At 72.1% G+C, this 96,875-nt stretch carries 90 protein-coding genes and 1 pseudogene (1 of these 91 only partly in view); 40 read left to right on the forward strand and 51 right to left on the reverse strand.

Going from position 1 to position 96,875, the window contains the following annotated elements; translation table 11 throughout:
• Nucleotides 1–783, reverse strand: the 5' portion of a protein-coding gene (locus ACZ6CV_RS33215) for an NADP-dependent oxidoreductase (RefSeq protein WP_469255078.1). Its footprint begins 111 nt before the window's first position; only the first 783 of its 894 coding nucleotides appear in the window; it begins with the start codon at nt 781–783; its stop codon lies beyond the left edge, outside the window.
• Between the two features lie 70 nt (nt 784–853).
• On the opposite strand from ACZ6CV_RS33215, the gene ACZ6CV_RS33220 reads away from it, so the two are divergent.
• The gene (locus tag ACZ6CV_RS33220) at nt 854–1,450 is read left to right on the forward strand and encodes a TetR/AcrR family transcriptional regulator (protein ID WP_469255080.1); all 597 of its coding nucleotides are present in this window, start codon (nt 854–856) and stop codon (nt 1,448–1,450) included.
• A gap of 89 nt (nt 1,451–1,539) precedes the next feature.
• Here ACZ6CV_RS33220 and ACZ6CV_RS33225 read toward each other — a convergent pair whose 3' ends face one another.
• Nucleotides 1,540–2,406 (reverse strand): alpha/beta fold hydrolase, encoded by an 867-nt coding sequence (locus ACZ6CV_RS33225; protein ID WP_469255082.1) that lies wholly within the window; start codon nt 2,404–2,406, stop codon nt 1,540–1,542.
• Nucleotides 2,407–2,522: 116 nt separating this feature from the next.
• Here ACZ6CV_RS33225 and ACZ6CV_RS33230 point away from each other — a divergent pair, with 116 nt between their 5' ends.
• Both ACZ6CV_RS33230 and ACZ6CV_RS33235 read left to right on the forward strand, forming a co-directional pair.
• Nucleotides 2,523–3,059 carry a CGNR zinc finger domain-containing protein gene (locus ACZ6CV_RS33230; RefSeq protein WP_469255084.1) on the forward strand — a complete coding sequence of 179 codons (537 nt, stop codon included), beginning with the start codon at nt 2,523–2,525 and terminating at the stop codon, nt 3,057–3,059.
• 65 nt (nt 3,060–3,124) lie between these two features.
• Nucleotides 3,125–3,607, forward strand: coding sequence for a hypothetical protein (locus ACZ6CV_RS33235; protein WP_469255086.1), 483 nt, complete (start codon nt 3,125–3,127; stop codon nt 3,605–3,607).
• Nucleotides 3,608–3,672: 65 nt separating this feature from the next.
• Here the strand turns inward: ACZ6CV_RS33235 and ACZ6CV_RS33240 are convergent, their stop codons facing one another.
• Nucleotides 3,673–4,638, reverse strand: a complete 966-nt coding sequence (locus ACZ6CV_RS33240) for an RNA polymerase sigma-70 factor (RefSeq protein WP_469255088.1) — start codon at nt 4,636–4,638, stop codon at nt 3,673–3,675.
• A 270-nt stretch (nt 4,639–4,908) separates the two neighbouring features.
• Between ACZ6CV_RS33240 and ACZ6CV_RS33245 the strand changes: the two genes are divergently transcribed.
• Nucleotides 4,909–5,958, forward strand: a complete 1,050-nt coding sequence (locus tag ACZ6CV_RS33245) for an NAD(P)/FAD-dependent oxidoreductase (protein ID WP_469255090.1) — start codon at nt 4,909–4,911, stop codon at nt 5,956–5,958.
• 79 nt (nt 5,959–6,037) lie between these two features.
• Here the strand turns inward: ACZ6CV_RS33245 and ACZ6CV_RS33250 are convergent, their stop codons facing one another.
• The gene (locus tag ACZ6CV_RS33250; protein WP_469255092.1) at nt 6,038–6,511 is read right to left on the reverse strand and encodes a hypothetical protein; all 474 of its coding nucleotides are present in this window, start codon (nt 6,509–6,511) and stop codon (nt 6,038–6,040) included.
• Between the two features lie 175 nt (nt 6,512–6,686).
• The gene (locus ACZ6CV_RS33255; RefSeq protein ID WP_469255223.1) at nt 6,687–7,196 is read right to left on the reverse strand and encodes a CGNR zinc finger domain-containing protein; all 510 of its coding nucleotides are present in this window, start codon (nt 7,194–7,196) and stop codon (nt 6,687–6,689) included.
• A gap of 155 nt (nt 7,197–7,351) precedes the next feature.
• Here ACZ6CV_RS33255 and ACZ6CV_RS33260 point away from each other — a divergent pair, with 155 nt between their 5' ends.
• Complete coding sequence (locus ACZ6CV_RS33260; protein ID WP_469255094.1) at nt 7,352–8,596, forward strand: MFS transporter; 1,245 nt, start codon at nt 7,352–7,354, stop codon at nt 8,594–8,596.
• Between the two features lie 100 nt (nt 8,597–8,696).
• Complete coding sequence (locus tag ACZ6CV_RS33265; protein ID WP_469255096.1) at nt 8,697–9,245, forward strand: GNAT family N-acetyltransferase; 549 nt, start codon at nt 8,697–8,699, stop codon at nt 9,243–9,245.
• 23 nt (nt 9,246–9,268) lie between these two features.
• Here ACZ6CV_RS33265 and ACZ6CV_RS33270 read toward each other — a convergent pair whose 3' ends face one another.
• Nucleotides 9,269–9,958: an HD domain-containing protein gene (locus ACZ6CV_RS33270; protein ID WP_469255098.1), complete on the reverse strand. Its 690-nt coding sequence runs from the start codon at nt 9,956–9,958 to the stop codon at nt 9,269–9,271.
• Between the two features lie 52 nt (nt 9,959–10,010).
• Nucleotides 10,011–10,598: a barstar family protein gene (locus ACZ6CV_RS33275; RefSeq protein WP_469255224.1), complete on the reverse strand. Its 588-nt coding sequence runs from the start codon at nt 10,596–10,598 to the stop codon at nt 10,011–10,013.
• Between the two features lie 284 nt (nt 10,599–10,882).
• Here ACZ6CV_RS33275 and ACZ6CV_RS33280 point away from each other — a divergent pair, with 284 nt between their 5' ends.
• Together ACZ6CV_RS33280 and ACZ6CV_RS33285 are read left to right on the forward strand one after the other, a co-directional pair.
• Nucleotides 10,883–11,656 (forward strand): hypothetical protein, encoded by a 774-nt coding sequence (locus ACZ6CV_RS33280; protein ID WP_469255100.1) that lies wholly within the window; start codon nt 10,883–10,885, stop codon nt 11,654–11,656.
• A 44-nt stretch (nt 11,657–11,700) separates the two neighbouring features.
• On the forward strand, nt 11,701–11,799 hold the full coding sequence (locus ACZ6CV_RS33285; RefSeq protein ID WP_469255226.1) for a hypothetical protein: 99 nt from the start codon (nt 11,701–11,703) through the stop codon (nt 11,797–11,799).
• A gap of 172 nt (nt 11,800–11,971) precedes the next feature.
• Here ACZ6CV_RS33285 and ACZ6CV_RS33290 read toward each other — a convergent pair whose 3' ends face one another.
• On the reverse strand, nt 11,972–12,781 hold the full coding sequence (locus tag ACZ6CV_RS33290) for a DUF4253 domain-containing protein (protein ID WP_469255102.1): 810 nt from the start codon (nt 12,779–12,781) through the stop codon (nt 11,972–11,974).
• Between the two features lie 428 nt (nt 12,782–13,209).
• Here ACZ6CV_RS33290 and ACZ6CV_RS33295 point away from each other — a divergent pair, with 428 nt between their 5' ends.
• Both ACZ6CV_RS33295 and ACZ6CV_RS33300 read left to right on the forward strand, forming a co-directional pair.
• A complete protein-coding gene (locus tag ACZ6CV_RS33295; protein WP_469255104.1) occupies nt 13,210–13,536 on the forward strand; it encodes a hypothetical protein in 327 nt (108 codons plus the stop codon).
• A complete protein-coding gene (locus ACZ6CV_RS33300) occupies nt 13,533–15,536 on the forward strand; it encodes an ATP-binding cassette domain-containing protein (protein ID WP_469255106.1) in 2,004 nt (667 codons plus the stop codon). The genes ACZ6CV_RS33295 and ACZ6CV_RS33300 overlap by 4 nt, the downstream gene beginning before the upstream one ends.
• Nucleotides 15,537–15,614: 78 nt before the next feature.
• Here the strand turns inward: ACZ6CV_RS33300 and ACZ6CV_RS33305 are convergent, their stop codons facing one another.
• The 3 genes from ACZ6CV_RS33305 to ACZ6CV_RS33315 all read right to left on the reverse strand — a co-directional run bounded on the left by ACZ6CV_RS33305 (nt 15,615) and on the right by ACZ6CV_RS33315 (nt 18,798).
• A complete protein-coding gene (locus ACZ6CV_RS33305; protein WP_469255108.1) occupies nt 15,615–16,559 on the reverse strand; it encodes a Gfo/Idh/MocA family protein in 945 nt (314 codons plus the stop codon).
• A gap of 92 nt (nt 16,560–16,651) precedes the next feature.
• Nucleotides 16,652–17,065, reverse strand: coding sequence for a VOC family protein (locus ACZ6CV_RS33310; protein WP_469255110.1), 414 nt, complete (start codon nt 17,063–17,065; stop codon nt 16,652–16,654).
• Nucleotides 17,066–17,256: 191 nt separating this feature from the next.
• Nucleotides 17,257–18,798, reverse strand: coding sequence for an MFS transporter (locus tag ACZ6CV_RS33315; protein WP_469255112.1), 1,542 nt, complete (start codon nt 18,796–18,798; stop codon nt 17,257–17,259).
• A 61-nt stretch (nt 18,799–18,859) separates the two neighbouring features.
• On the opposite strand from ACZ6CV_RS33315, the gene ACZ6CV_RS33320 reads away from it, so the two are divergent.
• The 3 genes from ACZ6CV_RS33320 to ACZ6CV_RS33330 all read left to right on the forward strand — a co-directional run bounded on the left by ACZ6CV_RS33320 (nt 18,860) and on the right by ACZ6CV_RS33330 (nt 21,634).
• Entirely contained in the window at nt 18,860–19,828 is a 969-nt protein-coding gene (locus ACZ6CV_RS33320; RefSeq protein ID WP_469255114.1) for a helix-turn-helix transcriptional regulator, read from the forward strand.
• Nucleotides 19,829–19,953: 125 nt separating this feature from the next.
• Nucleotides 19,954–20,667, forward strand: a complete 714-nt coding sequence (locus tag ACZ6CV_RS33325; protein WP_469255118.1) for an NADPH-dependent F420 reductase — start codon at nt 19,954–19,956, stop codon at nt 20,665–20,667.
• A 187-nt stretch (nt 20,668–20,854) separates the two neighbouring features.
• Nucleotides 20,855–21,634: an SDR family oxidoreductase gene (locus tag ACZ6CV_RS33330; RefSeq protein ID WP_469255121.1), complete on the forward strand. Its 780-nt coding sequence runs from the start codon at nt 20,855–20,857 to the stop codon at nt 21,632–21,634.
• Between the two features lie 17 nt (nt 21,635–21,651).
• Here the strand turns inward: ACZ6CV_RS33330 and ACZ6CV_RS33335 are convergent, their stop codons facing one another.
• Nucleotides 21,652–22,041, reverse strand: coding sequence for a VOC family protein (locus tag ACZ6CV_RS33335; protein ID WP_469255123.1), 390 nt, complete (start codon nt 22,039–22,041; stop codon nt 21,652–21,654).
• A gap of 169 nt (nt 22,042–22,210) precedes the next feature.
• Here ACZ6CV_RS33335 and ACZ6CV_RS33340 point away from each other — a divergent pair, with 169 nt between their 5' ends.
• Entirely contained in the window at nt 22,211–23,089 is an 879-nt protein-coding gene (locus tag ACZ6CV_RS33340; RefSeq protein ID WP_469255125.1) for a LysR family transcriptional regulator, read from the forward strand.
• Between the two features lie 10 nt (nt 23,090–23,099).
• Here ACZ6CV_RS33340 and ACZ6CV_RS33345 read toward each other — a convergent pair whose 3' ends face one another.
• From ACZ6CV_RS33345 to ACZ6CV_RS33370, 6 genes are all read right to left on the reverse strand, one after another.
• Nucleotides 23,100–23,819 (reverse strand): class I SAM-dependent methyltransferase, encoded by a 720-nt coding sequence (locus tag ACZ6CV_RS33345; protein ID WP_469255126.1) that lies wholly within the window; start codon nt 23,817–23,819, stop codon nt 23,100–23,102.
• Between the two features lie 148 nt (nt 23,820–23,967).
• Nucleotides 23,968–26,484, reverse strand: coding sequence for a SpoIIE family protein phosphatase (locus ACZ6CV_RS33350; RefSeq protein ID WP_469255128.1), 2,517 nt, complete (start codon nt 26,482–26,484; stop codon nt 23,968–23,970).
• Nucleotides 26,485–26,650: 166 nt separating this feature from the next.
• Entirely contained in the window at nt 26,651–29,128 is a 2,478-nt protein-coding gene (locus tag ACZ6CV_RS33355) for an MFS transporter (RefSeq protein ID WP_469255130.1), read from the reverse strand.
• Nucleotides 29,129–29,385: 257 nt separating this feature from the next.
• Entirely contained in the window at nt 29,386–29,829 is a 444-nt protein-coding gene (locus ACZ6CV_RS33360) for an SRPBCC family protein (RefSeq protein ID WP_469255132.1), read from the reverse strand.
• Between the two features lie 129 nt (nt 29,830–29,958).
• Nucleotides 29,959–31,206, reverse strand: a complete 1,248-nt coding sequence (locus tag ACZ6CV_RS33365; protein ID WP_469255134.1) for an SLC13 family permease — start codon at nt 31,204–31,206, stop codon at nt 29,959–29,961.
• A 69-nt stretch (nt 31,207–31,275) separates the two neighbouring features.
• Nucleotides 31,276–31,791, reverse strand: coding sequence for a GNAT family N-acetyltransferase (locus tag ACZ6CV_RS33370; protein WP_469255135.1), 516 nt, complete (start codon nt 31,789–31,791; stop codon nt 31,276–31,278).
• Between the two features lie 356 nt (nt 31,792–32,147).
• Between ACZ6CV_RS33370 and ACZ6CV_RS33375 the strand changes: the two genes are divergently transcribed.
• Nucleotides 32,148–33,188, forward strand: coding sequence for an Rv2578c family radical SAM protein (locus ACZ6CV_RS33375; protein ID WP_469255137.1), 1,041 nt, complete (start codon nt 32,148–32,150; stop codon nt 33,186–33,188).
• A 60-nt stretch (nt 33,189–33,248) separates the two neighbouring features.
• Here the strand turns inward: ACZ6CV_RS33375 and ACZ6CV_RS33380 are convergent, their stop codons facing one another.
• Nucleotides 33,249–33,452, reverse strand: a complete 204-nt coding sequence (locus ACZ6CV_RS33380) for a hypothetical protein (protein ID WP_469255138.1) — start codon at nt 33,450–33,452, stop codon at nt 33,249–33,251.
• Nucleotides 33,453–33,763: 311 nt separating this feature from the next.
• Here ACZ6CV_RS33380 and ACZ6CV_RS33385 point away from each other — a divergent pair, with 311 nt between their 5' ends.
• Genes ACZ6CV_RS33385 through ACZ6CV_RS33395 form a run of 3 tightly spaced genes read left to right on the forward strand, consistent with a single transcriptional unit; the run spans nt 33,764 to nt 36,357 of the window.
• The gene (locus ACZ6CV_RS33385; RefSeq protein WP_469255140.1) at nt 33,764–35,392 is read left to right on the forward strand and encodes an alpha/beta hydrolase; all 1,629 of its coding nucleotides are present in this window, start codon (nt 33,764–33,766) and stop codon (nt 35,390–35,392) included.
• A complete protein-coding gene (locus ACZ6CV_RS33390; RefSeq protein WP_469255142.1) occupies nt 35,389–35,787 on the forward strand; it encodes a RidA family protein in 399 nt (132 codons plus the stop codon). The genes ACZ6CV_RS33385 and ACZ6CV_RS33390 overlap by 4 nt, the downstream gene beginning before the upstream one ends.
• Nucleotides 35,788–36,357: a GNAT family N-acetyltransferase gene (locus tag ACZ6CV_RS33395; protein ID WP_469255144.1), complete on the forward strand. Its 570-nt coding sequence runs from the start codon at nt 35,788–35,790 to the stop codon at nt 36,355–36,357.
• A gap of 40 nt (nt 36,358–36,397) precedes the next feature.
• Here the strand turns inward: ACZ6CV_RS33395 and ACZ6CV_RS33400 are convergent, their stop codons facing one another.
• On the reverse strand, nt 36,398–36,967 hold the full coding sequence (locus tag ACZ6CV_RS33400) for an adenylosuccinate lyase (protein WP_469255146.1): 570 nt from the start codon (nt 36,965–36,967) through the stop codon (nt 36,398–36,400).
• A gap of 379 nt (nt 36,968–37,346) precedes the next feature.
• Between ACZ6CV_RS33400 and ACZ6CV_RS33405 the strand changes: the two genes are divergently transcribed.
• From ACZ6CV_RS33405 to pssA, 9 genes are all read left to right on the forward strand, one after another.
• Nucleotides 37,347–39,128: a 3-hydroxyacyl-CoA dehydrogenase family protein gene (locus ACZ6CV_RS33405; RefSeq protein WP_469255148.1), complete on the forward strand. Its 1,782-nt coding sequence runs from the start codon at nt 37,347–37,349 to the stop codon at nt 39,126–39,128.
• Nucleotides 39,129–39,240: 112 nt separating this feature from the next.
• Nucleotides 39,241–40,047: a TetR family transcriptional regulator gene (locus tag ACZ6CV_RS33410; RefSeq protein ID WP_469255149.1), complete on the forward strand. Its 807-nt coding sequence runs from the start codon at nt 39,241–39,243 to the stop codon at nt 40,045–40,047.
• A 392-nt stretch (nt 40,048–40,439) separates the two neighbouring features.
• Nucleotides 40,440–41,801 carry a crotonyl-CoA carboxylase/reductase gene (gene ccrA / locus ACZ6CV_RS33415; RefSeq protein WP_469255150.1) on the forward strand — a complete coding sequence of 454 codons (1,362 nt, stop codon included), beginning with the start codon at nt 40,440–40,442 and terminating at the stop codon, nt 41,799–41,801.
• A 22-nt stretch (nt 41,802–41,823) separates the two neighbouring features.
• On the forward strand, nt 41,824–43,851 hold the full coding sequence (locus tag ACZ6CV_RS33420) for a protein meaA (RefSeq protein WP_469255152.1): 2,028 nt from the start codon (nt 41,824–41,826) through the stop codon (nt 43,849–43,851).
• Nucleotides 43,848–44,867, forward strand: coding sequence for an HpcH/HpaI aldolase/citrate lyase family protein (locus tag ACZ6CV_RS33425; protein ID WP_469255154.1), 1,020 nt, complete (start codon nt 43,848–43,850; stop codon nt 44,865–44,867). The genes ACZ6CV_RS33420 and ACZ6CV_RS33425 overlap by 4 nt, the downstream gene beginning before the upstream one ends.
• Nucleotides 44,868–44,872: 5 nt before the next feature.
• On the forward strand, nt 44,873–45,385 hold the full coding sequence (locus ACZ6CV_RS33430) for a MaoC family dehydratase (protein ID WP_469255156.1): 513 nt from the start codon (nt 44,873–44,875) through the stop codon (nt 45,383–45,385).
• Between the two features lie 4 nt (nt 45,386–45,389).
• Nucleotides 45,390–46,595 (forward strand): acyl-CoA dehydrogenase family protein, encoded by a 1,206-nt coding sequence (locus tag ACZ6CV_RS33435; RefSeq protein WP_469255158.1) that lies wholly within the window; start codon nt 45,390–45,392, stop codon nt 46,593–46,595.
• 171 nt (nt 46,596–46,766) lie between these two features.
• Entirely contained in the window at nt 46,767–47,423 is a 657-nt protein-coding gene (locus tag ACZ6CV_RS33440) for a phosphatidylserine decarboxylase (RefSeq protein WP_078593758.1), read from the forward strand.
• Entirely contained in the window at nt 47,410–48,258 is an 849-nt protein-coding gene (gene pssA, locus ACZ6CV_RS33445) for a CDP-diacylglycerol--serine O-phosphatidyltransferase (RefSeq protein WP_355816030.1), read from the forward strand. Before ACZ6CV_RS33440 ends, pssA begins: the two co-directional genes overlap by 14 nt.
• 145 nt (nt 48,259–48,403) lie before the next feature.
• Here pssA and ACZ6CV_RS33450 read toward each other — a convergent pair whose 3' ends face one another.
• The 6 genes and pseudogenes from ACZ6CV_RS33450 to ACZ6CV_RS33475 all read right to left on the reverse strand — a co-directional run bounded on the left by ACZ6CV_RS33450 (nt 48,404) and on the right by ACZ6CV_RS33475 (nt 53,477).
• Nucleotides 48,404–49,663, reverse strand: coding sequence for an ABC transporter substrate-binding protein (locus ACZ6CV_RS33450; protein WP_469255160.1), 1,260 nt, complete (start codon nt 49,661–49,663; stop codon nt 48,404–48,406).
• The gene (locus tag ACZ6CV_RS33455) at nt 49,660–50,781 is read right to left on the reverse strand and encodes a branched-chain amino acid ABC transporter permease (protein WP_469255161.1); all 1,122 of its coding nucleotides are present in this window, start codon (nt 50,779–50,781) and stop codon (nt 49,660–49,662) included. Before ACZ6CV_RS33455 ends, ACZ6CV_RS33450 begins: the two co-directional genes overlap by 4 nt.
• Nucleotides 50,774–51,664 carry a branched-chain amino acid ABC transporter permease gene (locus ACZ6CV_RS33460; protein WP_469255162.1) on the reverse strand — a complete coding sequence of 297 codons (891 nt, stop codon included), beginning with the start codon at nt 51,662–51,664 and terminating at the stop codon, nt 50,774–50,776. Before ACZ6CV_RS33460 ends, ACZ6CV_RS33455 begins: the two co-directional genes overlap by 8 nt.
• Nucleotides 51,661–52,044, reverse strand: a complete 384-nt coding sequence (locus tag ACZ6CV_RS33465) for an ABC transporter ATP-binding protein C-terminal domain-containing protein (RefSeq protein ID WP_469255227.1) — start codon at nt 52,042–52,044, stop codon at nt 51,661–51,663. Before ACZ6CV_RS33465 ends, ACZ6CV_RS33460 begins: the two co-directional genes overlap by 4 nt.
• 21 nt (nt 52,045–52,065) lie before the next feature.
• Nucleotides 52,066–52,530, reverse strand: a pseudogene (locus tag ACZ6CV_RS33470) (ATP-binding cassette domain-containing protein); the annotation flags it as partial.
• 89 nt (nt 52,531–52,619) lie between these two features.
• Entirely contained in the window at nt 52,620–53,477 is an 858-nt protein-coding gene (locus tag ACZ6CV_RS33475) for an ABC transporter ATP-binding protein (protein WP_469255163.1), read from the reverse strand.
• 284 nt (nt 53,478–53,761) lie between these two features.
• Here ACZ6CV_RS33475 and ACZ6CV_RS33480 point away from each other — a divergent pair, with 284 nt between their 5' ends.
• The gene (locus ACZ6CV_RS33480; protein WP_469255164.1) at nt 53,762–55,039 is read left to right on the forward strand and encodes a PucR family transcriptional regulator; all 1,278 of its coding nucleotides are present in this window, start codon (nt 53,762–53,764) and stop codon (nt 55,037–55,039) included.
• Nucleotides 55,040–55,107: 68 nt separating this feature from the next.
• On the opposite strand, the gene ACZ6CV_RS33485 is transcribed toward ACZ6CV_RS33480, so the two are convergent.
• The 3 genes from ACZ6CV_RS33485 to ACZ6CV_RS33495 form a co-directional block, all read right to left on the reverse strand.
• Nucleotides 55,108–55,863, reverse strand: a complete 756-nt coding sequence (locus ACZ6CV_RS33485; RefSeq protein ID WP_358706637.1) for a bestrophin-like domain — start codon at nt 55,861–55,863, stop codon at nt 55,108–55,110.
• Nucleotides 55,860–56,468, reverse strand: coding sequence for a hypothetical protein (locus tag ACZ6CV_RS33490; protein ID WP_469255166.1), 609 nt, complete (start codon nt 56,466–56,468; stop codon nt 55,860–55,862). Before ACZ6CV_RS33490 ends, ACZ6CV_RS33485 begins: the two co-directional genes overlap by 4 nt.
• 742 nt (nt 56,469–57,210) lie before the next feature.
• Nucleotides 57,211–58,332: a glycerate kinase family protein gene (locus tag ACZ6CV_RS33495; RefSeq protein ID WP_469255229.1), complete on the reverse strand. Its 1,122-nt coding sequence runs from the start codon at nt 58,330–58,332 to the stop codon at nt 57,211–57,213.
• 258 nt (nt 58,333–58,590) lie between these two features.
• On the opposite strand from ACZ6CV_RS33495, the gene ACZ6CV_RS33500 reads away from it, so the two are divergent.
• The 3 genes from ACZ6CV_RS33500 (at nt 58,591) to ACZ6CV_RS33510 (ending at nt 61,830) form a co-directional block, all read left to right on the forward strand.
• On the forward strand, nt 58,591–60,315 hold the full coding sequence (locus ACZ6CV_RS33500) for a BCCT family transporter (RefSeq protein ID WP_469255168.1): 1,725 nt from the start codon (nt 58,591–58,593) through the stop codon (nt 60,313–60,315).
• 311 nt (nt 60,316–60,626) lie between these two features.
• Entirely contained in the window at nt 60,627–61,304 is a 678-nt protein-coding gene (locus ACZ6CV_RS33505) for a hypothetical protein (RefSeq protein WP_469255169.1), read from the forward strand.
• A gap of 25 nt (nt 61,305–61,329) precedes the next feature.
• Nucleotides 61,330–61,830 (forward strand): NUDIX domain-containing protein, encoded by a 501-nt coding sequence (locus ACZ6CV_RS33510; RefSeq protein WP_469255171.1) that lies wholly within the window; start codon nt 61,330–61,332, stop codon nt 61,828–61,830.
• Nucleotides 61,831–61,874: 44 nt separating this feature from the next.
• Here ACZ6CV_RS33510 and ACZ6CV_RS33515 read toward each other — a convergent pair whose 3' ends face one another.
• From ACZ6CV_RS33515 to ACZ6CV_RS33540, 6 genes are all read right to left on the reverse strand, one after another.
• On the reverse strand, nt 61,875–62,378 hold the full coding sequence (locus ACZ6CV_RS33515; RefSeq protein ID WP_469255230.1) for a methylated-DNA--[protein]-cysteine S-methyltransferase: 504 nt from the start codon (nt 62,376–62,378) through the stop codon (nt 61,875–61,877).
• A gap of 18 nt (nt 62,379–62,396) precedes the next feature.
• The gene (locus tag ACZ6CV_RS33520) at nt 62,397–63,920 is read right to left on the reverse strand and encodes an AlkA N-terminal domain-containing protein (RefSeq protein WP_469255172.1); all 1,524 of its coding nucleotides are present in this window, start codon (nt 63,918–63,920) and stop codon (nt 62,397–62,399) included.
• Nucleotides 63,921–64,014: 94 nt separating this feature from the next.
• Entirely contained in the window at nt 64,015–64,542 is a 528-nt protein-coding gene (locus ACZ6CV_RS33525) for an O-acetyl-ADP-ribose deacetylase (RefSeq protein WP_469255174.1), read from the reverse strand.
• Nucleotides 64,539–65,951, reverse strand: a complete 1,413-nt coding sequence (locus tag ACZ6CV_RS33530) for a phytoene desaturase family protein (protein WP_469255231.1) — start codon at nt 65,949–65,951, stop codon at nt 64,539–64,541. The genes ACZ6CV_RS33525 and ACZ6CV_RS33530 overlap by 4 nt, the downstream gene beginning before the upstream one ends.
• Nucleotides 65,952–66,021: 70 nt before the next feature.
• Entirely contained in the window at nt 66,022–66,849 is an 828-nt protein-coding gene (locus ACZ6CV_RS33535) for an inositol monophosphatase family protein (protein WP_469255176.1), read from the reverse strand.
• 345 nt (nt 66,850–67,194) lie between these two features.
• Complete coding sequence (locus tag ACZ6CV_RS33540; protein ID WP_469255178.1) at nt 67,195–69,057, reverse strand: gamma-glutamyltransferase family protein; 1,863 nt, start codon at nt 69,055–69,057, stop codon at nt 67,195–67,197.
• Between the two features lie 177 nt (nt 69,058–69,234).
• Between ACZ6CV_RS33540 and ACZ6CV_RS33545 the strand changes: the two genes are divergently transcribed.
• Nucleotides 69,235–69,510, forward strand: a complete 276-nt coding sequence (locus tag ACZ6CV_RS33545; RefSeq protein ID WP_469255180.1) for a DUF6480 family protein — start codon at nt 69,235–69,237, stop codon at nt 69,508–69,510.
• 25 nt (nt 69,511–69,535) lie between these two features.
• On the opposite strand, the gene ACZ6CV_RS33550 is transcribed toward ACZ6CV_RS33545, so the two are convergent.
• Genes ACZ6CV_RS33550 through ACZ6CV_RS33565 form a run of 4 tightly spaced genes read right to left on the reverse strand, consistent with a single transcriptional unit; the run spans nt 69,536 to nt 73,588 of the window.
• The gene (locus ACZ6CV_RS33550; RefSeq protein ID WP_469255182.1) at nt 69,536–70,366 is read right to left on the reverse strand and encodes a glycosyltransferase family 2 protein; all 831 of its coding nucleotides are present in this window, start codon (nt 70,364–70,366) and stop codon (nt 69,536–69,538) included.
• Complete coding sequence (locus ACZ6CV_RS33555; protein ID WP_469255184.1) at nt 70,351–71,439, reverse strand: glycosyltransferase; 1,089 nt, start codon at nt 71,437–71,439, stop codon at nt 70,351–70,353. The genes ACZ6CV_RS33550 and ACZ6CV_RS33555 overlap by 16 nt, the downstream gene beginning before the upstream one ends.
• Nucleotides 71,436–72,503, reverse strand: a complete 1,068-nt coding sequence (locus ACZ6CV_RS33560) for a glycosyltransferase (RefSeq protein WP_469255186.1) — start codon at nt 72,501–72,503, stop codon at nt 71,436–71,438. The genes ACZ6CV_RS33555 and ACZ6CV_RS33560 overlap by 4 nt, the downstream gene beginning before the upstream one ends.
• Nucleotides 72,500–73,588, reverse strand: coding sequence for a glycosyltransferase family protein (locus ACZ6CV_RS33565; protein ID WP_469255188.1), 1,089 nt, complete (start codon nt 73,586–73,588; stop codon nt 72,500–72,502). The genes ACZ6CV_RS33560 and ACZ6CV_RS33565 overlap by 4 nt, the downstream gene beginning before the upstream one ends.
• Nucleotides 73,589–73,860: 272 nt before the next feature.
• On the opposite strand from ACZ6CV_RS33565, the gene ACZ6CV_RS33570 reads away from it, so the two are divergent.
• Together ACZ6CV_RS33570 and ACZ6CV_RS33575 are read left to right on the forward strand one after the other, a co-directional pair.
• Nucleotides 73,861–74,283 (forward strand): CBS domain-containing protein, encoded by a 423-nt coding sequence (locus ACZ6CV_RS33570; RefSeq protein WP_469255189.1) that lies wholly within the window; start codon nt 73,861–73,863, stop codon nt 74,281–74,283.
• Nucleotides 74,284–74,531: 248 nt separating this feature from the next.
• Nucleotides 74,532–76,832: a catalase gene (locus ACZ6CV_RS33575; RefSeq protein WP_469255191.1), complete on the forward strand. Its 2,301-nt coding sequence runs from the start codon at nt 74,532–74,534 to the stop codon at nt 76,830–76,832.
• Between the two features lie 73 nt (nt 76,833–76,905).
• On the opposite strand, the gene ACZ6CV_RS33580 is transcribed toward ACZ6CV_RS33575, so the two are convergent.
• The 3 genes from ACZ6CV_RS33580 to ACZ6CV_RS33590 all read right to left on the reverse strand — a co-directional run bounded on the left by ACZ6CV_RS33580 (nt 76,906) and on the right by ACZ6CV_RS33590 (nt 81,026).
• Nucleotides 76,906–77,397: a hypothetical protein gene (locus ACZ6CV_RS33580; RefSeq protein ID WP_469255193.1), complete on the reverse strand. Its 492-nt coding sequence runs from the start codon at nt 77,395–77,397 to the stop codon at nt 76,906–76,908.
• Complete coding sequence (locus tag ACZ6CV_RS33585; protein ID WP_469255194.1) at nt 77,394–79,892, reverse strand: molybdopterin oxidoreductase family protein; 2,499 nt, start codon at nt 79,890–79,892, stop codon at nt 77,394–77,396. The genes ACZ6CV_RS33580 and ACZ6CV_RS33585 overlap by 4 nt, the downstream gene beginning before the upstream one ends.
• A 138-nt stretch (nt 79,893–80,030) precedes the next feature.
• Nucleotides 80,031–81,026, reverse strand: a complete 996-nt coding sequence (locus ACZ6CV_RS33590; protein ID WP_469255195.1) for a MerR family transcriptional regulator — start codon at nt 81,024–81,026, stop codon at nt 80,031–80,033.
• 129 nt (nt 81,027–81,155) lie between these two features.
• Here ACZ6CV_RS33590 and ACZ6CV_RS33595 point away from each other — a divergent pair, with 129 nt between their 5' ends.
• Nucleotides 81,156–81,803, forward strand: a complete 648-nt coding sequence (locus ACZ6CV_RS33595; protein WP_469255197.1) for an SDR family NAD(P)-dependent oxidoreductase — start codon at nt 81,156–81,158, stop codon at nt 81,801–81,803.
• 12 nt (nt 81,804–81,815) lie between these two features.
• Here the strand turns inward: ACZ6CV_RS33595 and ACZ6CV_RS33600 are convergent, their stop codons facing one another.
• Entirely contained in the window at nt 81,816–83,198 is a 1,383-nt protein-coding gene (locus ACZ6CV_RS33600) for a cryptochrome/photolyase family protein (protein WP_469255199.1), read from the reverse strand.
• 235 nt (nt 83,199–83,433) lie between these two features.
• On the opposite strand from ACZ6CV_RS33600, the gene ACZ6CV_RS33605 reads away from it, so the two are divergent.
• Nucleotides 83,434–84,498 (forward strand): lipoate--protein ligase family protein, encoded by a 1,065-nt coding sequence (locus ACZ6CV_RS33605; protein ID WP_469255201.1) that lies wholly within the window; start codon nt 83,434–83,436, stop codon nt 84,496–84,498.
• A 34-nt stretch (nt 84,499–84,532) separates the two neighbouring features.
• Here the strand turns inward: ACZ6CV_RS33605 and ACZ6CV_RS33610 are convergent, their stop codons facing one another.
• From ACZ6CV_RS33610 to ACZ6CV_RS33645, 8 genes are all read right to left on the reverse strand, one after another.
• Entirely contained in the window at nt 84,533–85,210 is a 678-nt protein-coding gene (locus ACZ6CV_RS33610) for a DUF4232 domain-containing protein (RefSeq protein ID WP_469255203.1), read from the reverse strand.
• Between the two features lie 61 nt (nt 85,211–85,271).
• Complete coding sequence (locus ACZ6CV_RS33615) at nt 85,272–86,270, reverse strand: TIGR03842 family LLM class F420-dependent oxidoreductase (RefSeq protein ID WP_469255204.1); 999 nt, start codon at nt 86,268–86,270, stop codon at nt 85,272–85,274.
• 201 nt (nt 86,271–86,471) lie between these two features.
• Complete coding sequence (gene cydC / locus ACZ6CV_RS33620; RefSeq protein ID WP_469255205.1) at nt 86,472–88,232, reverse strand: thiol reductant ABC exporter subunit CydC; 1,761 nt, start codon at nt 88,230–88,232, stop codon at nt 86,472–86,474.
• Nucleotides 88,229–88,381: a hypothetical protein gene (locus ACZ6CV_RS33625; protein ID WP_469255207.1), complete on the reverse strand. Its 153-nt coding sequence runs from the start codon at nt 88,379–88,381 to the stop codon at nt 88,229–88,231. The genes cydC and ACZ6CV_RS33625 overlap by 4 nt, the downstream gene beginning before the upstream one ends.
• The gene (locus ACZ6CV_RS33630; RefSeq protein WP_469255209.1) at nt 88,378–88,530 is read right to left on the reverse strand and encodes a hypothetical protein; all 153 of its coding nucleotides are present in this window, start codon (nt 88,528–88,530) and stop codon (nt 88,378–88,380) included. Before ACZ6CV_RS33630 ends, ACZ6CV_RS33625 begins: the two co-directional genes overlap by 4 nt.
• Nucleotides 88,527–90,227, reverse strand: a complete 1,701-nt coding sequence (gene cydD / locus ACZ6CV_RS33635) for a thiol reductant ABC exporter subunit CydD (protein WP_469255211.1) — start codon at nt 90,225–90,227, stop codon at nt 88,527–88,529. The genes ACZ6CV_RS33630 and cydD overlap by 4 nt, the downstream gene beginning before the upstream one ends.
• Before the next feature lie 31 nt (nt 90,228–90,258).
• A complete protein-coding gene (gene cydB, locus ACZ6CV_RS33640) occupies nt 90,259–91,281 on the reverse strand; it encodes a cytochrome d ubiquinol oxidase subunit II (protein WP_469255212.1) in 1,023 nt (340 codons plus the stop codon).
• 61 nt (nt 91,282–91,342) lie between these two features.
• A complete protein-coding gene (locus ACZ6CV_RS33645) occupies nt 91,343–92,644 on the reverse strand; it encodes a cytochrome ubiquinol oxidase subunit I (RefSeq protein WP_469255214.1) in 1,302 nt (433 codons plus the stop codon).
• A 264-nt stretch (nt 92,645–92,908) separates the two neighbouring features.
• On the opposite strand from ACZ6CV_RS33645, the gene ACZ6CV_RS33650 reads away from it, so the two are divergent.
• The 4 genes from ACZ6CV_RS33650 to ACZ6CV_RS33665 form a co-directional block, all read left to right on the forward strand.
• Nucleotides 92,909–93,835 carry a LysR family transcriptional regulator gene (locus tag ACZ6CV_RS33650; protein WP_469255216.1) on the forward strand — a complete coding sequence of 309 codons (927 nt, stop codon included), beginning with the start codon at nt 92,909–92,911 and terminating at the stop codon, nt 93,833–93,835.
• Between the two features lie 310 nt (nt 93,836–94,145).
• On the forward strand, nt 94,146–94,469 hold the full coding sequence (locus tag ACZ6CV_RS33655; protein ID WP_355816214.1) for a 2Fe-2S iron-sulfur cluster-binding protein: 324 nt from the start codon (nt 94,146–94,148) through the stop codon (nt 94,467–94,469).
• Nucleotides 94,469–95,740, forward strand: coding sequence for an NAD(P)/FAD-dependent oxidoreductase (locus ACZ6CV_RS33660; protein ID WP_469255218.1), 1,272 nt, complete (start codon nt 94,469–94,471; stop codon nt 95,738–95,740). Before ACZ6CV_RS33655 ends, ACZ6CV_RS33660 begins: the two co-directional genes overlap by 1 nt.
• Nucleotides 95,741–96,215: 475 nt before the next feature.
• Nucleotides 96,216–96,875, forward strand: a 660-nt coding sequence (locus ACZ6CV_RS33665) for a 3-deoxy-7-phosphoheptulonate synthase (RefSeq protein WP_469255219.1), incomplete at its 3' end; no start/stop codon positions are given.

Consider the following 96,875-nt stretch of genomic DNA (forward strand, 5'->3'; position numbering starts at 1 on the left):
CTTCGAGATGAGGTCGACCGCCTCGGCGAGCGCGTCCGGCACGCTGCCCGCCGCGCCGGAGAACCGCACGCCGAACTCCGGCGCGCCGAGGTCGGCGATGGACACCACCTTCCGCGGGTCCCCGGTCAGTTCGACGAGCTCGCTGATCACGCCAGAGCCCGCCAGGTCGAGCGCCCCATCGACGGGGCCGAACTCCCGTACCCGCTCGACCCAGCCCGCGCCGTACGTCGTGGCGAGCGCGCCCAGGCTCCTCAGGTAGTCCTGGTTGGCGGCGCCCGCCGTGCCGATGACGTTGATGCCCCGGTGCCGGGCCACCTGCAGCACCGCCGAGCCGACTCCCCCGGACGCGCCGCTGACCAGCAACGTCTGCCCGGGGCGCACCCCGACCTCACGGATGACGCGCAGCGCGGTCTCCACCACCGAGGGGTACCCGGCCGCCTCTTCGAACGACAGCCCCGCGGGCATCCGGGCCCAGGCCGACAGCACGGCGAACTCGGCGTAGGTGCTCTCCCCTTCGCCGAACACGCGGTCGCCGACCTCGACCCCGTCGACCCCGTCACCCACCTCGTCCACCACCCCGGCGGCGTCGAGGCCGACCCCGGCCGGGAGGCGGGTCGGGTGGGCCGACAGGACCTGGCCCTCGCGGACCCGCCAGTCGACGGGATTGACTCCCGCCGCCCGTACGGCGATGCGTATGCGGCCGGGGCCCGCGTGGGGCTCCTCGGCGTCGATGAGGTGCAGGACGTCAGGACCGCCGAACTCGGCGAAGCTCACTTTCTTCATGCCGCCGAACGTAACACTAACGGTTAGCTTTTTGTAGTTGTTACGTCTTTGCATCTGTTAGCATCCGGGAATGACCGTGCAGCAGTCCGGGCGCCGCGAGCGCAAGAAGGCCGCGACCCGCCAGAAGATCGCCGACACCGCCCTGCGGCTCTTCTTGGAGCGCGGCTACGACGAGGTGGGCATCCGCGACGTAGCCGCCGAGGCCGACGTGGCCGTCACCACCGTCTTCTCCCACTTCGCCGCGAAGGAGGCCCTGGTCTTCGAGCAGGACCAGGACTTCGAGCGGCGCCTCGCGCAGGCGGTCACCGAGCGCGCGCCGGACGAGCCGCTCGTCCCCGCGCTGCGCCGCGAGATCCAGGCCCTCGTGCGGCACTGCACGGCGGACGGCGCGGCTCCGCTCTGGCGGATGATCGACGCGTCCCCCGCGCTGCGGGAGTACGAGGCGTCGATGCGGCTGCGCCACGCGGAGTCCGTCGCCGCGGCCGTCGCCGCCGACCCGAACCTGCCGCGCGGCGTGACGCCCACGGCCTGCCGGACCCTCGCCCGGTTCGCGATCGACGCGTTCTCGCTGGCCCGCGAGTCGGCGGATCCGGACGCGGCGGTGGACGAGATCTTCCGGATGATCGAGGCGGCGTGGGAGGCGGCCGCTGCCGCACGGGCCGAGTGATTCCGCCTCGCGGGGTCGCGTGAGGCTCGGCGACCGCGTGTCCCTGCGCCTCCCCGGGTCACGCCCCGCCGGGGGTCCGTCCGCCAGGGTTACGCCTGCCGGGTCAGGAACCCGCGTACGTACCCGGCCACCGTGTCGAGATGGCTCTCGAGCAGGAAGTGCCCGCCGCCGGGGACCAGGTGGATCTCCGCGTCCGGCAGATCCCTGGCGAAGGCGCGCGCGCCGTCCGGGCCGAAGATCTCGTCGCCCGCACCCCACACCGCGAGCAACGGCACCTGGCTGTCGCGGAAGTAGGCGTGCACCTGGGGGTAGAGGGGCGGGTTGGTGGCGTAGTCGCGGAACAGGGCGAGCTGGACGAGGTCGACGCCCGGCCGGTTGACGTCGCGGTGGTCCGCGGCCCAGGTGTCGGGGTCGACCAACTCCGGCCGCTCCACGCCGTGCAGGTACTGCCAGCGGATGGCGTCGAGCGAGAGCGCGGCCCGGACGGCGGGCTCGGTCCGGGGACCGGGATCCTCGCCGTACTCCCACACGGGCTTCCAGAACTCCGGTACGAAGCCGTCCTCGTAGGCGTTGCCGTTCTGCGTGATCACCGCGGTGATCGCGTCCGGGGCACGCAGCGCGAGCCGCCAGCCGATGGGGGCGCCGTAGTCCTGGACGTACACGGCGTAGCGGTTGACGCCGAGTTGGGCCAGGAGCCCCTCGGTGATGTCGGTGAGGGCGTCGAAGGTGTACGTGAACTCGCCTGCGGGCGGCGCGTCGGAGTTGCCGAAGCCGAGGTGGTCGGGGGCGATGACGTGGAACCGGTCGGCCAGCGCGGGAATCAGCCGGCGGAACATGCGCGAGCTGGTGGGGAACCCGTGCAGGAGCACGAGCGCGGGCGCCGCACGATCACCCGCCTCGCGGTAGAAGACGCGGTGACCGCGCACGGTGGTGCTGCGATGAAGGATCTCAACCATGACTAACCCCTTTGCGGCGTGATGGCGGTTACTCCTGCCTCCAGTAGACCCCTCTCTGAGCTAACCTGTCAATTGACGCAATGGGGTTACGTGCGGGGATGGGAAAGGTGAGGGATGTGCTGGACGACCAAGCCCTGATGGAGGCGTTGAACAGCACGCCCGTGGTGGACGGCCGACGCCAGGACCGCTGGCAGGACGACCGTGAGCTGGGCGGATGGGCGAGGGGCCACGGCGGGCTCGGCGACGACGCGGAGGAGCGCCGGTGGCTGCGGGCGGCGCGGGACGCGCTCCAGGCGACGGAGTGGGGTACGGGTGACGCGGAGGCGGAGGGAGGCCTGCGGCGCGTGCTGGCGGGCGTCCGCAAGGTGCCGAGGCCCTGCGCCACGTCCGCCGCGTCCGCCACGGGCATCGAGTGGCACCTGGAGGCACCGCGGGAACGCAGGCTCGCCGTGGAACTCGTCCTGGCGTGGGCGGACGTCAAAGAGCGCATGCCGGGCCGGCTACGACCGTGCGGCAACCCCGAGTGCCGCCTGTTCCTCCTGGACCGAAGCCGCGCCAACACCGCCCGGTGGTGCTCCATGAAGACCTGCGGCAACCGCCTGAAGGCCCGCAGACACCAGGCCCGGGTGCGGGGGGCGTCGGGGGCCGAGTAGCGCCCCGGGGGGGCGGCGTGCATCGGACGGCGACGTCCCGGTGGAGCGCAGGGCACCATGGCGTGATGCCTGACCTGCTGTGGAACGACGTCAAGGACTTCTTCGACCCCGAACTGATGGGAACGCTGCCGGACGTACACGTCCCGAACGCCTCGGTGGAGGACTGGCAGTCGGTGCTTGATCTGGTGCAGTCGCGCGGGTGGTCGTACGAGTACTCGGAGGACGGTGTCGCGGTCCGGCTGCCGCGGGCCGCGGACATGCTGGCACGCAGCGAGGACGCCCACTCGTTGCTGCGGGTCTGGCCGACCCCCGGTTTTCTGGTGATCTTCCGGGCGTACGGGGCCGGGCAGATCGACTTCGACACGGACCTCCGGGAGCTGCGGGGCCAGGGTGGCGTAGACGCGCTGTGTAGTCTGCTGCGGGCGATCGGGCGCCGGTTGGGCAAGCCGGTGTTGATGACCCCGGAGTCGGATCCGCGTCACCCCGTTCTGGGCTTCGATGTGGCGGCCGACCGAGTGGTACTGCTGGCAGAGCCGCAGCCAAGGTGACCGCTCTCGGAGCGCTTGGGCGGTACGGAACTTCCAGGGTGGTGGGGGCTGTTGGCGCTGCGGGCTCAGCGGCTGATTGCGGTCTGCCGTTCCGCGCGGGTCAGCTTCTCCGGGTTGCGTATGCCGTACAGCCCCGTGATCAGGCCGTCGTCGATCTGGATCGCCACCACCGCGTCGATCTTTCCGTCGACCCGGACGAGCAGTCCCTGCGCGCCGTTGACCTGCGCCGGCTCCACCGTCGTCGCGGGGCCGCGCCTCCAGCGGCCGCCGGCCAGCAGGCGCATCAGCCGGGCCGCACCCACCACCGGTCGCAGCAGGGCGTGCCGGACGCCGCCGCCGTCGCTCAGGGCGACGACGTCCGGGGCGAGGACGTCGAAGAGGCTCTGCAACTCGCCGGTCTCGACCGCCCGTTGAAAGGCCTGGAGCGCGGCCCGGCGCTGTGCCGCGGAGACGGTGCCGCGCGGGCGGCGCGGGCGGCGCGCCGCGACGTGGGCCCGGGCCCGGTAAGCGGTCTGCCGCACCGCGGTCTCCGTCTTGCCGACGGCCTCGGCGATCTCCCCGTAGTCCAGGGCGAACACCTCGCGCAGCACGAACACCGCCCGTTCGGTCGGCGCGAGCGTCTCCAGGACCAGCAGCATCGCCATCGAGACGCTCTCGGCCAGCTCGACGTCCTCGGCGACGTCGGGCGTGGTCAGCAGCGGCTCGGGCAGCCATGGGCCGACGTAGGACTCCTTGCGCCGGCCGAGCGTGCGCAGCCGGTCCAGGGACAGCCGCGTGACGATCCGTACCAGGTACGCGCGGTGCTGCCGCACGGCGCCGAGTTCGACGCCCGCCCACCGCAGCCAGGCCTCCTGCAGGACGTCCTCGGCGTCGGCGGCCGAGCCGAGCATCTCGTAGGCGACGGTGAACAGCAGGCTGCGGTGGGCGACGAAGATCTGTGTGGCGGGGCCCGCGGAGTCGGCGGGTACCTCCGGGCAGGCACGGCCGCCCGACTCGGCCGCGTCCTCAAGTCGCTTGCTGGCTGCGCTCATTCCCGTCTCCCACCCTTTCGCCGCCGGGCTGCTCCGGGCTACTCCCGGCCCGCTCTCTGCACGGGACGCCGGCCCCCGCCCGTTCATAACAGCCGCGACAGATGACCTACGTCACAGCTTTGCACCGTCGCGGCGTCGTGGTGTCGTGCTGGCGCGGCGTCCGTAAATTCCGTTGTGTCGTCGCGACCTCTGCCTGAACTGTTGCCCCATCACCCCAAGACCTGTCGACCTGCCGACATGCCGAACCGCCGAACCGCCGAGGAGGACCTCTTGTCAGCCCTTGTCATCGGCGCAGGAATCGTCGGCTCCTCCGTGGCCTACCACCTGGCCCGTAGGGGCGTCCCGGTCACGCTCCTGGAGCAAGGCCCCGCACCGGCCGCCGGCGTCACAGGAGACTCCTTCGCCTGGATCGGCGACTCCAAGGCCGACTGGCCCGGCGGAGCGCGGGACCTACGCGAGTACGTCTTGGCGGACCACCACCGCCTGGAAGCCGAACTCCCGCACACCACTCTCCGCCGCACCGGATCGCTGTCCTGGACCGGCACACCGGCAGAGGACGCACGGCCCGCGCTCGAACTCGGGCCCGGCCAATTCCGCATCGGCCGAAGCGAGATCGCGGGGCTGGAGCCCAACCTCCGACACCCGCCCGAGCAGGCCATCCACGCCCCGAGCGACGCGGGCGTCGACCCAATTGCCCTGACCCGTGCGCTCGTTGCAGCCGCCGTGGCCCACGGGGCGAGGGTGCTGTACGACACGTCGGTCACCTCCGTGCAGGTGACCAAGGGGCGCATCAAGGGAGTACTGACCCCGGCCGGGCCCCACACCGCCTCCACCGTGGTGCTGACGGCCGGCACCGGCGTCCCCCAACTCTGTGAGCCACTCTCACTCCACCTGGACATGGCCGCCTCCCCCGCCACGCTCGCGCGCATCACAGCGCCACCCGGGCTGGTCAAGGCCATCGTCGCAAGGCCCGACTTCGAGGCCCGAGAAGTTCGAGAAGGTGAACTCCTGCTGGTCGTGCCGCACGTCGAGGGTTCAGCCGCACTCGCTCGTTCCGCTCAACTCGCCTTCCAGCGCCTGAAGCTGGCCTTCCGAGGAAGCGACCAGTGCCGCCTGCTGGGCTACCGCACGGGCAGACGCCCCATGCCCGCGCACGGACCCGTCATCGGATACGCGACACGCGATCGATCCGTCTACGTCGCCGTCATGCACTCCGCCATCTGCCTGGCACCCACCGTCGGCCGCCTCATCGCGGACGAACTCGTGACCGACAGACCAGTCCCCGAACTACAGCGCTGCCGCCCGCGCGTGGCCCGGTAGCCGAACGTCACTGCCGCACCTACGTGAGCAGCGCCGACATCGGCGATCAGGCTCCCGCCCATGATCAGCGATCGCGGATTCACCTGCTCGTGCTGCGAAGCCAGCCCTCCGTATCGCGCTGACGGCCGAGTCCGATCGCGGAGAACTCGTCGACGTGATCACCCTTCGCGGCCCCGAGCCGGCGCAACGCCTGAGAGATCGGAGTGCCACTCGTCGGCGACGGCTCCCCTTCGGCGAGACACAATGGACCAAGGACTGTCTCCCCGGCGTCCCAGACCTGCGCGGTCTGGGCCCCTGCCCCGCCGAAGTACTCGGCCTCGACATAGGCCACCGGCCCCGTCTCCGAGCACGCGGTCAGCAGACGCTCAAAACCTGCCGGCACCTTTCCGTCGAGTTCGGGTGATCCGGCGCTCGCCGCCGTGGCGGACAGCACGCCGGTCACCGGCAAGAGCCAGAGGTGTTGACCGAGAGGAACGATGCGTGCCGCGTTGATGGAGTCAGCCAACTCCCGGAGCACGGATTCGGTGGCGATGGCCGCCTGCAGGCAGTACATCCGCTCATTCTCACGTGGCCGCCGACAGGCGGTGCCGTTTCCCATGGCCCGTGTGCGGTCATCGTCCTTGCCGGGGCGCCGAGTTGCCCCCCGTACGACGCCGTTCATCGTGCAGGACGACCGGTCCTGACGCAGTACGGGTACGGGTACAGGTATGGGTACGGAACTGGGTGCCCTACCTCGTATCGCTCGGCGCCTCCGTGGCGCGCGCGTGTCGATGGGCTGCGACGCGTTCGCGGGTGGCGCAGCGGCGGGAGCAGTAGCGGCGTTCCGGGCCGCTGCCTTGGGTGATGAAGACGTTCTGACAGCTGGTTGACGCGCAGATGCTGCCGGGCGGGCGTTGGCGGTCCCAGAGGAGGACGGTCAGGGCCATGCAGGAGGAAGCGAGGAGCCACTCGTCCCACGGGGCTTCGTCGTCGTGGTCGAGGTGGGGGTGCCAGGGGCTGTCGCCGCCGTGCGAGGTCAGCCGCAGCGGCCCGGTGTGGTCCTTGAGGAGGCCGTTGAGGACGGCTGCGGCGTCGTCCACGTGCTCGGCCGCGAAGACCTGCCGCAGCAGGGCGGCGGCTTCACGCATCGCGGTGACGTCCCCCACCGTGAGGTCGATGGGGTCGGCCTCGCCGTGTGCGCGGAGCACCTCGGCCACGGCGCTCGGTTCGGGGTGCTCGTCGGCAAGGACGTTGAGCATGTCGGCGGTGCGCCGTGCCGTCGTCAGCACGGAGTGCCGGGTGGACCAGTCGTCGCCGGTGCGGGACGTACGCGGGAAGGACTCGCGGGGGAAGGACACCTGCGGAATGTAACGCACCTTGCCACTTTTTGAGTTACCTCCGTAACGTCCCGTCGATGACAAAGCGTTACGCACTCCGCTTCTATCTCGCCGGAGCAGTGGCAGCTCGTGCGGGCGACGAGATGTCGGGGCCGGCGCTGATGCTGGCGGCATTCGCTCTGACCGGGTCGACCGTCGAGGCGTCGTCGCTGCTCGCGGGCATCACCATCTCGGCCGCGGTGGGCGGCCCTGTGCTCGGAGCGCTCCTTGACAGGGCTCGACGGCCGGGGCGCCTGCTGTCCGTGGCCCTCGTCCTGTACGCGGCGGGGCTCGGGGTGATCCTCGTGGGACTGGACCGGCTGCCGTTCGGCGTCACCCTCTCGATCACCGTGGTGGCGGGCCTGCTCGGGCCCGCCCTGTCGGGCGGATGGACGGCCCAACTGCCGCGTGTTGTACGGGGGGACCGCTTGCCCCGGGCGAACGCGCTCGATGCCATGACGTTCGGCGTCGCCGGTCTGGCGGGTCCGGCTCTCGCCGGCGGTGTGGCGGAGACGCTGGGGGCTCCGACGGCCGTGGTGCTCTCCGCGGCGCTCATCGGCTTGGCGCTGCCCGCCGCCTGGATGCTGCCCGCCCGTCCCTGCGGGGTGCGGGGCGCTCGGCCGACCTCGGTGGCCGGCGATCTCGCCGCCGGCCTGCGGGTCCTCGTCTACCGACCGGCGCTGGCCAGAGCGACCCTCACCTCGGTTCTCTCCTGTGTGGGCCAGGGCGTACTCATGGCCTGCGTTCCGCTGCTCGGCGAGCGCGTCCTCGGCGGAGCGGGCCGCGGCGCGCTGCTGCTCTCCTGTACGGCGGTCTCCGCTCTGCTGGCCAACGCCGTACTCGCGCGGTTTCCCCGTCTGATCGCCCCCGACACGGTCATCTGGGCCGCCGCTCTCGTCCAGGCCGCCGCGTCAGCCTTGGCCGCATGGGCCTCGTGGGTCGAATGGGCCGGATGGGGTCCGCCGACCGTGCTCATCATGGCCGTACTCATCGCCGGGATCGGGGAGGGCCCCCAACTGACCGCGTTGTTCGCGGTCCGCCATCGCGAAGCCCCTGAACGCCTGCGCGGCCAGATCTTCACCACCGGCGCCAGCTTGAAGATCACGGGGTTCGCGCTGGGAGCGGCGGTCGCCGGACCGGTCGCGACGTGGTCCCTTCGAGGCGCGTTGGTGTCGGCGGCGGGTGTGGCGGTCGTCGCAGCACTGAGCTACTTCGCCGTGCCGTCGGCGGCGGCAGCGGCGGCGGCGGCCGATCCGTCCGGGGAGCGTGCGATGGCGGGGTGATGGCGCGCACCTTCATCGTGGCTGCGTGAAGCGGTGGCGGGGCGGCGGCTGTTGCCGAAACCCACGCGACAGGCGACACCTGTCGAGGAAGACTCGCGTCGTGCGCGATCGTGTGGATACCTCCTCAGGCCTGGTGCTGCGACCATGGCAGATCGAAGACGCCCGGACGGTGATGACCGCGTTCGCGGATCCACTCATGCGCGGCCAGTCCGTCGAACCGGTCGATACCGTCCAGGACGCCCAGCGGTGGATAGCGGCTCGTGGCGAGCAGTGGGCGGCGGCCTCCGCGTATTCCTTCGCCGTCGTCGATGGCAGCAGCGGTCTCGTTCTCGGCCACGTACGGATCGGCCCGGTAGATCGGCGTCACTCCACGGGATGGGTGTCGTACTGGACGACGGCGACGGCCCGTGGCCGGGGCGTGGCCTCCCGTGCCTGCCATGCCGTGGCCCGCTGGGCTTTCGACGATGCGGAACTCTTCCGGCTGGAGCTTGGGCACCGCGTGAACAATCCCGCCTCGTGCCGGGTGGCTCGTGGCGCCGGTTTCGCGGTGGAAGGGCGGCAACGACAGAAGCTGGAGTACGACGGTGTCCGCTTCGACGTGGAACTCCACGCCCGGCTGGCGACAGACCCTGAGCCCACGTCGTTGTGAGGCCACGTGGTTGTCAGATCAGGTCACTCCGTGCGGGGCTCCGCGCTCCTCGCCCACCCTCGTGCCTCGCCCTCGTCGATGAGGCGTTGCCCTGCCTCCCACAAAGAGGACGACGCGTCCCCGATCACCGCCTTGCGGGCGCGGACGTCGTCGGCGGTGACGCCCGGGGTACGCCACGTCCCCCCGCGTGCCATCCAGTTGAGAAGGAGTGGCTGGAGCCGGTCCATGGCCTTGGCGAACCTGGCTTCGGGCGTGCGGCGTTCCTCGAATTCGTCCCAGAGCGCCCGCATGCGCCGTGCCTGGTCCGACGGGAGCAAGGCGAAGAGTTCATCGGCCGCGGCGACTTCCCGCTCCCGCTGGTCGGTACCCGCGGCGGTGTCGTACAACGGGGTGTCCCCGGCGTAGATCTCCACGAGGTCGTGCAGCAGGACGAGCTGAATGGTGTGGCCTACGTCGATGGGCTGGTCGGAATGTTCGGCGAGGACCGTGACCATCATCGCCAGGTGCCATGAGTGCTCCGCGTCGTTCTCGCGGCGGTCCGTCGCGGCGAGGGGCGACTGACGGAGGATGGTCTTCAGCTGGTCCACCTCCACGAGGAAGGTGAGTTGGGCGCGCAGCCTCTCGTCGAGGTCGTCGGGGAAGGGCGTCTTCTCGACGAGTGGGCTCCGGCGTTCGTGGCTGATGCCTTCATGGCTGATTCGGTCGTGGCTCATGCGTTCATCGTGGCATCCGTGGGCCTCGGCCCAGCCCGTACTCGGAGCGGGGTCAAGGGGCGGAGGCGGGGTCCCCGTCGGGCGGCCACTCGGTGTCGGTCAAAGCAACGAGCAGGCGGCCGTCCGAGAGCGCCACCACCACGTCCGCGCCGCGGGCCACCGTCTCGGTGAACGCGGCGGGTTCGGTGTGGTCCAGGAGGAAGACGAAGTGCTGGGCCATACGCGGCCGCCACTCGTCGAGCTCGCCGTCGGCATCCAGGCGGAGGTTGGAGTGCCAGGCCGCCTGGGCGAGAACCGATACGAACAGCCCGAGGAAGTCCGACTCCAGCAGGTCGTCCGCGTGCTCGACCAGAATCGCGAGGTCCTGGTTCCCGTGGCCGGGACCGTGCCAGTCGTGGAGGCAGTCCACGAGCGCGTCCCAGTTGTGGCCGAAACAGCCGGGGAAGGACAGCTCCCGGGCGAAGGTACGGAAGAGGGACGCCGGATCCGTCATTTTCCGGCCGTCGAGCCGCAGGACCAGGCCGTTCCGCCGCAGGAGCGCGGCCGTCTCCGACGCCGGCCAGGGGTCGGCCGCGGAGGTGAACACGACCCACGGAGGGCGGCGTTCCGTCAGGGTCGGCATGGTCGGCATGGTCGGCATGGTCGTCACGGGCGGGATCCTCGCACGGCTTCGTTCGGAGGCGGGTCAGGGGGCCGGAGGTGACGGAGTGCGAGGAGTGCCGGGCGCCCGCCTCATTCTGCGGGGCTGCACCGCGAATTGGCCGGGGGCGTGCGGGCCACGGATCGACGCTCCGGTACCGGCTCGGCACGCCGCGCACACGCCCAGTAGAGTGCCGCGCGCGTGATCTCACCCGTCACTGGAACCACATCTCACCGGCCCGCGACCTCGCGGGGCGGGGCAGGACCCGACGACAGGAGCCTTCCGTGCAGCGGAGCCGTACCCCTCGTACCCCCCGGACCACCGCCCTGACCGCGCCCGTTCTCGCCCTTGTCGCCGCGCTGGCCCTGAGCGCCTGCGGAGGGTCGGGCTCGTCCGGCGACGATTCTTCGGACGGGGACGCCAAGGGCAAGCCCGAGGCGTCCACGGCTCCCAGCCCGAAGGCGGACCCTGCAGCCGAACTGAACCAGGTCGTCCTCGGCAAGAGCGAGGTGAAGGGGTTCAAGGTCGAGAAGCCGCAGCCGGAATTCGTGTTCGCCAAGTCCAGGGACGAGATCAAGGTCGACAAGGCCGGCTGCGCGCCGCTCGCGTACGCGATGAGCCAGTTCCCGCTGGGCACGCCGCGGGCCGACCTCACGCGTGTCGCCTCCGGTCCGGATGGTCCGAGCGCGTTCACGTACGTGGCCCTTGCCTCATACCCGGCCAGCAAGGCGAAGGCCGCCCTGGCCGAGCTGTCCCGGGCCGTCGGCTCCTGCGGCGGCGGCTTCACCGCCAAGGCGGGCAAGAACACCAACCCGTACGCGTCCATCACCGCCGAGAAGGCCCCGACGCCGGCCGGCGCCGACGAGTCGGTGGCCTTCAACGCCGTGACACCGTACAAGGGCCGGAACCACACGGTCCGCACGCTTGCGGCCCGCCATGGGGACACGCTCGCGGTCTACTTCGCCGTGGACGGCACGGCGTTCGTGCAGTCGTACGCGGGCAACGCGAAGGTCGCGCAGCCGATCGTGAAGGCGCAGAGCGCGAAGCTCTCGGGGTGACGGTGAGCTCTGTTCTGCCTGACTTCCGCTATCACCCGGATCCCGTGGCCAGTGGCTCCATCCGTCAGAGCGGTGAGACTTGTGAGTGGTGCCAGCGCGCCAGGGGGTGGATCTATACGGCGCCACCTTCTACACGTCCATGAGGTACCCCCACTGGCTAGTCCACCGCCGCGACGCGGCCGCCTTCGTCGGCGAGGTCGCCTACGCCGACGCCTCATAGGGGCCGTTGAGCTCGGCGCAGCCTGCGGGAGGGGCGGCGTCCGTTCTCTCCGGCGGGATGGTCCTTGCAGGGCAGACCGCTCCGGCCCGGGATGCTCAATCCCACCAGAATTCCCAGCAGTTGAGGTCGACGAGGTCTTCCGCGTAAGAGGACAGGTCCCGGTGTGCGCCCTGCCAGATGTTGTCCGGGCAGAAGGCGAAGTGCTCCGCGGCGACGGCCAAGGCCTCCTTGGTGCATGTGGGCGGAGAGGCGACGCTGAGGTGGAGGGTGCTGCATCCGAGGCCGACAACGCGTGCGCCGAAGCGGGCTTCCCAGTCGCGGACGACGGCAGCGAAGGTCGCGGTGTCGTTGTCGTAATTGGCGGGACCCAACCAGCCTGTCCTGACGAGCGCGTCGGAGCCGCGCGGTGCTGCGACAAGTCCGAGTCGCGCGTGCGGGTTTCGGGCCAGGAAGGCTTGCGCGTACTGCTCGGCGATCTCCTCGTGGTACGGCGAGGGCGTCGGCGTGGGGGCGAGGCCGGGCCAGGTGAGGCCGAAGGGGGCGGTGACGGCCAGGCGTTCGGCGACGGTGAGCTGGTCGTCGTCCTCGTCCGTGGCGGTGTAGCTCCGCCACCAACGGGCTAGAAGCGCCTCGGGGTTGTGCTCTGCGGGCGATGACATGCGCTCGGGCCACAGTTCACCGCAATCCCAGGGGACGGAGCCCGCGTCATGCGGGTCCAGGACGTCGAGCAGGAGCGGCCAGAGCCCCGAGACGGCATGCGCGGCACGCAGCCTCGGCCACAACTCGGCTGTGGCCGGCGCATCGCTCAGCCACAACACCTCCGCGCCGCCGTCGCCTTCATCCGAGGTGACCACGCGGCCGGGCGGCTGGAGTACGTCAGGGGGCAGATCGGATCCAAGGTGCATGAGCGGATGCTAAGTCCCGGGTCTGACAGCGGAGATGGCGTACGGGCCCTCCCACCGCCCCTCCCACGGGCGCGCCCACCGCCACTCCCACCGGCCCTCCCAAGACGCCGCGCCCGCAACGTGTGCGGTCGACTCGCATGGTCCCGGCGGCACTGAACATCTGGGCAAGCTATCGATGCGCCGCCCCCACTCCGCCCCGACCCCCACCGCACCCGGCGCCCGCCGCGCCCCGCAATCCCCCGGAGGAGGTACCGCAACCCACACGAGTGATCGAACACAGCATCACGGCACGTCTCCCCCACCCCCACGCGGAGAGCGCCCGGTTTTCGAAATCGGGTTCTAGATTTCGCCCCCGCGCACCCGTGACGGGGACAGAACGTGCCCTGTTACCCGATCACCTGTCCGCCCACCCGTCCCGAGGAGTCCTCATGCATCCCGTACGCCGTCCTGTGTTCGTTCATCCTGCGTTCGAAAATCTCGCGGCCTCCTCGGTTCCGTCCGGCCGCGCGGCCACCCACCGCACGGACCTTCTCGCCGACGGCGCCGCCCTCTGCGTGCGCCGCACACCGCACACGACGTGGGCCGGCGGACCGCACGACGTGGAACCGGACCCGCAGGACGGGCTGTCCTGGGTGCCGATCGAGTGGCCGCCCGCCGACTGCCACCCCCACACCGCCCACATCTTCCACACGCTCACGCACGGCCCGTCGTATCGCGCTCCGAACTGGCCGGCAGAGGGAGGCAGCGTCGCATGAAGCGATTCTTCGGCAAGGTCCGCATGGCCGAACCGCAGGTCTCCGACGCGGAACGCGAACTCTTCGGCGGGCCCCTGCGGTACGACCAGGGGTGGTCCCAACACGAGCACGCACGCCTGGACTTGACCATGCGCTCCGCTCTGCGGCAGATGCCCGGGCTCGTCGGCGTCACCCTCCGGATGGCCTGGAGCGCGGACCGTCGCGCGCTGGTGGCGGTGGCGGTCAGCGAACTCGGCCAGGGCATCGCCGCCGCGGTGGGGCTGCTGGCCATCAACGCGGTCATGCACGCCCTGTTGGGGGCCGGAGAGGCGACCGAGCGGCTGAACGCCCTCCTGCCGGGCCTGCTCGCCGCCGCGGGCGTCGCCGTCGTGAACTCGGCGCTGGCCGGCTGGTCGACCGCTCGCGCCGGACGCCTGGAACCGCTCGTCGAGCGGATCGCCACGACGCAGTACCTCGCCGCGGCAACGAGCGTCGAACTCGAGGCCAGCGAGGACCCCGCCTTCCGCCGCCTCATCGACATCGCCCAGTACGGGCCCACCTCCGCACGCCGGATGATCAGCGCCTGCGTCTCCGCGTTGAACAGCACCATCTCGCTGATCGCCACGGCCGGCGTGCTCACCGTCCTGCACCCCCTCCTGTTACCGATGTTGCTGGTCATCGCGGCCCCGCGGGGCTGGGGCGCCATGCGGGTGGCCCAGGAGCGCTATGTGTCCGTGATGAGCTGGATCGAGCACCTGCGGGCGAGCCGCCTCATCGCCAACCTCCTCACCGATCGCACGGCCGCCCAAGAGGTACGCATCCACGCCGTCGGCCCGTTCCTCCTCGACCGGTACCGGCGCATGGCCGCGAGCGCGGAGGCGGAGCAGGAGCGTCTGGCGTCCAGCAAGGCCGTCACCGAGTGGGTCGCCTCCGCGCTCTCCGGTCTTGCGATGGCCGCCACCTACGGGACCATGATCTGGCTGATCATGGCGGGGCACATGAGCCTGGCCGTCGCCGGCACCGCCGTGATCGCAGTGCGGACCGGGTCGGCGAGCCTGGGCGCGCTGGTGATGACGGTGAACCAGCTGCACGAGGAGTCCCTCTACGTACGGGATCACGGGCGCTTCCTGGTCGAGGCCGCACAGCATGCCATCCCCCGGTCCGGCGATCCGGTCCCCGGCCAGGTCGGGCAGGTCTCCCTGGAGCACGTCAGCTACCGGTACCCCGACCGCGACGTACCGGCGCTGGACGATGTGTCGCTCGCCTTCCCCATGGGGTCGGTCACCGCCGTCGTGGGCGAGAACGGCTCGGGCAAGAGCACGCTCATGAAGGTCCTCTCCGGCCTCCTGCTCCCCCACGACGGAACCGTGCGCTGGGGGGAGGCCGACCTCACCGGCCTCGACCGCTCCCAGGTCTTCGACCGGGTCTCCCTGCTCACCCAGGACTTCCAGCGCTGGCCGGTGACGGCCGCGATGAACATTCGTATCGGCCGCCCCGGTCACGACGCCTCACGGCGCGACCTGGAGAAGTCCGTCGTCTACGCCGGGGCGGGGTCCGTCGCCGCCAAACTTCCCAACGGCCTGGACAGCATGCTGGGCCGCATGTTCCGCGGGGCCATCGAACTCTCCGGCGGCGAGTGGCAGAAGGTGGGACTGGCCCGTACCCACTGGCGCAGCTCGACCTCGGGGCAGGACAGTGTCCTCATCGTCGACGAACCCACCTCCGCCCTCGACCCCGAGGCCGAGATCGCCGCCTTCGACCGCATCCGGCGCCTCGCCGCACCGCACCGGGCCGTCGTTCTCGTCACCCACCGCATGTCCGGCGTGCGGCACGCCGACCACATCTACGTCCTTAACCAGGGGCGCCTCACCGAACACGGCACGCACGACGAACTCATCGCCGCGCGCGGCCGCTATGCCGGCATGTTCGAGACGCAGGCGGCTCAGTACGCGCCTGCCGCCGGCGTCCCCCGTCCCGCGCACCCCCCGAAGGCACGCACGGACGACAGCTCCTCTCACTGACCACTGACCACTGATCACTGATCACTGATCACTGATCACTGACGCCGACGCGGCCCTGGAACGCCCGCAACTGATGTGTCACCGGCCCGCGTTGACCTGCTGGTCGACGCGCAGGGTCAGTCGCAGGGCGTCCAGGGCGCCGGCCGGAGTGATGCGGTTCTCCGCCTCGCCGCGCAGGACGGCCAGGACGTGCTCGATCATCGCGGTGTACTGGTCGGCCGGGGGCAGCTCCACCTCATGGACGCCTTCGCCGGTGCAGGCGGTCAGGGAGGTGGTGGGCTTGCCGTCGTAGCCCATGGTGGAGACCGACTCCAGGACGCCGTCGGTGAAGGCGGCGGTCCAACCGCCGCGGCCGCCCCACGGCATCGGCCGCAGCGAGGAGACCGAGCTGCGGGCCAGCGCCCCGTCGAAGGCCATGACTGCCTCGACCGCGCCGGCGTCCGCGTTCCGTTCGACCGAGGTGACGTGGACCTCGTGGGGCATGCCGAGGGCGCGGATGATCAGGTCGAGGTCGCTGTGCATGGCCTCCATCGGCAAGACCTTCGCGCCCAGGCTCGCCCCGGGCCACAGCGGCGCCATCGCGGACCAGCAGGTCAGCTCCTCCAGTTGACCGTACGTACCGTCCCGTACGGCGTCGTCGAGGGCTTGGTTGGCGGGGACGAACCGTTCGAACATGTCCACGAACACGTGCCGGTCGCTGGCCTCGGAGGCGGCCACCAGCCTGCGGCCTTCCTCCAGGGAGGCGGCCATGGGCAGTTCGGTGAGGACATGCTTGCCGGCCTCCAGGGCACGCAGCGCCATCGGGGTGTGCAGCTCTATGGGCAGGCAGACGTCGACCAGGTCGACGGAGTCGTCGGCGAAGGCGGCATCCAGGTCGGTGGGGGCGGTGAAGCCGAACTGACCGGCCATGTGTGCCGTCTTGGCCGTGTCGCGGCCGATCATCACCACGTCCACGTCCTCGCGGGCGGCGTAGACGGCGGCGTGCGCCTGGCCGAAGTTGGTTCCAAGGAGTGCGATCTTCATGAGTCTTCCTTTCACATGCGACGGGGGGTACGGCCGTGAGCTTGGGCGACCGTGGTCCGGCCTTGGGCTTGGTACGGGTCTCCTGCGTGGGGTCAGGCAGGCTGGGCCTGGCTGATGCACAGCGGCTGGCCGGAGGGGTCGAGGAGGACTGTCCAGTGCTCGCCGCCGGGCTGGAACTCCGGCTTGTGCGCGCCGAGTTGCAGCAACCGTGTCTCGGCGGCGGTCACATCGGGGAACGCCAGATCCAGGTGGAAGGGCAGGTCCTGCCGGGGCCAGGCGGGAGCGGTGAAGGAGCGGGACGTCCAGAAGACGTACATCGTGGTGCCGACGGTGACGGGGAAGGCGACCTCGTTGCCGTGCTCGTCGGGGTAGGGGGCGCCGACCTCGCCACCGAGTGCGGCGGCGTAGAACTCGGCGAGCCGGCGCCCGTCGTCGGCCCAGATCGCGTACGAGCTCACCGAACCGTTGAGGGCATCGGCGGAGTGGGGGGCATGGGGGACGCTCATGGTGGTGGTTCCTTTTCTCGGTGGTGCGGCTACGCGTGTGCGGGCCGCGGTCTCGTGGGGGTGGTGCCGGGAAGCCGAGTGACGCCGGGAAGCCGAGCGGTGCCGGGGGGGGGCGGGTGGTGGCGGGGGGGGGGGCCGGGTGGTGGCGGGGGGGGCCGGGTGGTGGCGGGGCGGCATCTGGGGGTGGCGTGTCAGCCGACCGACACCCGTTCGGCCTCCGGCTGCTGGTCGGGGGCGGCCGAATCGGTGGCCTGCCCCGTGCGGCCGCCGCCGCGCGGCAGGGCGAACAGGACGACGAACGCGGCCGTGAAGGCGGCAGCGACGTACCACAGGGAGCCCGCGAAGGCGTGCGGCATCCGGTGAGCCTGGGTGGTGGGGTCGCCGGGTCCGAGCCGGTCGAAGAAGACGACCGAGGACAGCGCGACGCCGACGGCTTGGCCGAGTTGCATGGTGGTGTTGGTGAGGCCGGACGCGGAGCCCGCGTACTCATGGGGGACGTCGGAGAGGATGATGTCGGTCAGCGGGGCGACGATCATCCCCATGCCGAGACCCATCGGGATCAGCGGCATCATCGTCTGCCATACGGCGATGTCGGTGCCGTAGTGGTTGGCCAGAGCGACGAACAGCACCATGCCCGCGGCGGCCAGCAGTCCGCCGGCCTGCAGCACCCCGCGGCCGAAGCGGGGCACCAGCACCTGCATCGACAGTCCGGCCCCGGCCATCATGGCCGCGGACAGCGGCATGCCCGACAGCCCGGCCTCCAGCGGCGAGAAGCCCAGCCCCAGCTGCAGATAGAGCGTCCAGGCCAGGAAGAAGACGCCCGAGGCCAGGCCGAACAGCAGCTGCACGCCCTGCCCGCCGGCAAAGCCGCGCCGGGAGAACAGCGACAGCACCACCAGCGGCGATCCGCCGCGCCGCGCCAGGCGCCGTTCCCAGGCGACGAACGCGGCCAGGAGGGGTACGGAGGCGGCCATCGACCCGTACGTCCACGCGGGCCACCCCAGCTCACGTCCCTGCGTGAGCGGCAGGACCAGCGCCAGCAGACCGGCCGTGGCCAGCACCACGCCCACCAGGTCAAGGCGGGCCGCACGCTCGGCCTTCGACTCGCTGATCAGCAGGGCACCGGCGATCAGTCCGGCGGCGCCCAGCGGCAGGTTGACCAGGAAGATCGGCCGCCAGCCGAGCCCGAACAGGTTCCCCTCGACCAACAGCGCACCGACCAGGGGCCCGGCGAGCGTGCCGAGGGCCATGACCGAACCGTAGATCCCGAAGACCTTGCCCCGCTCACGCTCCGGGAAGGTCACGTGAATGATCGACAGGACCTGCGGCACCATCAGCGCGGCCATGGCTCCCTGCGCGACGCGCCCGGCGAGGAGCACTTCCGGGTTCCCGGCGACACCGCACACCAGCGAGGTGAGCGTGAAGCCGACGACACCGAGCAGGAAGACCTTCTTGCGGCCGAACAGATCGCCCAGTCGGCCGCCGGTGATCAGCCCGAGCGCGAACGCCAGCGCGTATCCACCGGTGATCCATTGGACCTGGGCTGTGGACGCGCCGGTCTCGGCCTGGATGTCGGGCAACGCGATGTGGACCACGGTGACGTCGACCGCGTCCATGAAGGAGGCGACCAGCACGACGACCAGCGCGGCCCATCGTCGCGGATCCGCGGCGTTCGTACGGCTTGGATCGTTTTGAGCGATCCGTCGGTTTTGAAGGGTTTCGTTCTCGGACATGCCCTCACGCTAGGGGGCTTTTAGGTCACCTCATGTCCTTAGAGGGGGTCATTCTGGGAGCATGACGACTGACCTTCCCGCACGGATGCTCCGCCTGCTGTCCCTGCTGCAGACGCGCCGTGAGTGGTCCGGCGCCGAGCTCGCCGAACGGCTCGGCGTCACCACCCGCACCGTGCGCCGCGACATCGACCGCCTGCGCGAACTGGAGTACCCCGTCGAGGGCACCACCGGCCACGCCGGTGGATACCGCCTGGCCGCAGGCGCCGCGATGCCTCCCCTGCTCCTCGACGACGAAGAGGCCACCGTCACCGCGGTCGCCCTGCGCACCGCCGCAGGCCAGTTGACCGGAATGGAAGAGACCACCCTGCGCGCCCTCGCGAAACTCGAACAGGTCCTCCCCGCCCGCCTCCGCACTCAGGTGGCCGCCCTGCAGGAGTCGACGGCCGCCATCGAATGGGAGCGCCGAGGGCCGCGCACCGACCCGTCGGCCCTGGCCGCGCTGGCAGCGGCCTGTCGCGACCGGGAGACCGTCACCTTCGCCTACACCACCCGCACCGGCGACGGCGCCGACCGCCGCGTCGACCCGCACCACCTGGTCGCCTCCGGTGGCCTGTGGTACCTCCTCGGCCACGACCAGGACCGCGACGACTGGCGCATCTACCGCCTCGACCGGATCAGCGGCCTGACCCCGACCCGCCGGCGCTTCACCCGCCGCGCCGTGCCCGGCGGGGACCCGGCCTCGTACGTGGCCGGGAAGATCGCCTCGGCGCCCGTGCGCCACCGGGCCGTCGCCACCGTCCGGGAACCCGCCGACGCCGTACGACACCGCATCTGGGCCCTGGCCACCCGCATCCGGGCAACCGGCCCGAACGAATGCACGGTGGACTGCTCCGGCGACCACCTGCCCGGCATCGCCCAGATCCTCGCCGGCCTCGACGCCGACTACACCCTGGACGCCGACGAAGCCGTTCGCGCGTACCTGCGCACCGCCGCCCGCCGCGCTCTCGACGCCCTCGACGGCCCCAGTTGAAGCATCCTCGCCAAGGAGGCTCCTTTTAGGACGTGAGGTGTCCCAAATGGCCCGTAATGTTCTTTTTGCGGCCACCGGGTCGTCTGCCCTCGGGGCAGCATCCCTCACTCTCCAGGAGCAGCACTGTGAACATCGCGATTCTCGGCACCGGCGCGGGCGCCCGTCAGCACGCGGCCCGCCTCAGCGCACTCGGCCACCAGGTCGTCGTCGGTACCCGCGATCCCGAGGCGACCCTCGCCCGGACCGAGCCCGACATGATGGGCACCGAGCCCTTCGTCGTCTTCCACCGTGCCCACCCCGAGCTGACCCTGGCCACCTTCGCCCAGGCCGCGGCCGCGGGCGAGTTGGTGGTCAACGGGATCGACGGTGCGAACGCCGTCGCCGCCCTGACGGCCCTGCCCACGGACGCCCTCGCGGGCAAGACCCTGATCGACTACGCCGTCCCGTACGTCTACCAGCAGCCCGGGGACGCCGAGCACTCCTGGCCCACCCCCTGGGGCGAGATGCCGCGTCTTGACCCCGTCGACACCGACAGCCTCGCCGAACAGATCCAGCGCGCCCTGCCCGAGACGAAGGTGGTCAAGACCTTCGTCACCCAGGAGCAGGAGACCGTCGTCAACCCCGCCGAGTTCGGCGGCGGCGACCACACCATGTTCCTGGCAGGCGACCACCAGGACGCCAAGGCTGCGGCCGGTGAACTCCTGACCGCCTACGGCTGTAGCGACATCATCGACGTCGGCCCCCTGGCCGCCGCCCGCGGTCTGGAGATGTACGCCCACTTCCACACCGCACTCGGCCTCGCCCTCAACCGACGCTTCGGCGTGAAGATCGTCCGCTGAGGCGAACCCTTCGCTGAAGGCCCGCACGGGACGCCGGGCATGCCCGGTTCGTGACAGCCGTGCCGGATGGCCCTTGTCACAGCGTCACGCCGTCACGGCGGCCCATGCGTCGGCGTCTCGTGTTCGTCATGACGCCGCGCGGCCGAACGTGCCGTGGCGGAAAGCGACTTGGAGAAGGGTACGGATCATGAGCAAGCAGAAGGTGGCCGTCGCCGGAGCGACCGGGCGGCTGGGGCGCCACGTGGTGGACGTCCTCATCGAGCGCGGCCACGAGGTCGTACGGATGTCCCGGGCCACTGGCGTGGACATCGTCGCCGGAGGCGCGCCGCTCGCCGACGCCCTCACCGACGTGGACGTCATCGTCGACGCCGCGTCGTGGCCCGCCTCCGAGGAGCAGGCGGCCACGGAGTTCTTCCGCGCGTCGGCGCGCACTCTGCACGAAGCGGGCCGGCGGGCCGGGGTCGCCCGGATCGCGGTGGCGTCCATCATCGGCGTCGACCGCACCACCGGCGGCTTCGGGGCCGCGAAGAAGGTCCACGAGCAGGTGCACATGGCCGCGGGCCTCCCCGTCCGCGTCCTGCGTGCCGCGCAGTTCCACGAGTTCGTCGGCCAGCTCCTGGACTGGCAGCGGGGCGACGTGGCGTACATCCCGAACTGGCCGAGCCAGCTGGTCGCCGCGCGCACCGCGGCGCGGGCACTGGTCGACCTCGCGCTCGACTCCGACGGGCCCGCCGGGGCGGTTCCCGGCGCCCCGTTCCCCGAGATCGCCGGGCCCCGTCGGGAGATCCTCTCCGATGCGGCCGCGCTGCTCGGCGCGCGCCGGGGCGTCAAGGTGGTCGGCGTCGACAATCCCGGCCTGCCCGGTACGGACGACATCGCCGAGGACGCCCTGCTGCCGAGCCCCCACGCCCGGCTCGCCGGCCCCACCTTTCAGGAGTGGCTCGACGGGGGTGACGCCTCGGCGTAGCGGAGCCTGCGGCCGGCTCACGCGTCCTGCGGGTACCACCGCAGTTCGATCGTGTTGCCGTCCGGGTCCCGCACGTAGAGGGAGAGTGCCGTGCCCCGTGCGCCAAAGCGCTCGCCGGGGCCGTCCACCACCGTGAAGTCGCCGGAGTCGATGACCTCCTGCCAGTCGAGCGGCTCGACCACGAGGCAGATGTGGTCGACGTTGGAGCCCTCGGAGCGCCCGTCGGGGGCCGTCGTCAGGTCAATGATCGTGGTGGGGCTGATCCGCACGGACGGGAAGGGGACCTTGCCGGCCCGCCACTCCTCCACCCGGACCGGCTCAAGACCCAGCGGGCCGGTGTAGAAGGCGAGCGAGCGCTCGACGTCGGTGACGTTGAGGACGAGGTGGTCGAAGGCGATCACACGCATGAGGGTCTCCATGGGGTGCGGGGGCGACTGCGGCGCCCAAGGTGGTGTCGGATGGTGTCCGGGTGGCCCTCGTGGTGGTGCCGGGCCGGTGGGTTCAGCATCGCCGAGCAGCCATCGATCGGTCCAACACATGGTTGTCATGCGATCCATCGTGTTTCACGATGGATCAATGGATCTGCAGCAGATGCGGTACGTCGTCGCGGTGGCGGAGACCGCGAGCTTCACCCGCGCCGCCGAGCGGTGCCACGTCGTCCAGTCCGCGCTCAGCCACCAAGTGGCGCGGCTGGAGAAGGACTTGGGCGCACGGCTCTTCGAGCGCACCAGCCGCCGGGTGCGGCTCACCGTCGCCGGGGAGGCGTTCCTGCCCGCCGCCCGCCAGGCCCTGGAGGCGGCCGAGCGGGCCCGCGCGGAGGTGGCGGCGGCCACCGGTGAGATACGGGGCAGGCTGACCGTCGGCACGATCCCCACGGTGGCGGCCGTCGACCTCCCCGCGGTGCTGCGCGACTACCGTCAGCGCTACCCGCAGGTGCGGATCAGCCTGCGCGTCGCCGGCAGTGAACGCCTCATCGAGCAGGTGCGGGACGGCGCGTTGGACGCGGCGTTCCTCGGCGTACCGCCCGGTTTCCGGCCGCAGGGCGTGCGCGATCTGCAGCTGGCGCACGGCGCGCACGTGGCCGTGGTCGCGCCGGACCACCCCCTGGCCGGGGAGCTTGAGGTGGGGCTGCCCCGCCTGGCCGAGGAGGAGTTCGTGGACTTCGCCGCGGGCACCGCCGCCCGCGCCCAGTCGGACGACGCGTTCGCCGCGGCCGGTCTGCGGCGCGAGGTCGCCTTCGAGGCCGGCGTCGAGCTCATGGCACGGCTGGTCCGTCAGGGCCTCTGCATCGCGCTGCTGCCCGCGGCGTTCGCCGCCGAACTGCACGCCCTGTGCAGCGTGCCGGTCCGCGACGGTCCGGTACGGGTCGAGCGGCTCATCTGGAGCCGTTTCACCCCCTCCCCCGCGGCCGCCGCGTTTCTCGCCCTGCTGGACGTCCCCGGCTCGGAGGGCTGACCGTACGGCCTCAGCGCCCCAACACCAGCCACCGTGCGGGCAGTTCGATGCGTGTGCCGTCGGGTGTGAACTCCGTACTGGCCAGCGGCAGCTCGTCCGCGTCGATGATCCGCAGCCCGGCCGCCTCGACGTACCCCTCCACCACGTCGTCCACGACCTCGGCGGGGGCGAGGCCGTGCGCGAAGACCGGCGCCAGTTTCGGCGGCGGTCCCGCCGGGCCCTGCAACAACTCCATCAGCACGGGACGCGCCCGCTCGGACAGTTCGACGAGGAACGCGCGGCCCCGCTCGCCGAGCAGCGTGGCTATGCCGTCCAGGAGCGGCTGCCGGTCGTCGGGCTCGCACTGGTGCAGTACGCCTCGCATGTAGATGTTCACGTCGCCGATCTCCGCGTGCAGCTGCTGCGCCTCGCTCTTCTCCACGACGTCGAGCTGCCGGAAGTCGACCTGCCCCGCCGGGTCCGCGCGCCGGGCGTGGTCGAGGGCGGCCGCCGAGAGGTCGACCCCGAGCACGCGCGGAAAGCGGTCGGCGAGGAACCGCGTCTGGGTGCCGTTGCCGCATCCCAGGTCGACGACGGGCAGGCCGACGGCGGTCATGTGCGGTTCGAAGAGGGCGAGATGGAGGCTCGCGGTGAGGGCGGGTTCGGCGTCCCAGAAGACGGCTCCCGGCTCGTCGGAGGCCTCCCGCCAGAACCCCTCCCACGCCTCCCTGTACCGACTCGTGATGCTCATGTCCGTGCTCCCCGGGGTGCGACGACGGCCGCCGAAGCCGGCGACAAGATCGGTGTACCGCGCCCGGGGCACACGGACAAGTCACCGGCGCACTCCCTTCACCGGTCATTCGATGCGCTCCGCCGGCGCGCGCCCGCTGCCGGGAGCCCTAACGCCGCGGCAGCGCCAGTTCGAACCACACCGTCTTGCCCCGCCGCGTCCGGCTCGTGCCCCACTCCTTCGCCAGCGCGCTCACGACGCGCAGTCCGCGCCCGAACTCGTCGGCCGGGCCCGCGTTGAGCAGCGTCGGCAGGGTCTGGTCGTCGTCCTCGACCTCGCACACGAGCGCGCCGGCGCGGACCATGCGCAGGTCGATCCTCGTACTGCGCGAGTGACGCACGACGTTGGTGACCAGTTCGCTGACGAGCAGTTCGGCCGTGTCGGCCAGGGGCTCCAGGGACCAGTCGCGCAGTTGGGCGCGGACCGTCTCGCGGGCCCTTCCCACCTCCGCGGCGTCGACGGCGAGGCGCTGGTGCGCGACGTCCCGGGCCGCGATGCCGTTGAGCCGGGCCATGAGGAGCGCCACGTCGTCCTTGCGGCCGCCGCGGGTGTTGAGGGCGCGGATGATCGTGTCGCAGGCGTCGTCCATGGAGGCGGCCGGGTGCGCGGCGGACTCGGTGAGCGTGGCGAGGCCCACGCCGATGTCCTCGCCGCGCACTTCGACCAGGCCGTCGGTGCACATCAACAGCCGGTCGCCGGGCGCGACCCGCACCACGACCGACTCGAAGGGCACCCCGCCGACGCCGATGGGCGCCCCCGTCGGCAGGTGGAGGAGTTCGCTGTGGCCGTCCTCGGCGCGGACCAGGACGGGCGGGATGTGGCCGGCGTTGGCGAGGTGCAGCTCGCCCGCGATCGGGTCGTAGACCGCGTACAGGCAGGTCGCCAGGTAGTGCTCGCCGAGGCGCTGCGCGAGGTCGTCGAGGTTGCGCAGGAGCTGCTCGGGCGGCAGGTCGAGGGCGGCCATGGTCTGCACGGCCGTACGCAACTGACCCATCATCGCCGCCGAGTTGAGGCCGTGACCCATCACGTCGCCGACGACGAGCGCGGTCCGCGAGCCGGGCAGTTTGACCGAGTCGAACCAGTCGCCGCCGACGCGGCCGAGCAGGGTGCCGGGCAGATAGCGGGTCGCGATGTCGCAGCCGGACATCCTGGGCTGGATGTGCGGCAGCATGCTGTCCTGGAGGGTGTCGGCGACGCTCTCCTGGTACGTGTACATGCGGGCGTTGTCGAGCACGAGCCCCGCGCGGGCGGCCAGTTCGGCGCCGGTCACGCGGTCCATGTCGTTGAAGACCTGCCGCTCCTCGTGGCGGAGCAGGATCATGAAGCCCAGCACCACGTTGCGCGCCTTCAGGGGTACGACGAGCATGGAGCGGCGGTTGATCAGCGGACGGATGTCGCGCTTCTCGAACTGCGAGGCGATGGCGTTGCCCATCTCGTCGGAGATGCGCGGCACGAGCACCGGTTCGCCGGAGGTCATGCACTGGAAGAACGGGGTGTGCGCGGGGAACGGCATGGACTCGCCGACGGGGACCACGTCGTCCCAGCGCCCCGGTTCGTCGGTGTGCTCCAGAGCGACGCGGTGCCACAGGGTGGTCTCGTCCGGCACGCCCTCGGGAAAGCCCTCGCCCGCGACGACCTGCTCGCGCAGATAGGTGCCCGCGACATCCGTGAAGCGCGGCACGACGGCCTTGCTGACCTCGACGATCGTCCGGGACAGATCGAGCGAGGAGCCGATGCGTCCGCTGACCTCGTTGAGGAATTCGAGGCGCTCGCGCACCGCCACGTACTCCAGGTCCTCGACGTCGTCCGCCTCCGGTGTCACCGGCAGTCCCTCGGCGGCGGTCTGCGCGGCGCGCCGTCTGCGCTCCTTGCGCTCGGCCCGCCGGGCGACGCCCCAGTCCGGGGTCACCGGGACCCGGTCGTGGTGGCTGAACTCCAGGACGGGGTAGCCCAGTTCGAGGACCTGGGCGACGATGCGGGCGCTCTCGCCCACGCTCATGCTCGGCAGGATCTCGGGCAGCCGGGCGGCCAGTTCGTCGGCGCCGGGGAAGTCGGTGTGCAGCGCGAAGCCGGGGGCTATCCGCTCGATCCGTTCGTCGCGCTCGTCCCGCTCACCCCGCCCGTCGTGCGGCTCCCCGGACGGAGTCAGCCGCGCGGCGTCCGCGGCGAGCACGAGGAGCCGCTCGGGTCCGGGGCCGATCAGCGGGTACGCCCACCACAGCACGTCGACGCGGCCACGGTCACGTGCGCCGCCCCGGTCGCCTCCGCCCCGGTCGTCCTCGCCGTCCCGTCCGCCGCCCGCCTCCGCGAGCCGCGCACGCCCGGCGGCCGGGTAGGAGATCTGTCCGTCGAGGGAGGTCTCCAGGTCGGGGCCGAGTCCGTCGTAGGCCCCATAGGCCTCGCGGTCCTCACGGTCCTCGCGGTCCTCCTGGATCGCGCCGTGCACCGGGAGCAGATCACCCACGGGGCGGCCGACGGCCTCCTCCTTGCCGTACCCGAAGAGGCGGCGCGCGCCGACGCTCCAGTGCGAGACGAGTCCCGCTCCGTCGACGACGACCACGGCCAGCGGGATGCGTCCGGACGCGGCACTCCGCGTGACCGGCTCGCCCGGAGTGCCTCGCTCCATGGCTCATGCTCCTTCCCCTGGCAGCGCAAGATCTGGACCGCCACCAACCACCGTACGGCCGCCGCGGGTTGCCGTGCGGGGCAATACGAGAATTGCCCCGCGGCGGCCGGGCCACCGGCGCACGCCCCCTCGGACGCCCGCCGGCCGGCTGCCGGACGGCCCCGGCTCAGTCCTCGTGCCCGAGCTGGAGGTCCCGCTCGGTGCGGCCGCCGCCGGCGACCTGCAGGACGGTCGCGACCGGCGGGTAACCCGCCGCGATCACGGTGTACTCGCCGGACGAGAGGTCGATGAAGCGGAACGTGCCGTCCGTGCCGGTGGTGAGGGTGTCGACGACGTTGCCCGCGGCGTCCAGAAGCGTCACGCGCGCGTCCTCGACCGGCCGGCCGCCGCTGGCCCGCACGGTGCCGCGCAGCACGGCGCCGCCGGCGAGCTCCACGTCCTGGCGGGTCTCGCGGGAGGCCTGCACGCTGACCGGCAGGGCGGCGGGGCGGAACGCGGGGGCGCTGGCCGCCAGCGTGTACTCGCCGGCCACCAACTCCGTGATGACGTAACCGCCTTCGCGCCCGCTGCGGGTGGTGGCGACGACCTCGCCGCGGACGTCGGTGAGCGTGACGGCGGCGTCCCTGACGGGGGTGCCGTCGGCGGTCACCACGGTGCCGGCGAGGCGGCCCGCGCCGCCGAGGATCACGTCGAGCTCGACGGGCCGCTCGCCGACGGTGACGGTGACGGCCTGCGGCTGGTGGCCGCCGGCGGCCGCGATCAGCACGAAGGAGCCGGTGCCGGGCGTGGACAGCGCGTACCGCCCGTCCTCGCCGCTCGCCCCGCGGCCGATCTGCTGCCCGCCCACGTCGATGAGGGTGAGGGCCGCGCGAGGCACCACGGTGCCGTCGGGGTGCTGCACGGTGCCGCAGACCGGGACCCCGGCCGCGTACGTCGCCGGGCGGGTCTGCGGCGGTACGGCCACGGCCTCGTCGGCGGGTGCGTTGTGGGAAGTGGCGCTGGACAACAGGGGAGTCTCCTTGAGGAAGAAGGCGAGCAGCATGCCGAGGACGAGCACCGGCACCAGGTAGAGGAAGATCCGCGGCATCGCGTCGGCGTAGGCCTGGATGTAGCCGTCGCGCAGCGGCGCGGGCAGGGTGTGGACGAGTTGCGGGGTGATGGACTCGGCGTCGGGCAGGGCCGCGCCCGCTCCGGCGGGGATCCGCTCCCGCAGCGCGTCGGCGAGCCGGTCGGCGAAGAGCGTGCCGAAGATGGCGGCGCCCACGCTGCCGCCGATCTGCCGGAAATAGTTGTTGGCGCTGGTGGCGGTGCCCAGGTCGGCGGGGCGGACCGCGTTCTGCACGGCGAGGACGAGGACCGGCATGACCAGGCCGATGCCCGCGCCGAGCACGGCCATGTAGACGCTGTACTGCAGCCGGGAGGTGTCCACCTCCAGGCGCGAGAGCAACCACATGCCGACGACGGACAAGGCGCCGCCGAGGATCGGGTAGATCTTGTAGCGCCCGGTGTGGCTGATGAGCTGCCCGGAGATGATGGAGGCGCCGACGATGCCGCCCATCATCGGCAGCATCAGCAGGCCGGACTCGGTGGCGCTCGCGCCGTCGACCATCTGCAGGAAGGTCGGCAGGTAACTGGCCGCTCCGAAGAGGGCGATGCCGATGACCATGCCGACGAGGGAGGTGATGTTGAAGACCGGGTCGCGGAACAGCCGCAGGGGAATGATCGGTTCTGCGGCGAACTTCTCGGCGACCAGGAAGAGCACGCTCGCCACGACGGCACCGGCGCCGAGCCCGAGGATGACGCGGTCGCCCCACTCGTACTCGGTCCCGCCCCAACTGGTCAGCAGCACCAGGCAGGTGGAGGCGGCGGCCAGCAGGAGCGCGCCGAGCACGTCGAGCCGGGCCTTGGCGGTGGGCTTGGGGAGCTTCAGGACGAGGCTGACGACGAGGAGCGTGACGAGGCCGAAGGGCACGTTGAAGTAGAAGCACCAGCGCCAGGAGACGTGGTCGGTGAAGAAGCCGCCGAGCAGCGGGCCCGCGACCGACGCGAGGCCGAACGCGGCGCCGATCAGGCCCATGTAGCGGCCGCGCTGCCGGGGCGGCACGATGTCCGCGATGATCGCCTGGACGCCGATCATCAGGCCGCCCGCGCCGGCGCCCTGGATCGCGCGGAAGGCGATGAGCTGGTCCATCGTCCGTGACCAGCCGGCGAGCGCCGAGCCGACGATGAAGACGACGATCGCGAACTGGAAGACGCCCTTGCGCCCGAAGAGGTCGCCGAGCTTGCCGTAGATGGGCAGGCCGATGGTGGAGGTGAGGAGGTAGGCGGTGATCGCCCAGGACATCTTGTCCAGGCCGTGCAGCTCACCGACGATCTTCGGGAGCGCGGTGGCGACGATCATCTGCTCCAGGGCGGCGAGCAGCAGGGCGAGCATCAGCCCGACGAAGACCATCCGCACCCGGCTGGGGCTGAGCCCGTGGCCCGCCGGTCCCGGCGCGGGTGGCGGTGCCTGGCCGCGCCCCTGATCGCCCTGGGTGGCGGGGGCGCCGGCCCCCTCCTGATCCCGTACGACCCGCTCGGCCCGGCCGTCCCTCTCGTCCCGCTCGTCCTGCTCGGCGACCTTCACCAGCGTCGTCCCACCCACGTCCTGCTCCCCTCGTCGCGCCTGCGCCGCCCATTTCTCGCATTACGCGACAACAGCGAGCAAGCGCGACGAGTCGCCCCGCGCGGGGCCTCGGGAGAGTAAGTGCCGGTGGGAGCCCTACGGCGTACAACGAAGCCGCACGGAAAACCACTCGAACCGGTGAGCGTGGGAACAACCCTGATGGGTTAAGCGGGAGTTGGGCGGGCGCGTGGCAGTGGGGCGGGCGCGTGGCGCGGGCCGCGCGCCCGCCGCGGGGCCTACTTCTCTACCTGGGCGGCCAGATTGGTGAGCACGGCGTCGTAGATGCGGGCGAGGCCCTTGGGCGCGAAGGTCTTCTCGAAGAAGCCTCCGATGCCGCCCGCGCCGTTCCACACGGTGGTGACGACCACGCGGGACCTGCCCTCGCCCGCCGGGGTCACCGTCCAGGTCGTGACCATGGAGGAGTTGCGGTCCTTCTCGACCAGCTCGCCGTCGGTGGGCTCGGTGACGTCGAGGAGGCAGTCGCGGATCCGCTTGCTGGTGGCCTGCAGCTTCCAGTGGACGAGGGTGCCCTCCCCGTCACCGCCCTCGCGCACCTCGTACTCGCTGAAGTGCTCCGAGAGGAGCTTCTCCCGCGTGCCGTTGTAGTCGGCCAGCGCGTCGAAGACGTCGTCCGGCTTTGCCGCGATGATCCGCTCCGCGGTCGCTTCGACCTGCGCCATGGGGTTTCCTCCAGCATGTGTGTTTCTCGGGGTCTGCACGGAAAGCCAACCACCCGCCCCACCGGCGCCCCAAATCGGGTCCCTGGTCGGCCGCTTGACCGGACCGCGGACCGGGCCCTTCGCTCTCGCTCAGCCAGGGAGCAGCTTCAGCGAGATCCAGAGCGCGAGGGTCGACAGGAGGAGGGCGGCGGGGGTGGTGAGGAGGCCGAGGCGGGTGAAGCGCGCGAGGGAGACCTCGTGGTCGTGCTGGTGGGCGATGCGGCGCCACAGCAGCGTGGCGAGGGATCCGGCGTACGTGAGGTTGGGCCCGATGTTCACGCCGATCAGTACGGCGAGTACGGCGCCGGGGCCCGCCGGTGCGGCCAGCGGGACCAGGGCGAGGACCGCGGGCAGGTTGTTGATGAGGTTGGCGAGCAGCGCGGCGACGGCGGCGGTGCCCAGGAGCGCGGGCAGGGCGGTGCCGTCCGGCAGGATCCGGCCGAGGGCGTCGCCGAGGCCGTTGTCTACGACGGCCCGTACGACGATGCCGAGGGCGAGGACGAAGGCCAGGAACGGCACCGAGGCGGAGCGCAGGATCGCCACCGGTGTCGTACGGCGGCGCAGCAGGGCCCGCACCGCGAGGACGAGGGCGCCGGCCGCGGCCGCCCAGGCGGGGTCGACGCCGACGCCGGAGGCGACGGCGAACCCGGCGAGCGTGAGGGCGACGGTGACCAGGGCGAACCGCGGAATGTGCGGCACCTCCGTCGCCTCGGTGCCTGCCACCGGGGCGACGAGGTCGGCGGCGAAGAAGCGCCGGAAGACGGCGTACTCGACGGCGATGGCGGCCAGCCAGGGCAGCGTCATGAGCAGCGCGAAGCGGGTGAAGCTGAGTCCGGTCGCGGCGAAGGCGAGGAGGTTCGTCAGGTTGGAGACGGGGAGCAGGAGGGACGCCGTGTTGGACAGGTGGGCGCTCGCGTAGACGTGCGGCGCCGGGCGGGTGCCCATCCGCGAGGCGGTGGCGAAGACGACCGGGGTCAGCAGGACGACAGTGGCGTCCAGGCTGAGCGCCGCGGTGATCACGGAGGCGAGGCCGAAGACCGCGGCGAGCAGCCGTCGGGGCCGGCCGGCGGCGCGGCGCGCCATCCAGGTGCCGCAGGCGTGGAAGAGCCCCTCGTCGGCGCAGAGCTTGGCGAGCACCAGGACGGCGGCGAGGAAGCCGATGACCGGCCCGAGGCGCTCGGCCTCCGCCCGCACGTCGTCGAGCGGGATCGCGCCGGTCACGATCACGACACCGGCGGCCGGTACGGCGAAGGCGGCCTCGGGCCAGCGGAACGGGCGGACGACGGCGCAGACGAGCACCACCACCAGGGCGGCGACGGACAGGGACTCGACGAGCATGCCTCTGATCATGCCTCGCGCACGGTCCTGCCCGGTCGCCGCCCTCGGACCCTCGGCGGGGCGGTGCCGTTACGCGGTCGGCAGGGAGCCGGCGGTGGCGCGGAAGCGGGCGACGGTTGCGGCCTCGCCCGCACCGTCCGGGTCGCCCGCATCGTTCAGGCGGTGCAGGCCGGCCTTCTCCAGGACGCGGAGGGAGGCCGGGTTGGACAGTTCCACGTCGGCGTGGACGGCGGTGACGCCGGGCAGCGCCAGGGCGGCCGCCACCAGGGCGCGGGCCGCCTCGGCGGCGTAACCGCGGCCGCGCCGCGAGGGCACGACGCCGTACCCGAACTCCACGGCCCCTTCGCTCGGCGGCCAGAGCAGGCTGATGGAGCCGACCACCAGACCGCTCGCCCGCTCGACGATCAGCCGGTGGCCGTGTGCGCCCGGCACGTCGGGCTGGCCGATCGCGAAGCCCGCGATGACGCGGTCGCCGTCGGCGGGAAAGTCCGGCGCCCAGTGGTCGAGCCGCTCGTCGCGGACGACGGCGGTGATCTCCTCGACGGACCAGTCCCGCAGGACGAGGCGTTCCGTCGTCAGGTCCACACCGACGAGGGCGAGAGAGGGGGAAGAGGCAGAGGAGGCAGAGGAAGAGGAAGCAGAGGTAGAGGCAGAGAGGGAAGAAGGCACGCGACACTCCAGGTCGGGTCGTTCGGACGACCGGACCGCGTCATTACGGGGAGGCTCTTTGGCCTCAGACCCGTGCGGCCCGGACAAGGGCATGCTGATGAAGCGCCTGGCGGGCCATATTCATCAACCTCCCTCGTAACCGTCCGGTCGCGTACGTCGCGCCTGGCATGACCCTACCAAGGCACTCGTCCGCACGATCAAGGGCCCGATCAAGTCGCACGATCAAGGGAACAGATGTTCTATTCTGTGGTCAGTGCTACCGAGGAGGCGTCATGCGCTGGGAGAACCTCTCCGACGAGCCGCGTCGGAGGACCGCCGACGCCGCGCTGTTCGGCGCGGACGCGGTGACCACACGTACCTTCGACACCCCGGAGTTCCGGGGCATCACCTTCCACGAGGTGCGGGCCCGCTCGATCGTGAACCGCGTGCCGGGCGCGTCCCGGATGCCGTTCGAATGGACCGTGAACCCCTACCGGGGGTGCACGCACGCGTGCGTCTACTGTTTCGCCCGCAAGACGCACAGCTACCTGGACCTGGACACCGGCCTCGGCTTCGACAGCCAGATCGTCGTCAAGGTCAACGCCGCCGAACTGCTGCGGCACCGGCTCGCCTCGCCGCGCTGGCACGGCGACCACATCGCCATGGGCACGAACGTGGACTGCTACCAGCGCGCGGAGGGCCGCTACCGCCTGATGCCGGGGATCATCGAGGCGCTGCGCGACCACGGCAACCCCTTCTCGATCCTGACCAAGGGCACACTGATCCTGCGCGATCTCGACCTGCTGCGTCAGGCGGCGGACGTGACGGACGTGGGGATCTCCGTCTCCGTGGGCTTCGTCGACCAGGAGCTGTGGCGCACGGTCGAGCCGGGCACGCCGGCTCCGGAGCGACGCCTCGACGTCGTCCGCGCGCTGACCGACCACGGCATCGGCTGCGGCGTCCTGATGGCGCCCGTCATCCCGTTCCTCGGCGACCACCCCGACCAGTTGCGCGCCACGGTCCGGGCCATCGCCGCGTCCGGCGCAACCTCCGTGACCCCGCTGGTGCTGCACCTGAGGCCGGGGGCGCGCGAATGGTTCATGACGTGGCTGGCGCAGCACCACCCGCATCTGGTGCGCCGGTACGAGCGGCTGTACGCGGAGGGGGCCTACGCCCCGAAGTGGTACCAGCGGCGCGTCACCCGCCATGTGCACGAACTGGCCGAGGAGTTCGGCATCGGCCCCTCCCGCGCGGGGGCGTCCCGCCGGATCCACGTCCCGGCGAACCCCGAGCCGACCACCGGACCAGGGCCGACCCAGCTGACGCTGCTCTGACGAGGTCGGCCGGCGAGCCTGCTGCTTTGCGAGCCCCACGGAGCCTCACACGGCTCGGCCCTACGCGCGCTTGAACTGCCGGTAACGGATGACCGCAATCCCGGTTCCGGGGGCCAGGAGCATAAGTGGCGCGGCCAGTGAGGCACCGAGCGATCCGCCTGCGAGGTATGAAACGGCGAACCACACCAGGTAGAGGACGAGCAGGACGACGAGCAGTTGCATCATCGCCCGACGAAGCCCTGGACGAGTCGAGGTTTCATGCATGGATGGTCCTCCTGCTCCACCCGAGACGGGGGGATGGTTCACTCCGCGGGTCAGCCGACCTGCGTCGGCCTACGTGAACGGGGTGCCCCCGGGTTCTCGGTCGAAGCCCGTGTCCACACCGGCAGTTGAGGTCGCCGACGGGCCATATGGGCCGTAGGGGTAGCCGTCGGCGTTCACCCTGCTCCAATACCCCGCCCCTTTAGGGGCAATTTCCGCCGCAGCGCCCCCTTTCCGGCGCGGTTTCCGGGAGCATGCGCTGGGCCGAGGGTCACCGCCAGGAGGGCCCCGGACCCGTCGCCCCGGGAGGCCGGATGAAGAAGCACGCCGTCGTACTCTGCTCAGTCGCCGTCGCGGCTGCCGGACTGGTCACCACGGTGCCACCTGCTTCGGGTGCGCCAGCGCGGGCGGCCACCCCGCACTCCCCCGCCCCGCTCACGTGGAAGAAGTGCGCCACCAAGGACCACCCGACGCTCCAATGCGCCTCCCTGAAAGTCCCGCTCGACCGTCAGGAGCCGCGCGGCAGACAGCTCACCCTCGCCCTGTCCCGCGTCCCGCACACCGCGAAGGTGTCGCAGGGACCGCTCCTGGTCAATCCCGGCGGGCCCGGCGGCAGTGGGCTGGCCATGGCGGGGTCCGTCGCCGACGCGCTGCCGAACAAGGTGGCGGCCCAGTATGACGTCATCGGCTTCGACCCACGGGGCGTGGGCAAGAGCAGGCCCGCCCTCGACTGCCGACCCGGTCACTTCTCCCCCGTGCGCCCCGCCACCGTGCCGACCACGGCGGCCCTGGAACGGGCCAACCTCGACCGCGCGCGGGCCTTCGCCCAGGCGTGCGGCACGAAGTACCGGGACCTGCTGCCCTTCATCGACACGGTGAGCGTCGTCCAGGACATGGACTCCATCCGCGCGGCCCTCGGCGCGCAGCGCATCAACTACTTCGGCTACTCCTACGGCACCCTCCTGGGTGCGCTCTATGGAAAGCTCTATCCGCACCGGGTCCGCCGCATGGCACTCGACTCCCTGGTCGACCCCTCGGGCGTCTGGTACGCGGACAACCTCCGCCAGGACGAGGCCTTCGACGCCCGCCACAAGGCGTTCATGGCCTGGATCGCCCGGCACGACGCGACGTACCGGCTCGGCAAGGACCCCGCGAAGGTCGAGGCCAAGTGGTACGCGATGCGGGCCGCGCTCGCCAAGAAGCCGGCCGGCAAGAAGGTGGGCGCCGCCGAACTGGAGGACACCTTCATCCCGGGCGGCTACTACAACGGCTACTGGCCCTCCCTCGCCGAGGCGTTCGCGGCCTACGCCAACACCAAGAAGAGCGCCCCGCTCGTCAAGGCCTACGAGAGTTACGCCGCGGTGAACGCCGCCGGCGACAACAGCTACAGCGTCTACACCGCCGTACAGTGCCGGGACGCCCAGTGGCCGCACGACTGGGCCACCTGGCGCGCCGACAACGACCGGGTGCACGCGAAGGCACCGTTCTCCACCTGGAACAACGCCTGGTACAACGCACCGTGCGCCTTCTGGCCGACGCACTCGCTCTTCCCGCCGGACGTCGCCAACACCGAACTCCCGCCCGTGCTGCTGTTCCAGGCGACCGAAGACCCCGCCACGCCGTACGACGGCGCCGTCACCCTGCACCGCAAGCTGGCCGGCTCGCGTCTGGTGGTCGAGCAGGGCGGCGGCAACCACGGCGTCACCCTGAGCGGAAACGCCTGCCTGGACCGCCACTTGACCGCCTACCTGGCGAACGGCACGGTGCCGCGGGGCACCGGCGAGGTCGACGCGGTGTGCAAGGCGCAGCCGGACCCGAAGCCGCGGTCCGCCGTTCGGGGGGCCTCGGACGCCTCCGGGGGCGCGGAGGGCAACGGCCGCGGAACGGCGTCCGCCATCGGGCGCCCCGCGTTGTCACACCCGTGGTCCACCATGGAGTCATGAGCCGACTGACCCACATCAGCGCCCCCGAGGGCGTCGCCCCCGCCTCCGCGTACACCCACGTCGTCATGGGAAGCGGCCGCTTCGTGGCGGTGTCCGGCCAGTTGGCCCTGGACGCGGAAGGAAAGCCGGTCGGCGAGGGCGACGCGGGGGCGCAGGCCCGGCAGGTCTTCGAGAACCTGCGGCGCTGCCTCGCCGCGGCGGGCGCGACCTTCGACGACGTCGTGAAGCTGACGTACTTCATGACGGACATGGCCCACATGCCGGCCGTGCGGGCGGCGCGCGACGCGTTCCTGGACCCGGACCGGCTCCCCGCGGCCTCGGCGGTGCAGGTGGCGGCGCTGGTCGCGCCGGAGTTCCTGATGGAGATAGAGGCGTTCGCGGTGGTGGCGGAGTAGGTGCCTGAGCCCGAGCGCATGACGTCACCGCGCAATCGCGCCCTGCGGGTCCCCGCCCTGCGCATCCGCACCCTGCGCGAGGCCGACTGCGAGGCCGTGGCCACCCTCCGCGTCCTCGGCTGGCGTTCGGCGTACGCCGGGCTGATGCCTCAGCCGTTCCTGGACGCCCTCGACGTCGAGGAGAACGCCAGCCAGCTGCGCGAGCGGCTCGCGCGCGGTGACGCCTCGACGGTGGACCTGGTCGCGGAGCGGGCCGGTCGCGTCGCCGGCTGGATCGCGTTCGGGCCCGCGCGCGACGACGATCTGCCGCGGGGCGAAGCCGAGTTGTACGCGTTGTACGCGCACCCGGAGCAGTACTCCACGGGTGTGGGCCGCGCGCTGCTCCTGGAGTGCGTGGCGCGCTGCACCGCCGAGGGCCACCCGACGCTGCGGCTGTGGGTCGTCGAGGGCAACACCCGCGCCCGCCGCTTCTACGAGCGCTTCGGCTTCGTGGCGGACGGCGCCCTGGACCCGCAGACGGTCGGGGACAGGGCCGTCCCGGAGCTGCGCTACCGCCGCGACCTCCCTTGAGCCCACGCCTCACCCCCGGGGCGCCTCACCCCGGAGCGCCTCACCCCGGCAGCCGCGCCAGCGCCGCCGAAGCCGCCGCCGCGAGGCGTGGGTGGCCGCGGGCGGCCATCAGGACCGGCCTGGCCCGCTCGTCCCCGAGCGCCCCGAGCCCCTCCACGCAGGCCAGCGCGATCTTGCCGTACGGGTCGTGCGGCGCCAGCCTGCGCTGCAGCGTGGTGATCAGCGCGGGCGCCGACTCGGGGGCGCGCAGTTCGGTCAGCAGCCGCACCGGGTGGAGCGCGTACGCGATGCGGAGCTCGTTCGTCGCGAGGGCGGCCGCCGCGCGCGCCGTGCGCGGGTCGCCGAGCCGGGCCAGCGCGTGCGCCGCCGCCGCGCACCGCGGCGGGTCCCGGTGGTTGAGGAGGAGGACGAGCGACTCGAAGGCCCTGCGGTCACCGGCGACGCCGAGCCTGAACGCCGCCAACTCCCGGGCCCACAGGGGCTGCCCGGGCGAGACGAGCACCTCGGCGAGTTCGTCGAGGTCCGCCGTCGCGATCAGCCGCTCGTACTCCTCGGATCCGCCCGCCTCGGCCCGTAAGCGTTCCGTCACCGTCCGCAACTCCTCATCCATGACCGCGAGCCTAGGCGCTCCCGGGGTCGCGACATAGATCACAGGCACCGGAGAACAGCGCGGGCTGGCGCGCTCGTTACTCGCCGGTTAGTCTCATGTGAGCGGGGCACACTCCCTGCAGCAGTTCCTTTCTCGCGGTGGCCTGGTGACGCAGCCACCGTGAGTGTCTGGTCGGTTCGGTACTTCAGGTACCTCAGTACGACGTGGCTCCGGGACAGAGCCGGTCGGCTTCTCACCGGGCGTGCCCTGCGCGCCGCCCGGACACGACACGTATCACTTCCCGCCCGCCGTACGGCAGTTGACGTCGCAGCTCCGCCCGACGCATGTGCTGCCGTGCCCGCGCGCCCCTCAGTCGTCACTCTCTTCCTGGAGTCCCCGCATGGACACTCCCCTGAACACCGTCGCCGTCATCGGTCTCGGCACCATGGGCACCGGCATCACCGAGGTCCTGGCCCGCGCGGGCCGCGAGGTCGTCGGCATCGACGTCAGCCAGGCCGCGGCCACCCGCGCGGTCGCCGCCCTGGAGGCCTCCACCGCCCGCGCCGTGCGCCGGGAGCGCCTCACGGAGGAGGAGCGCCGCGGCATCCTCGCCCGGTTCCGGACCTTCACCGACGTGCGGGCCGCCGCCGACGCCGATCTGGTCATCGAGGTCGTCCCGGAGTCGTACGAGATCAAGCAGCAGGTCGTCCGGGAGCTCGACGCCGTCGTGCGCCCCGACACGATCATCGCGACCGGCACCAACGCGCTGTCCGTGACCCGGCTCGCTGCCGAATCGGCGCGCCCCGAGCGGGTGTTGGGCCTGCACTTCTTCAACCCGGCGCCCGCGATGAAGCTCGTCGAGGTCGTGTCGTCCGTCCTGACGGCCCCCGCCGCCGTCGCCTCCGTCACCGAGCTGGCGTACGCCCTCGGCAAGGAGCCGGTCGCGGTCGGCGACCGGCCCGGCTTCGTCGCCGACGGGCTGCTCTTCGGCTACCTCAACCAGGCCGCTGCGATGTACGAGGCGAAGTACGCCTCCCGCGAGGACATCGACGCCGCGATGCGCCTCGGCTGCGGCCTGCCGATGGGCCCGCTCGCCCTGCTCGACCTGATCGGCGTGGACACCGCCCGTACGGTCCTCGACGCGATGTACGCGGAGTCCCACGACCGCCTGCACGCCCCCGCGCCGATCCTCAAGCAGCTCAGCGAGGCGGGGCTGACCGGGCGCAAGGCCGGCCGCGGCTTCTACACGTACGCCGCTCCCGGCAGCGAAGAGGTGGTGGCCGACGCGCTCACCCCGACGGCGGGCGGGGCACGGGCGCAGGGGCGCACGGTCCGCTCGGTGGGCGTCGCGGGCTCCGGCACCATGGCGTCCGGCATCGCCGAGGTCTTCGCGAAGGCCGGCTACGACGTGGTCCTCGCCGCGCGCAGCGAGGAGAAGGCCGAGACGGCGAAGGCGCGGATCGGCACGTCGCTCGCGCGCTCGGTCGACAAGGGCCGGATGACGGCCGAGACCGCCGCGCGGGCGCTGGACCGGATCACCCCCGCCGGGTCGTACGAGGCGTTCGCCGACGTCGACCTGGCCCTGGAGGCGGTCGCCGAGGACCTGGAGATCAAGCGGCAGCTCTTCACGACGCTCGACAAGGTCTGCAAGCCGGGCGCGATCCTCGCCACCACGACGTCCTCGCTGCCGGTGGTGGCCTGCGCCCGCGCCACCTCGCGGCCCGGCGACGTGATCGGCATGCACTTCTTCAACCCGGCCCCGGCGATGAAGCTGGTCGAGATCGTCCGCACCGTGGTCACCGCGGACGACGTGCACGCCACGGTCCGCGAGGTCTGCGGGACGATCCGCAAGCACCCGGTGAACTGCGGCGACCGCGCCGGGTTCATCGTGAACGCGCTGCTGTTCCCCTACCTCAACAACGCGATCAAGATGGTCGAGGAGCACTACGCGACGCTGGACGACATCGACGCCGCGATGAAGCTCGGCGGCGGCTACCCCATGGGCCCCTTCGAGCTCCTGGACGTGGTCGGCCTGGACGTCTCGCTGGCGATCGAGAAGGTGCTGCACCGCGAGTTCCGCGACCCGGGCCTGGCCCCGGCGCCGCTGCTCGAACACCTGGTGGCCGCGGGCTGCCTCGGCCGCAAGACGGGCCGTGGCTTCCGCGAATATGCCCGGCGCTGAGCAGGCCGAGGGGCTCCGGGGCGAACGGGCCGACTGGGGAGGGCTGCTCGAACCCCCGGGCAGCCCCGTCCCTCAGGAGCACCTCGCCGCGCCCATGCAGTACGTTCGTGGCATGTCCAAGGCCGCCAAGTCCTCACGCAACGCAAGCTCAGACGCTCCGGAGAGTGCCGCGGGCAGCCGTGCCGCCGCCCAACGGCTCAAGATGCGCAGGGAGCTGGCGGCCGCGGCCATGGAGCTCTTCGCGTCCAAGGGGTACGAGGCCACGACGGTCGACGAGATCGCCGCGCAGGCCGGGGTGGCCCGCCGGACCTTCTTCCGGCACTTCCGCTCCAAGGAAGAGGCGATCTTCCCGGACCACGACGACACCCTGATCCGCGCGGAGGCGGTGCTCAACGCGGCGCCGCCGCACGAGCACCCGCTGGACACGGTGTGCCGGGGGATCAAGGAAGTCATGAAGATGTACGCGGCGTCGCCCGCGGTCTCCGTGGAGCGCTACCGCCTCACCCGTGAGGTGCCCACGCTCCGCGAGCGCGAGATCGCTTCGGTGGCCCGCTACGAGCGGCTCTTCACGCGCTATCTGCTGGGCCACTTCGACGAGCACGCGCACCACGACGGCAACGACGACCCGCTGCTCGCCGAGGTCGCCGCCTCCGCCGTGGTCACCGCCCACAACCACGTGCTGCGGCGCTGGCTGCGGGCCGGCGGCCAGGGCGACGTGGAGACCCAGCTGGACCACGCCTTCGCCATCGTGCGCCGCACCTTCGGCAGCGGCATCGGCGCGGGCCGCGACACCCTGCCCGCCGCGGCCCCGGCGACGGCGTCGGCGCAGGGTGAGGTCCTGGTCACGGTGGCGCGCACGGACGCGCCGCTCGACGAGGTCATGCGGACCATCGAGAAGGCGCTGCGCGAGCGCTCATAGTCACCCGTTCGACCCGATTCGTCCTGGACTTTCGAGGGGGCGCTACCGACCGGTAGCGCCCCCTTCGTCGCGCTCGCACCCCCTCTGACCTGCACTGATCGATCATCGGTCAAAAATTAATGGCACCCAGTGTCTTGCCCGTTGGCACGCGGTGCCATACGTTGAGGGTGTCCGGGCGGCCGGCGTACAGCGAACTCCCGTACGCCGGCTGTCCCCTCAAGCCACGGCTTGTGCGCCCGGACGCCTGCGTCACAGGCACCTCCCGCGCCCCACCAGGGCGTCGCCGAGCACCACCCTCCGCCGAACCGACGGCACACCTCCACCGCAACTTCAGCACCCGACGCAACCCTCAAGAGCGTTCCCTCAGACGCTTCTTCGCCGGAGGCAAAACCGTGAAGGAAATCCTGGACGCGATTCAGGCGCAGACCCGCACCGCGAACGGCACCGCCGCGGTCACGTCGGCCGACTTCGCCGCTCTCCCCCTGCCCGACTCGTACCGCGCCATCACCGTGCACAAGGACGAGACGGAGATGTTCGCCGGGCTCGAGACCCGCGACAAGGACCCGCGCAAGTCGCTCCACCTGGACGACGTGCCGATCCCCGAACTCGGCCCGGGCGAGGCCCTGGTGGCCGTCATGGCCTCCTCGGTCAACTACAACTCCGTGTGGACCTCGATCTTCGAGCCGGTGTCCACGTTCAGCTTCCTGGAGCGGTACGGCAGGCTCAGCGAGCTCACCAAGCGCCACGACCTGCCGCACCACATCATCGGCTCCGACCTGGCGGGCGTCGTGCTGCGCACCGGCCCCGGCGTGAACGCCTGGAACCCCGGTGACGAGGTCGTCGCGCACTGCCTCAGCGTCGAGCTGGAGTCGTCCGACGGCCACAACGACACGATGCTCGACCCCGAGCAGCGCATCTGGGGCTTCGAGACCAACTTCGGCGGCCTCGCCGAGATCGCGCTCGTCAAGTCCAACCAGCTCATGCCCAAGCCGGGCCACCTGAGCTGGGAGGAGGCCGCGTCGCCCGGTCTGGTCAACTCCACCGCGTACCGCCAGCTGGTGTCCCGCAACGGCGCCGGCATGAAGCAGGGCGACAACGTCCTGATCTGGGGCGCGAGCGGCGGACTCGGCAGCTACGCCACGCAGTTCGCGCTCGCGGGCGGCGCCAACCCCATCTGTGTGGTGAGCAGCCCGCAGAAGGCGGAGATCTGCCGCGCCATGGGCGCCGACGCGATCATCGACCGGAACGCCGAGGGGTACAAGTTCTGGAAGGACGAGCGGACCCAGGACCCCAAGGAGTGGAAGCGCTTCGGCAAGCGCATCCGCGAGCTCACCGGTGGCGAGGACATCGACATCGTCTTCGAGCACCCCGGCCGCGAGACCTTCGGCGCCTCGGTCTACGTCACCCGCAAGGGCGGCACCATCACCACCTGCGCCTCGACCTCGGGCTACATGCACGAGTACGACAACCGCTACCTGTGGATGTCCCTCAAGCGCATCATCGGCTCGCACTTCGCCAACTACCGCGAGGCGTGGGAGGCCAACCGCCTGATCGCCAAGGGCAAGATCCACCCCACGCTCTCCAAGACGTACCGCCTGGAGGACACCGGCCAGGCCGCCTACGACGTCCACCGCAACCTCCACCAGGGCAAGGTCGGCGTCCTCGCGCTGGCCCCCGAGGAGGGCCTCGGCGTGCGTGACCCCGAGAAGCGGGCCCAGCACATCGACGCCATCAACCGCTTCCGCAACGTCTGAACGCACTGAGGAGCAGCGGAACATGACAGAGCGCCAGAAGGACCGGCCGTGGCTCATGCGGACGTACGCCGGTCATTCCACGGCGGAGGCGTCCAACGAGCTGTACCGGCGCAACCTCGCCAAGGGGCAGACCGGGCTCTCGGTCGCCTTCGACCTGCCCACGCAGACCGGCTACGACCCCGACCACATCCTCGCCCGCGGTGAGGTCGGCCGGGTCGGCGTGCCGGTCTCGCACCTCGGCGACATGCGACGGCTGTTCCAGGACATCCCCCTGGAGCAGATGAACACCTCGATGACGATCAACGCCACCGCCATGTGGCTCCTGGCGCTCTACCAGGTGGTCGCGGAGGAGCAGGGTGCGGACATCACCAAGCTCCAGGGGACGACGCAGAACGACATCGTCAAGGAGTACCTCTCGCGCGGGACGCACGTCTTCCCGCCGGGTCCCTCGCTGCGGCTGACCACCGACATGATCACGTACACGGTGGCCCACATCCCCAAGTGGAACCCCATCAACATCTGCAGCTACCACCTCCAGGAGGCGGGGGCCACACCGGTCCAGGAGATCGCGTACGCGATGTCCACCGCCGTCGCGGTTCTCGATGCCGTACGCGACTCGGGGCAGGTTCCCGAGGAGAAGTTCGGGGACGTCGTGGCCCGCATCTCCTTCTTTGTGAACGCGGGTGTCCGCTTCATCGAGGAGATGTGCAAGATGCGGGCGTTCGGGCGGATCTGGGATCAGGTCACGCGCGAGCGATACGGCATCGAGAACCCGAAACACCGCCGGTTCCGCTACGGCGTGCAGGTCAACTCGCTGGGCCTGACCGAGGCCCAGCCGGAGAACAACGTCCAGCGCATCGTCCTGGAGATGCTGGCCGTCACCCTCTCCAAGGACGCACGCGCGCGTGCCGTGCAGCTCCCGGCCTGGAACGAGGCGCTCGGCCTGCCCCGGCCCTGGGACCAGCAGTGGTCGCTGCGCATCCAGCAGGTCCTCGCGCACGAGAGCGACCTCCTGGAGTACGAGGACATCTTCGCGGGCTCGCACGTCGTCGAGGCCAAGGTCGAGGAGCTCGTCAAGGAGTCCCTGACCGAGATGGAGCGGATCGAGGAGATGGGCGGCGCGATGGCCGCCGTCGAGTCCGGCTACCTCAAGTCGCAGCTCGTCTCCTCGCACGCCGAGCGCCGGGCGCGCATCGAGTCCGGCCAGGAGAAGATCGTCGGCGTGAACTCGTACGAGTCCACCGAGCCGAGCCCGCTCACCGCCGACCTGGACGCGGCGATCATGACGGTCGACCCGGCCGGCGAGGCGCGCACCGTGCGGGCCATCAAGGACTGGCGCGACACCCGCTACCAGCCGCCGTTCAACCACCCGCGCCCGTGCAAGGCCCTGCAGCGCCTCAAGGAGGTGGCCGCGGGGACGGGCAACCTCATGGAGGCCACCCTGGAGTGCGCACGCGCCGGTGTGACGACCGGGGAGTGGGCCGGGGCCCTGCGGGAGGTCTTCGGGGAGTTCCGGGCGCCCACGGGCGTCTCCAGCGCTCCGGTGGCCGTCGCGGCGGAGGAGGGCTCGCCGCTCGCCCTCGTCCGCGAGAAGGTCGCGCGCACCGCCGAGGAGCTCGGCGGCGGCCGGCTCCGCTTCCTGGTCGGCAAGCCCGGCCTCGACGGGCACTCCAACGGCGCCGAGCAGATCGCCGTGCGCGCCAGGGACGCCGGCTTCGAAGTGGTCTACCAGGGCATCCGCCTCACGCCCGAGCAGATCGTCGACGCGGCGCTCGCCGAGGACGTGCACGCGGTGGGCCTGTCGATCCTCTCCGGCTCGCACGCGCAGCTCGTGCCCGACGTGCTGGAGCGGCTGCGCGAGGCCGGCGCCCCCGACATCCCCGTCATCGCCGGGGGCATCATCCCCAACAGCGACGCCGAGGACCTGAAGGCGGCGGGTGTGGCCGCCGTCTTCACCCCCAAGGACTTCGGCATCACCGAGATCATCGGCCGTATCGTCGACGAGATCCGGAAAGCGAACAAGCTCGACCCACTGGAGGTCCCCGCATGACCGCGCCCGCCCACCCGTCGCCCGCCACCGCCCTTCCAACGAGCGGCTCCGCCGCGCAGGCGATCAACCGTCTTCGTCCGCGCCGCTCCTGCCTCGCGGTCCCGGGTTCGAACCCCCGCTTCCTGGAGAAAGCCCAGGGCCTCCCGGCCGACCAGGTCTTCCTGGACCTGGAGGACGCCTGCGCGCCGCTCGCCAAGCCGGAGGCCAGGCACACCATCGTCAAGTTCCTCAACGAGGGCGACTGGACGGGCAAGACGCGGGTCGTGCGCGTCAACGACTGGACCACCGAGTGGACCTACCGCGACGTCGTCACGGTCGTCGAGGGCGCGGGCCAGAACCTCGACTGCATCATGCTGCCGAAGGTGCAGAGCGCCGAGCAGGTCGTCGCCCTCGACTACCTGCTCACGCAGATCGAGAAGACGATGGGCTTCGAGGTCGGCAAGATCGGCATCGAGGCGCAGATCGAGAACGCGCGGGGCCTCAACAACGTCAACGCGATCGCCGAGGCCTCCCCGCGCGTGGAGACCATCATCTTCGGCCCGGCCGACTTCATGGCCTCCATCAACATGAAGTCCCTGGTCGTCGGCGAGCAGCCGCCCGGCTACCCGGCGGACGCCTACCACTTCATCCTGATGAAGATCCTGATGGCGGCCCGCGCCAACAACCTCCAGGCGATCGACGGCCCCTACCTGCAGATCAAGAACGTCGACGGCTACCGCGAGGTGGCCAACCGCGCCGCCGCGCTCGGTTTCGACGGCAAGTGGGTCCTGCACCCGGGCCAGGTCGAGGCGGCCAACGAGGTCTTCTCGCCCTCCCAGGAGGACTTCGACCACGCCGAACTGATCCTGGACGCGTACGAGTACTACACGTCCGAGGCGGGCGGCAAGAAGGGCTCGGCGATGCTCGGCGACGAGATGATCGACGAGGCGAGCCGGAAGATGGCGCTCGTCATCTCCGGGAAGGGCCGTGCGGCCGGGATGACCCGCACGTCCAAGTTCGAGGCCCCGGAGGCGTAAGACACATGCAGTTCGGCCGCACCTACGAAGAGTTCGAAGTCGGCGCCGTGTACAAGCACTGGCCCGGGAAGACGGTCACCGAGTACGACGACCACCTCTTCTGTCTGCTCACCATGAACCACCACCCCCTCCACATGGACACCAACTATGCGGAGAAGACGACGGACTTCGGGAAGAACGTCGTCGTGGGCAACTACATCTACTCGCTGCTGCTCGGCATGTCCGTGCCGGACGTCTCCGGCAAGGCGATCGCCAACCTGGAGGTCGAGTCGCTCAAGCACGTGGCGCCGACCTTCCACGGCGACACGATCTACGGCGAGACGACGGTCCTCGACAAGACCCCGTCGAAGTCCAAGTCGGACCGCGGGATCGTGTACGTGGAGACCAGGGGCTACAAGCAGGACGGCACGGTGGTCTGCGTGTTCCGCCGCAAGGTGATGGTGCCCACCGAGACGTACATCAAGGAGCGCGGCGGAGAACAGCCCGGCCGCCCGGAGCCGAAGAGCCAGGAGAAGTGACGTCATGAGCCGACTCGCGCAGACCGCCGGTCTCACCGACATCCAGCAGGAGATCCTCTCCACCGTCCGGGACTTCGTCGACAAGGAGATCATTCCGGTCGCGACCGATCTGGAGCACCGCGACGAGTACCCGCAGCAGATCGTCGACGGCCTCAAGGAGTTGGGCCTCTTCGGGCTCATGATCCCGGAGGAGTACGGCGGCCTGGGCGAGTCGTTGCTCACGTACGCGCTGTGCGTCGAGGAGATCGCGCGTGGCTGGATGTCGGTCTCCGGCATCATCAACACCCACTTCATCGTCGCCTACATGCTCAAGCAGCACGGCACGCAGGAGCAGAAGGACACCTTCCTGCCGCGGATGGCGGCCGGCGAGGTGCGGGGCGCCTTCTCGATGTCGGAGCCGGGGCTCGGCTCGGACGTGTCGGCGATCACGTCCAAGGGCGTCAAGGACGGCGACGAGTACGTTCTCAACGGTCAGAAGATGTGGCTGACCAACGGGGGGACGTCGACTCTGGTGGCCGTTCTGTGCCGGAGTGACGAAGGACACCCGCAGGGCACGGCGCCGCACAAGTCGATGACGACCTTCCTCGTGGAGAAGGAGCCCGGGTTCGGAGAGGTCCGGCCCGGTCTCACCATCCCCGGCAAGATCGACAAGATGGGTTACAAGGGCGTCGACACGACCGAACTCATCATGGACGGGCTGCGAATTCCGGCCAATCGCGTGCTCGGCGGGACCACCGGCCGAGGTTTTTACCAAATGATGGACGGCGTCGAGGTGGGGCGCGTCAATGTCGCGGCCCGTGGCTGCGGCGTCGCGCAGCGTGCATTTGAGCTCGGTGTCTCATATGCACAGCAACGCCACACTTTCGGCAAGGCCATCGCCCAGCACCAGGCAATTCAGTTCAAGCTGGCCGAGATGGCTACCAAGGTCGAGGCCGCCCATGCGATGATGGTAAATGCAGCGCGCAAAAAGGACTCCGGGGAACGAAACGACCTCGAAGCAGGGATGGCGAAGTACCTCGCCTCCGAGTACTGCAAGGAAGTAGTGGAGGATGCGTTCCGGATTCACGGCGGTTACGGCTTCTCGAAGGAGTACGAGATCGAGCGCCTCTACCGCGAGGCCCCGATGCTGCTGATCGGTGAAGGTACCGCCGAGATCCAGAAAATGATCATTGGCCGACGGCTACTCGAAGAGTATCGATTCCAGGGCTAGATGCCCGGTTTGGGCCACTTTCACCGAGAAGAAGATCACACCCTGTCAACACTCTTCGGCCGCCGACTCAGCTTCCTGGCTTGCCCAGTTGTGGCCCGCAACCGATAGCATCCGGAAAAAGCCGCCGTCCCCCGTATCACTGCGCGGCATCATCCGCTACGAAGGTCATCCATGCCCCACAGCCAAACCTCTGCACCACGCGACGGCATTCTTCAGGGACGCCTTGCTCGCGGAGCATCGCCGTGGCTCCTGCCGACCGTCGCAACCGCGGCACTCAGCCTCGCTCGCGCGCGCCGCTCCAAGGGCGCCGCGGCCGTAGCCGTGCCCGCCACCGCGCTGGCGGCGGGCATGCTGTGGTTCTTCCGCGACCCCGAGCGCGAGATCGCTCAGGGCCGGGTCATCTCCCCCGCCGACGGCGTGGTGCAGAGCATCATGCCGTGGAAGGACGGGCGTACCCGCGTCGCCATCTTCATGAGCCCGTTGAACGTCCACGTCAACCGCGCGCCGCTGGCCGGCACCGTGACGTCCGTGGAGCACATCCCCGGCGGGTTCGTCCCGGCGTTCAACAAGGAGAGCGAGAACAACGAGCGCGTTGTCTGGCACTTCGACACCGAGCTCGGCGACATCGAGATGATCCAGATCGCGGGCGCGGTCGCGCGGCGCATCGTGCCGTACGTGCCGCAGGGCACGAAGGTGGAGCAGGGTGAGCGGATCGGCCTGATCCGTTTCGGCTCGCGCGTCGACATCTACCTCCCCGAGGGCGTCGAGGTGGACGTGGAGGTCGGTCAGAAGACCGTGGCTGGGGTGACTCGCATTGACCGTGGTTGATCCCGAGACACAGGCGGGCTGGGTGCCCGAGGCGGTGGAGGACGAGGCCGATGAGGAGATGCCTCTCTCACTGCGCCTCTCGATAGCGGACACCCTCACGCTCGGCAACGCCACGTGCGGCTTCATGGCGGTGTACTTCACCACCACGGGGATCCTCATCCCGCACCTCCAGGGCAGCAACGAGAGCGGCATGGCGCGGCACTCCGCCGCGACCGCCGTGATCCTGATGCTCTGCGCGGCCGTCTTCGACCTCTTCGACGGGCTCGTGGCGCGCAAGCTGCGGTCCTCGCCGATGGGCGCGGAGCTGGACAACCTGTCGGACCTGATCAGCTTCGGTCTGGCGCCGGCGTACTTCGTCCTCGTCTACGGCATGGTCGCCGACGACGCGCACCAGCGGGTGGCGGCGGTCGGCGCGATCGTCGTGCTGCTGGCGGTGGTGCTGCGGCTTGCGCGGTTCAGTTGCGTGACCGTGAAGGACGGCACCTTCCAGGGCATGCCGTCCCCCTTCGGAGCGCTGACGGTCGTCTCGATCGTGCTCCTGGAGCTGCCCTTCGTGGCGACGCTCCTCGCGATCATCGGCACGGCCTGGCTCATGGTCAGCCGCGTCGAGTACCCGAAGCCGCGGGGCCCCCTCGCGGTGGCCATGCTCTCCTGGATCGTCGCGGCGATGGGGCTGCTCGCGGCCTGGGCGTTCGAGGCGCCGGGCGGCCAGCTGCTGCTGCAGACCGGCTGCGCGCTGCAGCTCGTCCTCGGCGCGGTGATTCCCCTCTTCGCCACGGCTCGGAGGGTGAACAACTTCCGCGGCAACCGTCGTGAGGCGCGTGCTACGCAGTGACCTAGCGTCGCTTGAACGGTGCGAAGGGGGGCCTGAACCGGAAATGGTTCAGGCCCCCCTTCGCGTACCCTCTGTCGCCCTTCGGGCCGTCCTCAAACTCCCCCAAGCTCTTAAGGAGCAGGGGGGACCCCCACGGGCTGAAATCTCAGCCTCCGGCTGCGTAACTTTCCGCGGCCTCCGCCGTGCCCGGCTTGCGGATCACCCTCATTCCTCCCGTCGCCTTCTTGTCCGGCTGGAGGATCACGCTCTCCTTGGAGGAGGGGGCCTTCGGGTCCGTGAAGTTCTGGGGGACGCCGAAGCCCGCGTCGAAGTCGTCGATGGTCAGGAGCGCCTTGTCCACGCCCTCGCGGGTGAGGTCCTTCGCGTCGCACGCCTTCTTCAGGGCCTCGCCGAAGACGGACGCCGCCGTCCAGCCCGCCACGACGCCGTTGTCCAGGGCGTCCTCGGGGTGGGCCTTGCGGTAGTCGGCGACGAGCTTCTTCGCGGCGTCCGTGTCCGCCCCGATGGGCAGGGTGGGCGAGGCCACGTAGTAGTTCTTCGTCAGGGCCGGGCCCGACTGCGTGGCGAGGAGCTGCGGGGCGAACGCGGAGTTGTTGCCGATCACCGGGACGTCGAAGCGGCCGGCCGCCGCGACGCCGACCAGGGAGGCGGCCTGACGCGGGCCCGCGCTGATCACGACGGCCTTGACGCCCGCCTTCTTCAGGGCGGAGACCTGGGCGGTCATGTCGTTGTCCGTCGGCTTGATCTTCTGTTCGACGACGGTGAGCCCCGCCTCGGCGGCCATGTGCTTCGAGCCCCTGAGGGCGCTCTCCCCGTAGTCGCCCTCGAAGTAGACGTGGCCGAGCTTGTCGCCCTTCTTGAGGCCCTTCTCCTTCATGAGGAAGTCGATGGCGTTGATCGTCTCCAGGTCGTACGTCGAGCCGATCACGCGCACGTACCGGCTGCCCAGCAGGTTCGACGACCAGGCCTGCGGCAGGACCAGGCCCTTGTTGCCGTCCACGCGCTGCTTGACCGCGGCGACGAACGGAGAGCCGATGAACTGGGCGAAGCCGAGCACCTTCGGCTCCAGCTCGGTGTAGGCGGCGACGGCCTTCTGCGGGTCGTAGCCGTGGTCGCGGACGGTGAGCTTCAGCTTGCGGCCGCAGATGCCGCCGTCGGCGTTGACCTGGTCGACGTAGAGCTGCTGGGCCTGGGTGACGCTCTTGCCGAGGGTGGCGTAGACGCCGGTCATGTCGGTGAGCACGCCGAGGTCGATGGTCTTCGCCGTCACACCGGTGCCGGTCCGCACCCCACCCGCGCCCTCTCCCCCGCCGTCGTCGTCCTTCGCCTTCGAGCTGCACGCGGTCAGCGCGAGCAGTGCGGCGAGGGCGGTGGTGGCCGCCGTGGCCCTGGTCAGTGTGTTCATGCTTCCTCCCCTGGAGTGCCTGGACGTGGCCTGCTGCGCCGGTCGGCGATGCGCGCCAGGCCGCCGGGCAGGAAGAGCACCACCGCCACGACGGCGGCGCCGTACAGATACCGGGACGCCTCACCCGGTGAGATCCCGCCGGTGCCGGGCGCCGAGACGAGCGGCAGGGCCTCGCTGTACCGGCCGAGCAACTGCGGCAGCAGGGAGACGAGGGCGGCGCCCGCGACCGCCCCGGCGACCGACCCGAGGCCCCCGATGACGATCATCGCGAGGTACTCCAGGGAGAGCGTCATGCCGAAGTAGTCGGGCACGGTGCGCTGGAAGACCAGGGCGATCAGCACGCCGGCGAGGCCTGCGTACATCGACGACAGGACGAAGACCCCGGCGCGGTACCGGGCCACGGGCACGCCCATGACGCCGGCGGCCACCCGGTGGTCGCGGATCGCGTTCAGGGCCCGCCCCGGGCGGCCGCGCAGCACGCCGCGGGCGAAGAGTCCGCAGCCGAGGAGCAGCACGAGACCCGCGTACCAGAGCTTCTCCGCGGAGCCGAACGGTACGGCGGCGATCACCACCTCGCGCTCGTCGAAGGTGAGGCCGAAGAGGTCCAGGGGCGGCACGTCACGCCCGTTGGAGCCGCCCGTGAGGTCGTGCGCGTTGAACAGCACGTGCTGGCCGATGAAGATCAGGGCGAGCGTCGCGATGCCGAGATAGGCGCCGTGCAGGCGGCCCGCGATGGGGCTGAAGAGGCCGCCCGCGAGCCCAGCGAGGGCCACCGCGAGGGCCGCGGCGACCCCAGTGGGCAGCGAGAGCCCCGTGAGGCCGTCGGCGCCGTCTCCGGCGAGCGCGCAGTATCCGTACGCCCCGATGGCGAGGAAGAAGGCGTGCCCCATGGAGAGCTGGCCGGTCGCGCCGGTGAGCAGGTTGATGCCGATCGCGCCGATGGCGGCGGCCATCGCGAAGAGGCCGGCCTGGAGCCAGAAGCGGTCGAGGTAGAAGGGCAGCGCGAGCAGCAGGACCGCGCCGGCCGCCCAGAGGTACGGGCGGGGGCCGCGGGGACGCTTGGTACGGGTACGGGTGCCAGCGTGGGTACGGGTGGTGCGGCTGCTGGTGTCAGACACGGGCGAGCTCCTTCGTGCCGAAGAGCCCGGCGGGCCGGATCAGCAGGATCGCGGTCATGACGAGATAGGGCGCGAGGTCGCCGAGGCCCCGGCCGAGGAAGGTCAGGTCGCTCTGGTAGCCGGTGGCGAGGGACTCCGTCACGCCCACCACGAGCCCGCCGACGAGGGCGCCGGTCGTCGAGTCGAGGCCGCCGAGGATCGCGGCCGGGAACGCCTTGAGCGCGGCCAGCGAGGTCGTGCGTTCCAGGCCCGGCGTGGGGAAGACCGTGAGGAAGAGCGCGGCGACGGCGGCGAGCGCGCCCGCCACGGCCCAGGCCCCGAGGGAGACCCTGCCGAGCCGCACGCCCATGAGCGCGGCCGTCTCGGGGCTCTCGGCGGCGGCCCGCATCGCCACGCCCCACGAGGTGTGGCGGAAGGCGAGCAGGAAGACGGTGATGAGCAGCGCGGCGGCGACGAGCGCGGCGACGCGGGTGTGGGCCACGGAGACCGGCCCGATGGTCAGCACGCCGTCGCCCCAGGGGTCGCCGAGCGGCAGCACGTCCGTGCCGAGGCGGCGGGTGAGCTCGGTGGTGAGCAGGATGTCGACGCCGATGGTGACGATGGCGAGCACGCTGTGGTCGCTGCCCCGGTACCGGCGCATGACGAGGAACTCGACGGCGGCGCCGACCACGGCCGCCCCCGCGATGCCGACGAGCAGCGCGGGCCAGAAGCCGAGGTCGTCGTGGAGCGAGGCGGTGATGTAGCCGCCGGCGAGGAGCAGGGAGGCGTGCGCGAAGTTCACCACTTCGGTGGCCCGGAAGATGACGACGAAGCCGAGGGCGATGAGGGCGTAGACCGACCCCAACGAGACGCCGTTGAGGAGGAGTTCGGTGAGGGTGGTCATGGGCAGGGCTCCTCTTCGACGGGGCGGTCGCCGTCTTCGTCGGCGGTGCGGTCGCCTTCGGTGGTGCGACCCTCGGCGGTACGGTCACCGTGGCCCGTACCGTCGCCCTCCCCCGTACCGTCGCTCTCCCCGAGGTAGGCGCGGACGACCGCCGGGTCGTTCTGTACGGCGCCCGGGGTGCCGTCGGCGATCCGGCGGCCGAAGTCCAGTACGGTCACCGCGTCCGCGAGCCGCATCACCACCCCCATGTCGTGTTCCACCAGGACGATCGAGATGCCGAGGCTGTCGCGGACGCCCGCGATGACGGCCGCGGTGCGGCGCCGTTCGTCGGCGGTCATGCCGGCGACGGGCTCGTCGAGGAGCAGCAGCCGCGGTTCCATGCACAGGGCGCGGGCCAGCTCGGCGAGTTTCTGCTGCCCGTACGGCAAGGAGCCCGCGGGCAGGTCGAGTTGGCGTTCCAGGCCGACGAACGCGGCGATCTCGCGGACGCGTTCGCGGTGGCGGCGCTCCTCGCGGGCCGCCGACGGCAGCCGCAGGCCGGCGGCCACGAATCCGGCGCGGGTCAGCCGGTGGCGGCCGAGCAGCAGGCTGTCGGCGACGGTGGCGCGCGGCGGCAGAGCGAGGTTCTGGAAGATCCGGGCGACGCCCAGGTCCGCGATGCGGTGCGGGCGCATCCCGGTGAGCTCGTGGCCGCCGAAGCGGACGCTGCCGCTGGTGGCGCGGTAGACCCCGGACAGGACGTTGAAGCAGGTCGACTTGCCCGCGCCGTTGGGCCCGATGACCGCGTGCACGGTGCCGGGGCGGACGGTGAAGCTGACGGCGTCGAGGGCGGTGAGCCCGGCGAAGCGGACGGTCAGCTCACGCACCTCCAGGGGCGGCACGTCCAGCGGCGGCACGTTCCGGGGCGGCACGTCCGGACTCGGCGCGTCGGTCGCTTCGGCAGGCTCCCGTCCCGTCACGGCGTGCCCTCCCACCGCGAGAGGACCGGCAGCGCGCCGAGGCCGCGGGAGGCGTCGGCCGCCGCGTCCTCGTCGACCACGCCCAGGTAACGGCGGCGCACCTCGTCGGAGGCGGCGAGCTCGTCCGCGGGCCCGGCGAGGGCGACCTCGCCGACGTCGAGGACGTACGCCGTGGAGGCGAGCCGCAGCGCCAGGGCCGCGTTCTGCTCGACGAGGAGCACCGAGGTGCCCTGCGCGTTGATCTCGCGGATGGTGTCGGCGATGCGCGCGGCCATCAACGGCGCGAGTCCGAGGGAGGGTTCGTCGAGCAGGAGCAGGCGCGGGGAGGCCATCAGCGCCCGGCCCACCGCGAGCATCTGCTGCTCCCCGCCGGACAGCAGCCCGGCGCGCTGCGTGCCGCGTTCGGCGAGGACGGGGAAGAGGTCGTGGACGCGGCGCAGGGCCGCCGCCTTGGCCGCGCGTGAGCCGGTGCCGCCGAGTGCCCCGGCCCGCAGGTTGTCCGTGACGGTCATCCGGGCGAACACCCGCCTGCCTTCGGGCACTTGTGAGATCCCGGCGGCCACCACGCGATCCGGCGCGAGCCCGTCCGTGCGGCGCCCGTCGAAGTGGATGTCGCCCGAAGTGAGCGCCCCGCCATGGAAGCCGAGGGTGCGTGAGATGGCGCGCAGCAGCGTCGACTTGCCCGCGCCGTTGCCGCCGAGCACGGCGACGACGGCGCCGTCGGGCAGGTCGAGCGAGACCCGGCGCAGGGCCCGTACGGGTCCGTACCCCACCGACACGTCGCGTACGACGAGCCCTCCGCCGCGTCGGCCGGTCCCGGCCCGGCCCGCGCGTTCCCTTGTGGACCCGCCCACGTGTCGCCCCCTCGTCCCGCACGGCCCTGCGCCGTCGCGTGGCGCTCACCCCAGCACCGCGGGGGCGGCCCGTCCACGGGCCGCGGGCGAAACGCTGCGGGAGACCAGCGGGGGCGGCCCGCGGTTGTGCACGCGCACAACACCGCGTGTCAGGGGCCTGCCGGAGCGGGCCGACGGGTGGCATCCTCCGCACCAGCGCTGATCTGACGCCGTCGTCGACGGCATGCCGGCAACACCCTCTCGACGTCCCCGAGACGTCCCGGAGCGCGGCGACGGAGGCAACGATGACCGGGCCCACGGGCGGACGCAGGCCGCGGAACGGGCACGACTGGAAGCTGCTCAAGGAGGCGTGCACGGCTCTGCTTCCCCGGCTGCCCGAGCTGGTCGACGAGCATCTGCGCCAGCTCGGCGAGCACTCGTCGGTGTACGGGCGCGTCCTGCCGCACGACGCGCAGTGGGCGGAGGCCGAGGAGGCCATGCGGATCGGCATCGAGGCGATCTCGGCGCCGCGGGCGTCGCCGCGCCGCGACCTGGAGTACGCGGAGGAGGCGGGCCGCCGCCGCGCCCAACAGGGCCTGCCGCTCGACCTGTTGGTGCACTCGTACCGCAACGCGGGCTATCTGGTGTGGGACGCGCTGCTGGAGGGGGCGGCGGGGCGGGAGCCGGAGCGGCTCGCGGTCCTGATGCGGTCGGCGACGATGGTGTGGTCGGCCGTGGACGCCCAGGCCGCGGTGGCGTCCGACGCCTACCGTGCGACCGAGCTGGAACTGCGGCGGCGCACCGACGAGCAGCTGCAGGCGCTGCTCGACGCGCTGCTCGAGGGCAGGTCCGCGCCGGGGCTCGCGGCGCGCGCGGCGGCCGGTCTCGATCTGCCCGAGCACGGGCCGTACGCGGTGGTGGTGCTCCGCGTGGAGCGGCGCGACGGGCGCGAGGCCTTCCACCGGCAGATCCAGCGGGCCGGGTACCGCTTCATCTGGCGGATGCGGACGGACGGCGAGGTCGGCGTGGTCGCGCTCGCCCCGGCGGGCGGCGGCTGCGGGGACGGTCCTGAGGGCGCCGACGGCGCTGGTGGCGCGGACGGCGGGCTCGACGGGCTGGCACGCCTCCTGGAGGGCCGCTGCCCCGGACCCGGCGGGATCAGCCCCGTCGTGGGCGGCCTCGCGGAACTGGGCCACGCCCGGCGGCTCGCGGAGCTCGCGCTGCGCACCTGCCCGCCGGACGCGACCGGCATCGTACGGCTTGACCGGCGGATGCCGACGGCCCTGGTGGTGAGTCAGCCCGAGCTTGCGGGGCTGCTGGTGGCGGACGTGCTCGGCGAGGTGCTCGCGCTCGAACCGGCGGACCGCGCGGTGCTGTTGGAGACGCTGGACGCCTGGCTGGCCTGCGAGGGCTCGGCGGGGCGTGCGGCCGGCCGGCTCTACTGCCACCGCAACACGGTCTTCAACCGCCTTCGCCGACTTGAGCAGTTGACCTCCCGCTCGCTGGCGCGGCCGCGGGACCTGGTGGAGGTGGCGCTCGCGGTGGAGGCACACCGGCTCTCGCACCGGGCGCGGCCTGCGTGAGGGGGCTCACGCGGCGTGAGGAGGGGGCGGGCCCGCCCGGCGTGAAGTGGCGGGCCCAGTAATCCAGTTCAGGTGCTGATCAGATCCTGGAAGGCGCTCGCCGACTCGGCCGTCGACCGGCCGAAGGGCGCGTCGAAGTTCCAGACGAGGAAGAGCAGGAAGGCGATCAGGGCGCTGAAGGTGCCCGCGAGCAGCATCTCCCGCGCGGAGCGCCTGATCTGCAGCGTGAAGATCAGGCCGACCGTGACGAGCGCCCCGCTGACCAGGCCGAACCAGACCACTCCGGGGAGGGTCTCCTCGGCGTTGTCCGCGCGGGTCCGGCGCGCCTCGTCGGCGGCGGCCACCTGGTCGAGGAGCGGCTGGTAGGTCTGTGCCTCCAGGTCGTTCGCGGGTGGGCGCTCGGCGATGTCCTGGCGCAGGGTGTCGAGGAGTTCGCCGCCGCGGTCGGTGAGTTCGTGGTCCTCGATCATGCGCGGCCACTCGACGCGGGTCACATGCTCGCCGTACTGCCGCACGTCCTGCTGGACGCGCTCGCGCACGTCCGCCGGGTAGACCTGTACGCGCCGGGTGATCTCGTGCAGGGCCTGGGCCTCGTCGCGGGTGCCGTCCTGCGCGGCGCCGCGGGCCTCCCAGACGCCGGCGATGGCGAGGCCGAGGACGATCGCGTAGACGACGCCGACCATCATCACCATGTACTCGAGGACGTCGGGCGTCTGGCTGGTGTCGTCGTCGTCCGGCACCCTGCGGTGTCTGAGCACGGTGACGGTCAGCACGACCGCGCAGGCCAGCACCATGGCCAGACCGAGTACGAACCATTCCGTCACGAGGGGCCTCCGGAGGGCGGGTTGGGGCGGGATCGGGCGCCGGACGCGGCGGAGCGCGAGCGTGGGCGCAGCAGGGCGGCGGCGAGGACCGCGGGGGTGGTGACGACCATCGTCGTGGTGACCATCGAGCGCCCGCCCACCCGCTCACGCTCCCCGGCAGGGTGGTAACCGGGTGGCCCGAAGGACGGCGGGGGCGGCGGGGCGGGGCGCGCCCGCGTGGGGCGCGGTGCGGTCTCCAGTCGTACGGGAACGACGAGCTCCCGCACCCGTGGCGCGGCCCGCGCCGGTGACTCGGCGGCGGGCGTGGTGGGGGCGGGGGTCGGAGCGGGTGGGGGTGCGGGAGGAGGGGCTGGGCGGGGCGGTTCGGGGGCGGGAGTGGCGGCCGGCACGCGGGCCGGCGGCGCACCGGGGGTACGGGCCGGTTCGGGCGCCGGCTGCGGCGCGTCGTCGTCCGCGGCGGGCGGCAGGTCCGTACGGCAGATCTCCAGCCGCTCCGACAGGACCACGCCGAGCGCCTCGACCCGCGCGTCGACGGACAGAGCGCCCACCGGGCAGAGGGTCGCGACGATGCCGAGACCGCCCCCGAGCTGCACCCACCCGGTCAAGATCGAGTCCTCTTCACGTCCTGAAGAAACGATCACGTCCCCGGTACGACACGGGGCGGGCTTGCAGCCCGATCCAACGGGCGCGGACGAGAGGCCCCCGCAGCCGTGCGGGCGGCCCTGCGGGCGGCCGCGGAGGCGGGGACCCGGGGGCAAGAAAACCCGAGGCCCCGGCCGAGACGGATCCTGGCGGAGGCGCCCAACCGAGACGGGTCCTGGCCGAGGCGCCCAACCGAGACAAGCCCGCCCCCGACGCAGACCTCAGGTGAGATGAACCCGGCCGAGGCGAACCTAGGCCGACACAGACCCCGGCAGAGACACCCGATCCGAGGCAGAGCGCAACCGAGGTGGCCCCGGCCGACGCGGACGCCCACCGAGGCGGACGCCGACCGAGGCGGACGCCGACCCGAGACAAGGCCGCCCCAAGGCAGACCCCGGCCGAAACGAACCCCGGGCTACGCGGACACCAGGCTCCAGGCAGACCCGGCCGAGGCGACGCCCCGGCAGAGACACACCCGACCCGAGGCAGACCGCAGCCGAGGCGGACGCCGACCCGAGACAAGCCCGCCGCAAGGCAGACCCCGGCCGAAACGAACCCCGGGCAACGCGGAGACCAGGCTCCAGGCAGACCCCGGCCAAGGCGACGCCCCGGCCGGGACAAACCCCGACCAAGGCAGACCCCAGCCGACGCGACGCCCCGGCCGGGGGAACCCTCAGGGCGGGGAACCCTCAGTACGGGAAACCCTCAGGCCAGGAAGTCCCGGGCGATGCCCTCCGCCACCGTTTCCAGGATCGGGCCCGCCTCGGCGATGCACCGCGCCACGTCCGGCTCGACGTCGGTCAGCGCGTACGCGCGGCGGATGCCCGCCCTGCCGAGGACCTCCGGGGCGAGCGCGAGGCGGCCGCAGACCGCGACGACCTCGACGCCCGCGGCCCGCGCGGCGGCGGCCACCCCGGCGGGAGCCTTGCCGTGCAGGGTCTGCTCGTCGAGCGAGCCCTCACCGGTGATGACGAGGGTGGCCCGCTCCAGCGCGGGCGCGAAGCCGAGCACGTCGAGCATGACCTCGATGCCGGGCCGGAAACCCGCGCCGAGGCCGACGAGCGCGCCGTACCCGATGCCGCCCGCGGCACCCGCACCCGGCGACTGCGCGTACTCGGCGGCCTTGGGGCCGATGGCCTTCTCCAGGACCGTGGCGAAGTGGGCGAGCGCGGCGTCCAGCGCGGCGACGTCCTCCGGGGAGGCTCCCTTCTGCGGGCCGTAGACCGCGGGCGCGCCCTTCGGGCCGGTCAGCGGGTTGTCGACGTCGCTGGCGAGGACGATCTCGACATCCTTCAGGCGCGGGTCGAGGCCCGACAGATCGGCGGTGGCCAGCTCCTTGAGCGGACCGCCGCCGGGCGCCACGGGGTCGCCGTCAGCGTCGAGGAAGCGCGCGCCGAGCGCGGCGAGCATGCCCGCGCCGCCGTCGGTCGTGGCGCTGCCGCCGACGCCGAAGACGATGGTGCGGGCGCCCGCGTCGAGCGCCGCGCGCAGCAGCTCCCCGGAGCCGTACGTGGTGGAGGTGAGCGGCGCGAAGACGCCCTCCGGGAGCAGCTGGAGGCCCGAGGCCTCGGCCATCTCCACGACGGCGGTGCCGTCCTTCAGCGCGTACGCCGCCGTCACCTGGTCGCCGAGCGGCCCGGTGACCTCCACCTCGCGGCGCTCGAAGCCGCCCGCGACGGCCGCGGCGACCGTGCCGTCGCCGCCGTCGGCGACCGGCAGCGCCTCGACGGTCGCGTCGGGCGCGACGCGGCGCAGGCCGGCCGTCACCCGCTCGGCGACCTGCACGGCCGTGAGCGAGCCCTTGAACTTGTCCGCGGCGATGAGCACGCGCTGCGCCGGTCCGCGCCCCGCCCGCTCGTCCTGAGCGGGCGCCGGCGCGTGCGCCTGCGTCCGTCGCTCGTGTCCCGCCGTCCCTGCAGCGTCCGCCACCTTGGATTCCCCTTGCTTTCGGGCCTTGCTCGCGTCAAGGCAGTCGCGCCGCTGCGACCATAACCGCAGACGGGGCCCGCTGCCCATGGCCGGCCACGCCGCGAGACGGCGTGCCCAGGCGAAAAATCCCCTCATACCGCTCCATAGTGGTGCGCCATGAGCACGGAAATGATCGATCAGCCCCTCCCCGGCGACGGCCCGCCGGATCCCCCGCCGACCGGCCGGGGCCCGGCGGAAGGATCCCCTCCGGACGGCACCCCCGACCACGTCGTCGTCGGCATCGGCGTGGTCGCCGTCCTCGCGGTGGTCGCCTGGGCCGCGCTCGGCAAGAAGTCCTTCGAGCACGCGTCGGACACCGCGCTCGGCTGGGTGCTGGCCAACTTCGCCTGGCTCTTCGTGATCGCCGCGGACGTCTTCCTGGTCCTGTGCGTGGTCCTCGCGCTGAGCCGGTTCGGCGCGATCCGGCTCGGCACGGACGACGCGCGGCCGGAGTTCACCAACCTCGCGTGGATCGCGATGATGTTCAGCGCGGGCATGGGCATCGGCCTGATGTTCTACGGCGTCGGCGAGCCGCTCACCCACTACTTGAACCCGCCGCCCTCCTCGGGCGCCGCGCCCCGCACCGGCGGAGCGGCCCGCACCGCCCTGGAGTACTCCTTCTTCCACTGGACACTGACCCCGTGGGCGATCTACGGCATCGCGGGCCTCGCGCTCGCCTACGCGGGCTTCCGCAAGGGCCGCGGCAACCGCCTCAGCTCCGTCTTCGTACCGCTCATCGGAGCCCGGCGGGCGGCGGGGTGGCCCGGCCGGCTGATCGACCTGCTCGCGGTCTTCGCGACCGTCTTCGGCACCGCCACCAGCCTCGGCGTGGGCGCCCTCCAGGTCGCCACGGGGCTCAACCTCACCACCGGCGTCGAGGACTCGACCACCCTCCAGCTGATCATCATCGTCTCGCTCGGCGCCGCCTTCGTGGTGTCGGCCTTCTCGGGCGTGCACAAGGGCGTGAAGTGGCTCAGCACCCTCAACATCGTGCTGGCCGCCTGCCTGATGCTCTTCGTCTTCGTCCTCGGCCCGACCGTGTACGTCCTCGACGCGATCCCGGCGAGCGTCGGCGGCTATCTGCACCAGTTGCTGCCGATGGCCTCGCGGACGGGAGCGTTCACCGACAGCGGCTGGCTCGGCGCCTGGACGATCTTCTACTGGGCGTGGTGGCTGTCCTGGGCGCCGTTCGTCGGCACGTTCATCGCGCGCATCTCGCACGGCCGGACGATCCGCGAGTTCCTGATCGGCGTGCTGCTGGTGCCGAGCGGCGCCACCATCGTGTGGTTCTGCGTGATGGGCGGCACCGGCATCCGGCTCGACGCGACCGGCCGGGTCGACATGGCGGCGAAGGTGGAGGAGGGCGCGGAGGCCTCGCTCTTCGCGATGCTGGACGCGCTGCCGCTCGGCACGTTCACGTCGTGGGTGGCGATGATCCTCGTCATGACGTACTTCGTCACCAGCGCGGACTCCGCCTCCCTGGTGATGGGTTCGCTCAGCAGCCGCGGCTCGCTGCACCCGCCGACCTGGCTGGTCGTCACCTGGGGCGTCCTGATGGCCGCGGTGGCGGCGGTGCTCCTGGTCGCAGGCGGCCTCGACTCCCTGCAGAGCGCGACGATCCTGGTGGCTCTGCCGTTCGCGGTGGTGATGCTGGCGCTGTGCTGGGCGCTCCTGAAGGAACTGCGCGAGGACCCCGGCGCGGGCCCCGCACGCGGCCACGCCCTGCACGGCCTGCGGGACGCGGTCCGCACGATGGTCGGCGACGCGCTCACGGAACACACCCCGGACCGCCACCGTCGCCTCCGCCGGATCGTGAAGTCGCGGGGCAGGGAAGGGGATTGAGGGGGCGGGACGACGGGGCTGGGGTGATGCGGTGCGAGGGTGGTGCTCTTGGCGGCGAGGCCCACGCTCCGGGAGCACCGCTCTCCTAAAGCGGGTGTCGCAGGTTCGAATCCTGCCGGGGGCACGACGCCAGACCATGCCAATCAGGTAGAGAAAGCCCCCTCGGAGACCACTCCGAGGGGGCATTTCAATGCTCCGGGGGACGGACGGCGGACAAGCCCCCTGAGCCGGGACGCCTTGCCTGGATGATGGCCTCGCGCAAGGAGTGGGCTCCTTGTCGTGAGTGCATCCGCTACCCATCGAGGACGACAGTGAAGAAGAAGACGCTCATCTTCCCCTTGGCCACCCTGACTCTGCTGGTTGCCGCCTGCTCGCCGAGCGAAGGCGGGACCGACGGCGACGACACGGCCGGCACCGCCAAGAAGGCAGGGGGCACCGCCTCGGCGACCGCGTCCCCGACGCCCACCCCGAAGGAGAGACCTGCGGCGAGGCCTTTCATCCTCCCCGCGCTCAAAGGCAAGCCCCAGGGCCATGCCGTGAGCCTCCTGCGCGACCACCACCTCCGGCTGGGGCTCATCACCAACCGCCCGGCGCACAAGGAGATATCGCTCCCCTCAGGGGGCACCTTCGACGACTGGATCATCTGCTCCACGGACCCCACCCAGGGAAGCCGGATCACCAACTCCACCGAGATGTACCTCTACCTCGCCCGGACCACCTCCGCCTGTGTCAGGCCCACGCCCAAGCCGCTGCCGAAAAGGACGCACCCGACACCCGCACCGGCGCCTGCCGCCAAGAAGCCGGACCCGGTGAGTCCCCGCACCTGCCCCGGCGACGGCAGCCAGCCCGGTTACGCCTGTACCTCCACCGGCAAGGTCGTCGTGGAAGGCGAGTTCTGCGCGGGAGCCGATCACGGCCGCACGCTCAAGGCCAGCAACGGCCGCATGGCCACCTGCGAGGACTACAGCGGGTGGCGCTGGAACGCCTGACGCCCACCCCGGATACCCTTCCCGCGTGACTCTCCAGGACTACGCCACGTACATCGCGGGGCTCCCCCGCGTCCTCGTCGGGGCCGCCGCGCTCTTCCGGGACGCGGAGGGGCGGGTGCTGCTCGTCGAGCCCAACTACCGTGAGGGCTGGGCGTTGCCCGGCGGGACCGTCGAGTCGGACACCGGGGAGACGCCGCGGCAGGGCGCGCGTCGGGAGACGCTGGAGGAGATCGGGCTCGACGTCGGGCTCGGGCCGCTGCTCGCGGTGGACTGGGTGCCGCCGGGGCCCGTGCGCCCGCGCCCGCCGCTGGTGGCGTATCTGTACGACGGCGGGGTGCTCGACGACGACCAGTTGAAGTCGATCAGGCTGCAGGAGGAGGAGCTGCTCTCCTGGCGCCTGGTGGCCCCCACGGACATCGCGGAGTACCTGCCCGACGAGTTGGGGCGCCGGGTCGCCGCCGGGCTCGACGTGCTGGCGCGGGGCGGCGGTCCTGTGGAGCTGGAGGACGGGCACCGGGTCGGCTGACCGAGCGACAACTGACCCTCCGCCAGCTGGCGCCTGACACACCGTCAGAACAGCATGTCCGCGCCCGTCCTGGCCGACCCGCCCTCGAAGGCCAGCAGCCGCTGCTTGCGGTCGAGGCCGCCGCCGTACCCCGTCAGGCTGCCGTTGGCGCCGATGACGCGGTGGCAGGGCACGATGACGCCGATGGGGTTCCTGCCGTTGGCGAGGCCGACCGCGCGGGAGGCGGTGGGGCGGCCGAGCATCTCCGCGAGCTCACCGTACGTACGGGTCTCGCCGTAGGGGATGTCCTGGAGGGCGCGCCAGACCGTGCGCTGGAACGGGGTGCCGTCCAGCCGCAGCGGCACGTCGAACTCCGTGAGCTCTCCCGCGAAGTAGGCCGCCAGCTGGAGGGTCACCTCGCGGAACGGGGCCGGGTCGGGGACGCCGAAGGTCTCCTCGGGCGGGCGGTGACGCTGCTCGGTCATGTAGAGGCCGCTGAGCACGCCGTCGGTCGCGACGAGCGTGAGCGTCCCGTAGGGGCTGTCGATGCGGGTGTGCAGGCGTTCCATGGGCATGGATCGTGTCCCTTACGCGGGGAGGCGGTTGATCGGGTGGTCGTCGGTGGCCCACAGGTACTGGACCGCGTACGCCCGCCAGGGCCGCCAGGCGGCGGCGCGCGCGGTGAGGGCGGCCGGGGTGTGCGGCAGGCCGAGTTCCTGGGCGGCGCGGCGGATGCCGAGGTCGGTGGGGAGGAAGGCGTCGGGGTCGCCGAGCGCCCGCATCGCGATGACCTCGACCGTCCAGGGCCCGAAGCCGGGGAGTGCGGCGAGCTTGGCGCGGGCCTCGTCCCAGTCGCTCTCGACGCCGAGCCCGAGCCCGCCGTCGGCGAGTTCGCGCACGAGCGTGGTCAGGGTGGTGCGGCGGCTGCGGGGCAGGGCGAGGGACTCGGGGTCGAGCGCGGCGAGCGCCTCGGGGCCGGGGAAGAGGTGGGTGAGGCCGCCCTCGGGGTCCGCGACCGGGGTGCCGTGCGCGGTGACCAGGCGGGCGGCGTGGGTGCGGGCGGCGGCCGTGGAGACCTGCTGGCCGAGGACGGCCCGCACGGCGAACTCGGCCTCGTCGACGGTGCGCGGGACGCGCCGCCCCGGAGCCTTGTCGACGAGCGGCGCGAGCAGCGGGTCGGTCCTCAACTGGCCGTCGACGGCGGCCGGATCGGCGTCCAGGTCGAGCATGCGTCGGCAGCGGCTGATGGCGATGGTGAGGTCGCGCAGATCGGTCAGGGCGAGCCGGCAGCCGATGTGGTCGGGGTACGGGGTGAGGGCGACGATCCCGTGCCCGTAAGGGAGGCCCAGGGTCCTGCGGTACGCCCCGTCGCGCCACTCCTCGACGCCGGGCACCGCGGTGGCGACGAGGTGGCCGAAGAGGTTGTCGGGGTTGAGCGGGGCGCGGAACGGCAGCCGGAGCGAGAGGACTCCGCCCGTTGCGCCGGACGCAGCGGCACCCGACGCGGCACCCGATGACATGGCACCGGACAGCGCGGCGCCGGGCCGCTTGGGCGCGCGGGCCCGCAGCTCCCCCGGGGCCAGCGCGAAGACCTCGCGCACGGTGTCGTTGAACGTGCGGATCGAGGAGAACCCGGCGGCGAAGGCGATCTCGGCCATCGGCAGCCCGCTCGTCTCGATGAGCAGCCGCGCGGTCTGCGCGCGCTGGGCGCGGGCGAGGGCGAGCGGTCCCGCGCCGAGCTCGGCGAGCAGCTGGCGTTCGACCTGCCGGGTGCTGTAGCCGAGGCGGTGCGCGAGGCCGGGGACGCCCTCGCGGTCGACGACGCCGTCCGCGATGAGGCGCATGGCGCGGGCCACCAGGTCGGCGCGCTGGTTCCACTCGGGCGACCCCGGGCTGCTGTCCGGCCGGCACCGCTTGCAGGCCCGGAAACCGGCCTGCTGGCAGGCGGCGGCGCTCGGGTAGAACGTCATGTTCTCGGCCTTGGGCGGCACGACCGGGCAGCTCGGCCGGCAGTAGATCCGGGTGGTGACCACTGCCGTGAAGAACCAGCCGTCGAAACGGGCGTCCTTCGACTGGACGGCGCGTACACAGCGCTCTGTGTCGGTGTGCATGCCTTCAAGGATCGCGGGTTTTGTTTTTGATGGCTGGCGAGAATCCGACATCGACCTCGCGCCACCCGGGACCGTCAGACGTCCCCGTCCCGGCTCAGTCCTGCTCGGCCAGGGCCGCGGCGAAGGCGTCGTGCGCCTCCTGGCCGAAGAGCACGAAGCGCACCTCGTCGAAGTGCTCGGGTTCCGCGCTGTCCCGGACCGCGCGGACGGCGATGCGGGCCGCGTCGTCGAGCGGCCAGCGGTAGACGCCGGTGGAGATCGCGGGGAAGGCGATCGTACGGGCGCCCAGCTCGGCGGCGACGCGCAGCGACTCGCGGTGGCAGGAGGCGAGCAGCTCCGAGCGGTCCTCGGCGGCGGACCAGACGGGGCCGACGGTGTGGATGACGTGTCCGGCGTCGAGCCGGCCCGCGGTGGTGGCGACGGCGCGGCCGGTGGGCAGCCCCTTGCCGTAGTGGGAGGCGCGCAGGCGGCGGCAGTCGTCGAGGATCTCGGGGCCGCCGCGCCGGTGGATGGCGCCGTCGACCCCGCCGCCGCCGAGCAGCGAGGAGTTGGCGGCGTTCACGATGGCGTCGGCCCGCTGCTCCGTGATATCGCCCTGGACCAGGGTGATGGGCACGGTCACGACGTCCTCCTCAGTGTCTTCCACACGGCCTTCGCGGCATTGTGCCCGGACATGCCGTGCACGCCGGGGCCCGGGGGCGTCGCGGACGAGCAGAGGAAGACCGCCGGGTGGCGGGTGGTGTACGGGGAGAGCGAGATCTTCGGCCGCATCAGCAGTTGCAGACCGCTCGCGGCGCCGCAGGCGATGTCGCCGCCCACGTAGTTGGCGTTGTGCGCGGCCAGTTGGGGCGGCCCTGCCGTGGCGCGGGCGAGGACGCGGTCGCGGAAGCCGGGGGCGAAGCGCTCCAGCTGCCGCTCGACGGCGTCGGTGAGGTCGCCCTCCCAGCCGTTCGGGACATGGCCGTACGCCCAGAAGACGTGCTTGCCGGCCGGGGCGCGGGAGGGGTCGACGACGCCGGGCTGCACCGTGATCAGGAACGGCTTCTCCGGGGCGCGCCCGTGGTACGAGGCGGCGCGCAGCGCGGTGTCGATCTCCCGGCTGCCCGCGGCGACCTGCACCGTCCCGGCCCGGCGCGCCTCCTCGGCGGTCCACGGGACGGGTCCGTCGAGGGCGTAGTCGATCTTGAAGGCGCTCGCCCCGTACCGGTATCCGTCGTAGGCGCGGCCGAGCCCGGCGATCCTGGCGAGGGCGGTGGGCGAGGTGTCGAAGACGTAGGCGCGGGCGGGCGGCAGGTCGTCGAGCCGCTTGACCTCGTAGTCCGTGTGGATGCTGCCGCCGAGGTCCTTCAGATACGCGGCGAGCGCGTCGGAGATGGACTGCGAGCCGCCGCGCGGGACGGGCCAGCCGCGGGCGTGCGCGGCCAGCGCGAAGACCATGCCGACGCCGCTGGTGATGATGCCGTCGAGGGGCGCGATGACGTGCGCGACGAGCCCCGCGAAGAGGGTGCGGGCCCGGTCGTCGCGGAAGCGGCGCATCAGCCAGGTCGACGGCGGCAGGCCCACGAGCCCGAACCGGGCGAGGGTCACCGGGTCGCGCGGCAGGGAGGTCAGCGGCAGCGACATGAAGTCCCGCAGCAGGGTGTCCCACTTGGGCAGGAAGGGCTGGATCAGTCTGCGGTAGGCGCCCGCGTCGCGCGGCCCGAAGGAGGCGGCGGTCTCGGCGACGGAGCGGGACAGCACGGCGGCGCTGCCGTCGAGGAAGGGGTGGGCCATGGGCAGCGCGGGCTGCAGCCACTCCAGTCCGTACCGGTCGAGGGGCATGGCGCGGAAGGCCGGGGAGTTGATGCCCAGCGGGTGGGCGGCCGAGCAGGGGTCGTGCCGGAATCCGGGCAGCGTCAGCTCCTGGGTGCGGGCCCCGCCGCCCACGGTGCTCTTCGCCTCGAAGAGGGCCACGGAGAACCCGCGCCGGGCGAGCTCGACGGCGGCGGTCAGGCCGTTCGGCCCCGCCCCCACGATGACGGCATCAAGCATCGGCACCCTCGGACTCCTCTGTCAGCCGGTGGCCTCTGCCGCCAGGATAGGCCGGGCCGCCGTCGCCCTTTCAGACACCGCCGGCGAGAAGACCGACGACGCGCCGGGCCGTGGCGGCGTCGCGGGCCGCGGTGAACGGCAGCGCGTTGTTCCCGCCGATGCGGAACGGCTCGCCCGTCAGCGTCAGATCGGCGCCGCCGGCCTCGGCGACGAGCAGCAGCCCCGCGGCGTGGTCCCAGGCCAGCTCCCAGGAGAAGGCGACGGCGTCGAGGTCCCCCCTGGCTATCGCGAGGTACTCCAGCCCCGCCGACCCGCACGGCCGGGGCCTGACCCCGTCCACCGCGAGCCCCAGCAGGGCCTTCTTCTGCTCTTCGGTGGTGTAGTCCGGATGCGAGGTGGCCACGGCGAGGTCCCGGCCCGGCGCGGGCGACCCGGCGATCAGCCGCTCACCGTTCAACCAGGCACCCTGACCTCGAACGGCCACGGCCAGCTCGTCCAGCGCCGGCGCAAACGTCCACGAGGCCTGAACCTCGCCCCGGACGGCCAGGGCGACGAGCATGCAGAAGCCGGGGTCACCGTTGACGAACTGACGCGTACCGTCGACCGGGTCGACGATCCAGACCGGAGCGTCACCGTGTATCGCCTCGTACGCAACCGGGTCGGCGTGCACGGCTTCCTCACCGACGACGACCGAGCCCGGAAGAAGGGCGGCGAGGTCGCGGGTCAGCTGCTCCTCCGCACGACGATCGGCAACGGTCACCATGTCGTGCGGCCCGCTCTTCTCAATGACATCGCCATCGGCAAGCCGCCGAAAGCGGGGCATGACCTCCGCTGCGGCAGCCTTACGAAGGGCCTCTTCCACGTCGCGTACACCGTGCACAAGAAAGTCTTCGATCATGCACCCATGAGAGCACGCCCCACTGACATCCCCGATCCCCCCGCCCAACACCCCAAGAACCCCAGGTAAACCCTGGGTATACCCCCTCCGCCACCAGGGGCCCCGACAACCGGGCACGGCCAGGCCCGCGCACACCGCCCACCGACCGGCACCCGCGTACGAGACGGGCGGGGACGCGGGGGTATGTGCGCACGGAGCACCGAGCACGCTGTAGCAATGTTGTCCGCGAGGCGTGGCGAACAGTGGATGGCGAGTACGCACATACCCCCGCGGCCCCGCACCCACAAACGAGCCCCAGGCGCAACGCACGCCCCCACAACCGAACCGTTGCCGCTACCGCTACCGCTACCGCCCCACCGCATACCCCTGCGCCCCGCGAGGGTTGGCGGCCCCTGACAACACCCCGGTAAGAGGATCCCGGGACACCGCACACAACCGCCCCTCCGACCACGCACCCCCCACCGTCACGTCATGCCCCCGCCGCCGCAACTCGTCCACCACTCCCGCATCCATCCGCGACTCCACCACCAGACTCCCCGCCGCCATCCCCCGAGGATGGAACGAGCCGGGAAACGCCTCCGTGTGCCAGTTGGGCGCATCGATCGCCCCCTGCAGATCGAGCCCACCCCGCACCGCCTCCCGCAACACCACTCCCAGGAAGAAGTGCACCTGCCACTGGTCCTGCTGGTCACCCCCCGGCGTACCGAAGGCCAGCACCGGCACCCCGTCCCGCAGCGCCAGCGACGGCGTCAACGTGGTCCGGGGCCGCCGCCCGGGCGTCAGCGAGTTCGGCAGGCCCTCCTCCAGCCACGCCATCTGCAACCGCGTCCCGAGCGGAAATCCCAGCTCGGGCACGACGGGATTGGACTGCAGCCACCCCCCACTGGGCGTCGCGGAGAGCATGTTCCCCCACCGGTCGACCACGTCGAGGTGGCACGTGTCGCCCCGCGTCCCCCCGTCCGCGACCACCGTCGGCTCCCCGGCCCCGGCCGCCGCCCCGGCCCCCCGGTCCAGCCCCCGCGTCTCCCCCGCGGCCACCGCCACCGCGTGCGCGGACAGCCGAGGCTCCCGCCCCCCGGGCGCCCCGGGCCGCAACAGATACGACGCCTTCTCCCCGATGAGCCGCCGCCGCCCCGCGTTGTACTCCTCGGAAAGCAACTCCCGCACGGGCACCCCCTCGGCCCCCTCCTCCCCCGCGCCAGCTCCAGTCCCCGCGTCCCCGTACCAGGCCTCCCGGTCCGCCATGGCCAACTTGCAGCCCTCGACGAGGAGATGGACGTACTCGGCGGACCCGTACGCGGGCAGCTCCGCCACGTCCCGCGGCAGCAGGGCGAACTGCTGCAAAAACGCGGGACCCTGGCTCCAGGCGCCCACCTTGCACAGGGTCCAGCCGTTCCAGTCGTACGTGACGGGATCCTCGTACGAGGCGGACCACCCGCGCAGATCCTCCGCGCTCAGCGTCCCCACGTGCCGCTCGCCGCTCGTGTCCATGGTGGGCCGCCCGGCCTGCCGCACGAGCGCCTCGGCGATGAACCCGACCCGCCACACCTCGCGCGCCGCCTCGATCTGCGCCACCCGCGACCCGTCGCCCTCCTCGGCGGCCCTCGCCTCGGCCTCCGCTATCAGCCGTCGCCAGGTCGCGGCCAGCGCGGGGTTGCGGAACAGCTCGCCGGGGCGCGGGGAGCGGCCCCCGGGCAGGTAGACGTCGGCGGACGTGGGCCACTCCCGCTCGAAGAGCTCCCGTACCGTCTCGACGGTCTCGCCGACCCGTTCGACCGGGGCGTGGCCGTCCTCCGCGTACCCGATGGCGTACCTGAGGACGTCGGCGAGCGACTTCGTGCCGTGGTCCCGCAGGAGCAGCATCCACGCGTCGAACGCGCCGGGTACGGCGGCCGCGAGCGGGCCGGTGCCGGGCACCAGTTCGAGGCCGAGGGAGCGGTAGTGGGCCACGGTGGCGCCGGCCGGCGCGCCCCCCTGTCCGCAGAGCACGCGCACCTCGCCGCCGGCCGGCGCGAGGATGATCGGGACCTCGCCTGCGGGCCCGTTGAGGTGGGGTTCGACCACGTGCAGGACGAATCCCGCGGCGACCGCGGCGTCGAAGGCGTTGCCGCCGTCCTCCAGGACGGCCATCGCGGACTGCGAGGCGAGCCAGTGGGTGGACGACACCATGCCGAAGGTGCCTTGGAGCGTGGGGCGTGTCGTGAACACGGGAGCTGTCACCTCGTGGTTTCTGCGGAGGGCCCCGAGGCGGGCGCTCAGGACGGACTGCGGGGGGAACCCGGGGAGTTCGGGCCCCGAGGGCTCGTCCTCCCGCTCCGCCAGAGGCTATCGACCGCCCTGCGTGGCGCGGCGGGCCGGATGCCCGTCCGTGAGAACTTGGCTCCCATGCCCCCCTCCCAGCACCCGGATCAGTCGCCCGATCCGCGGCGACCGGACCCGGATCCCGACCCCGATCCGCAGAACACCACCGGCCTGGAGCCGGGCGGGGGCGTGCCCCCGGGAGAGACCCCGCCCGCGGAGAGCAGCATGCCGGGCGCGGGGCCCGAGGAGACGCACAACCCTCCGAAGGGCTGGTCCAAGGGGCCGCTGGCCCTGATCATCGGCCTCGCGGTGCTCATCGCGGCGTTCTTCCTCGTCTACGCGATCGTGCTGCTGCTCTGACGCGTCAGCGCGCCCCGGCGGCCGCTCACGGGCGGTCCGCCCGCGTCCGGTGCCAGGCGTCGGCGGCCCGGTCGTACGTCACCAGACCGCGGGCCTCGAAGGCGCGCAGCCACCCCTCCATCGGCCAGACGCCCCACCGTCGCCTGTAGAGGGCGCCGTTGCGCAGGATGTCGTCGAGGTGCTGGACGGGGGGCGTCCGTGTCGGGTGGTGCTGGTGGAACGCCGGGGCGCCGCCCACCCACCAGAGGTCGACGCCGCGCCGTGCGGCGGTGGTGGCGAAGTCGGTGTCCTCGGCGCCGTATCCGGTGTAGTCCTCGCAGAAGCCGCCGACGCGGTTCCAGGTCGCCGCGGTGAGGGCGAACGACAGCGACCAGAACAGGTTCGGGTCTCCCCCGCGCACCACCGTTCCTTCGGCGGGCGCCGGGCGCGCGGGGTGCGGCTCGGCCAGGGTGTCCAGGTCGTCCAGCCGGTAGCCGCCGGGCGGTGCGGGCGGCAGGTAGGTGACGGTCCCGCACAGGAGCGCGCCGTCCTCGGCCGCGCGGGCGTAGCCGTCGAGCAGGGTGGGTCCGGGCACGCAGTCCACGTCGAGGAAGACCAGCAGCTCCGCACCGGCGGCGAGGGCGTGTGCGGCCCCCGCGTTGCGGGCGGCGGCCAGCGGCATCCTGCCCTCGGCCAGCGGGATGGGGACGACGGCAGCCGCGGGGTCCCGGCCCTTGATCAGCGGGCCGATGTCCGGGTCGGCCATGGAGACGATCACGTACTGGTCGGGGCGGCGCTTGCCGCGGGCGAGGCCGTCCTGCTGGAGCAGCAGATGCGGGTGCCGGCCTGCGGCCGGCGTGATCACCGCGGTCCGCATGCGTCCTGCCCTGGTGTGCGGGACGGCGGTTTGTGGGAGGCCGATGCGCGGGACGGCGATGTGTGGGACGCCGATACGCGGGACGCCGGTGTGCGGGACGCCAGGTCGGTGAGCAGCCGCGCCGCCCGCTGGGCCCCGTCGCCGTGGGACCACTCGTCCCAGCGGTCCGGCCATGCGGCCGCACTCGACAGGAGCGCGGGCCATTCGCGTGCGGAGGGCCAGTCCTCCCGTACGGTCGCCAGACCGGCCGCGCGCAGGGCGTGCGCCGTGGCGTGCTGCTCCCGGTAGGGGCGGTCCTGCGGGATGACGAGCGTGGGCACCCGGGCGGCGGCGCACTCCGCGACGGCGTTCTGTCCCGCGTGGGTGATCACGAGGCGGGCCCGGCAGAGCACGGGCCAGGGGTCGTCGAGCCAGGCCGCCCGGGGTCCGCCCAGGACGGTCCACGTCCAGTCGGGGGTGGCCCGCTGCGCCTCGCGCAGACGCGCGTCGCTCCAACAGGTGCCGCCCGCGCCGAACATGACGACCACTTCGTTGCCGCGCGGAGCGCCGTCCGACGGGGGGCGGGGGCGTCCGTCGTACCGCGAGATGCTGCCGGTGTGCACGGTCTTGTCGCGCCAGTGGGCGGGCCAGCCCGGCTCCGGCAGGGAGTGCGGCCAGGGGGCGATGAGGGCGTCCGCGAGGTCGTATCCGAGACGGTGCGCGGGGTCTTGCCGCTCGCCGCGCATGGCGGCCACGACGAGCGGGATGCCCATGAGCCGTGCCATCGCCGCCGCCTCCACCGACACGTCGCTGACGAACAGGGACGGAGTCTCCCGTCTGATCCAGTCGGCGATGATCCCCATGCGCTCCCGGTGGCCCCGGTGGTGCAGCGGCACCCAGTGCAGCCGGCCGCGGGCGGTGGGGTCGAGCGGGTCGTGGGTGGCGTCCTCGGGCAGGGAGACCCACGGCCCCCGCCATTCGTCGGGCCGGGGCAGGGAGGACAGCAGGGTGACCGGTCCGTCGACGCGGGCCGCGATGCACTGGGCGCGGTGCAGGTGGCCCCGCCCCTGGTGGTGGACGTAATAGCCGATCACCGTGCCACCTCCTCGTACAGGGAGGTGTAGGCGTCGGCGGTGCGGTCGAGCGCGCAGAAGTCCTCGGCCCTGCGGCGGGCGTCCCGGCGGTCGAGTTCCATGACGCGCGGGATGAGCGCGGCGAGGGCACGGACGTCGCCGGGCGGTGCGAGGCGTCCGCAGTCGGGGGTGAGGATCTCCGCGAGGGCCCCGCGGTCGAAGCCGCAGACGGGTGTGCCGCAGGCCAGGGCCTCGGCCACGACCAGACCGTAGGGCTCGTCCCAGCTGGGGGTGACCAGGGCGGCGGCCGACGTCGCGAGGAGCTGCGCGAGGGCGTGCCGGTCCAGGTGGCCGACGTGCGCGATGCCGTCTCCGAGCAACGGTGCGACCTGCTCGTCGAAGTACCGCTCGTCGGAGATCGGCCCCGCGATCCGCAGCGGCACACCGGCCGCGCGGGCGGCGCGTATCGCGAGGTGGGGCGCCTTCTCCGGCACCAGGCGTCCGGACCAGACCAGCTCGCTGCCGCCAGGACCCGGCTGCCAGAAGGCCGTGTCGATCCCGTTGCGCACGACGCGTGCGGCGGGGACCACGGGGTGCCAGGCGGACGCGGTGAACTCGCTGACGGCCGTGAAGAGCACCGGGCAGGCCTCGTGCGTCTGGATGGCGGACTCCAGCCAGGGGGTGGGCGGGGTGTGGAGCGTGGTGATCACCGGGATCCGCACGGCCGGGGCCATGGCGACGGGGAGGTAGTGGAGGCTGTTGTTGTGCACGACGTCGAACCGCTTCTCGCCGTCCCGGGCAAGGTCGAGCATGAGGCTCAGATAGGCGTGGTGCTCCTCCATCCAGCCGTCGGCCGGCATGCTCGCGTCCCCGCGGGCCGTGGAGCTCAGCACGACCTTGCGCACGGGCAGTTCGCGGGCCTCGAGCGCCGGGTCGGAGCCCGGCGCCGCGAAGAGTTCCACCTCGTGCCCCCGGCGTCTCAGCGCGTGCGCCAGCCCCCAGGTGTGTGCTTCGAGTCCGCCCGCGAACGGCTCGGTGATGGGATGGCTCGCGGAGGCGATGAGCGCTACGCGCAGGCCTGTCATCGCAGGGCGTCCGCGTAGAGGGAGCGGTGCGCCGCGGCGATGTCGGCCCGCTCTCTCGTGCGCCGGTCCGGGTCGGCCCGGGGGCCCGGCCGGTCCGCGTGGGCGGCCAGCACCGCCGTGCGCAGGGACTCCGCGTCCAGGCCGCCGTCCTGTGAGTGTTTGTACGTGTGGCAGGGGCGCTGCTCGGCGTAGAACCCGCAGTCGGGGGCCGCGACGGCGGTGCCCAGGTCGTGGCAGGCCTCCAGCCATCCGGAGTGCGTGCCGAACACGTAGGGCAGCACCGACAGGTCCAGGGACGTGAGGTAGTCCCAGAGCTGCGCGTCGTCGTAGTAGTCGTGGACGACGAGGGTGAGCCGGTTCCGGTCGGCCAGGTCGCGCACTTCCCGGACGAGCTCCGAGTGGTGGGCCGGGGACGCGGGGTCGGCGACGTCGCGGTGCATGTTGACCTGGAGCTCCGCGTCGGGCAGCTCTGCCACCGTCTCGGCGAGCACGCGTACGACGGGCAGGACGGACATGTTCGGCCGCAGGCTCTTGGCGTGCACGCCCACCCGGAACCGGTCGCGCCGCGGTCTGGCCCGGGCCATCCTCGGCAGGCCGACCACATGGGGGTGGGGCAGGACGGTCGCCGTGCGGCCCCACCGGCGGCTGATGGTGTGTGCCGCGCCGGGGGTGAGGGTGATGAGCCGCCGGGCGGCCGGGACGAGGACGTCCAGGGCCGCGTCATGGGTGGCGGGATCGGTCTGATGGGGATTGCGGAGGTCGTGCACCGTGTAGACGAGCGGTTTCCCGTGCCGCCGCAGGGCGTCCACGAGTTCCGCCAACTGCGCGGGGCTCTGGGCGTCGAACCCGAAGTGCAGGTGGAAGACGTCGAAGTCCTGGTGGTGGGCGCCGACCCACTCCGGCTGCAGCATCACCGGCGGCCACCAGCGTTGCGAGGTGCTGGGCGCCCCGTTCGGCCGGGGGTCCGCCAGGCGTGTGACGCCGTCGGACCCGGGGACGGAGCAGTGCCGTACGTACACGTGGCCCGCGGGCACCGACGCGATCCGGATCTCTTGAGGCGCCATGGCCGGGGGCGTACTGGGCATGACCAACTCCTCGGGCGCGGGTCCGGGCACTCGCCTCCAGCTTCCGACGCATCGGCATGTCGCGCATTCCGGGCGACAACGGACCTGCGGGAGAAGGCGATCGGGCGCACCCTGAGCGAGAGGCGTCATGACCGGATCTCACGCCTCATCCGAACGCGTGGCGATTCATCTGTTTCACCGGCTTCGCACCCGGTCACCCGGCACCGACGGCCTCCGGGCCCCTGGAACCACATCGGACACCCTTCACAGCACGGATGGGACGGCGATTCCTCATGGCCACCAAGACGGCACGCGACCTCATGACCGGCGGCGCGGAGTGCGTACGGGCCCACGACAGCGCCCTGGACGCGGCCCGCAAGCTGACGGAGCTGGGGGTGGGTGCCCTGCCCATCTGCGGCGAGAACAACCGTCTCGTCGGCGTCGTGACCGACCGCGACATCGTGGTGAAGGTCCTCGGCGCGGGGCTCGATCCGGCCGAGGTGGAGACGGGCACCCTCGCACAGGGCGAGGCCGTGACGATCGGCGCGGACGACGACGCGGACGCGGTCTTCGCGACCATGGCCGAACACAAGGTCCGACGTCTGCCGGTGATCGACGGCACCGCCCTCGTCGGCATGGTCGCCCTGGCCGACGCGGCCCGTGCCCTGGACGACCCCGCGGCCGGTCGCCTGATCGAGGCCCTGTCCACGGACTGAGCCCGGCCGACCCGCCGTATCCCGCCGTATCCCGCCGTATCCCGCCGTATCCCGCCGACGACGGCAGGGCGGGGTGCGCCATCGGAGTTGCACGGCGCGCCATCGGAGTTGAACGGCTCCGTCCCTCGGTGGGCCCCGCTCGGGCCGGGGTATGTCTCGCCACCGGGACCCGTCCGACGTTTTGGGCGTACTCGTCAGCCCGCAGCTCTGTCCCAGCTCACCGAACGGTTCCGACCGAAGGGAACGAAGTGGCCACGTCCAGCTCCAGCGAAGGTCCGAAGAGCAACCCGGTGAAGGAGGCCGCCGAGAAAGTGGCCGACGCACTGCGCCCCGACGGAGGCGGCGGCGCCCCGGACATCCCCGGCCGTCCCGCGCCGGAGCCCGTGCAGGTCGAGGAGCCGACCCGGGTACGCGGCCCGCTGCCGCCCAAACCGGACCAGAAGGGCCCGGCCACGGTCAGCCCGACCGGCGCGGACACCGGCGTCGACCAGGAGGTGGTGGCCCAGCGGGAGGCCTACCTCACCACCGCGCAGGGCGCCCGGCTGTACGACACGGACCACTCGCTGAAGGCCGGCGAGCGGGGCCCGACCCTGCTCCAGGACCACCATCTGCGCGAGAAGATCACGCACTTCGACCACGAGCGCATCCCGGAGCGGGTGGTCCACGCGCGCGGGGCCGCCGCCCACGGGGTGTTCCAGGCCTACGGCACCGCCGCGAAGATCACGAAGGCGGCGTTCCTCGCGAAGGGCGCCGAGACGGAGGTCTTCGTACGGTTCTCCACGGTCCTCGGTTCGCGCGGCTCCGCCGACACCGTGCGGGACACGCGCGGGTTCGCGACGAAGTTCTACACCGACGAGGGCACGTTCGACCTGGTCGGCAACAACATCCCGGTGTTCTTCATCCAGGACGCCATCAAGTTCCCCGACGTCATCCACGCGGGCAAGCCGCACCCCGACCGGGAGATCCCGCAGGCGCAGAGCGCGCACGACACGTTCTGGGACTTCGTCACCCTGCACACCGAGGCCGCCCACCACACCCTGTGGAACATGTCCGACCGCGGCATTCCGCGCTCGTACCGGATGATGGAGGGCTTTGGCGTCCACACCTTCCGCCTCGTCGACGCCGAGGGGGCGACCACGCTGGCGAAGTTCCACTGGAAGCCGCGGCTCGGCGTGCACTCGCAGGTGTGGGAGGAGGCCCAGATCACCGCGGGCATGGACCCGGACTTCCACCGCCGCGACCTCGCGGACGCGATCGAGGCGGGCGCGTACCCGCAGTGGGAGCTGGGCGTCCAGGTCTTCCCCGACACCCCGGAGCAGGTCTTCGAGGGCATCGATCTGCTCGACCCGACCAATCTGGTCCCCGAGGAGCTGGCCCCCGTCCAGCCCATCGGGCTGCTCACGCTGAACGCGAACCCGGTGAACTACTTCGCGCAGACCGAACAGGTCGCCTTCCACCCCGGCCACCTCGTCCCGGGCATCGACGTCACGGACGATCCGCTGCTGACCGGCCGGCTCTTCTCCTACCTGGACACGCAGATCTCCCGGCTCGGCGGCCCCAACTTCGGCCAGCTGCCCATCAACCGCCCGCACGCCCCCGTCAACGACATGCTGCGCGACGGCATGCACCAGACGGCGGTGCACGCCGGGACCGCGCCCTACAAGCCCAACTCCCTCGACGGCGGCTGCCCGTTCTTCGCCGGCGAGGACGTCTCGGCCTTCGTGGAGGTGCCGACACGGGTCGAGGCCGGGCCCAAGGTGCGCCGGGCGCCCGCCTCGTTCGCCGACCACTTCAGCCAGCCGCGCAGGTTCTGGCTGAGCATGTCGCCGGTGGAGCGCGAGCACATCATCGCCGCGTACACCTTCGAGCTGAACAAGTGCTACGAACAGGCCATCAAGGAACGGGCGTTGAAGGTCCTGGCCAACATCGACCCGGAGCTGTGCCAGGAGGTCGCGACCGGCCTCGGACTCCCCGCGCCCGACGCCACCGAGCCGCTCGCGTCGGTCGACCCGAGTCCCGCGCTCTCCCAACTCGGCCGCAGCTGGCCGACGGACGGCCGCATCATCGGCATCGTGGCCGACGCGGCGGACGACCTCACCGGTCTGCGGGCCGTACGGCAGGCCGTCCTGGACGCGGGCATGGTTCCGCTGGTGATCGCGGCCACGGGCGGCAAGCTCGACGACCGGCAGGGCGAACCGGTCACCGTGCAGCGGACGTTCACCACCGCGAGGTCGATCGAGTTCGACGCGGTCCTGCTGGGCGGAACGCCCCGGCCGGGAGCGGACGCGTACGGCGCGCGGGACGCCAAGGCGGACGAGCTGCGGACCGAGGTCACCGACCCGCGGGTGCTGCTCCTGGTCTCCGAGGCGTACCGGCACGGCAAGGCCATCGGCGGCTGGAACGGGGCGCAGTCGGCCCTGGAGGCGGCAGGCGTGCCGGCCGCGTCCCCGGGAGTGGTGGTGGCCGACGACGGCGCGGCGGTGCTGCGGGAGATCACCTCGCTGCTGGCCGAGCACCGCGTCTGGGACCGGTTCCCGGCGAAGGCCTGAGGTGAAGGGGCGGCGCTGAGGTAGGGGCCGCCGAATTACGGGGGCGGCGCGAACCCGCGCCGCCCCACGCGGGTCACAGGCTGGACAGGATCTGCGGGGACAGGGTCTTGATCAGGGTGTTCGTCCAGCGCATCTGCCGCAGGGTCTCGGGGTGGCACTCCGAGGCCAGGCCGAGCAGGTCGTCGTCCTTGGTGGCCTGTGCGACCTGGGCGAGCATCTCCCAGTGCAGGGAGTTCTCCGCGGCGGCGAGGTGGAGTTCCCGCAGATCGCGCAGGAGCAGCAGCCCGGGTTCGGGACGGTGCGCCACCGCGTCGGACGCCTTCTCCGTGAGGGTGGACAGCAGGTGCGGGAGGGACGGGGCGGAGTGCTTGCCCAGGTCCGCGCCGTAGTGGTCGGCGGTGTCGGCCAGGCGCGCGGCGTGCGCGCGGGACCAGTCGGCGAGGTCCAGGGCGACGTGGTGGACCTCGTGCTCCGTGTGGTGGCGCCGGGCCACCGTGGTCAGCTGCCCGGCCAGGTGCTTCTCACCGTGGTGGAGGACCCGCAGGGCAAGGGCGACGCCGTTCACCGGCTCTCCTTTCCAGAGGTGCCCGCTGTGGGCCCGGTCGTGTGGGTGACGCGTGCGGACGGGCCTCCTGTCGTGGCCGGTACCGTCGCGGCGCCGGGGCCCGACGCGGGGGCGGAGGCGGTGGTGGTCGGGGCCGGGGAGCAGGTGCCGTCGCCTCGTTCCAGGAGGTGCAGCGCGGCCGCGGCGGTCTTGAACAGCGGTTGCTTGGAGACCGGGTCCCAGTCGGTGATGGTCGTCTCGTTCGCCGCCCGTCCCGGGGTGTCCTCGTCGGGGCGGTAGCCGGCCTCCGTGTCCCAGTAGCCGTAGTGGAACGGGACGAAGAGCAGTCCCGCGCGGATGTCCGTGACGCGCAGCCGACCGCTCAGGGCGCCGCGGGGCGTGCGGACCTCCACCAGGTCACCTTCGCCGAGTCCGAGCGCGGTGGCGTCCTGAGCGGATGCCTCCACCCACACGTCGGGGGCGGCGGCGTTGAGCTGGGGTGTGCGGCCGGTCTTGGTGCGGGTGTGGAAGTGGTAGACGGTCCGGCCGGTGGTCAGCTGGAACGGGTACGTCTCGTCGGGCAGTTCGTGCGGCGGGAGGTACGCGGCCGCCTTGAGCAGGGCCTTGCCGTCCGGATTCAGCGAGCGGTACTCCACCGGCTCCTGTGCCGCGCCGGTGACGAGGTCCTTGCCGTAGGACTCACAGGTGTCGGGGTGGGCCCAGGCAATGCCGTCGGTGTAGAGGCGCTCGGTGCCGTCGGGAGCCCGGTCGTCGCAGGGCCACTGGATGCCGCTCTCGCCCCGGAGCTTGTCGTGGCTGAGGCCGGTGTAGTCGCACGGGCGGCCCGCGCTGCACCGTTTCCACGCCTCGAACGCCGTCTCGGGGCCGTCCCACGTGATCAGTGGCCCGCCGTCCTTGTCGCGGAAGTCCATCCTGGCGGCGTAGTCGAGGAAGATGTCCAGGTCCGGCCGGGCCTCGCCGGGCGGTTCGACCGCCTTGTCGGACAGGTGCACCGTCCGGTCGGCGTTGGTGAACGTGCCGGTCTTCTCCCCCCAGGTGGCGGCCGGGAGCACCACGTCGGCCAGCTGGGCGGTCTCGGTCAGGAACAGGTCCTGGACGACCACGAAGAGCCGCTCCTGCCCCAAAATCGAACGGATCCGGGACAGTTCCGGCAGCGATACGGCCGGGTTGGTCCCGCTGATCCACAGCATGCGGATCGAGCCCTGCTCGGCGTAGCGGAACATCTGCATCGCGTGGGTGGGCGGCGCGTAGTGCGGGATGGTCCTCGGCTCCACGTTCCACACGCGCGCCAGGTCGGCGACGTGCGCGTCGTTCTGCCAGTTGCGAAAACCCGGCAGATCACCGTTGGCGCCGCACTCGCGGGTGTTCTGGGCGGTGGGCTGGCCGTTCATCTGCAGGAGGCCCGCGCCGGGCCTGCCGAGCATGCCGCGGATCAGGTGCAGGTTGTTGACCTGCACGGCGGCCGCGGTGGCCTGGTGGGACTGGTAGACGCCCTGCAGCACGGTGGACAGCAGCCGGTCCGCCGTCCCGAGCAGCTCCGCGGCCTCCCCGATGCGCGCGGCGGGCACGTCGCAGATCTCCGCCGCCCAGGCCGGCGTGCACGTCGCCACCCGGGCCGACAGTTCCTCGAAGCCGACCGTGTGGGCCTCGATGTAGTCGTGGTCCACCCGGTCGGTGCGGATGATCTCGTGCAGGAGGGCGTTGAGCAGGGCGAGGTTGGTGCCCAGGCGCGGGGCCAGGTGGACGGCCGCCCTGCGGGCCACCTGGGTGGGCCGGGGGTCGACGCACACCAGGCGGGGCGGATCGCCGCCCGCCAGCCGGTCCAGGACGCGCATCCACTGCACGGGCTGGGTCTCGGCGATGTTGTGGCCGAACAGCGCGATCACGTCGGCGTGGTCGATGTCGTCGTAGCAGCCGGGCTGTCCGTCGCTGCCGAAGGACTCCTTCAGCGCCTCGGCGGCGGTGGAGGTGCACAGCCGGGTGTTGCCGTCCAGATGGTTGGTGCCGATGCCGGCCCGGGCCAGGACCGCGAGCGTGTAGTACTCCTCCAGGAAGAGCTGGCCGCTGGTGTAGAAGCCGATCGACCCCGGTCCCCGGTCGGACAGGAGTGTCCGCGAGCGGGAGACGACGCGCTCCATCGCGGTGTCCCAGTCGCACTCCACGAGGCGGCCCTCGTGTCGGACGAGCGGGCGCGTGAGGCGGTCGGGTGCGGCGTTGGCCTGCCAGGCGAAGAGGTCCTTGGGCCCGAGCCGGCCGTGGTTGACGCGGTCCTGCGCCCGGCCCCGCACGCCCGCCATGCGGCCGTCCACGACGGCGACGTCCATGGCGTCGCCGTCGGAGTGCAGGATCGACGCCGTCTGCACCCAGCGCTGCACGTCGTCCGGCGTGACGCCGTCCGCCAGGCAGGTGTCCACGCGCGCGGGCCACGGCTCGTGCCGCCCGTACGGGGTGCGGGCTCCCCAGGGCTCCGCGATCCGGTCCACCTGTGAGTCCACGCCTGCCTCCCAGCGCCCGCCGCGGCTCGTGCGCACAGCGCCCGTGATCGGTACCCCTCGTGTGCGGCGCCTAACTCCGCCATTGCGGCACCCCCGGCCCCGGATACGCGGTGCCCGTGCTCCTCCCGCTCATCCCGCTCATCCCGCGAGGAGCGCCTCGATCCGGTCCGCGGCCGTCCGCAGTCCGGTCAGCCGCCCGACCCCCGGCGCGTACGCCCCCGCCCCCGTCGCCCACCCCGGCCCCGCGACCAGCACGGCGGGACGGGCCCGGGCGCCCCGCACCCCCCACTCGGTCTCCGTGACGAGGTGCACCAGGGCCCGGTCGGCGGTGTTGCGCGAGTGGGCCCAGAGGACCACGGCCGAGGGCCCGATGCGCCGCACCGCCTCGTACAGCGCCTCCGCGGGGAGCGCGGCGCCGAACATCCTGGTGGGCAGGCCCCGTTCGCCGAGCACCGCGGTGAGGGCCTCCAGCGCGAGGGTGTGCTGTTCGCCGGGTACGCAGGCGAGCAGCACCGGAGCGGTCGGCACCGGCGCGGACCGGCGCGGGGACACCACGCGGGCCGGGGCGTCCGGAGTGCGGCGCAGAGCGGACGAGACGTGCCAGGAGAGCAGGTGCTCGACCTCCACGTACCGCTCGCCGCACGAGGCCCACTTGCGCCCGATGGCGTGCAGGGCCGGCGCCATGACCTCCTCCCAGCCCGTGGTGAAGCCGTACGCGCTCAGCGCGGCCCGGAGCTGTGACTCGACGGCGGGGGCGTCGAGCCGCACCGCCGCCCGGGCCAGGCCGCGGCACTCCTGGCGGACGGTGCCGAGGGAGAGCGTGCCCGGGTCGCTCGCGGGACGGGAGCGCGGCACCGTGGCCGCGGTCTCGGTCAGGGCCAGCCGCGCGGCCTCGGCCGGCGGCACGCCGAGGCCGGTAAGCCGGCACATCTCCTCCACCCGGCCGACGTCCTCGGGGCTCCAGCGGCGGTGCCTGCCCTGCTCGCGGCGGGCGGGACCGATCCCGTACCGCCGCTCCCACGAGCGCAGCGTGGTCGGCGCGACGCCGAGTCTGCGGGCGACGGCGCCCGTGGCCAGCCCCGCGTCGGCCCCGCCGGACCGCCCGGTGGATTCCGCCTGCCGTGTCGCACCCATCCCGCGACGATACGACGCACAAGCGCTGCGGGTTGGCGTCTCTCACGGAATGTCACCACTGTGGGGTCAACTCCGGCCCGTGTACGAGGAGTACGCGGCACGGTGTCTCGCGCTCCCGGGAGGCAGAGCATGGAAATCTCCGGCGCCCGCGTCCTGGTGGTCGGCGCCACCGGCGTCCTCGGTGGCCTCACCGCCTGTGCCCTCGCGGAACGTGGCGCCGAAGTGGCCCTGGCGGGGCGCAATCCGGTACGTCTCGCCGCGCTGGCCCAGGACCTCGGCGACTGTCCCGCCCGCAGCTTCGAGGCGTGCGACCTGGACCAGTGCACCGCCCTCGGCCCGTGGGCGCAGCGGGTCCTGTCGGGGCTCGACGGGGTCCTGGTGGCGGTCGGGGCGGCGGGGTTCGGCGCCGTCGAGGACGTGTCGAACGCGGCGGCGGGCCACTTGCTGACGGTCAACGCCCTGTGCCCGATGGCCGTGTTGCGGGGCGCGGCCCCGGTGGTCGCCGACAAGGGGTTCCTGCTGGCGATCACCGGCGACCAGGCGGAACGGCCGGGCACCGCCGACTACGCCGCTTCCAAGGCGGCGTTGAGCGGCTGGCTCGGCGTACTGGCCGGCGAACTCGCGCCGCGATCCGTCGCGGTCGTCGACTTCCGTCCGCCGCACCTGGACACGGGCTGCACCGAACGGCCGCTGATCGGCCGGCCCCCGACACCGCAGCCGGGGGCCGACCCGCTGGAGACGGCACTGGCCCTGGTGGAGCGGATCAGCGCGGCCTGAGGCCCCGCGCGCTCACTCGATGCCGCGCGCCTGCTTGAACCGGCTGAGCCCGTCGGCCAGTTCGAGGAGCCGTTCGGGATAGTCGTAGCGCTCGCGCTCCTTCGCGGGCAGCTTCCACGGCTCGTGGATCGCCGCGCCCTTCAGGTCCGCGAGCTCGGGGACCCAGCGGCGTACGTACGATCCGTCCGGGTCGTACCGCTTGGCCTGGGTCACGGGGTTGAGCACCCGGTTGGGGCGGCTGTCCGTGCCGGTTCCCGCCACCCACTGCCAGTTGAGCTGGTTGTTGGCGACGTCGCCGTCGACCAGGAGCCGCCGGAAGTGCCGGGCTCCGATGCGCCAGTCGACGTAGAGCGTCTTGGCGAGGAAGCTCGCGGTCAGCAGCCTGCCGCGGTTGTGCATCCACCCCTCGTGACGGAGCTGGCGCATCGCGGCGTCGACGATCGGGTAGCCCGTGCGCCCCTCCTGCCACGCGCGGATGTCCTCCCGTGCCGCCTCTGCCGAGCGCCAACGGTCGTCGCGCGTACGGTAGTCGGCGGTGGCCGCCCGCGGTCGCGCGGCGAGCACCTGGTGGTGGAAGTCGCGCCAGCACAGTTGCCGCACGAAGGCCTCGGCTCCCCGGCCCGTCCGGGCGCGGGCGTCGCGGACCAGTTCGGTGACGGACAGCGTGCCGAAGTGCAGATGCGGCGAGAGTTTCGAGGTGACGTCGCCCGCCAGGTCGTCGTGGTGCTCCTCGTACCCGTCGATGCCGTCGTCGCCGGCGCGCAGCCACTTCTTCCAGCGGGCGCGGCCGACGCCCTCGCCGCCCCGGGCGAGCCCCGGCGAGAGGTCGGACAGGGCGTCCCGGTCGGGCAGCGGCTCGGAGCGGATCCGGTCGGGGACGCGCACGGCGCGCGGGGCGGCGAGGACGGCCCGGGGTTCCTGCGCGGACCAGCGGCGGAAGTACGGGGTGAAGACGGCGAAGTGGTCGGAGCCCGTGGGGGTCACCTCTCCGGGTGCGAGCGCGGTGACCACGGCGTCGTGGACGTGCAGGCTCCTGCCGTCCTGCTCCAGCGCCTCGCGCAGCCGCCGTTCGCGGGCGTGCGCGTACCGGCTGACCCCGCCCGCCATGTGCACGTCCGCGGCGTCCGTCTCCTCGGCGACGGCGCGGGCCTCCTCGACGGGGTCGCCGGTGCGCACCACGAGCCTGCCGCCGCGGTCCCGCAGCCGTCGGTCGAGGTCGGCCAGGCAGTCGGCGAGGAACGCCGCGCGGTTCGGCCCCATGTCGTCGTGGCCGTCGATCGCCGGGTCACGGACGAAGAGCGGCACGACGGCGTCCGCGCCCTTGACGGCGGCGCGCAGCGGCGGATGGTCGTGGACCCGCAGGTCGGAGGTGAACAGGACGACCGAGATGGGCATGGCGCGTACTCCAGTGGGGGCGGGCTGCCGGGTGTTCTTCCGGGTGTCCTTCCCCTCTTCGGTCCTCCGCTCCTGCGGGGATGCGCCGTCCGGTGCGGGTTCCCCCGTACGGCGCGCACAAGAGGTGCGGTCGGTGACATTTCGTACTCGGCTAGCGTTGGGGACGATTCGGCGGTCCGGAACCCGGAACAACGAGCCGGGGGCGGTCGTGGCCCGCGGGCATGGAGGAGACACGGTGCACGGTGAGTACAAGGTTCCCGGCGGCAAGCTCGTCGTGGTGGATCTGGACGTCGAGGACGGCGTGCTGCGCGGCACGCGCGTGGCCGGTGACTTCTTCCTGGAGCCCGACGAGGCGCTGGAGGCGATCAACGGCGCGCTGGACGGCGCCCCCGCCGACACGGACGCCGCGGGCCTGGCCGCCCGCATCGACGCCGCGCTCCCGGCGGGCACCGTCATGTACGGCCTGACGTCGGAGGGCGTCGGCGTCGCCGTCCGCCGCGCGCTCGCGCACGCCACGGACTGGACCGACTACGACTGGCAGTTGGTGCACGAGGGTCCGCAGCCGCCCGCCCTGCACATGGCCCTCGACGAGGTGCTGACCCAGGAGGTCGCGGCGGGGCGGCGCCCGCCGACGCTGCGGGTGTGGGAGTGGGCCTCGCCCTCGGTGATCATCGGCAGTTTCCAGTCGCTGGCCAACGAGGTCGACGCGGAGGGCGCGGCCCGGCACGGCATCGACGTCGTGCGCCGGATCTCCGGGGGCGGGGCCATGTTCGTGGAGCCCGGCAACACCATCACGTACTCGCTCTCCGTCCCGGACGCCCTGGTCCAGGGGCTCTCCTTCCAGGACAGCTACGCCTACCTCGACGACTGGGTGCTCGGCGCCCTCGCCGACATGGGCATCAAGGCGTGGTACCAGCCGCTCAACGACATCGCGACGGAGGCGGGGAAGATCGCGGGCGCGGCGCAGAAGCGCACGGTGGCGCCCGGCGGCGGCCCGGGCGCGGTGCTGCACCACGTGACGATGTCGTACGACATCGACGCGGACAAGATGCTCGACGTCCTGCGCATCGGCAAGGAGAAGCTGTCGGACAAGGGCACGCGGAGCGCGAAGAAGCGCGTCGACCCGCTGCGCCGGCAGACCGGGCTGCCCCGCGAGGCGGTCATCGACCGCATGATCGACTCCTTCCGCTCGCGGTACGGCCTGACGGAGGGCAAGGTCACCGAGGAGGAGTCGGCGCGCGCGCAGGAGCTGGTGCGCACCAAGTTCGGGACGTCCGAGTGGACGGCCCGCGTGCCCTGATCCGGGTCACCGCCGAAACCGTGCGGGCTCGAGGTCAGGACGACCGGGGGCTGCGCTGCCAGGCCGTCGTGCCGAGCATGCCGGTCTCCCCGATGTCGAGGCCGCCGTCCGGTTCGACGGTCTGACGCGGCTTGCCCCTGGCGGGGCCTATCTCCACGTAGACGCCGCTGCCCCGCCGGGTGCTCGCGTCGACGGCCGAGTACCGCCAGACCAGCATGGTGTACGCGCGCTCCCCCGGCTTCAGCGCGACGCGGTGCGGGCCGGGGTCGTCCATGGTGGTGACCGGCTCCGTGCCCTTGAGCACCGAGACGTCGAACAGCGCGCGGTCGAGCCCGCGGACGCGGATGTCCGGATACCCCTCGACCACGCGCACGCGGTGGCCGCAGTTGGTCAGCGTCACCGACATCGCGCGCAGCCCCATGGTCGCCGTGACCATGCCGGGGGACATCGTGACGCCCGACTTCGGGCACGGCGGGGTGCTGGGCGAGGGGGCGGTGCGGCCCGAGGGATTCTCGGGATCGGTCGGACGCGCGGGATCGATGGGGCTGGTGGGGCGCTTCGTGTTCCCGGCGGGAGGGGCCGCCTCGGCGGTCGGGCGGCGCTCGGGGTTCGTCTCGCGGTCCAGTTCCTCGGAGAGCCCGCAGCCGGCCAGGAGCAGCGCGGTCGCCGACAGCGCCAGGGCACGGCTGAGGGTTCTCGGGAGGCCGGTCACGCCCCGATCATGCCATGGCCAAGGGTGGCGCCGCGGGCTCACGTGGATAGGGGTCCGGCGGTCAGGACAGCGCGGGCACGATCGATGTCCCGTAGGCGTCGATGACGTCCTCGCGCGCGTCGTGCATCGCGTAGAGCGCGAACTGGTCCACGCTCAACTCCTTGAGTTCACGCAGCCGTTCAAGATGGGCCTCGACCGGACCGAGCAGGCAGAACCGGTCGACGATCTCGTCGGGCACGAAGGCGGTGTCGGGGTTGCCGGCCCGGCCGTGGTGGCTGTAGTCGTAGCCCTCGCGCGCCTTGATGTACGCGGTGAGCGCCTCCGGCACCATCGCGGAGTGCTCGCCGTAGCGGGCGACCAGGTCGGCGACGTGGTTGCCGACCATCCCGCCGAACCACCGGCACTGCTCACGGGCGTGCGCGAGGTCGTCGCCGACGTACGCGGGCGCCGCCACACAGATCTTCACGTCCGCCGGGTCGCGCCCGGCGTCGGACGCCGCGTCCCGTACCGCCTTGACCATCCACTGCGTCAGATACGGGTCGGCGAGCTGCAGGATGAAGCCGTCCGCCCGCTGCCCGGCGAGCGCGAGGGCCTTCGGGCCGTACGCCGCCATCCACACCGGCAGCTTGCCGTCCCGCACCCACGGCAGCCGCAGGGTCTGTCCGCCGACGTCCGCCTCGCGGCCCTCGGCGAGGTCGCGGATGACGCCGATCGCCTCGCCGAGCCGGGCCAGGGTGTTGGGCTTGCGCCCGGCGACGCGCATCGCGGAGTCGCCGCGCCCGATGCCGCACACGGTGCGGTTGCCGTACATGTCGTTGAGCGTGGCGAAGGTGGAGGCCGTGACCTCCCAGGTGCGGGTGCCCGGGTTGGTGACCATGGGGCCGACCGTCAGCCGGGTGGTGTGTTCCAGGATGCGGCTGTAGATGACGAACGGCTCCTGCCACAGCACGGCCGAGTCGAACGTCCAGCCGTAGCGGAAGCCGTTGCGCTCCGCGCGCCGCATGAGGCCGACGACCTCCGAAGCGGGCGGGTCGGTCTGCAGTACGAGTCCGAAATCCATGGCCCCGGCTCCTCACGCAGGTCACACAGGTCGAATGGCGCCTCAGACACCTCGAAAGCCGCCCGAGAAGGGACAATCCTCGACTTGTTGCCGAGGCTTGGCAAGAGGGACTCGGCGGCCGTACGGCTATGTTTGCGGGGCGCGCGGGCGGTCGCTGGCGGGTCGCCTGACTGGTCGTCTGACTGCACGCCTGACTGGGTGTCAGCGGGCCGGGGCGATCAGGTCGTCCATGACGGCCGTGACGTCGTCGAGGTCCGCGTGGTCGAGGGAACGGATCCGGCCGTCCTCCAGGGTGAGGATCCGGTCGGCGGCCGCGAGGCCCGCCCGTTCGTGGGTGACCAGGAGCGTGGTCCGGCCGCGGGTCGCGTCGAGGATGTCCGTGAGCACCGCGGCGGCGGTGTCCGGGTCGAGGCCCTCGGTCGGCTCATCCAGGACGAGCACGGGCGGGTCGGCGAGCAACGCGCGCGCCAGCAGCAGGCGTTGGCGCTGTCCGCCCGACATGGTGGCGCCGTCCCCGCCGAGTACGGTGTCCCATCCGTCCGGCAGCGACTCGATCCAGTCCAGGATCCTCGCCCGGCGGGCCGCGTCGCGCAGGTCGGCGTCGGTGGCGTCGGGGCGGGCCAGGATCAGGTTGGCGCGGATGCCGGCGTGGAAGACGTGCGCGTCCTGGGTCATGCCGGTGACGGCGCGGCGGGCGTCGGCGCCTGAGCAGTCGGCGAGTTCGCGCCCCCCGACGCGGATACTGCCCGCCTCGTACGGGACGAAGCGCATGAGCGCCGCGATCAGGGTGGACTTGCCGGACCCACTGGGCCCGAGGAGTACGACGCGCTCGCCGCGCGGCACGCGCAGGCTCACGCCGTCCAGGGCCGGGGGCCCGCCCGGCAAGTGACGAACCGTCACATCGGTGACGGTCACGTCGAGGGGTCCTTCGGCGGGCAGTGGCTCCGGGGCGGGCGGGTCGGCGACCGGTGCCGGGGTGTCGAAGAGGTCGGCGAGGCGCTGCGCGGAAGCGCGTACCTCCGCGAAGCGGCGGGCCGCCGCGGGCAGCGGCGCGAGGGCCTCGAAGGAGACGAGGGCGAGGACCGCGAGGACGGTGAGCTGGACGGCGGGCAGGTCCCCGGCGGCGTGGGCGCGCAGCGCGAGCCAGGTGACACCGACCGTCGCGGCGCCCTGCAGCGCCAGGACCACGGCTTGGGCGAGGGAGGTGGTCAGGGCCTTCTGCCGCTCCAGTGCGGCGATCCGCGCGGTGACGCGGCGCGCCCGGTCGTGGGTGCGGCCGCGGGCGCCGTACGCGGTGAGCTCGGCGGCGCCCTGGGTCAAGTCGACGGTCACCGCGGCGAGTTCGGCACGCGCGGCCTTCTCGGCGCGGCCCGCGCGCCGGGACAGCGCGAGGACGAGGGCGGGCACGAGGAGCCCCGCCACGGCGAGCAGGACGCCGAGCAGCAGTCCGGTCTGCGGCAACAGCACCATGACCGTGCCGGTGGCGGTCGCGGCGACCACGAAGGCGGCGGTGGCCGGGATCATGACCCGCAGCAGTAGGTCCTGGGCGGCGTCGACGTCGTCGACGAGCCGGGTCAGCAGGTCGCCGCCGCGGAAGGCGGGGGTGCCGGCCGGGGCGAGCGGCACCAGCGCCTCGTACACCCGGGCACGGAAGCCCGCGACGGCGCGCAGCACCCCGTCGTGCCCGAGGAGCCGGTCGATGTAGCGCAGGGCGCCACGGCTCAGCGCCAGGGCGCGCACGGCGACGATCGCGACGCTCACGGCGGCGAGCGGCGGCTGCTCGGCGGCGCGGGTGATCAGCCAGGCGGCGGTGGCCATCAGGCCGACGGCGGCGAGCTCGCTCCCGGCGGCGGCGAGCGCGGCGGGCAGCAGCCTGCGCCAGTACGGCAGGAGGTGACGGAGCAGCCGGACGGTGGGGCGCGAGCGGCGACCGGTGGCGGGGGCCTCAGGGTGGGAGGTCATGAGGCCACCAGGCTTTCCGTTGGGGTTAGTTCGGGGTCGGCGTGCGGCAGCACGCTCGTGCGGTGCGCCACCACGACCGCGGTGCGGCCCCGCATCAGGGCGACGGTGGGACGCGGGCCGGTGGCGGGGGCCTCAGGGGGCGGGGTCATGAGGCCACCAGACTTTCCGTTGGCGTTAGTTCGGGGTCGGCGTGCGGCAGCAGGCTCGTGCGGTGTGCCGCCACGATCGCGGTGCGGCCCCGCATCAGGGCGACGGTCGGACGCGTACCGGTGGAGAGGGCCTCAGAGGGCAGGGTCATGAGGCCACCAGGCTTTCCGTGGGCGTCAGTTCGGGGCGGGTAGGCCGGTCCGCGAGCGTGCCCGCGCGGACCGTGACGATTCGGTCGGCGTGCGGCAGCAGGCTCGTGCGGTGCGCCACCACGACCGCGGTGCGGCCCCGCATCAGGGCGACGGTGGCGCGGGTGACGGCCGCCTCGCTCTCGGGGTCGAGGTGGGCGGTGGGTTCGTCCAGGAGCAGGACGGGCGCGTCCTTGAGGAAGGCGCGGGCCAGCGCGATCCGCTGGCGCTGGCCCGCGGAGAGACCGGCGCCGTGCTCGCCGAGGAGCGTGTCGTACCCCTCGGCCAGCTCCTCGACGAAGAGGTCCGCCGACGCGGCCCGCGCCGCCTCGCGCACCTCCGCCTCGCTCGCGTCGGGGCGGCCGAGCCGGATGTTGTCGGCGACCGATCCCGCGATCAGGTGGGGGCGCTGCGGCACCCAGGCGACCTGGGCGCACCAGGCGTCGGGGTCGAGTGCACCGAGGTCGCAGCCGTCGGCCGTGACCCGGCCGGAGGTGGGGGTCACGAAGCCCAGGAGCAGGGAGAGCAGCGTGGTCTTGCCGGCGCCACTGGGACCGATCAGGGCGATGTGCTCGCCGGGGGCGACCGTGAGGGAGACGTTCCGCAGGGCGGGCGCGGCCCGGTCGGGGTACTGGACGGTGACGTCGTCGAGGCGGAGCGGCGCCGTGCGGGCGTCGGGGGCGGGGAGGCGGTCGGCGGGCGCGGGCGTGTCGTCCTCGTCGTCGAGGGTGGCGAAGACCCGTTCGGCGACCGCGATGCCCTCGGCGCTGTCGTGGAAGGCGCCGCCCATCGCGCGCAGCGGGAGGTACGCCTCGGGGGCGAGGAAGAGGACGATCAGGGCGGTGTGCAGGCCCACGTCGCCGTGGAGCAGCCGGAGTCCGACGGGGACGGCGACCAGGGCGACGGAGAGGGTGGCGACGGTCTCCAGGACGAGGGAGGAGAGGAACGCCACGCGCAGGGTCCGCATGGTGGCCCGCCGATGGGCGTCGGCCATCTCGCGCACGACCTTGGTCTGGTGCCGCTCGCGGCCGAACGCGCGCAGGGTCGGCAGTCCGGCCACCACGTCGAGGAAGTGGCCGCCGAGGCGGGACAGCAAACGCCATTGGCAGGCGGTGCGTTGGGCGGTGTGCATGCCGACGAGCGCGCCGAAGACGGGGATCAGCGGCAGGGTGACGACGATGATGAGCGCCGAGGTCCAGTCGGTCCACCACACGGCGGCGACCACCGTGAGGGGCACCACCGCGGTGGCCGCCATCGTGGGCAGGTAGCCGACGACGTAGGGGTCGAGGGCGTCGAGGCCCCGGGTGAGCAGCGTGGCCGTCTCGCCGTGGCGGCGGGCGGCGAGGCGCAGCGGGTTGGTGTGCTGCAGCCGCCCGGTGATCCGGTCCCGCAGGGCAGCCTTGGCGCCGGCCGCGGCGCGCTGGGCGAGCACGCCGCGCAGCCAGGCCAGCAGGGCGCGCAACGCCATGACGGCGGCGAGCGCGGCCAGCGGCCCGGTGCGCAGCGCGTGGTCGGCGAAGCCGTCCGCGAGGACGGTCGCGAGCAGCACCGCCTGGGTGACGATGAGCCCGGCGCCCACCAGGGCGAGCACCGAGGAGTACGTCATGTGGCGCCGCAGCGCGGGGACTTCGCGCAGCAGCCGGCGTTCGACGGGCTTCATCGTGGGGGTGCCTCTCGTCGCTTTCCGGGGCTCAGAAGTAGCTGGGGTGACGCCGGCCCGTCCGCCCCCGGAAGGCCCACCAGCTCCAGAACTGGTAGGCGAGGATCGTCGGGATCACCAGGACGCCGAAGCCGCTGAGGATCTTCAGGGTGGCGTCGTCGGTGATGGCGTGGTCGATGTCCAGACCCGCGCCGGCCCCGGTGGTCAGGAGGTACGGGTAGTGGCCGGCCCCCAGGAGCAGCACCGGCAGCACGGCGGCGCAGGAGGTGGCGACGAACGCCAGGACGTCGTGGCCGCGACTGAGGTACCACCAGCCCGCGCCGAGCGCCGCCACGAACGCGGCGGTGATGACCGCGGAGGTGGCCCGATTGGTCATCGAGGCGCCCGCGCCGAAGACGGTGAGCAGGAGCGCGAGGGCGCCCACGGCCGCGGCGCCGCCGATCAGTTTGGCGCCCAACTCCCGCGCCCTGGTGGCGATGTCGTCGTCCGAGCGCAGGGCGACGAAGGCCGCGCCGTGCGCCGCGAAGAGCAGCACGGTGGTGGCCCCGCAGGCCAGCACGAACGGCGTGAAGACCTCACCGAAGCCGATGTGGAAGCTGCCGTCGGCGCGGCGCGGCACGCCGTGCAGCATCAGGCCCACGACGAGGCCCCAGCAGACGGCGGGCACGGCGCCGCCGAACACGATCAGGGCGTCCCAGGCCCGGCGCCCGCGCGGGCCGCGGGAGCGGCGGCGCAGCTGGACCGCGGCGTTGCCGAGGACCAGTCCCGCGAGGATCGCCACGATCAGCGGGTACATGCCGGACAGGAGGGTGCCTTCCAGGTGCGGGAAGGCACCGAACAGGACTCCGGCGAAGGCGACCAGCCAGACCTCGTTGCCCAGGAAGAACGGCGCGATGGCGTCCAGGGCGGCGTTCCCGCTGGTGCGCTTCTCCTCCGGTTCGTCTCGGCGGAGGAAGGGGTGCAGCATCTGTGCGCCGTAGTCGTAGCCGCCGAGCACAAAGTACCCGGCGAGCAGCAGGCCCAGGAGGGCCAGCCAGACGGTCTCCAGACTCATCTCGCTCAACTTTCCGTTACAGCAGGGGGGTTCATGGCGGTGGGTGCCGGGCGGGCCCGGTTCAGAAGGCGGGCACCGGCTGCTTCTCGTCGGCGCTGCCCTCCGGCCCGTCGGGCACCTCGTCCGGGAGCGGTTCGGTGACGCCGAGCTGGGTGGCGTCGGGGCCGCGGCGGGCGAACTTGGTGATCAGGGCCCAGTTGGTGACGGCGAGCGCCACGAAGATGGTGATGAACAACGCGCAGGACAGCAGCAACGACGTCTTCCCGACGTGGGAGAGGGCGTCCTCGACCGTCAACTGCCCGTACACGATCCAGGGTTGGCGGCCGACCTCGCGGACGACCCAGCCGCCGACGGAGGCGATGAAGGGGAACGGGATCGTCGCGACCAGGATCCAGGAGGCCCACCGCCAGCGCAGCAGCCGGTCCTTCCACAGCAGGATCAGGGCGATGAGGGTGATGGTGGAGACGGTGTTGCCGATGAGCGTCATGACGTCCATCGAGACCCGCATCGTGTCCTGCCAGGGCACGTAGTTGCCGGGCCCGTGCTCCTTGACGAGCTGCGCCTGCAGTTCGGCGACGCCGCTGTTCTCGAGCACCGCGTCCTTCATGGGCTGGGTGCGCTCGACGATGGGCCGCTGCATCTCGCCGACGATGACGACGAAGAAGGAGGCGACCGTCGAGACCCACAGTCCCAGCTTCATGGAACTGCGGAACAGCGCGGTCTCCTCGGTGCCCTTCAGGAAGTGCCAGGCGCTGATGCCGGCGATGAAGACGCCGCCGGTGGTCAGGGCGCCCAGCGAGAGGTGCAGGAGGGCGACCAGGGCACTGGAGTTGGTGAGCAGCGCCGCAAAGTCGGTGAGGTAGGCGACTCCGTCGCGCACCTCGTAGCCGACCGGGTGCTGCATGAAGCCGTTGGCGATCAGGATCCAGTAGCCGGAGGCGTACGCGGTGAGGGCGACCAGCCAGATGAGCGTGACGTGCACGCCTCTGCGCAGCCGGCCCCAGCCGAAGATCCACATGCCGAGGAAGGTGGACTCGGCGAAGAAGGCGATGAGGGTCTCGAGGGCGAGCGGGGCACCGAAGACGTTGCCCGCGAACTTGCTGAGACCGCTCCAGCTGAGCCCGAACTGGAACTCCATGACGAGGCCGGTGACGATGCCGACCGCGTAGTTGATGACGTAGAGCTGACCCCAGAAGCGGGTCATGCGCTCCCGGACGGCTCTCTGGGCGGGATCACGGGTGAACGCGGCCCGGGTGTGCATGATCGCCACGATGGGGACGAGCCCCATGGTGAGGATCACGAACAGCCAGTGGATGCCGGTCGTGGCCGCGAACTGGAGTCGGGCCAGATCCGCAGCGCTCATGATGCGACCTTCCTGGGGGGACGGTGGCCGGTTGGGACGGCTTGAGGGTTCGGGGTGGGCGGCGGACGGTGTCGTCGGGTCTCGGTCGCGTCCGAGACGGTGGCCGGATGGGGAGGCCGCCGCTTCGCGTGTGCGGCTGACGGGCACCGTTGCCCGCCATCCGCGCGGTGGCCTCGATCAAAACCGTAGAGAGGATTCCTTATGCAATCCAAGACCGGTTTTGCCATGTGAGGATGTCCCGGAAGGCATAAGTGAAGGTGGATCATGGATCTTCTGCAGTTGCGCTACTTCCAGGCCGTCGCCCGCTTCGAGCACATCAGCCGTGCCGCGGAGGAGCTGCGCGTCGCCCAGCCCTCGCTCAGCCGCACCGTGGCGCGCCTGGAGTCCGAGCTCGGCGTCCCGCTCTTCGACCGGCAGGGCCGCCGCATCCGGCTCAATCAGTACGGCGTGGTGTTCCTGCGCCACGTGGACCGCGCCCTGAGCGAGCTCGACGACGCGCGCAGGGCCCTGAGCGATGCCCGGGACACCGCGCTCGGCCGGGTCAGTGTCGCCTCCGAGACCCTCCTGACGATCACCCATCTCCTGGGCAGCTTCCGCGCGGCGTTCCCGCGCGCCGACGTACGGCTCTACCAGTCGAACGCGGAGGAGATGGACCGCCAACTGCGCGCCAGGGAGGTCGACTTCTGCGTCGCGTCGCAGCCGTTGACCGGCGCCAACCTCGACCAGATCGAACTCGCCCGCGAGGAGGTGCTGCTCGCCGTCCCGCGCGGCCACTGGCTGGACGGCCAGGAGAGCGTGACCATCCGTGAGATCGCCGCCGAGCCGTTCGTCACGACCCGCCCCGGCCAGTGGCAACGCACCCTCCTGGACCGGCTGTTCGCCTCCGAGGGGCTGACGCCGCTGCTGTCCTGCGAGGGCGACGAGCCGGGCGCGAGCCAGGACATGATCAGTGCGGGGCTCGGCATCGGGCTCATCCCCGCCATCTCCCGTCAGGCCGGAACCGACTCCCAGGTGCCGGTCGCCTGGGTGCACGTGAACGCGCCCGACTGCCACCGGGTGCTCACCCTGGTGTGGAACCGCGACACCTATCTCTCCGACGCCGCCGTGAAGTTCCGGGAGTTCACGACCAGCAGACCCTTCATGACACACCGCCTTCCCGACCCCCGCCGCGGCCGCGCCCGCCGGCCCTAGGAGCGGCGGCCACCGAGCCCCGGGGGCGCCGCCCGTCACCCCCGAGGCCTGTCAAGCGCATCGGGTCCGGACGTCCGGTTCTGGCCCGCCGGGAACTCCTTTGGTACGCTCCGAGGCGCTGCCGCAACCCTGGCCCAGGACGTCGCGTGTCCGAACGGCCAGCTGGTGACGGCGAGTTGACCGGGGTGTCGCGTCCCCCGTCGGCCGCCGGCCGCGCCGTCTCCACCTTCTGTTTCCCCTTGCCAGTCGCCAGGCATCCCTGTCACGGCGCGCCCTGGCGCGCGTCCGGATGCCATCGAGGAGTTCCGCCATGCCCAAAATCACGTATGTCGCCGTCGACGGGGCCGAGACCGCCATCGACGTCCCCGAGGGCACGAGCGTCATGCGCGGCGCCGTGTTCAACGACATCGACGGAATCGTCGCCCAGTGCGGCGGCAACATGCAGTGCGCCACGTGCCACGTCTACGTGGACGAGACCACCCTCGACAAGCTGGAGCCGCCGAAGGAGCGCGAGGACGAGATGCTCGACTTCACTGCCTGCCCGCGCAAGCCCAACAGCCGGCTGAGCTGCCAGCTGAAGTCGAGCGACGCGCTGGACGGCCTGATCGTCCACCTTCCCGAACGGCAGAACTGATGACGCACAGCACTTCCCCCGACTCGGTCGTCGTCGTCGGGGCCGGCCAGGGCGGCTACCAGACGGCGGCGTCCCTGCGCGAGCACGGCTACCCGGGCCGCGTCACCCTCATCAGCGCCGAGGACGCCCTCCCCTACGAGCGGCCGCCGCTGTCCAAGGCCTACCTCAAGGGCGAGGCCGACGAGGCACAGCTGTGGCTGCGGCCCGCGACGTACTACGTGCGCCAGTCCATCGACCTGGTCGCCGGCACCGTCACCGAGATCGACCCGGCCGCGCGCACGGTGCGCCTCGCCGACGGCTCCTCGTACGACTACGGGCACCTGGTCCTCGCCACCGGCGCCAGGCCGCGCACACTCGATGTGCCCGGCACCGGACTGCGCGGCGTCCACACCCTGCGGACCTCCCAGGGCGCCGCCGCGCTGCAGTCCTCGCTGGCGGGGGCCCGGCGCGCGGTGGTGGTGGGGGCCGGTTTCATCGGCCTTGAATTCGCCGCCGTGGCACGGCAGTTGGGTGTCGACGTGACGGTCGTCGAGGCGCTCGACCGGCCGCTCGCCCGGGTGGCATCGGCGCACACCGCGGAGCACTTCACCCGGCTGCACCGCGGCGCCGGGACCCGGCTGCTGTTCGGACAGGGCGTCGCCGCGCTGCACGGCGACGGCCGGTCCCATGTGACGGCGGTGGAGCTGGCGGACGGCAGCCGGCTGCCCGCGGACCTCGTCCTGGTCGGGATCGGTGTGATCCCGCACACGGAACTGGCGGCTGCGGCCGGGCTTCCGGTGAACGGCGGGATCACCGTCGACTCCCGACTGCTCACCGACGACCCGCACATCTCGGCCATCGGTGACTGCGCGGCGTTCCCGCAGGTGCGCTCCGGCAGTCGGCTGCGGCTCGAGTCGGTGCAGAACGCCGTCGGCCACGCCCAGTCGGTCGCCCGCAGGCTGACCGGGGCGCCCGGCCGATACGACGAACTGCCGTGGTTCTGGAGCGACCAGTTCGCCACGACCGTGCAGATCGCCGGGTTCGACGAGGGGCACGACACCGAGGTGGTCCTCGGCGACGACCCCGACGCCTTCTCGGTCCTCCTCTTCCGCGGGGACGAGTTGCAGGCGGTCGAGTCGGTGAACCGGCCCACGGACCATCTCGCGGCCCGGCGGCTCCTGACGCAGCGCTCGACCCTGACGCCCGGGGATGCCGCATCGCCGGGGTTCAGCCTCCGGGAGCACCTGCGGAGCCTCGTCAGGGGCGGGACGGAGGCGCCGGTGCCGCTCTGACGGCGGCGAACGCGAGCGACCGGAATCGGCTGGTCCTGTTCCGGTCGCGCGCCGACCCAGCCGCAGGGAATTATGGCGGGAATTCTTTACGGCCCGACCTTGCATTTCTTGAATTTTTGCGCCGAGTTGATTTCGGCATGCCGCGCGTGATGCGAATGTCGCATCCTGTTCATGAGTGAAACGTAAAAACACTGTTGATTTGATTCGTTGAACAAGGCAGGATCAAATCCAGGCCAACGGGGGGCCAAAGGTGTCTGCTGCCTGTCCCCTCATGCTCACCGCTTTTCGTGGAGGGGACCTCAATGTCTGATTCCGTCGCAGGTCAGAGCAGCTCTGACGCGGTCGGATCACGTACTCGCAGCGTGCCGAACCCGTTCCAGCGACTGTGCGCGCCGGGCATTTCCGCACCGGCGACAAAGCGCACCGAAATTCTCACCTGAGAACCACTAGATTACCGCTGGATCGGAGTTGCGTCATGGAAGACGTTATACGGGAGATTCGTATCCGCGGGGCACTTCAGCAACCCGACTGGGGTGATATTTCCCAGCTGAACCGGGTCAGGGAGGCGCTGGCCGCCCGCCCTCCGCTGGTCCAGGGCGATGACCTGGCCACCCTGCGCACCCTGCTCGGCAAGGTCGCCGCGGGCGAGGCGATGGTGCTGCAGTCCGGTGACTGCGCCGAGGACCCCCAGGAGTGCACGCCCCGCCAGGTGGCCCGCAAGGCCGCCCTGCTCGACCTGCTGGCCGGCTCGCTCGGCCTGATCACGGGCAAGCCCGTCCTGAGGGTGGGGCGTATCGCGGGCCAGTTCGCCAAGCCCCGCTCCAAGCCCACCGAGATCATCGACGGGGTCGAACTGCCCGTCTTCCGCGGCCACATGGTCAACGGCCCCGAGCCGGAGGCCGAGAGCCGCCGCCCCGACCCGTTGCGGATCATCACCGGTTATATGGCGGCCGGGGACATCGTCGAGCATCTGGGGTGGCGGGAGAGGGCCGCGGGCCGGGACGTCGTGACGTCGCCGGTGTGGACGAGCCATGAGGCGTTGCTGCTGGACTACGAGACGCCGATGCTGCGCATGGACGACAAGGGCCGCATGTTCCTGGGCTCGACCCACTGGCCCTGGATCGGTGAGCGCACC

This window comes from Streptomyces sp. NPDC041713 (assembly GCF_055591085.1).

Bases quoted from the DNA above. Each gene is read 5' to 3' on its own strand.
- ACZ6CV_RS33535 (WP_469255176.1), bottom strand. From the start codon at position 66,849: ATGATCGAAGACTTTCTTGTGCACGGTGTACGCGACGTGGAAGAGGCC.
- ACZ6CV_RS33255 (WP_469255223.1), bottom strand. From the start codon at position 7,196: ATGCTCAACGTCCTTGCCGACGAGCACCCCGAACCGAGCGCCGTGGCC.
- ACZ6CV_RS33465 (WP_469255227.1), bottom strand. From the start codon at position 52,044: ATGGAACCGCGGCTGCTGCTCCTCGACGAGCCCGTCGCCGGCATGACC.
- cydC (WP_469255205.1), bottom strand. From the start codon at position 88,232: ATGACCTCCCACCCTGAGGCCCCCGCCACCGGTCGCCGCTCGCGCCCC.
- ACZ6CV_RS33270 (WP_469255098.1), bottom strand. From the start codon at position 9,958: ATGAGCCACGACCGAATCAGCCATGAAGGCATCAGCCACGAACGCCGG.
- ACZ6CV_RS33390 (WP_469255142.1), top strand. From the start codon at position 35,389: ATGAGCCGACTGACCCACATCAGCGCCCCCGAGGGCGTCGCCCCCGCC.
- ACZ6CV_RS33290 (WP_469255102.1), bottom strand. From the start codon at position 12,781: ATGCACCTTGGATCCGATCTGCCCCCTGACGTACTCCAGCCGCCCGGC.
- ACZ6CV_RS33335 (WP_469255123.1), bottom strand. From the start codon at position 22,041: ATGCGTGTGATCGCCTTCGACCACCTCGTCCTCAACGTCACCGACGTC.
- ACZ6CV_RS33650 (WP_469255216.1), top strand. From the start codon at position 92,909: ATGGATCTTCTGCAGTTGCGCTACTTCCAGGCCGTCGCCCGCTTCGAG.
- ACZ6CV_RS33380 (WP_469255138.1), bottom strand. From the start codon at position 33,452: ATGCATGAAACCTCGACTCGTCCAGGGCTTCGTCGGGCGATGATGCAA.
- ACZ6CV_RS33595 (WP_469255197.1), top strand. From the start codon at position 81,156: ATGGAAATCTCCGGCGCCCGCGTCCTGGTGGTCGGCGCCACCGGCGTC.
- ACZ6CV_RS33225 (WP_469255082.1), bottom strand. From the start codon at position 2,406: ATGGTTGAGATCCTTCATCGCAGCACCACCGTGCGCGGTCACCGCGTC.
- ACZ6CV_RS33625 (WP_469255207.1), bottom strand. From the start codon at position 88,381: ATGACCCCGCCCCCTGAGGCCCCCGCCACCGGCCCGCGTCCCACCGTC.
- ACZ6CV_RS33630 (WP_469255209.1), bottom strand. From the start codon at position 88,530: ATGACCCTGCCCTCTGAGGCCCTCTCCACCGGTACGCGTCCGACCGTC.
- ACZ6CV_RS33295 (WP_469255104.1), top strand. From the start codon at position 13,210: ATGCATCCCGTACGCCGTCCTGTGTTCGTTCATCCTGCGTTCGAAAAT.
- ACZ6CV_RS33400 (WP_469255146.1), bottom strand. From the start codon at position 36,967: ATGGATGAGGAGTTGCGGACGGTGACGGAACGCTTACGGGCCGAGGCG.
- ACZ6CV_RS33410 (WP_469255149.1), top strand. From the start codon at position 39,241: ATGTCCAAGGCCGCCAAGTCCTCACGCAACGCAAGCTCAGACGCTCCG.
- ACZ6CV_RS33440 (WP_078593758.1), top strand. From the start codon at position 46,767: ATGCCCCACAGCCAAACCTCTGCACCACGCGACGGCATTCTTCAGGGA.
- ACZ6CV_RS33405 (WP_469255148.1), top strand. From the start codon at position 37,347: ATGGACACTCCCCTGAACACCGTCGCCGTCATCGGTCTCGGCACCATG.
- ACZ6CV_RS33560 (WP_469255186.1), bottom strand. From the start codon at position 72,503: ATGACAGGCCTGCGCGTAGCGCTCATCGCCTCCGCGAGCCATCCCATC.
- ACZ6CV_RS33250 (WP_469255092.1), bottom strand. From the start codon at position 6,511: ATGTACTGCCTGCAGGCGGCCATCGCCACCGAATCCGTGCTCCGGGAG.
- ACZ6CV_RS33340 (WP_469255125.1), top strand. From the start codon at position 22,211: ATGGATCTGCAGCAGATGCGGTACGTCGTCGCGGTGGCGGAGACCGCG.
- ACZ6CV_RS33615 (WP_469255204.1), bottom strand. From the start codon at position 86,270: ATGGATTTCGGACTCGTACTGCAGACCGACCCGCCCGCTTCGGAGGTC.
- ACZ6CV_RS33655 (WP_355816214.1), top strand. From the start codon at position 94,146: ATGCCCAAAATCACGTATGTCGCCGTCGACGGGGCCGAGACCGCCATC.
- ACZ6CV_RS33345 (WP_469255126.1), bottom strand. From the start codon at position 23,819: ATGAGCATCACGAGTCGGTACAGGGAGGCGTGGGAGGGGTTCTGGCGG.
- ACZ6CV_RS33420 (WP_469255152.1), top strand. From the start codon at position 41,824: ATGACAGAGCGCCAGAAGGACCGGCCGTGGCTCATGCGGACGTACGCC.
- ACZ6CV_RS33530 (WP_469255231.1), bottom strand. From the start codon at position 65,951: ATGCTTGATGCCGTCATCGTGGGGGCGGGGCCGAACGGCCTGACCGCC.
- ACZ6CV_RS33565 (WP_469255188.1), bottom strand. From the start codon at position 73,588: ATGCCCAGTACGCCCCCGGCCATGGCGCCTCAAGAGATCCGGATCGCG.
- ACZ6CV_RS33235 (WP_469255086.1), top strand. From the start codon at position 3,125: ATGCCTGACCTGCTGTGGAACGACGTCAAGGACTTCTTCGACCCCGAA.
- ACZ6CV_RS33275 (WP_469255224.1), bottom strand. From the start codon at position 10,598: ATGCCGACCATGCCGACCATGCCGACCCTGACGGAACGCCGCCCTCCG.
- ACZ6CV_RS33520 (WP_469255172.1), bottom strand. From the start codon at position 63,920: ATGCACACCGACACAGAGCGCTGTGTACGCGCCGTCCAGTCGAAGGAC.
- ACZ6CV_RS33310 (WP_469255110.1), bottom strand. From the start codon at position 17,065: ATGAGCGTCCCCCATGCCCCCCACTCCGCCGATGCCCTCAACGGTTCG.
- ACZ6CV_RS33375 (WP_469255137.1), top strand. From the start codon at position 32,148: ATGCGCTGGGAGAACCTCTCCGACGAGCCGCGTCGGAGGACCGCCGAC.
- ACZ6CV_RS33330 (WP_469255121.1), top strand. From the start codon at position 20,855: ATGAGCAAGCAGAAGGTGGCCGTCGCCGGAGCGACCGGGCGGCTGGGG.
- ACZ6CV_RS33425 (WP_469255154.1), top strand. From the start codon at position 43,848: ATGACCGCGCCCGCCCACCCGTCGCCCGCCACCGCCCTTCCAACGAGC.
- ACZ6CV_RS33480 (WP_469255164.1), top strand. From the start codon at position 53,762: ATGACCGGGCCCACGGGCGGACGCAGGCCGCGGAACGGGCACGACTGG.
- ACZ6CV_RS33240 (WP_469255088.1), bottom strand. From the start codon at position 4,638: ATGAGCGCAGCCAGCAAGCGACTTGAGGACGCGGCCGAGTCGGGCGGC.
- ACZ6CV_RS33260 (WP_469255094.1), top strand. From the start codon at position 7,352: ATGACAAAGCGTTACGCACTCCGCTTCTATCTCGCCGGAGCAGTGGCA.
- ACZ6CV_RS33550 (WP_469255182.1), bottom strand. From the start codon at position 70,366: ATGCGGACCGCGGTGATCACGCCGGCCGCAGGCCGGCACCCGCATCTG.
- ACZ6CV_RS33500 (WP_469255168.1), top strand. From the start codon at position 58,591: ATGAGCACGGAAATGATCGATCAGCCCCTCCCCGGCGACGGCCCGCCG.
- ACZ6CV_RS33220 (WP_469255080.1), top strand. From the start codon at position 854: ATGACCGTGCAGCAGTCCGGGCGCCGCGAGCGCAAGAAGGCCGCGACC.
- ACZ6CV_RS33350 (WP_469255128.1), bottom strand. From the start codon at position 26,484: ATGGAGCGAGGCACTCCGGGCGAGCCGGTCACGCGGAGTGCCGCGTCC.
- ACZ6CV_RS33360 (WP_469255132.1), bottom strand. From the start codon at position 29,829: ATGGCGCAGGTCGAAGCGACCGCGGAGCGGATCATCGCGGCAAAGCCG.
- ACZ6CV_RS33660 (WP_469255218.1), top strand. From the start codon at position 94,469: ATGACGCACAGCACTTCCCCCGACTCGGTCGTCGTCGTCGGGGCCGGC.
- ACZ6CV_RS33300 (WP_469255106.1), top strand. From the start codon at position 13,533: ATGAAGCGATTCTTCGGCAAGGTCCGCATGGCCGAACCGCAGGTCTCC.
- ACZ6CV_RS33460 (WP_469255162.1), bottom strand. From the start codon at position 51,664: ATGACCACCCTCACCGAACTCCTCCTCAACGGCGTCTCGTTGGGGTCG.
- ACZ6CV_RS33435 (WP_469255158.1), top strand. From the start codon at position 45,390: ATGAGCCGACTCGCGCAGACCGCCGGTCTCACCGACATCCAGCAGGAG.
- ACZ6CV_RS33515 (WP_469255230.1), bottom strand. From the start codon at position 62,378: ATGGAACGCCTGCACACCCGCATCGACAGCCCCTACGGGACGCTCACG.
- ACZ6CV_RS33570 (WP_469255189.1), top strand. From the start codon at position 73,861: ATGGCCACCAAGACGGCACGCGACCTCATGACCGGCGGCGCGGAGTGC.
- ACZ6CV_RS33315 (WP_469255112.1), bottom strand. From the start codon at position 18,798: ATGTCCGAGAACGAAACCCTTCAAAACCGACGGATCGCTCAAAACGAT.
- ACZ6CV_RS33430 (WP_469255156.1), top strand. From the start codon at position 44,873: ATGCAGTTCGGCCGCACCTACGAAGAGTTCGAAGTCGGCGCCGTGTAC.
- ACZ6CV_RS33645 (WP_469255214.1), bottom strand. From the start codon at position 92,644: ATGAGCGCTGCGGATCTGGCCCGACTCCAGTTCGCGGCCACGACCGGC.
- ACZ6CV_RS33305 (WP_469255108.1), bottom strand. From the start codon at position 16,559: ATGAAGATCGCACTCCTTGGAACCAACTTCGGCCAGGCGCACGCCGCC.
- ACZ6CV_RS33450 (WP_469255160.1), bottom strand. From the start codon at position 49,663: ATGAACACACTGACCAGGGCCACGGCGGCCACCACCGCCCTCGCCGCA.
- cydD (WP_469255211.1), bottom strand. From the start codon at position 90,227: ATGAAGCCCGTCGAACGCCGGCTGCTGCGCGAAGTCCCCGCGCTGCGG.
- ACZ6CV_RS33320 (WP_469255114.1), top strand. From the start codon at position 18,860: ATGACGACTGACCTTCCCGCACGGATGCTCCGCCTGCTGTCCCTGCTG.
- ACZ6CV_RS33385 (WP_469255140.1), top strand. From the start codon at position 33,764: ATGAAGAAGCACGCCGTCGTACTCTGCTCAGTCGCCGTCGCGGCTGCC.
- ACZ6CV_RS33590 (WP_469255195.1), bottom strand. From the start codon at position 81,026: ATGGGTGCGACACGGCAGGCGGAATCCACCGGGCGGTCCGGCGGGGCC.
- ACZ6CV_RS33545 (WP_469255180.1), top strand. From the start codon at position 69,235: ATGCCCCCCTCCCAGCACCCGGATCAGTCGCCCGATCCGCGGCGACCG.
- cydB (WP_469255212.1), bottom strand. From the start codon at position 91,281: ATGAGTCTGGAGACCGTCTGGCTGGCCCTCCTGGGCCTGCTGCTCGCC.
- ACZ6CV_RS33365 (WP_469255134.1), bottom strand. From the start codon at position 31,206: ATGCTCGTCGAGTCCCTGTCCGTCGCCGCCCTGGTGGTGGTGCTCGTC.
- ACZ6CV_RS33600 (WP_469255199.1), bottom strand. From the start codon at position 83,198: ATGCCCATCTCGGTCGTCCTGTTCACCTCCGACCTGCGGGTCCACGAC.